The following is a 115,343-nucleotide window of genomic DNA, read 5'->3' on the forward strand; positions in this document are numbered from 1 at the left end:
TGCGGTGGAGCCATGAATCCCACCGCAAGACCGCACGAGCCAACACCGTCGAGGACTACATCGCAGCGTAATCAACCGGCCACCCGACAGGCTCTGAGCCGTCCCGGCGTGGAGCACCGTGTGACCGTGATGGACCGCTGTCGCACACACCAAGAGGTCGATGGCTCCGGAGGCGCGGTGCTGCGCTCGCTGGGTGAGCTTGTACTGCGCGGTCTCGACCCAGCGCCATGCGTTCTTGGGAACCGGCGAGAGATGGCAGAGATCATCCAGCTCTTCTGCCAACTCGTCCCGATGGGCCGGGCTCGTGGCCGAATAGAGGAACTCCGCCCTCGTGGGCTCGCAGATGTGGAACACGCCGGCGGCGATGTGTCCTTCCCGGGGCCGCAACACCCCCGGCATACGGAAGAGGTGCCACAGGGCGGACGCGTCGAGGAGGTACGTGATCACTCGAAGGCTGCCCGCCGAGCGCGCTTGGCAGCTGCATGCGCCGCAGCCGCAGCCTCGAACTCGCCCCGCTCACCACGCGCGGCCAGCTTCTCGGCAGCCTCCAGCCGCTTGATGCGCGCCACGTAGTCCCGCAGAGCCCCGTTGACCGTCTCCTTCTTCGTCGAAACACCCATGAGCCGCATCGCCTCGGCCAGCGCCTCGTCATCGAGATCGGCCTGGGTCACAGACATACCAGCCACCCCTCACCGCGAGTCCATGATGTACATAACCGCGCGGCGGTGCTCATTGCGCACGAGGCAGACCAGGTGCGGAGGGGGATGTCGCGCCGATGCGGAGGGGTCGGGTGGAGTGCGACGTCTCCCTCAACGGCCGTGGGACCGTTCCACGACGTTCCCACGGCGGCATCGCTACAAAGCCCCAGGTCAAAGCCGTGCAGGGCTCGTCTTCGAGGTGCGCGGACTCACGTTCGCCGCACCTCCGTGAGGCGTCCGCTGCACGCAAATGCCCCCGGAAAACGCGTTTCCCCAGGTCAGAACGATTCTGCCTGGGGTTGCCCGGTGGGGCGGGTGGGACTTGAACCCATTCAAGTGACGCCTCTCACCTGCGACGATGCCAAAACAACAGACAAAGCGGCCCGTTTCCATCCAGCCGCATCCTCCTCGATCCAGCTCGAACGGGAACCGTGCGGCGTTCGCCGCACCGCATCCGCTGCGAAGCAAACCGGTTGGCGGCTCCCATACGGTCCGCGTCTCATCTCGGTCTGCGCGCGAAGAACACCCTCGATCCCAAGCTCACGGAACACCCAACCTGGCTTATCGCCGCCCGCACCGGAAGGGCAGATCGTCACCCTCGGTCACAGCAATCAGATCGCGTTCCGACGGCCGGAACCTCGAGTAGGTCAAGGTTCGGGATGAACGTGCAGGTCCTCGCGGATCCAGCCGGCCGTCTGATCTGGGCCTCGGACGAGCTACCCGGAGCCGTGCACGACCTGACCGCGGCACGGACCCACGGCATTCCCGCCGCTCTCGCCGCCGACGACATCAAGTGCTGGGCGGACACGGCGTATCAGGGCGCAGGCCCTGCTGTCCGCGTCCCGTTCCGGGGCAAGAACCTGCACGGCTGACGCCGGCGTCACAACCGCCATCACGCCAAGATCCGCAGCCTCGGCGAAGCGCCATGGCCACCCTCAAATGCTGGCGGCTCCTGCGGAAGCTCCACTGCAGCACCACCCGGATCACCGCCGTCGTCCGTGCCGTCGTCGCCCTCGAACTCGCCACCTGATCGAGATGGAAAGGGCTCACGTAACGATCACGCTGGCCGACCCGGCACGGCTATCGGGGCCCCCGCCGCAGCCGTCCTGCATGCGTCGCTCGACTCCTGAACTCATAGGGCCGGCTGTAGCCCTTCGAAGCGCACCGTCCAGCGCTGGTCTGCTGGAAAGCCCGGCGCGTGCCGGTCGGGTGCGCCGTCCCAGCCGGCTGCCATGAACGCGATGGCGTACAGCAGCGCGGCGTTGCTCGGGAAGTACGGGAACGGCCCGCCGGTTGCCAGGCCTGCGTCGTCGAACTGGAAACCGGCGGCCGGGTGCAGCAGGAAGTCCACGGCGTCGTCGGGGCGTCCGAGCCGCGCGGCGCACATGGCGAGCATCGGGAAGTCCCATCCCCAGGTCCGGTCGAACCGCCAGCCGGTGAAGACCTTCTCGGCGGTGCGGGCCATCGTGGGGACATCGACGCCGTCGCCCGGCAGCCAGCCGTACGGGCCGATCAGGGCCGGGTGCTCGTAGTTCCACCGTGTCCACATGTCCTGGACGCCTTCATGCAGGACGTACGTGCCGTCCTGCACCGGCAGCGGCGCGAGCCCGTCGTGGACACGCTGCCACCCCGGATCGCTGTGCAGGCCGAGCCGTTCACGCCACTGCTGCGCGACCCGCAGGCCGAAGCGCCAGTAGGCGAGCTCGAACGTCGGGTTCTTCGTGGTCTTCGGGTCGGTGTTCTCCGAGACGATGTGCATGGGCGGGCCGAGAATGTAACGGCGCGTGTCTTCGTCCCAGAAGGCCCAGGAGGAGAGGAAGTCGGCGGTGTCGAAGACGATGTCGCGCCACTTTTGCAACGTGCTCTCGTCGGGATGCGCCCGGTAGTCCATCTCGGCGAGGAAGATCGGGTGCGGCTGTTGCCACACCAGCAGGGCGTGGATGACGTGCGGTGACTCGCGCCCGTCGGCCGTCGTGCACTTCGGCCAGCGCGCTCCGCGGAAGCCCTGGGACTCCGCGCGTTCGCGCGCCGACCGGTGGAAGCGTTCATAGACGTCCAGGCTGCGGTCGAGCATCGGCCAGCGGTTCCACAGCGCCCAGTGCGCGCCGTGCCACCAGTACATTTCCATGTGGAACTTGCCGTTCCAGCCGTTGTTGACGAGCCCGGATTCCTGCGGCGGCAGCGAGCCCGCCTCGTTCGCGCGCATCAGATACTGGGAGAGCACGACACGCCGCTCCAGTTCCGTCCAGCGCGGGTCAGTGCTTGCGGAGATGTCGATCGCTCCGCCGGAGAGCCAGTACTGCCGCCAGGCTCGCGTGCTCGCCGCGAAGGTCGCGCCCGACGTCGGCACCGACCCGGACGGCGTGGGCGCGAACGTGCAGGTGAACCGCAGCCGATCGGCACGGCGGTCGCCGGCGAGACGGTAGCGATGCCGATTGGCCGCTGCTCCGACCGACAGGTTCTGGCCGTCGGGGACGACGATGTCGTGGTCCTGGCCCGCGTACGTGTAGCCGAGCACCAGGCGCTTTGCCATGCCGGGCGCCGGGTCGCCGAGGTTCAGGTAGTTGACGAGGAGGATGAGCGAGTTGTCCGCGACCAGTTGCACGAGCTTGCCCGTGACGTCGGCCCAATGACCGTCGGTTCCGTACTGCGCAGTGCGGATGACGAGTTCTCCGGCGGTGGAGCCCAGGCCGGTGAACACCCCGTGGCCTTCCCAGGCGAGCGCGGCATGATATTCCGTGGAGTCCAGGCAGTGTGTGATGTCGGCATGGTTGTGCCCGCGTGTCGTCGCCGTCGTCTCGTGGGCGTCGGGGACACCGTAGGTGCCGACATACGCGGCGAACTCCTGCTCATCGGCGTAAGGGAAGTCGAGAAAGACCGCCAAGCGCTCGGCAGCGACGAGCGGCGAGTCGATTTGCACAGCGACCGTGTCGTGATCGGGGTGGCAGCAGGTGCGGACGTGCACCGGTTCACCGGCGACCTCGAACCGGCTGTCGACGACGCCGGTCCACAGGTCGAGTTCCTGGTGGATTCCCGTGATGTCGTCGGCGACGGCGGCGCGGCCGTCGGGCATGGCCAGCTCCAGACCGATACGTCCGAGGTTGATGCGACCCGGGTTGGCGTAGAGCCACGACGACAGGTCGGGCTGGTCCGGATTCGGAATGGGGTAGTCGACGGGGCGGCCGTGCGTGTCCCAGGTTTGGCCTCGGAAGTCCGACGGCTCCTGGTCGGGCGGCAGCGGGAAGCTGTGCCATCCCCAGTCGGACATGGTGTTGAAGGGGACGAACGTCTGCAGCCCGGTGACGTCGACACCGAACGCGAACCCGCCGTTGCCGACCTGCAGCGGGCTCTGCGTGTCGAGTTTCCCGCGCACGACTCGATGGCGGGCCACGACGGATTGCCGATCGATCGGACGCACCGACGTGGCATCGGCCGGTGTCCGAGCCGAGGCAGCGGGCTCCGAAGTGACGCCGACCACCGCCGCGGCCGCCGAGCCGGACAGGAACGTTCTACGAGTGACCATACGGCGCTTCCTGACTGAGAGATGGAATGGCCACCCGTCTCGGCCATGTGGGCGAGGTATCGGCGGTTGTCTCTGCACTCATCAGGGGACCTGATGCGACATCAATGGAAGGGCGGAGTGTCCCGGTCCGCACATCACACGCTCGGGCAAGGGGCTGGTCCGCCAGTCAGCTGACCAGTGCTCATCGTGCTCCTTCACTGACATCGAACGCTGGACAGCTCACGGAGATGATGACGTCGTTGATTCGATTCAACTGTGCGACAGGCTAGGCCAGTTGTCTCGATTCAGGCAATGCGCAGGAAGCAAGTCATCTGTGCCGCCCCTCGGCGCGCAGCCTCACCCGGCCACGTCTGACGCCATTGAACGTTTCAATCTCCGCCTCGCTCCGATGGGGCGGACGGTCCGACAAGCCCCAACAACAACGAGCCCTGGACGAGGCCCACGCACTGCGTCTCGTGACTGACGGGCCCCCACCCCTGGCCCCGGCCTACTGGTTCGCCGCCTGCCCGGGGCCTGTCCCGTAAATGATCTCTGGCTGCGTGCCGATGTGGCTGTCGGACGGTCCGGCCGTTTACCTGTCGGCGAGGTTGAGGTTGCGAAGACGGGCGACGCCGAGCATGGCGTGGTGGACACCATCGCCTTTGAGTCGGCAGTCGCGGGGATCTTCCAGGTCTTCATGGGCCGTGTGCGGTGAAACGATTCCGGTGCAGTCTGTATACAGGCTTCGCTCCGACCGGTAAGCAAGCACCAGCACTGTGCGAAGTCGTCCGGTGCTGTTGATAGTTGGTCGATTCCGATACGGAGGACTGGATGAGACGGCGAAACCTACGTGTTGGCCCCATTGCGCTGATGGCTGCGGCAGTCAGCGCCGCGCTGGCCCTGGGTTCGGCCAACCCGGCGAGCGCATTGCCCAACAACGTTGCCAGTCCACATTCCGGCCCTGCGGCCACGTCATGGACCGTGCAGCGCGGCGGGCCCACCGCAGTCGTCACCCTCGACCGGACCGACGGCTCGCTCGACTTCTCCGTCCGGCGGAACGGACGGACAGTCCTCGAACCCGCGCCCGTCGGTGTGGTCACCGATCAGGCGGATCTGACCTCGCGACTTCACCTGCTGCACCGTGCCGACCGGGTGGTCAACGAGAAGTACACGACGACCGTCGGCAAGCAGCTCCGGCGGTCCATCCACATGAACGAGTCGCGGTTCGCCTTCGAGGGGGAGAACGGCGCACGCCTCGATCTGGTGGTCCGGGCCGCCGACGACGGCGTGGCATACCGCTATGCGCTACCCGGCAAGGACGGCGTGACCATCGAGCACGAGGCCTCCGCCTTCCAGCCTCCGGCCTCCTCGCCGGCCTGGCTCAGCGCCTACGCCGCCCCTCACGAGCAGCCTTACGACCGGACCACCGCGGCCTCCGCGGCCAGCGGCGAGTACGGCTACCCGGCGCTCTTCCAGGTGGGCGACCAGAACCTCGTACTCGCCGAGTCGGACCTCGACGGCCGGTACTCCGGCAGCCGGCTGGTACACGAACAGGGCACCGGACGCTACGAGGTGGTTCTGGCCGACAAGGAGGTCCACTCGGACGGGCCGCTCACCACCCCGTGGCGCACCGCCGTCATCGGCGATCTCGCGACCGTCACCGAGTCCACCCTCATCGACGACCTGGCGCCGCCGTCCCGGATCCGCGACACCTCCTGGATCAAACCCGGGAAGGTCGCCTGGTCATGGCTGGCCGGGTTCAACGAGGCTCAGCGCAGCCTGGAGACGCAGCAGAAGTTCGTGGACTACGCCGCGGCGCACGGGTGGCAGTACGCCCTCGTCGACGACGGCTGGAAGACCACGGACTGGATGCCTCAGCTCATGGACTACGCGAAACGGCGCGGAGTGAAAATCCTGCTGTGGATGGCGTGGACGGACCTCGACACCGCCGCCGAGCGTGACGCGCAGCTGAACAAGGTCAAGAAGTGGGGCGCCGCGGGTCTCAAGATCGACTTCATGGACTCCGACACCCGTGGGCGTTATCAGTGGTACGACGAAATACTCAAGGCCACGGCCGAGCGCGAACTCGTCGTCAACTTCCACGGCTCCACGATCCCGAACGGCATCCAGCGCACCTGGCCGCAGGTGATGTCGATGGAGGCGGTGCACGGCGCCGAGCAAGGCGACGTCCGGGCCGACAACATCGCGACGCTTCCGTTCACCCGTAACGTCGTCGGGTCGATGGACTTCACCCCGATGGGTTTCCAGTTCGGTCAGCGCAGCACATCCGATGCGGCGGAACTGGCCCTGTCCGTCATATTCGAGTCAGGTCTGCAGAACTTCGCGGGCAGCATCGAGGAGTACCGAGCCCGTCCCGAACTGGCCCGCTTCCTGGAGCAGGTTCCGACGGTCTGGGACGAGACGAAGCTGCTGAAGGGCAGCGCGCCCGGTCTGAGCGCCGGATTCGCACGACGCAATGGCGCCCGATGGTTCCTGGGTGAGATGGCCGCAGGCGCGGCTCGTACCCACCAGGTGCCGCTGGACTTCCTGAGTGGCGGGATGTGGCGCGTCGATGTGGTCCGCGACGGCTCGGACGGTCTGGTCCGGGAGAGCCGGCTGCTCACTCGCCACGACACCCTGGAGGTGCCGGGGGTCGAGAACGGTGGATTCACCGCGATCGTCTGCCGCGCCGTGCCCAACCGGGCCAGTTGCGACGAGCCCGTACGCCATGTCCCCTCGGGCACGCTGACGGTGGACCCGCGGCAGACCGCGGCGGATCCGGGCACGGAGGTGAAGCTCGACGGCAGCTTCACGATCGACGAGTTCGGTCCGGTCACCGATGTCACGCTCAGCGCGAAGGCCCCGGAGGGCTGGAGCATCGAAGGGCCGGGGGCGACCGCAGCCGAGCTGGCCACCGGTCAGCCGCTGACCGCGGACTGGCGGATCACTGTGCCGGAGCAGCCCGCCTACGGCTGGACGGAAATTCCGGTCGCCGTCGCCTATCGGGACCCGGCCGCGGGCGCAACAGCCCCGAAACTGAGTCTGCAGAGGCAAGTCCGTGTCTTCGTGTCACCGCCCGGCATCGACTACGTCAGCGATCTCCCCTTCTCGGCGGAGAGCAACGGCTGGGGCCCGGTCGAGCGGGACACGTCCAACGGCGAGTCGGCCAAGGGCGACGGGGGCCCGCTTCGTATCGGTGACCGGACCTACGACAAGGGGATCGGCACGCACGCGCCCTCCGAGGTGACGGTCGGCCTGGGCGGTACCTATGACCGTTTCAGCGCCGACGTCGGCATCGACGAGGAGACGCCGGACAAGGGTTCCGTGGTCTTCGAAGTCATCGGCGACGGGAAGGTACTGGGCACGAGCAAGGTCATGGGCCCGAATGACGCCGCCCATGCCTTCGACATCGACGTCACCGGCGTGCAGCAGCTGACCCTGCGCGTGACGGACGGCGGCGACGGTAACGACTCGGACCACGCGGACTGGGCCGACGCACGGCTGCACATCACCGCCGACACCGCCCGCCGGTAACCGGACGGGCCGGGCGAAGCTCCCTGCCGTGAGCCGCGCGACCATCCGCGGCTCACGGCAGCGCCGCTGAGAGGTACGCGATCAGTCCACGGTGGCCGCACTGGACAACGCCGCCCGGGGCGCGACCTCCTCCAGCGCCGCCCACAGCGCGGCCACGTCGACATCGCAGCCGCTCTGCTCGATGAGCTCCCACTCCTCGATGAACACGTCGCCGTCCTGGTCATCCCCGACTCCCTGGAAGACGAGACCAACCAGGCTTTCGACAACGTGGAGCGCACGCTCGCCACGGTCGGCGCGACTTGGGTGGAGCGCACGCTCGCCACGGTCGGCGCGACTTGGAAGGACGTCATCCACGTCAACTCCTGCCACAAGGTCGCACCGGGAGATGACGCCATCGGCGACGACCACAACACGGTCATGGCCGAGCAGTTCCGCCGCCGCTTCGACGGTCGCGCGCCGATCTGGACGGAGACCGGCGTCACGGTCCTCGGCCTCGCCACCATGCGCGTGGAGATCCTTGGCACCGCCGTCGTCGGCTCCGGGAACTGACGCTCCGCTGTTGCCTTGTGCGCGGTCATTCAGTGCGCCCCTTTTTCGCTTGCCTGGTCGGCGCGGTCCACAAGGCCATGCTCGGTGCCGCGAGGTCGGGGTCACCGGCGGAGTCGACACCCACGAGGCCCTCCTCACTGCGGACGGGATCGGCCTCCCCCTCGGCTACCGCAAGCTCCTGACCCGACTCCGCTACATTCCGGATCCTGAAACTGGTCGGACTGCAGGGCCGGGCCGGCTATCTGCGTGAACAGAGCATCAGGGTGGTGGAGACCGACCAGCCGACCGCAAGAACCACTGCTGGCAGTGCAAGCCCGACCTGGCCGAGGCCGCAGCCCGTACCTCGCCCGCAGAACACCGCACTGAGGGGCCGTGGGAGCATTCATAGCCCTCCCACGAACACGGAACCGCAAAGAAGCCCAGGTCACAGCCGCGCAAGACTCACTCTCATGGCCCGAAGCCCCACGTTCGCTGCACCCCCGTGACGCGTCCGCTGCACGCAAAATGCCCCCGGAAAACGCGTTTCCCCAGGTCAGAACGATTCTGCCTGGGGTTGCCCGGTGGGGCGGGTGGGACTCGAACCCACGGCCGACGGATTATGAGTCCGCTGCTCTAACCGGCTGAGCTACCGCCCCTTTTCGGCGTGGCGCGTACAAGTGTGCGCGCCGTCTGCCGCAGCATAGCCGGTCATACGATCTCTCGCTCCGGATGGTCGGCCACACATGACCATGAAGACCGCGCTGCGCGCTGCCCGGTTCCGGTCGGTGCGAAGTAGACGCGAAAGAGCTGCCTGAACCCCACACGCACCACGGCGCGCCCCACGGCGCCGGACGGCCATGGGCACACCCCGGGCACCGCCCCGGGCACGCGAAAAAGGACCCCGCAGGGTCCTCTTCCGTTCCGCTCCCCCGACTGGACTCGAACCAGTAACCCTCCGGTTAACAGCCGAATGCTCTGCCAATTGAGCTACAGGGGATCGCGCTCCCCCGACTGGACTCGAACCAGTAACCTGCCGGTTAACAGCCGGCTGCTCTGCCAATTGAGCTACAGGGGATTGCTGCGTTTGCACCGGACTCCACCTACCTGGCTGCTGCCGGGCGGCGGGCGTTCGCTGCGACACATACATTAGCGCAAGCAGGGGGGTGCTTCGCCAATCGGTATCGCCCGGGGTGATCTCGGGTGCCCGCGGGTAGGCGGGCAGCACACGTCGCACTGAGCAAGGAAGGGTGGCAGCCATGCGGTACCGGCTCACGTTCATCGCCGGACTGGCCCTCGGATACGTGATCGGCACGCGGGCCGGGCGCGAGCGCTACGAGCAGATGAAGAAGTCCGCACGTCAGTTCGCCCAGAATCCGGCCGTGCGCAACACCGCCGAGTCCGCGGCGCGCAGCGGCCGCGATCTGGCCGACAAGGCCTGCCACACGGTCGGTGAGAAGTTCGGCGAGAAGGTGCCCGCCTCGGTGGCCGACCGGGTGCGCTCGCTGCGGGACCGCAGGCGGAACGGCCAGAACGGCGAGGACGACTGGGGCACCACCAACACGTAGCCGAACGGGCCGCCCGCCCGCTGCCGCATCACCGGTACGGAAACGCTCCGGCGGTGCGGCAGAATCTTGGGCATGGGCATAGTCGCCGGCTTGGACAGTTCTTCCGCCTTCACGCACATCGTCGTCTGCGATACGGACACCGGTGCCGTGCTGCGCCGGGGATTCGCCGCACACCCCGTCGAGGCGAAGGCCACCGAGGTCGACCCGCAGGCGTGGCTGCTCTCACTCGGCGAGGCCGCCGACGGCGGGCTGCTCGAAGGTGTGCAGGCCATCGGTGTCTCCGCGCAGCAGCACGGCCTGGTGCCGCTGGACCATCAGGGCAATCTCGTACGTCCGGCGCTGCTCGGCAATGACAAGCGTGCGCAGGTCGCCGCGGCCGATCTGGTCGAAGGGCTCGGCGGGCGGCAGTCCTGGGCCGAGGCGGTCGGGGCCGTGCCACAGGCCGCGCAGCCGGTGTCGAAGCTGCGCTGGCTGGCGCGGACGGAGCCGGAGGCGGCCCGGCGCGTGGCCTCGGTGCTGCAGCCGCACGACTGGCTGGTGTGGCAGCTGCTGGGGCGGCCGACCCGGCGGACCACCGACCGGGGCGCGGCGTCCGGCACCGGTTACTGGTCGGCGGGCAGCGGTTCCTACCGGCCCGATCTGGTGGAGCTCGCGCTGGGGCACCAGGCCGCGCTGCCCGAGGTGCTCGGCCCCTCCGACGCGGCCGGGACGACGCCCGAGGGGCTGCTGATCTCCGCGGGGACCGGCGAGACGATGGCGGCGGCGTTCGGGCTGGGGGTCGGGGTCGGCGACGCGGTGGTGTCGCTGGGCGCGTCGGGTTCGGTCATGGCGGTGCACCACGAGGCGCTGTCCGACCCCAGCGGGATGATCACCTCGTTCGCTGACGCGACGGGCATGCATCTGCCGGTGGTGTACACGTCGAACGCGGTACGCGCGTTGCGCGGGACCGCCGAGATGCTGGGCGTGGAGGGTCTTGAGGAGCTGTCCGCGCTGGCGCTGAAGTCGACGCCGGGCGCCTCCGGACTCGTACTCCTGCCGTATCTGGAGGGCGAGCGCACCCCGCATCTGCCGCACACGGCGGGGACGCTGTGCGGGCTGCGGCGCGAGTCGATGAAGCCGGAGCATCTGGCGCGGGCGGCGTTCGAGGGGATGCTGTGCTCCCTGGCCGACGCGCTCGATGTGCTGCGCGGCCGCGGGGTCGAGGTGCGGCGGGTGTTCCTGCTGGGCGCGGCGGCCGAACTGCCCGCCGTGCAGGGGCTCGCGCCCGCGTTGTTCGGTACACAGGTGGTCGTGCCGCAGCCCGCCGAGTACGCGGCGCTGGGCGCGGCCCGGCAGGCGGCCTGGGCGCTGGGGGTCTCGCAGGGGACGGCGGATCCGCTCACTCCGCCGGCCTGGCAGGGCGCCGCGGCGCAGGTGCTGGAGCCGGGCGAGGAGCTGGCGGTCGGGCAGGCGGTCCGCCAGCAGTACGTGGCGACGCGGGACCAGATCCATCCGGGGGCGTTCGACTCCGCGCGCTGAGCCGCACACCCTGCGTGACATGACCGGGTACACCCGCCGGAGATCGATCTTCTGCATGTGTACTCGGTCTGTTTTTTGACCTGGTCTTGAAGAAAATCGTTCGCGGTCGCCCTCGGGGGTACCGGAAAATGGGTCGACTCCCGACCTCTGCCGACTCCGAGAGACACGCGTGCTCATAAAACTCCTGCGGACCTATCTCGGTCCGTACAAGAAACCCATCCTGCTGCTGGTCCTCCTCCAACTCCTGCAGACCTGCGCCAGCCTGTATCTGCCCACCCTGAACGCCGACATCATCGACGACGGTGTCGTCAAGGGGGACACGGGCTACATCCTGGAATTCGGCGGCATCATGATCGCCGTCAGCATCGGCCAGGTGGTCTGCAACATGGGCGCCGTCTTCTACGGCGCCCGCACCGCGTCCGCCCTCGGCCGTGATGTCCGGGCGTCGATCTTCGACCGGGTGCAGTCGTTCTCCGCACGCGAGGTCGGGCGGTTCGGCGCGCCCTCGCTGATCACGCGTACGACCAATGACGTCCAGCAGGTCCAGATGCTGGTGCTGATGACGTTCACCCTGATGGTTTCGGCGCCGATCATGTGCGTCGGCGGCATCATCATGGCGCTCGGCCAGGACGTCCCGCTGTCGGCGGTGCTGCTCGCGGTGGTGCCGGTGCTCGGCATCGCGGTGAGCCTGATCGTCAAGCGGATGCGGCCGCTGTTCCGCACCATGCAGGAGCGGGTCGACACCGTGAACCGGGTGCTGCGTGAGCAGATCACCGGCAACCGCGTCATCCGCGCCTTCGTCCGCGACCGTTACGAGGAGGAGCGTTTCCGCGGCGCGAACAACGAGCTGACCGATGTGTCGCTGTCCACGGGCCGGCTGATGGCGCTGATGTTCCCGACCGTGATGACGGTCGTGAACGTGTCCTCGATCGCCGTGGTCTGGTTCGGTGCCCACCGCATCGACAGCGGCGGCATGGAGATCGGCGCGCTGACCGCGTTCCTCGCCTATCTGATGCAGATCGTCATGTCGGTGATGATGGCCACCTTCATGTTCATGATGGTGCCGCGCGCCGAGGTCTGTGCCGAGCGCATCCAGGAGGTCCTGGAGACCGATTCCAGCGTGGTTCCGCCCGTCGAGCCGGTGCGCGAGCTGCGCGCCCACGGTCATCTGGAGGTCCGCGGGGCGGACTTCCGCTACCCGGGCGCCGAGGAGCCGGTACTGCGGTCGGTGAATCTGGTGGCCCGCCCCGGCGAGACCACCGCGATCATCGGGTCGACGGGCAGCGGGAAGTCGACGCTGCTCGGGCTCGTACCGCGGCTGTTCGACGTGACGGACGGCCAGGTGCTGGTCGACGGCACGGACGTACGGACGCTGGAGCCGACGCTGCTGGCGAAGACCGTGAGCCTCGTTCCGCAGAAGCCGTACCTGTTCTCCGGGACGGTCGCGACGAATCTGCGGTACGGGAACCCGGACGCCACCGACGAGGAGCTCTGGCACGCGCTGGAGGTCGCGCAGGCCAAGGAGTTCGTCGAGGCACTGGAGCACGGCCTGAACGCGCCGATCGCGCAGGGCGGCACCAATGTCTCCGGCGGGCAGCGGCAGCGTCTGGCGATCGCCAGGACGCTGGTGCAGCGGCCGGAGATCTACCTCTTCGACGACTCGTTCTCGGCGCTCGACTACGCGACCGACGCGGCACTGCGCGGGGCACTCGCGCAGGAGACGGCCGAGGCGACCGTGGTGATCGTGGCACAGCGGGTGTCCACCATCCGCGACGCCGACCGGATCCTGGTACTGGACGAGGGCCGGGTCGTCGGCTCCGGTACCCATCACGAGCTGATGGACGGCAATGAAACGTACCGGGAGATCGTGCTCTCCCAGCTGACGGAAGCGGAGGCCGCGTAATGGCCGGTCCTGGCGGACGCATGATGGCGGGCGGGGCGCCGACCGACCGGTCCATGGACTTCAAGGGGTCCTCGAAGCGGCTGCTGAAGCGCTTCGCCTCGGAGAAGGCCTCGCTGTACGTGATGCTGGCGGCCTGCGTGCTGAGCGTCGGGCTGTCGGTGGTCGGGCCGAAGATCCTCGGCAGGGCGACCGACCTGGTGTTCGCCGGGGTCATCGGCCGGCAGATGCCCGACGGCACGACGAAGGAGCAGGCCGTCGAGGGCCTGCGCAAGGCCAACAGCGGCCTCGCCGACATGCTCTCCGGGGTGGACTTCGTCCCCGGTCACGGCATCGACTTCGGCGCGGTGGGCGACGTACTGCTGGTGGCGCTGGCGGTCTATGTCGGCGCCGGCCTGCTGATGCTGGTGGCGACCCGGCTGTCGATCCGGATCATCAACCGGGTCATCTTCCAGCTGCGTGAGGACATGCAGACGAAGCTGTCGCGGCTGCCGCTGTCGTACTTCGACCAGGCCAAGCGCGGCGAGGTGCTCAGCCGGGCGACGAACGACATCGACAACATCTCGCAGACGATGCAGCAGACGATGGGCCAGCTCATCAACTCCCTGCTCACCATCGTCGGCGTGCTGATCATGATGTTCTGGGTCTCGCCGCTGCTGGCGCTGGTCGCGCTGGTGACGGTGCCGCTGTCGGTCGTCGTGGCCGCGAAGGTCGGCAAGCGGTCGCAGCCGCAGTTCGTGCAGCAGTGGAAGGTGACGGGCAAGCTCAACGCCCACATCGAGGAGATGTACACCGGGCACACCCTGGTGAAGGTCTTCGGGCGGCAGGAGGAGTCCGCGCGGGACTTCGCCGAGCAGAACGAGGCACTGTACGAGGCGGGCTTCAAGGCGCAGTTCAACAGCGGGATCATGCAGCCGCTGATGATGTTCGTCTCCAACCTGAACTATGTGCTGATCGCCGTCGTCGGTGGTCTGCGGGTCGCTTCGGGTTCGCTGTCGATCGGTGACGTGCAGGCGTTCATCCAGTACTCGCGGCAGTTCTCGATGCCGCTGACCCAGGTCGCCTCGATGGCGAACCTGGTGCAGTCGGGTGTCGCGTCGGCCGAGCGCATCTTCGAGCTGCTGGACGCCGAGGAGCAGGGCGCCGACCCCGCGCCCGGCACGGGCGAGCGCCCGAAGGAGCTGCGGGGCAGCGTCTCGCTGGAGAAGGTGTCGTTCCGTTACGACCCGGAGAAGCCGCTCATCGAGGATCTCTCGCTGAACGTCGAGCCGGGCCACACGGTCGCGATCGTCGGCCCGACCGGCGCGGGCAAGACCACGCTCGTCAATCTCCTGATGCGGTTCTACGAGGTGACGGGCGGACGGATCACCCTCGACGGGGTCGACGTGGCGAAGATGTCGCGCGACGACCTGCGGTCGGGAATCGGCATGGTCCTCCAGGACACCTGGCTGTTCGGCGGGTCGATAGCGGAGAACATCGCGTACGGCGCTTCGCGCGAGGTCACCCGGGAAGAGATCGAGGAGGCGGCGAGGGCGGCCCACGCGGACCGCTTCGTCCGCACCCTGCCGGACGGTTACGACACGGTGATCGACGACGAGGGATCCGGCGTCAGCGCGGGCGAGAAGCAGCTGATCACCATCGCGCGGGCGTTCCTGTCCGACCCGGTGATCCTGGTGCTCGACGAGGCGACGAGCTCCGTCGACACCCGTACCGAGGTGCTGATCCAGAAGGCGATGGCGCGCCTGGCGCACGGTCGTACGAGCTTCGTGATCGCGCACCGGCTCTCCACCATCCGGGATGCCGACGTCATCCTGGTGATGGAGAACGGCTCGATCGTCGAACAGGGCACGCACGACGAACTGCTGGCCGCCGAGGGGACGTACGCCCGGCTGTACTCGGCGCAGTTCGCGCAGGCGGTCGCCGAAGTCGACTAGCGGGAACGGTCGGAAACGTGACGGGGCCCGTACCGCCGGCCGGCGGTACGGGCCCCGTCACGCGCGATCAGTCGAGGTAGCCGCGGAGTTGGTCGGCGTGGGCGTGGTCCCGCAGCTTGTTGAGGGTCTTGGACTCGATCTGGCGGATGCGTTCGCGGGTCACGCCGAAGATCCTGCCGATCTCCTCCAGTGTGCGGGGCCGCCCGTCGGCCAGCCCGTAGCGCAGCTGGACCACCTTCCGCTCACGCTCGTTGAGGGTGGAGAGCACCGCTTCCAGGTGCTCGCGCAGCAGCAGGAACGCGGCGGACTCGACCGGGGACGCGGCGTCGCCGTCCTCGATCAGATCGCCGAGGGCGACGTCGTCCTCCTCGCCGACCGGGGCGTGCAGCGAGACGGGTTCCTGGGCGAGCCGCAGGACTTCGCCGACCCGCTCCGGGGTGAGGTCGAGCTGGTCGGCGACCTCCTCGGGCGTCGGCTCGTAGCCGCGCTCCTGGAGCATCCGGCGCTGGACGCGTACGACCCGGTTGATCAGCTCGACGACATGGACCGGGACCCGTATGGTCCGCGCCTGGTCGGCGAGGGCGCGGGACATGGCCTGACGGATCCACCAGGTCGCGTACGTCGAGAACTTGTAGCCCCGGGCGTAGTCGAACTTCTCGACCGCCCTGATCAGTCCGAGGTTCCCCTCCTGGACCAGATCGAGCATGGTCAGCCCGCGGCCGACATAGCGTTTGGCGACGGAGACGACGAGGCGGAGGTTGGCCTCGATGAGACGGCGCTTCGCCATCCGCCCCATGACCACCAGCCGGTCGAGGTCGACGGCCAGCCGGGTGTCCGGGTCCGGGGTGCTCGCGAGCCGTTCCTCGGCGAAGAGTCCGGCCTCGACGCGGCAGGCGAGCTCCACCTCGTCGGCTGCGGTGAGCAGCGGGATCCGGCCGATCTCCCGCAGATACTGGCGGAAGAGGTCGGAGGACGGGCCGGCGGTCTCCGGGCGGCCCCTCGGCTCCGGGGGTTCGGGCACCTCCGGCGGCTCCTCCATGAGTGCCTCGGGTGGGTCGGACGGTGTCTGCGGCTCCACCGCGGCCTCCGGATGATGCACGGCCCGGTTCTGCGCGGGGATGGCCGAGACGTGCTCGGTTTCGGTCACGGTCCGGGTCTGCACGGGGGCGACCTCCAGGTGATCGCTGCCGGATCGCGGGGGATGACGGACCACCGTTCGGTGGGCCGGCCGCGCTCCGATGACTCAGGCACCGCCCCCCAGTGTGGGGGAAGACACATCGCCGCCACGAGGGGCGTGCGGGGACTTTCTGAGTCCGGTCCGTGACCGACCGGTTACGGGGACGGGGCCGGGCACGGGCGTGAGTTTCCGGCCCGTCCGGCGATCGAGGACGGAACGGCGGACGGCCGGGGGCCTCGCTTCAGAGCGCGTCGGCGCCGTTGTTGCGCAGGGACTGGGCGTACTGCTGGAGGACCCAGACCTCGTTCTGCGCGGCCGCCAGATGGTCCGGGGCCACATTGCTGCCGAGGCGGGCGAGGCTGCCCTGGACGTCGTTGATCCGGCGGTCGACGGCGCGCAGGCGGACCTTGACCAGGTGCTCGCCCGCGTACGCCTCGTCGATGGACTTGCCGTGGAAGACCTCGACCGCCAGCTCGGTGACCAGCTTGCGCACCGTGTCGTTGGGGGTCGCGTCGAGCACCTGGACGAGGTACTCGCGGGTGTCGGGGACACCCGGCTCTGCGCCGCCCGCCTCCGCGATGCACTGGCGGACCGCGGCGTACGGCGGGGCGGTGAACTCGTCCATCCCGTAGGCGTCGAAGGCCGGGGAGACCAGGGCGGGCCGCTGCAGGGCGAGCTTCAGCAGTTCGCGCTCGGTGCGGTGCGCCGGGCTGCGGAGGTTGAGCGCGGGGCCGGAGGGGGCGGCGAGGGCCTGGACCTGCTGGGGCTGCGCGCCGGCGCGGGAGGAGGCCGACTCAGGTCCTCGCCGGTCGCCCCGCCCTCGGGCCCACTGGGCGAGCTGGTTGACCCGGTGCACGACGTACTCCTGGTCCAGGATGCCGACGAAGCCGGCCAGCTGGACGGCGACCTCGCGCTGCACACTGCCCGTCTTGATCTTGGCGACGACGGGCGCCGCCTCGTCGAGCGCGGCGGCGCGGCCCGCCGGGGTCTCCAGGTCGTACCGGCCGACGATCTGACGGAGCGCGAACTCGAAGAGCGGCGTGCGGGGTTCGACCAGATCGCGGACGGCCTCGTCGCCCTTGGCCAGGCGCAGATCGCACGGGTCCATGTTGTCCGGGGCGATCGCGATGTACGTCTCGGCGGCGAACTTCTGGTCGTCCTCGAAGGCGCGCAGCGCGGCCTTCTGGCCGGCCGCGTCACCGTCGAACGTGAAGATCACCCGAGCGCTGCCGTTGTCCATCAGGAGGCGGCGCAGGATCTTGATGTGGTCGCCGCCGAAGGCCGTACCGCAGGTGGCGATCGCGGTGGTGACCCCGGCGAGATGGCAGGCCATCACGTCGGTGTAGCCCTCGACGACCACGGCCCGGCTGGCCTTCGCGATGTCCTTCTTCGCCAGGTCGATGCCGTAGAGCACCTGGGACTTCTTGTAGATCGCGGTCTCGGGGGTGTTGAGGTACTTCGGCCCGTTGTCGTCGTCGCGCAGCTTGCGGGCGCCGAAGCCGACGACCTCGCCGGAGGTGTCGCTGATCGGCCACATCAGCCGGCCGCGGAAGCGGTCGATCGGGCCGCGCCTGCCGTCCTGGGAGAGGCCGGAGGCGATCAGCTCCTTGTCGCTGAAGCCCTTGCCGCGCAGATAGCGGGTCAGGTGGTCCCAGCCCGCCGGGCTGTAGCCGACGCCGAAATGGGCGGCCGCCGCCTGGTCGAAGCCGCGCTCGGCGAGGAACTTCCGGCCGATCTCGGCCTCGGGGCTGTCCAGCTGCTCCAGGTAGAACTGGGCTGCCACCTTGTGCGCCTCGACCAGCCGGATGCGCTCACCGCGCTGGTGGGAGGGGTTGTAGCCGCCCTCCTCGTACCGCAGGGTGATGCCCGCCTTGGCGGCGAGCCGCTCGACCGTCTCGGAGAACGAGAGATGGTCGATCTTCATCACGAAGGCGATCGTGTCGCCGCCCTCCTGGCAGCCGAAGCAGTGGAAGAGACCCTTGCTCGGGCTGACCTGGAAGGAGGGGGACTTCTCGTCGTGGAACGGGCAGAGGCCCTTGAGGTTGCCACCGCCCGCGTTGCGCAGCTGGAGGTACTCGGAAACGACGGCGTCGATCGGGACCGCGTCCCGTACCGCCTTCACGTCGTCGTCATTGATCCTGCCTGCCACGGGTGAAGTCTACGGGTGGGGTACGACAGCCGTGCCGCGCGCCGATGTGATCCACGGAACCCGGCGGGGCGCGGCCCGGCTCCGTTCAGGTCAGGGAGGTCAGCGGTACCGACGGGTCCGCCAGTGCGTCCGGGTCGATCTGCCGGCCGGACCGGATCAGTTCCTGCACGGCGTCGGTGACGTCCCACACGTTGACGTTCATGCCGGCCAGCACCTTGCGGTCCTTCAGCCAGAAGGCGATGAACTCGCGCTTCCCCGCGTCGCCGCGGATGACCACCTGGTCGTAACTGCCCGGCGGCGCCCAGCCCGAGTATTCGAGGCCGAGGTCGTACTGGTCGGAGAAGAAGTACGGCACCCGGTCGTAGCCGACCTCCTGGCCGAGCATGGCGCGGGCCGCGGCCGGGCCGCTGTTCAGCGCGTTCGCCCAGTGCTCCACGCGCAGCCGGGCGCCGAGCAGCGGATGGGCCACGTTGGCGACGTCCCCGGCCGCGAAGATGTGCGGGTCGGAGGTGCGCAGCGAGGCGTCGACGGCGATGCCGCCGCCGTCCTTGCGCGCGGCCATGGCGAGCCCGGCGGCCTCGGCGAGACCGGTGCGCGGGGCGGCGCCGATCGCGGCGAGCACGTCGTGGGCGGGGTACTCCTCGCCGTCGTCGGTGCGGACCGCGAGGACCAGGCCGTCCTGGCCGATGATCTCGGTGAGGCGGACACCGAAGTGGAAGCGGACGCCGTGGTCGCTGTGCAGATCGGTGAAGATCTGGCCCAGTTCGGGGCCGACGACCTGGTGCAACGGGGTCGGCTCCGGTTCGACGACGGTGACCTCGGCGCCGTACTCGCGCGCCGCCGCCGCGACCTCCAGACCGATCCAGCCGGCCCCGGCGATCACCAGATGCCCGTTGTCACGGCCCAGGGAGGTCAGTACGTTGCGCAGCCGGTCGGCGTGGGCGAGGCGGCGCAGATGGTGGACGCCGGCCAGGTCCGTACCCGGAATGGGGAGGCGGCGCGGCTCGGCCCCGGTGGCGAGCAGCAGCTTGTCGTAGTGGACGACGGTGCCGTCGCCGAGCTGTACGGAGCGGCCCTCCCGGTCGAGGACGGTGACGGGCTGGCCCAGATGGAGCTCGATGTCGGCGCCCGCGTACCAGGCCGTCTCGTGGACGAATACGCTGTCCCGTTCCTCCTTGCCGGACAGATAGCCCTTGGAGAGCGGCGGCCGTTCGTACGGATGGTCGCGTTCATCGCCGAGAAGGATCACCCGGCCGCTGAAACCCTCCGCCCGGAGCGTCTCGGCCGCCTTCGCTCCTGCCAGTCCTCCGCCGACGATGACGAACGTCCGATGTGCGTCGACCACGTGATGCCTCCTCGGTGCTTGCTGCGCGGGGCCCGACTGCGAGCGTCCCGCACGCAGCGTGATGGCGAAAGAGGGTGTACACCGATCAGGTCACACCCAGTGGTCATGGGCAAGCCCGCGGACGAGGCCGGGGGCGGTGACCGCCGGGCGTACACGGTCGTACGCGGTCGTGATCCAGCCGCGTGGACGGGGGAGCTCCGGTCAGCGGCGGCGTGCGGTGAGGGATGCGTGCAAGGCACGCGCCGAGGCGTCGGTCAGGGCGGCGATCTGGTCGACGAGGACCCGCTTGCGGGCCCGGTCCCCGGAGGCGGCGTCGAACAGTGCCCGGAACTGCGGCTCCAGCCCCTCCGGGGCGCCTGCGGTCAGCGCGGCGGCCAGTTCCGCGATGACGATCCGCTGGTCGGCGCGGATCGCCTCCTGCTCGGCGCGCTGCATGACGTACCGGTCGGCGACCGCCTTGAGGACGGCGCACTCGTTGCGTGCCTCGCGGGGGACGACGAGCTCGGCCGCGTACCGGATCAGCCGGCCCGTCCCGTACGTCTGCCGGGTGCCGGTCTCGGCCGCGAGGCAGAACCGGCCGATCAGCTGGCTCGTGGCGTCCTTCAGCCGGGCCTGGGCGACGGCGGATCCGTCGTAGCCGTGCGGCCACCAGTCCTGGGCGATGAGCCGGTCCAGGGCGTCGGCCAGCTCCGCGGGGTCGGTGTCCGCCGGGACGTAGCGGCCGATGGCGACCGCCCAGATCGCGTCCCGCTCGGGCTCGGCGTAGAGGCAGTCGGGGTCGATGTGCCCGGCGTGCAGCCCGTCCTCGAAGTCGTGCACCGAGTACGCGACGTCGTCGGACCAGTCCATGACCTGGGCCTCGAAGCACTTGCGGTCCTTCGGGGCGCCGTGCCGGGCCCACTCGAAGACGGGCAGGTCGTCCTCGTACACCCCGAATTTCGGCGAGCCGGGGTCGGTGGGGTGTCCGCCGCGCGGCCACGGGTACTTGGTGGCGGCGTCCAGCGCGGCACGGGTCAGGTTGAGTCCGACGCTGACCAGCTCTCCGGTCCGGGTGTCGGGCACGAACCGCTTCGGTTCGAGCCGGGTCAGCAGGCGCAGCGACTGGGCGTTCCCCTCGAAGCCCCCGCAGTCCGACGCGAAGTCGTTGAGCGCCTGCTCCCCGTTGTGTCCGAACGGCGGGTGACCCAGGTCGTGGGCCAGGCAGGCCGCCTCGACCAGATCGGGGTCGCAGCCGAGCGCCGCCCCGAGCTCGCGGCCTACCTGGGCGCATTCCAGGGAGTGGGTGAGCCGGGTCCGCGGGCTGGCGTCCCAGGCGTGGCTGCGGGTGCCGGGGGTGACGACCTGGGTCTTTCCGGCGAGCCGGCGCAGTGCGGCGGAGTGCAGGACCCGGGCGCGGTCACGCTGGAACGCGGTCCGCCCCGGCCGTTTGTCCGGCTCGGTGTCCCAGCGCTCGGCGTCGGCGGCGGTATAGGGGGCCGTGCCGTGGTCCTGGGTGCCATGGGTGCCGTGGGTGCACTGGGAATCCTGCGTACCGTCCATGGTTCCGACAGTAAACGGCCGGACCGACAGGACGGCTCAGGCGGATGCGCGCCGATCGGCCGGGGCGACGGCCTCTTCGGCCGCCGCGGCGCCGGCCCCGATCCGCCGGGCAGACCCCGGGTCCGGGGCCCGCGCGGCGGTCCGTCGGGTTCCGTCCCGGGAGACGAGACCGAGCTGGGTGCCGAGTCGGGCGGTGATGCGGGTCAAGAGTTGCGCCGTGCTGTCGATGGGCAGGGACTCATCGGGATGTGCCGGTGCCGACTCCGTGATGCACCAAGGGTGCAGGGGCGAGGTTGCCGCACCGTTGCGCGGGAGTGACGGCTGCTCACCGGAGGCGTCGCGTCGAACGGAGCGATCGGAAACGGTAACGAAATCAACGAAATCGGGAGATGGAGAACCCTTTCTCCCCGTCGGTCGTCCGATCATGTGGAACAGCGTGGACAGGGCAGGAACAGGGGGACACCCATGCGGGAGAAGCAGCCGGGACGGCTGAGGCGGCTCGGACGGCTGAGGCGGCTCGGACGGCTGAGGCGGCTCGGACGGCTCGGGCGGTTTCGGCCGCGGTGGCCGCGGACGCGGCGCGGGCAGCGGCGGGCCGTGCAGGGGGTGATGCTCGCCTGCGTGGTGGCGCTGGCGCCCGCGACCTGGATGTACTCCGTCGCCGATGCCCGGGTCAGGACGACCGCGGACGCGCCCGCGCAGCAGGTCGCCATGGTGTTCGGGGCCGGGCTCTGGCAGGGCAAGCCGTCGCCGTATCTCGCGAACCGGCTCAAGGCCGCCGCCGAGCTGTACCGGGACGGGAAGGTGAAGGTCGTGCTCGTGACCGGTGACAACAGCCGCAAGGAGTACGACGAGCCGGACGCCATGCGCACGTATCTCAGGGCGCAGGGCGTGCCGGACGAGCGGATCGTGAGCGACTTCGCCGGGTTCGACACCTGGGACTCGTGCGTCCGGGCCAAGAAGATCTTCGGGGTCGACCGCGCGGTGCTGGTGAGCCAGGGGTTCCACATCCGGCGGGCGATCGCGCTGTGCCGGACCGCGGGGATCGACGCGTACGGCGTCGGAGTCGACGCCGTACACGATGCGACCTGGTACTACGGCGGCACGCGGGAGGTGTTCGCGGCGGGAAAGGCGGCGCTGGACGCCGTGTTCAGGCCGGACCCGCACTTCCTGGGCCCCGAGGAGCCCGGGATCGGGGAGGCTCTGGCGGCGGGCGAGCGCTGACGGCCGCGGGTGCCGGTTCTAAAAAAGCGCCGGTTCTGAAGAGCGCCGGTTCTAAAGAGGGGTGACCGGGGTGGTCTCGGCCGAGACCCAGTCGAGGTAGCGGGCGCTGCCCCGTACCACCGGGATCGCGATGACCTCGGGCGTTTCGTAGTCGTGCGCCGCCAGGAGATGCGCCTCCAGTTCGTCGTAGCGCCCGGCCGTCGTCTTGAACAGCAGCTGCCACTCCTCGGTGGTCTCGATGGCGTTCTGCCAGCGGTAGACCGAGGTGATGGGCGCGGAGATCTGTACGCAGGCGGCGAGCCGCGCCTCCACCGCGCCCTGCGCCAGGGAATGGGCCTTCTCCTCGCTGTCGGTCGTGGTCAGTACGGTCAGCCATGCCGGCGGCGTCGTCACCTTCGGGCTCCTCGGTGTCGGTCACTGGGTCACTGGGTGTCCTTCGATTGTCGGGGGCATCGCGGCGCGGCGCAGTGCCCGGTGTCAGACGCCGTACGGACGGACGGCCTTGGCGTCGCGCAGCGCGCGTCCCCACCAGACCAGCTGGTCGAGCAGGGCCTTGGCCGCCGCGTCGCAGCCCGAGGGGTCCTTGTGCCTGCCCTCGCCGTCGAACAGGGCGTCCGCGTTGTGGAACGACACGGTTTCGCGGATGCCCACGGCGTGCAGCTCCGCGAAGACCTGCCTGAGGTGCTCGACGGCGCGCAGGCCGCCGGAGACTCCGCCGTACGAGACGAAGGCGACGGGTTTGGCCTGCCACTCGGCGTGGTGCCAGTCGATGAGGTTCTTCAGCGGTGCCGGGTACGAGTGGTTGTACTCGGGGGTGACGACGACGAAGGCCTCGGCCGCCGCCAACCTGGGTGACACGGAGGCGAGTTGGGCCAGCATTTCGGCGTCGGGCCGGTGGGAGAGGGCGCTCGGGAGATCGAGTTCCGCGATGTCGACCAGACCGGTCTCGATGCCGGGGTGACCGGCGGTGCGCGAGAGGAACCAGCCGGAGACGACGGGGGCGAAGCGTCCCTCGCGATTGCTGGCGAGGATGACCGCGACCTTCAGGGGCGCGGCAGAGGCAGTAGTGGGTGCGGGTGCTGTGGTGAGGTCCATGCGGCGAGGTTCATATGTCAACCATGGTTGAGGTCAAGCCCGGTCCGTCGAGGGCCGTCATCGCCCGTCGCGGCATACCGTGGGCCGCATGACCACTGCCCCTCCCGCGCCCTTTCCGTATGCCGAGTTCAACGGGCATCCGGCCACCGAGGCGGATCTGCGGATTCCCGCCTTCCTCGGCTACGGCCATTTCACGGCCATGCAGGTCAGGGACGGAAAGGTGCGCGGCCTCGCCCTGCATCTGGCCCGGCTGGACTCGGCGAACCAGGAGCTGTTCGAACGCCCGCTGGACGGGGAACGGATCCGCGAGCTGATCCGGCACGCCCTGGACAGTGCCGGGGTACGGGACGCCTCGACCCGGGTGTACGGCTTTCTGCCGCCGGGCGACACGGAGACGACCGTCATGGTCACGGTGCGCGGGCCGGCGCGGAAGTCCACCGAGCCGCACGGCCTGATGTCCGTCCCGTACGCCCGGACCGTGCCGCACATCAAGCGTCCCGGCGAGTTCGGCCAGACGTACTACGCGCGGCTCGCCGCACGCGCGGGTTTCGACGAGGCCCTGCTGACCCTGCCGGACGGTGCGGTGACGGAGGGGGCGATCACCAACGTCGGTTTCTGGGACGGCACTTCGGTCGTCTGGCCCGCCGCCCCTTCGCTGCTCGGCACCACCATGGCACTGCTGGAGCGGCAACTGCCCGGCGCGGGGCTGGAGTCCGTACGGCGTCCGGTCACGTTGGACGGGCTGGCCGGGTACCGTTCGGCGTTCCTCACCAACTCGCAGGGCATCGCACCGGTCCGGCGGATCGACGCCATCGAGTTCACGGTGGACGAGGAACTGATGAAGCGCATCGGGCAGGCGTACGACAGCGCGCCATGGGACACGATCTGAGGCCTCCCGGCATCACGCGGGCCGGCCGGGGCCGAGGAGGGGAGGAGCATGGGGGCATGCTCCTCCACATCGAAGGCTCTCGCCTCCCCGGCCTCACCTGCGGGCCCGACAGCGATTTCCCCGGCGCCCACAACATCCACGTGGCCGTGCAGCGCAAGGACAGGCCCGGCGAACTGCTCGGCCCGCACCGGGGCGACGCCCCGTCGGCCTCGTGGACCCTGAGCTGCACCGCGACCCCCGCCGCGGACGGTGTCGAGATCAAGGGACCCTACGTGCAGAACCGGCTGGGCGGGCGCTTCGTCTATCTGTCCTGGGGCACGGTCGACGAGGACGGCGTCTTCTCCATGTTCCGGCGGGCCAAGCTGATGCTGGGCGACATCGATGCGGCCGTGCTCGAAGCCGCCGTGCGCTCGGGGCATCTCACCGCACGGCTGCCCCTCTCCGACGCCAAGGGGCAGCCACTCTGCGCGAGGGTGCGGCCGCCGGTCGTCGAATGGTCCGCCGCCGCGCCGACCCGGGAACGCCGCGCGTCCTGAGAACGCCGCGCGGTTGCGGGAACGTCATGTCGCGGGGAGTCCGGCACGGAACCGCCCCCACCGGAACCAGGGGGGATGGGGCCGGTGGGGGCGGCGGCCGGGGGCGGCCTGGCGCACCGTCCCGTGGGGGGGTTTCAGACGTGTGCCCGACCCCCACACATTCATGCATGTGATGTACGCCACTCTCCTCCCGGATGGCGTCACCCGATCGGCACCGGACGGTGAGATGCCGGTCACACTCGCTTCGATCATGGCCGTGACCTGCACACATACGTCTTGGCAAGGATGCCGCGCCGGGCCGTTCGGGTGAAAGCTGACTTCATGTCAGCAGGCATGGGCGGCGGCCGGCCCGTTAGCTCGTGGTCAGGACACACCTACTCGCGCCATTGCCGGAGGAACCCCCATGCGTCCTGCCCGCCTAGTGACCGGTACCGCCGCTTCCGCGGTCACCATAGCCACGCTCGGCCTCTTCACCGCCGGGCAGCCCGCGTACGCGGGTGATGCCGGCACGCTGCGGGTCGGCTCGGCGGCCGCGCCACGGACCAACGGCGGCCCGGAGGCGCAGGGCGGCGACGGGGACAACGGGGACAGTCCGTCCGGGTCCGGGCGCGACACCCCCTTCGGCCTCAATGTCCCCTCACTGCTCGACTCCGTCGGCGGGCTCAACGCCTTCTCCGGGCTCAACACCCCCTCGAGGGACGAGGGCTCGAACGAGCGCGGGAGCGGGAACCGGAACCAGTCCGAGGACTGGGGCTCGGGCAAGCACAACAGCTCGTCCGGGCGCGACAGCTCATCGTCGGGGCGCGACAGCTCATCGTCGGGGCGCGACAACTCATCATCCGGTCACGACAACTCGTCCTCCGGGCGCGACAACTCATCGGGACGCGACAGCTCGTCCTCGTCCGGGCGCGACAACTCGTCCTCGGGGCACAGCAACTCGTCCTCCGGGCGCGACAGCTCGTCCTCCGGGCGCGACGACTCGACCGTGCCCACCGGCCCCAGCGGGCACGTCAAAACAGGCGTCGGCGGCAGTGTCCGGTCCGACACCTCCCAGATCGCGGCGGGCGCCGGCGTACTCGCCGCGGCCGCCGTCGGCGGAACCTGGCTCCTGCGTCGCCGGGCGAGCGGCACGCAGGAGGCCGGCTGACGGAGACGGATTCACGTCTCCGTACCGCCAGGTTCCCGTCCCGGTGGCTGCGCGGCCACCGGGACGGGACTGCTCCCGAACCCGAACCCGTCCCTGTCCCCCTCCCGTCCGCGCTTCGTCACCCGGAGGACGACCGTGTCCCAGAAGGCCAAGGGCTGGCTGCTGGTCGTCGCGGCGCTGGCCGGTGTCTGGCTGATCCGGCACGGCGCCGGCACCCAGCTGATCCCGCCCCAGCCGACCACCGCGCAGGCCTTCGCCACGGGCCCCGAGCCGCAGCCGGGGTCTCCCCTCGCCGAACCGCTGAAGCCCTCGGCGCCCGTGCGCATCCGGATCCCGAGCATCCGGGTGGACGCCCCGATGATGCGGCTGGGGCTCGGAGCCGACGGCAGTCTCGACGTGCCGCCGGCCGGGAACCGTAACGTCGTCGGCTGGTACCGGGACGGCACTCCCCCGGGCTCCAAGGGCAGCGCGATCGTCGCCGGCCACGTCGACAACGCGCAGGGCCGGTCGGTCTTCTACGACCTGGGCACCCTGCAGAAGGGCAGCACGGTCGAGGTGGTCCGCCAGGACGGGCGCACCGCCGTCTTCTCCCTCGACGGGATCGAGGTCTACAAGAGCGACGACTTCCCCGACGAGCGGGTGTACGGAGCCTCGCCCTACGCCTCGCTGCGACTGATCACCTGCGGCGGCGGTTTTTCGAGGGCTACGGGTTACCAGGGCAATGTGGTGGCGTACGCACACCTCACCGCAGTGCGGTGAACCCGGAGCGCGTCGTTCACGCCGTCCACTGGTCGAACCCCAGCTTCGCGACCAGTGAGAACACCACGACCAGCAGGACGCCGCGGACGAACTCGCTGCCCTTCCTGAGCGCCATCCGCGCCCCGATCAGCCCGCCCGCCAGATTGAAGACCGCCATCAGCGCGGCCAGTTGCCACAACACGCTGCCCTGGTACGCGAACATCGCCAGCGCCCCGCCGTTGGTGCAGACGTTGACGATCTTGGCGGTGGCCGACGCCGTCACCAGATCGAGGTGGAGCACCGCGGTCAGCGCCAGGACGAGGAACGTTCCGGTGCCGGGGCCGAACAGCCCGTCGTAGAAGCCGATGCCGCCGCCGACGAGCACGATCGCGGTGACGGTGCGGGCCCGGGTGACCTGGCGCCGCGTACCGTCGTCCGCCGCCCTGCCGAACGAGGGCCGCAGCATCACGAACGCCGCCACCGCCAGCAGCACGACCATGATCACCGGGCGCAGCACCTCGCTGCTGATCCCGGCGGCGAAGAACGCCCCTGCCATCGATCCGGCCAGTGCCGCGAGCCCGATCCGCAGGGCCGTCCCGACCTTGACCGGTGCCTTGCGTACGTAGGTCACGGCGGCGCCCGTCGTACCGACGATCGCGACCGCCTTGTTGGTGCCGAGTACCTGCGCGGCCGGGACATGGGGCAGCCCCAGCAACAGGGCGGGCAGCAGGAGCAGTCCGCCGCCGCCGACCACCGCGTCGATCCAGCCCGCCGCGGCTGCCGCGAGGCAGAGGATGACCAGTGTGGTGAGTGCTATGTCAGGCATGATCGCGACCTTAAGGACGCGATATGTGCCCCGTCCAACCGGTCGCGCCGGACCTCGGGAGGCCGGGCCGGTCCGACAGCGGAAATGCCCGGCAGCTCGATCGCGGACGAACCGGCGGCTCACAGGTCGCGCGGTTGTGCCCGGCCCGTTCTCCCGTGCGCCGCGGCCGTACGCTGGGCCCATGAGCCAGGGCTGGAACGCGAGCGACATCCCCGACCAGAGCGGCCGTACGGCCGTGGTCACCGGAGCCAACAGCGGCATCGGGCTGATCACGGCGCGGGAACTGGCCCGGCACGGCGCGCGCGTGCTGCTCGCCTGCCGTGACGAGTCGCGCGGCAAGGAGGCCGCGTCCCGCATCCGGACGGCCGTGACCGGCGCGGACGTGGAGTTCGTACCGCTCGATCTGGCCGATCTGGACTCCGTGCGCGCGTGCGCGGCGGAGCACACGCCCGAGCGGATCGATCTGCTGATCAACAACGCGGGTGTGATGGCCCTTCCCTACGGGAAGACGGCGGACGGCTTCGAGAGGCAGTTCGGCGTCAACCACCTGGGGCACTTCGCGCTGACCGGGCTGCTGCTCCCGAAGCTCCTCGGCACCCCCGGGGCGCGCGTGGTGAGCGTCTCCAGCGGTATGCACGCCCTTTCCAACATCGACATGGGGGATCTCAACAGCGAGCGGAACTACCGCCGTTGGATCGCCTACGGCCGCTCGAAGACGGCCAATCTGCTCTTCGTCCACGAGCTGGCGCGGCGTCTCTCGGCCGCCGGTTGCGATGTGGTGGCCGCCGCGGCGCACCCCGGCTACGCGGCGACCAATCTGCAGACGGCGGGCGTCCGGATGGAGAACCGCAGGACGGCGGACCTGGTGTTCCGGCTCGGCAACCGGCTCGTCGCGCAGCCCGCGTCGTCCGGTGCGCTGCCCACCCTGTACGCGGCCACCGCGCCCGGCGTGCGTCCCGACTCGTTCACCGGCCCGAAGCTGCTGGGCTGGCGCGGTGCGCCGGCCCCGTCCTGGCGGGCGGGCTGGACGCTGAACGATGTGGCGAGCGAGCGGCTCTGGGTGGCGTCCGAGCAGCTCACGGGGGTGACGTATCCGGTGCTCACGGCCTGAGGACCGGATACGCCACCGCTCATCGGCGCATTCAGGACTGCTGACCCTCGACGGCGGCCGGGTCCATCCACATGACCTCCCAGATGTGGTGGTCCGGGTCCTGGAAGGAGCGGCCGTACATGTGGCCGTAGTCCACCGGCTCGTTGGCGGGCGATCCCCCGGAGGCGAGGGCGGTGTCCACCAGCTCGTCCACCTTCTCGCGGCTCTCGGCGCTGAGGGCGAGGATGACCTCGGTGGACTTCGAGGAGTCGGCGATCTCCTTCTTGGTGAACTCCTTGAAGCGGGGCTCCGTGAGGAGCATGGCGAAGATCGTGTCGCTGATGACGAGACACGCGGTGTTCTCGTCGGTGAACTGCGGGTTGCAGGAGAAGCCGAGCTTGCCGAAGAAGGCCTTGGTCGTCTCAAGGTCCTTGACCGGCAGGTTCACGAAGATCATCTGAGGCATGGCCGTTCCGTTCTCTCTGGTGTTCGAACGTTTTACGACAGGTAGACGGCGGGGCGGCGCGGAACTCATCGGTACCGGCGAGGAAATTTTCCGCCCGCGGGGTCAGGACAGGGCGAGCGGCGCGCCGCCCCGGAGCAGTGATCCGCCCAGCGGGGTCAGCGTGTGCAGGACCGAGCTGCCGTGCCGCAGCGTGTGGATCAGGCCCGCCTCGCGCAGCACACAGGCGTGCTGGCTGGCCGAGGCGAGGGAGACTCCTGTCCGGCGGGCGAGTTCACTGGTCGTGCAGCCGTTGCCGATGGCCCGCAGGACCGTCGAGCGGGTATGACCGAGGAGCCGGCCGAGCCAGGGGCCCGGTTCGGCGAAGACCGGGGCGCGGGAGTGGGTGACCGGGTAGACGAGGACCGGCGGGAGTTGCGGGTCGCGTTGGACGACCGGGGTGACGCGACAGAAGAAGGATGGCTGGAGCAGTAACCCCCGGCCGTCCAGATGGAGTTCGCGGTCCACGGGGTAGTCCGCCTCCAGTACGGGGGCCCGCCAGCGGATCATGGGCGGGAGGGAGGCGAGCAGTTCTTCCGCGCCGCCGTCCAGGAGGGCGCGGCCGCGGACGGCGCGGTCGGCCTCGATGCTGGCCTGGATGTGCGGCCAGTACGGTTCGATCGCGGCGCGGTGGTAGCTGCGCAGGACGCCGACGAGCCGGTCGAGCGATTCGACGCGCCCGTCCTGGGTGCGGGCGCTCTCGCGGCGTTCGGCGGCCAGCAGGGCGAGTTCCGCGCGGATCCGCCCGGGCGGGGTGTCGCGCAGCGCCTCCATTCCGGCGTCGATGCCGTAGGGTTCGCAGCTTTCCTGAGAAGGCGTCAGAAAGTCCGGGAAATAGCCGCGCGGTGGAATCACGGCGGACAGCAGACGTACTTCACCATTCAGCCGGGGCCGGGTTTCCGTACGCCATTTCCCGAACACCGTGGGACCGCGCCGGTCCCGCAGCCGATGGAAACTCAGAGTGGTTTCCCACAGCGCATCCGGCCGGGTGGCCATCCGCACCTTGGAAAGGTCCACTCCGGACACGTGGATACGCAGCACCGAACCCCCATTTGTTGCACCTGCAATTACCCCCGCTCAAGGGTAGGTGATCCGTAACAGCACGTCACCACGGGGTTTCGGCCAGAGGTGAAACGTCTCGCCTCCACGCCCCGGCACCCGAAAAGCTGTACGACGTCGGGTACGAACCCGGAGTCACCGGAAGAGCGAGTGAAGGCCGTGGGGGGTTTCGCTCGTTCGGCGACGGTGCGCGACGGTGCGGCTCCGTACCCGACGGGGGTAAGCCGGGTGCGGCCCATGGATGGGGATCCATGGGCCGCACCCCGGTCCGTTCCGGGTCCGGCTCTTCGGCCCGCCCCGGCCCGGGTCTTTGCGCATTGAACGCACTTTGCGTAGTGAACGAGAAAAGACACAACGCCGAACAACGTATTTCCCCAGAACGAAACGGAGGCGGCGGCACCCCCCGCGGGATGCCGCCGCCTCCGGGAGTTCCGGAGCCGCCGTCGGATCGGTGAGGGTACGAGTGAGCCGACGGCGGCTCCGGGGTCAGGGGGCCGGGTGCCGGGTCAGCGGCTGTCGCTGCCGGTCGAGTCCGCCGCCGCCCGGCCGGCCTCCAGGCGGGCGACGGGAATGCGGAACGGGGAGCAGGACACGTAATCCAGGCCCACCTCGTGGAAGAAGTGCACCGACTCCGGGTCGCCGCCGTGCTCGCCGCAGACGCCGAGCTTCAGGTCCGGGCGGGTGGCCCGGCCGGCCGCGACGGCGCTGCGGACCAGCGAGCCGACGCCGTCCTTGTCGATCGTCTCGAACGGCGACACCCCGAAGATGCCCTTCTCCAGGTACGCGGTGAAGAACGAGGCCTCCACGTCGTCACGGGAGAAGCCCCACACCGTCTGCGTCAGGTCGTTCGTACCGAAGGAGAAGAACTGTGCGGCCTCGGCGATCTGACCGGCGGTCAGCGCGGCGCGCGGCAGCTCGATCATCGTGCCGATGCTCAGCTTCAGCCGGGTACCGGTGGCGGCCTCGACCTCGGCGATGACCTGGTCGGCCTCCTCGCGGACGATCTCCAGCTCCTGGACCGTGCCGACGAGCGGAATCATGATCTCGGCGCGCGGATCGCTCTTGGCGTTCTTGCGCTCGGCCGCGGCCTCGGCGATCGCCCGTACCTGCATGGCGAACAGGCCGGGGATGACGAGACCGAGACGGACCCCGCGCAGACCGAGCATCGGGTTCTGCTCGTGCAGTTTGTGCACGGCCTGGAGCAGGCGCAGGTCGTTCTCGTTGGCGTCCTTGCGGGACTCGGCGAGCGCGACCCGTACCGAGAGCTCGGTGATGTCGGGCAGGAACTCGTGCAGCGGCGGGTCGAGCAGCCGTACGGTGACGGGCAGTCCGTCCATCGCCTCGAACAGCTCGATGAAGTCGGCCCGCTGGAGCGGAAGCAGCGCCTCCAGCGCGGCCTCGCGCTCGGCGTCCGTGTCCGCGAGAATCAGCTTCTCGACCATCTCGCGGCGCTCGCCGAGGAACATGTGCTCGGTGCGGCACAGGCCGATGCCCTGGGCGCCGAAGCGGCGGGCCCGCAGCGCGTCCTCGGCGTTGTCGGCGTTGGCCCGCACCCGCAGCCGGCGCACCCGGTCCGCGTACGCCATGATCCGGTGCACGGCGGCGACCAGCTCGTCGGCGTCGTCGGCGCCCGCGTGCATCCGGCCCTCGAAGTACTCGACGACCGGGGACGGCACGACGGGGACCTCACCGAGGTACACCTTGCCGGTGGAGCCGTCGATGGAGACGACGTCCCCCTCCTCGATGACCCGGCCGCCCACCGTCATCCGGCGGCGCTTGGTGTCGACCTCGAGCTCCTCGGCGCCGCAGACACAGGTCTTGCCCATGCCGCGGGCGACGACAGCGGCGTGCGAGGTCTTGCCGCCGCGCGAGGTCAGGATGCCCTCGGCCGCGATCATGCCGTCGAGGTCGTCGGGGTTGGTCTCGCGGCGGATGAGGATGACCTTCTCGCCGGACCGGGACCACTTCACCGCGGTGTACGAGTCGAAGACGGCCTTGCCGACCGCGGCGCCCGGCGAGGCGGCGATGCCCCGGCCCAGCAGCTCCGTCTTCGCTTCGTCGTCGAAGCGCGGGAACATCAGCTGCGCCAGCTGCGCCCCGTTGACCCGCTGCAGCGCCTCGGCCTCGTCGATCAGGCCCTGGTCGACGAGCTGGGTGGCGATCCGGAAGGCGGCACCGGCGGTGCGCTTGCCGACCCGGGTCTGGAGCATCCACAGCTGGCCGCGCTCGATGGTGAACTCGATGTCGCACAGGTCCTTGTAGTGCGTTTCGAGGGTTTCCATGATCTGCATCAGCTGGTCGTACGACTTCTTGTCGATCGGCTCCAGCTCGGCGAGCGGCACGGTGTTGCGGATGCCGGCGACGACGTCCTCGCCCTGCGCGTTCTGCAGGTAGTCGCCGTAGACGCCCTGGTGCCCGCTGGCTGGGTCACGGGTGAACGCGACGCCCGTACCGGAGTCGGGGCCGAGGTTGCCGAACACCATCGAGCAGACGTTGACGGCCGTGCCGAGGTCGCCGGGAATGCGCTCCTGGCGGCGGTAGAGCTTGGCCCGGTCGGTGTTCCACGAGTCGAAGACGGCCTTTATGGCCAGGTCCATCTGCTCGCGCGGGTCCTGCGGGAAGTCACGTCCGGCGTCCCGCGAGACGATCTTCTTGAACTGCTTGACCAGCTTCTTCAGGTCGGCCGCGTCGAGATCCACATCGACGGTGACACCCTTGGCCTCCTTCGCCGCCTCCAGCGCCTCCTCGAAGAGGTCGCCGTCGACACCGAGGACGGTCTTGCCGAACATCTGGATGAGGCGGCGGTAGGAGTCCCACGCGAACCGCTCGTCGCCCCCCTGGGCGGCGAGACCGGCCACGGACTTGTCGGACAGGCCGATGTTGAGGACCGTGTCCATCATGCCGGGCATCGAGAACTTCGCACCGGAGCGGACCGAGACCAGCAGCGGGTCATCCGCCTGGCCGAGCTTCTTGCCCATCCGCGCCTCAAGGGCGTCGAGATGCGCGCTGACCTCGTCCCGGAGCTCCGCCGGCTCCTCGCCACTGTCGAGGTAGACCTTGCACGCCTCGGTGGTGATGGTGAAGCCCGGAGGGACGGGGAGCCCGAGATTGGTCATCTCGGCGAGGTTGGCACCCTTCCCGCCGAGGAGGTCCTTCAGATCCTTGTTGCCCTCGGTGAAGTCATAAACGAACTTCTGGCCCTGGGCCTCCCGGGATTCCGGGGTGGATACGTGGGGATCTTTGTTTTCCGACACGGGTCTCGACTCCTCGAGGACGCGGTGGCTGCCCTGACGGCGAGGAACATACCCAGATCGAAGGTGTCTGGGTACGTCCACTTGCGCGTCATGAGGCCTCAACCACCCGTCCGCCAGCAGATCGAAAGTGACATGGCCCGTCCCTCGATCGAAGGAATGTCTTCACTTCTTGAATGGATAAGCACTCAGTGCAACAGGAATCCAGCTGATCGATCACACAGAGCACCGTAAGCGTCGATCGATCAAAGTGGAGCCCATTGGCACCCAGTGCCATCATTTGAGAAGTGCAGCTCCCAAATCTGCGCTCATCTGAGCGTCTCGGTTCTCAGGGTGGCGAGAATCACTCTACGAGCGGCGCTCAGATGTCACCATCCGGACGCGTGAACGACGCCTACTGGTCACGCGTTGATCATCGAGGCACAGCCGAGCGTGAACAGATGCGACTGCGCGAGGTTCGATGGGGACCTATCGAGACTCACTCGTGGCCAAATATCGCCGAATCCGGCCAGATATAGCGCTCAGATGAGCGAGACGCGTGAGACGGCACGCGGTGCCTGTGTCGTGGTGCGCTCCTGACGGGGTCCGGAGGGCCGAAAGGGACCCCGAAGGCCCGGAAGGGCGTGAAAAGGGGCCCCGAAGAGCCTGTGCGGTCCATCGGGGCCCCGGAAGAACCCGGAGGCAGTCGTCAGCCGCCCGAGGTGTCCAGCTCCGCGTCCGCGCCGACGCCCGCGCAGTCGTAGGGGTCCTTCAGCCAGCCGTCCGGCAGGACCACCCGGTTGTTGCCCGAGGTGCGTCCGCGCGGCCCGTCCGCGCCGTCCGGCCACGGCTGGTCCAGGTCCAGCTCCCGCAACTGCCCGCCCAGCTCCTCCAGCGACGAGGTGACCGCCAGCTTCTTGCGCATCTCCGAACCGACCGCGAAGCCCTTGAGGTACCAGGCGACATGCTTGCGGAAGTCGATCACGCCACGGGTCTCGTCGCCGATCCACTCCCCCAGCAGCGTCGCGTGCCGGAGCATCACGTCGGCGACCTTCCGGAGCCCCGGCGCCTGCCGCGTCTCCGTACCCTCGAACGCGCTCACCAGGTCACCGAACAGCCAGGGGCGGCCCAGGCAGCCGCGCCCCACGACCACGCCGTCGCAGCCGGTCTCGCGCATCATCCGGCGGGCGTCGTCCGCGCACCAGATGTCGCCGTTGCCGAGGACGGGGATCTCCGGGACGTGCTCCTTGAGGCGGGCGATGGCGTCCCAGTCGGCGGTGCCGCCGTAGTGCTGGGCAGCCGTCCTGCCGTGCAGGGCGACGGCCGTGACGCCCTCCTCGACCGCGATCCGGCCCGCGTCGAGGTAGGTGATGTGGTCGTCGTCGATGCCCTTGCGCATCTTGATGGTGACCGGCAGATCGCCCGCGTTGGAGACCGCCTGGTTGAGGATCGCGCGCAGCAGCGGCCGCTTGTACGGGAGCGCCGACCCGCCGCCCTTGCGGGTCACCTTGGGGACCGGGCAGCCGAAGTTCAGGTCGATGTGGTCGGCGAGGTTCTCGTCGACGATCATGCGGACGGCCTTGCCGACGGTGACCGGGTCCACTCCGTACAGCTGGATCGAGCGCGGGGTCTCGCTCGCGTCGAAGTGGATGAGCTGCATGGTCTTCTCGTTGCGCTCGACCAGCGCCCGGGTGGTGATCATCTCGCTGACGAACAGCCCCTTGCCGCCGGAGAACTCCCGGCACAGGGTGCGGAACGGGGCATTGGTGATGCCGGCCATGGGGGCGAGCACCACCGGCGGCTGCACCGTGTACGGGCCTATCCGGAGCTGCGGGAGCGAGGGGGCGAGCGTGGTCATTGCTCCATTGTCGCGTACGGCGCGGAGCGGCCCGTGCCGCGCAGGGCCTGACGGGGTTCGCCGAGCCGGATGCGTCCGAACCGGGTACGGCGTGGGCCGCCCCTCGGCGGAGTTCGTTAGTTAACCGTACTATCCATGTATGCCTGAGCTGAGCCGTCGCCGACGTCAACTGGTGCTGGCGATCTGCTGCCTGAGCCTGCTGATCGTCAGTCTCGACAACACCGTCCTCAACGTCGCCCTGCCCTCCATGCAGAAGGAACTGCACGCCACCGTCGCGGGCATGCAGTGGACGATCGACGCCTACACCCTCGTCCTCGCCTCGCTGCTGATGCTCGCGGGCTCCACCGCCGACCGGATAGGCCGCCGGAAGATCTTCAAGATCGGGCTCGTCCTCTTCACCCTCGGCTCGGTGCTCTGTTCCCTGGCGCCGAACCTGGAGTCGCTGGTGGCGTTCCGGATGGTGCAGGCGGTGGGCGGCTCGATGCTCAACCCCGTCGCGATGTCGATCATCACCAACACCTTCACCGACCCGCGCGAGCGGGCCCGCGCCATCGGGGTGTGGGGCGGTGTCGTCGGCATCTCCATGGCGGCGGGCCCGGTGGTCGGCGGCCTGCTGGTGGACTCGGTCGGCTGGCGGTCCATCTTCTGGATCAATCTGCCGGTCGGTGTCGTCGCGCTGTTGCTCACCTGGCGGTACGTCCCCGAGTCCCGCGCCCCGAAGCCGCGCCGTCCCGACCCCGTGGGGCAGCTGCTGGTGATCGCGCTGCTCGGTTCGCTGACGTACGCGATCATCGAGGCGCCCTCGGCCGGGTGGACCTCGGCCCGCATCCTGACGTTCGCCGTGCTCGCCGCCTGCGCGCTGGCCGGGCTGCTGCTGTACGAGCCCAGGCGCGCCGAGCCCCTCATCGACCTGCGGTTCTTCCACAGCGCCCCGTTCAGCGGTGCCACCGCCATCGCGGTCTGCGCCTTCGCCGCGCTGAGCGGGTTCCTCTTCCTCAACACGCTGTATCTGCAGAACGTGCGTGGTCTGAGCGCACTGCACGCCGGGCTCTACATGCTGCCGATGGCGGCCCTGACCTTTGTCTGCGCACCGCTGTCGGGCCGGCTCGTCGGCAGCCGGGGGCCACGGTTGCCGCTGCTGGTGGCGGGTGTGGCCATGACGGCGTGCGGGCTGATGTTCGCCGCGCTCGACGCGGAGACGGACAACGCCCTGATGTTCACCGGCTATGTGCTGTTCGGCCTCGGCTTCGGCATGGTGAACGCGCCGATCACCAACACCGCCGTCTCCGGGATGCCGCGCTCGCAGGCCGGTGTGGCGGCGGCGGTCGCCTCGACCAGCCGGCAGGTCGGCGGGACGCTCGGGGTCGCCGTGATCGGTGCGGTGCTGGCGGCGGGCGTGGCCGGTACCGGGTCCCCGCGTGGCGCCGCGTACGCGACCGCGTTCGTGGACGCGAGCAAGCCCGCCTGGTGGATCATCAGCGGGTGCGGGCTGTGCGTCCTGCTGGTGGGCGCGCTGACCAGCGGGCGCTGGGCTCGGGAGACGGCGCGCCGGACCGCGGAGCGCCTGGAGGCGTCGACGGGCGCCGCTGTCGGGGATCAGGCGTCGGCGAGCTCCAGGGCGTGAAGACGGAGCAGCCGCTGCCGGGGCGCGGACAAGGGCGTGGGCCCGGATCGCTTCGAGTGATCCGGGCCCACGGTCGTACGGGTGATCAGCAGGCGTCAGCGCAGCGCCGAGCCGTCCTGCTCGGACGCGCTCGGCTGCGCGGTGTCGTTTGACGACGGCTCGGCCCGGGCGGAGTCGGAGTCTGATCCCGACTGCGCACGCTCTCGCATCTTGCGCAGCAGTTCCTGCTTCTGGTCGGCGGCCGCCTTACGGTCGGCATCGCGCGCGGGACCCGCGCCCTGCTGCTCGGCGCGGGACAGCTTCTTGCGCTGTCCACCGACACCGAGGAGGTTGTTGCGGCTCTTGGCCACGGCGTTCTCCCATTCGTGGTGAGAATTGAGGTCTGAGGCGACCTGGAATCGGTCCGATGGGCGGCGGGTGGTCAGACCCGCCGCACTCTCACTCGTAGATCTGGAAGAACGAAGACATGACCGAACCGTACCCCGGCGGGAACGGGCTCAGCACCCGATTTTCCACCGGGGCGGCGCCCGTACCGGCCCCGCGCCGACAGACAGCGGCTGCGGACGGCCCGCTCAGGCGGTCGGGTCGACCGTTGCCTGGTGCGCCTCGGCGAGATGCTCCTCGGCCTTGAGCCAGGGCAGGAACTGCACGCCCTTGCGCCAGCCGCAGGTGTCGCAGTCCAGTTGCCGCTGCATCCCCGACTTCCGTACGTGGACGATGTGTTCACGGCCGTGCTGGTCCCATCTGCTGACCTTGCTCGTGGTCATGGACGGCATACGGGGTCTCCTGGTGACGCGTTGACGCAACTGTTCGGCGTGGACAGTCTGCAACGAAGCCCCCGGTTCCGTACGGGGTACGGGGAACCGGGGGCTTCGCCGGGAAACCGCGGTGCGTCAGCAGCCCAGCAGCCGGGCGCCGAGGTAGGCCTGGATCTGGTCCAGGGAGACGCGCTCCTGCTTCATGGTGTCGCGCTCGCGCACGGTCACCGCGTTGTCGTCGAGGGTGTCGAAGTCGACGGTGACGCAGAACGGCGTACCGATCTCGTCCTGGCGACGGTAACGGCGGCCGATGGCGCCCGCGTCGTCGAACTCGATGTTCCAGTTCTTCCGCAGGTCGGTGGCGAGGCCCTTGGCCTTCGGCGACAGCTGCGGGTTGCGGGACAGCGGCAGGACGGCGACCTTGACCGGCGCGAGGCGCGGGTCGAGACGCATCACGGTGCGCTTCTCCATGACGCCCTTGGCGTTGGGCGCCTCGTCCTCGATGTAGGCGTCGAGGAGGAAGGCGAGCATCGCGCGGCCGACACCGGCCGCCGGCTCGATGACGTACGGAGTCCAGCGCTCGCCGGCCTCCTGGTCGAAGAAGGACAGGTCCGTGCCCGAGGCCTTGGAGTGCGCCTTGAGGTCGTAGTCCGTGCGGTTGGCGACGCCCTCCAGCTCGCCCCACTCGCTGCCGCCGAAGCGGAAGCGGTACTCGATGTCAGCGGTGCGCTTGGAGTAGTGCGAGAGCTTCTCCGCCGGGTGGTCGTACCAGCGCATGTTCTCCTCGCGCATGCCGAGGTCCGTGTACCAGTTCCAGCGCTGGTCCATCCAGTACTGCTGCCACTCCTCGTCCTCGCCCGGCTTGACGAAGAACTCCATCTCCATCTGCTCGAACTCGCGGGTCCGGAAGATGAAGTTGCCCGGAGTGATCTCGTTCCGGAAGGACTTGCCCATCTGGGCGATACCGAACGGCGGCTTCTTGCGCGAAGTCTGCTGCACCTGGCCGAAGTTGGTGAAGATGCCCTGCGCGGTCTCGGGACGCAGGTAGGCGACGGCGCCGGAGTCCTGGGTCGGGCCGAGGTGCGTGGAGAGCAGGCCCGAGAACTGCTTGGGCTCGGTGAAGGTGCCCTTGTTGCCGCAGTTGGGGCAGTTGAGCTCGGTCAGGCCGTTCGCGGGAGCGTGACCGTGCTTCTCCTCGTACGCCTCCTCCAGGTGGTCGGCGCGGAAGCGCTTGTGGCAGGAGGTGCACTCGGTCAGCGGGTCGGTGAACGTGGCGACGTGGCCGGAGGCGACCCACACCTCGGGGGCCAGGATGACCGACGAGTCGAGACCGACCACGTCCTCGCGCGAGGTGACCATGTAGCGCCACCACTGGCGCTTGAGGTTCTCCTTCATCTCCACGCCCAGCGGCCCGTAGTCCCAGGCGGCGCGCTGACCACCGTAGATCTCACTGCAGGGATAGACGAAGCCACGGCGCTTGCTCAGGCTGACGATGGAGTCGATCTTGTCGGCGGCCACGGTGCTCTCTTCATTACGACGACGAAATTGGACAGGGGTGGCGCGAAGCGCCTCGGTGGGGGGTGGTGGTCGGGAGACGGGCGGGCGAATACCCCAGATTACCGGCGGGCACGCCCCTGGGATCAAATCGGTATCGGCACGGACGGCCGAGGAGTCATCTCATCAGCCTTGTTGACAATCGTTTCCAGTTTTGTTGAAAATGACTGTCATGAACGTAAGCCGCCTCATACCCACCGCCGCCGTCGCCGGAGCAGCCGTCCTCGGTCTCACCGCGCTCACCGCCTGCTCCTCCTCGGACGCCGCCGACCACAAGAACGGCGGGAAGCTGAACGTGGTGGCCTCGTTCTATCCGATGCAGTTCCTGGCCGAGCAGATCGGCGGGAAGCACGTATCCGTCACCACGCTGACCAAGCCGGGCGTCGAGCCGCACGATCTGGAGCTCACCCCGCGGCAGATCGGCGGACTCGCCGACGCCGGCTACATCCTCTACCTCAAGGGCATCCAGCCCGCCGTGGACGACGCGATCAAGCAGTCCGGGTCGAAGGACGTCGTCGACGCCTCGACCCTCACCACGCTGGAGGACCACGGCACCGAGGCCGGCGCCGACGAGCACGGTCATGAGCACCATGGCGACGAGACCGGGGCCGACCCGCACATCTGGCTGGACCCGGTGAAGTACGCCGAGGTCGCCAAGGGCGTCGGGAAGTCGCTGGAGAAGACCGACCCCGACCACGCCGCGGACTACCGCAAGAACACGGACGCGCTGGTCACCAAGCTCGACGGCCTGAACACGGCGTACGAGAACGGTCTGAAGAACACCACGACCAGGACCTTCATCACCACGCACTCCGCCTTCGGCTACCTCGCCGAGCGCTACGGCCTGACCCAGGAGGGCATCGCCGGCATCGACCCCGAGGCCGAGCCCAGCCCCGCCCGGATCAAGGAGATCCACACCATCGCGGAGAAGAACAAGGTCTCCACCGTGTTCTTCGAGACGCTCGCCAGCGACAGGACCGCGAAGACCCTCGCCAAGGACACCGGCCTGAAGACCGACGTCCTGGACCCGCTGGAGGGAATCACGGGCAAGTCCAAGGGCGCTGACTACATCGAAGTCATGCAGTCCAACCTCGCCGCCCTGCAGAAGGCGCTCGGCGCGAAGTGATCCACGCAACACCCGTCACAGCAGCATCGGAGTCACTCATGCCCGAGCCCGGGAGCACCACGACCGAACCCGTGATAGCCCTGCGCGGCGCCACGGCCACGCTCGGCGCGCGTCCGGTGCTGCGCGGCATCGACCTGACCGTCCACGGCGGCGAGGTCGTCGCCCTGCTCGGCGCCAACGGCTCGGGCAAGTCGACCGCCGTACGCTCCGTCATCGGTCAGGTCCCGCTCACCGGCGGCTCCGTCGAACTGTTCGGCACCCCGCTGCGCCGCTTCCGCTCCTGGGCGCGCGTCGGATACGTACCCCAGCGCACCACGGCGGCCGGCGGTGTCCCCGCGACGATCCGTGAGGTCGTCACCTCGGGACGCCTGTCCCGTACGAAGCTGGGCCTGCTCCGCAGGGCCGACCGGGCCGCCGTCGACCGGGCCATCGGCCTCGTCGGCCTCGCCGACCGGGCCGAGGACTCCGTGAACGCGCTCTCCGGCGGGCAGCACCAGCGGGTGCTGATCGCCCGGGCGCTGGCCGCCGAACCGGAGCTGCTGATCATGGACGAGCCGATGGCCGGCGTCGACCTGGCCAGCCAGGAGATCCTCGCCGCGACGCTCCGCGAACAGGTCGCGGCCGGCACCACGGTGCTGCTCGTGCTGCACGAGCTCGGCCCGCTGGAGCCGCTGATCGACCGCGCGATCGTGCTGCGCGACGGCTGTGTGATGCACGACGGGCCGCCCCCGAAGGCGCTGGGCCAGCACGCCCTGCCCGGCCACGACCACGTACACCCCCACGCGGCCTCCGAGCCCGTCCGGACGGGACTGCTGAGCTGATCATGGAATTCCTCGACCCTCCCTTCATGCAGCGGGCCCTGCTCGCCGCCGTACTGGTCGGTGTCATCGCCCCCGCCGTCGGCATCTACCTCGTCCAGCGCCGCCAGGCCCTGATGGGCGACGGCATCGGCCATATCGCGATGACCGGTGTCGGCCTCGGCTTCCTGCTCTCCACCAGCCCGGTGTGGATGGCCACGGCGGTCGCCGTCGTCGGCGCCGTCGTGATGGAGCTGATCCGCTGGTACGGACGCACCCGCGGCGACATCGCGCTGGCCATGCTGTTCTACGGCGGCATGGCGGGCGGTGTCCTGCTGATCAACCTCTCCGACACCGGCTCCAACGCCAACCTCACCTCGTACCTCTTCGGCTCCCTGTCCACGGTCTCCACCGAGGACATCACCGCGATCTGCCTGCTGGCCGCCTTCGTGCTGCTGGTGACGCTGGGGCTGCGACGGCAGCTGTTCGCGGTCAGCCAGGACGAGGAGTTCGCCCGGGTCACCGGGCTGCCGGTGCGGGCGCTGAACCTGCTGGTCGCCGTGACGGCGGCGGTGACCGTCACCGTGGCGATGCGGGTCGTCGGGCTGCTGCTGGTCAGCGCGCTGATGGTGGTGCCGGTCGCGGCCGCGCAGCAGATCTCCAGGTCCTTCAAGGTGACGTTCGTGCTGTCGGTCGTCATCGGTACGGCGGTGACCCTGGCCGGCACCGTGACCTCGTACTACCAGGACGTCCCGCCCGGCGCGACGATCGTGCTGCTGGCCATCGTGGTCTTCGTCGGCCTGACGCTGCTCGCGACCCCGCTGGCCAGAAGGCGCGCCCGGCGCGGCGAAGCGGCGTCCGAGGAGTGCACTCTGGAGGTACCGGCCTCCCGTCCGGCCAAGGACGAGCTCAGGGTTTGACCGTGACGCCCGGGCGGGCTGGCACAATGGCCCGACACAGGTACGGGCGACACGAGGAGGCTGCTGTGGCGACGGCGCCGATCAGTGGAACGAACGCGGCCCCGGTACGCGGCCGGTCGACCCGGCAGCGGGCGGCGGTGGCAGCGGCGCTCGACGAGGTGGCCGAGTTCCGCAGCGCCCAGGAGCTGCACGACGTGCTCAAGCACCGCGGTGACTCGGTGGGGCTGACCACCGTCTACCGCACCCTTCAGTCCCTCGCCGACGCGGGCGAGGTCGATGTGCTGCGCACCACGGAAGGCGAGTCCGTGTACCGGCGCTGCTCGACCGGGGATCACCATCACCATCTGGTGTGCCGGATGTGCGGCAAGGCCGTGGAGGTCGAGGGGCCCGCGGTGGAGCAGTGGGCGGAGACGATCGCCGCGCAGCACGGGTATGTGAACGTGGCCCACACGGTGGAGATCTTCGGAACGTGCTCGGAGTGCGCGAGCGCGAAAAAGTGACGGCCCGGGGGCACTGCCCCCGGGCCGCGCCGCTCAGCCCGTCGGCTTGTCGGCCGCCTCCACCGCGCCGCCGAAGCGCCGGTCCCGCTGGGCGTACTCCAGGCAGGCCCGCCACAGGTCGCGGCGGTCGAAGTCCGGCCACAGCACGTCCTGGAAGACCATCTCGGCGTAGGCGCTCTGCCAGATCAGGTAGTTGGACGTGCGCTGCTCGCCGCTGGGGCGGACGAAGAGATCGACGTCCGGCATGTCCGGGTAGTAGGTGTACTTCGCGAACGTCTTCTCGTTGACCTTCGACGGATCCAGCTTCCCGGCCGCGACGTCCTGCGCGATGCGCTGCGCGGCGTCGGCGATCTCGGCCCGGCCGCCGTAGTTGACGCAGAAGTACAGCGTCATTTTGTCGTTGTCCTTCGTCTGCTCCTGGGCGACCTGGAGCTCCTGGACGACGGACTTCCACAGCTTGGGCATGCGCCCCACCCAGCGGATGCGGATGCCCAGTTCGTCCATCTCGTCGCGGCGGCGGCGGATGACGTCCCGGTTGAAGTTCATCAGGAACTTCACTTCATCCGGGGACCGCTTCCAGTTCTCGGTGGAGAACGCGTACAGCGAGAGGTTCTTGACGCCCATCTCGATGCAGCCCTTGAGGACGTCCATGACGACGCCCTCGCCGACCTTGTGGCCCTCGGTGCGCGGGAGGCCGCGCTCCTTGGCCCAGCGGCCGTTGCCGTCCATCACGACGGCGATGTGCTTGGGCACCAGCTCGCCGGGAATCTTCGGGGGCGTGGCACCGGAAGGGTGCGGCTCCGGGGTCTTGTAGTCGCGCCGCTTACGGCCGCCGAGCATCCCGCGTACTGCCATGAACTGTCTCGCTCCCTGTGCCTGATCCGCCTGTGTCACTTCTCTACGTACCGCAGTGAGCGCAGCCCGCGCTCCAGATGCCAGTGCAGGTAGGCGGACACCAGTCCGCTCCCCTCCCTGACATGACGCGCCTCGCACGCGTCCGCCGTGTCCCAGTCGCCGGTGAGCAGCGCGCTCAGCAGCGTGACGGCCTCAGCCGAGGGTACGACGCTGCCGGGCACCCGGCAGTCGCCGCATATGACGCCGCCCGCCGCGACGGAGAAGAAACGGTTCGGTCCGGGCATTCCGCACTTCGCGCAGTCCTCGAAGCTGGGTGCGTAGCCGTTGACGGCGAGCGAACGCAGCAGGAACGCGTCGAGGATGAGATGCGGCTCGTGTTCGCCGCGGGCGAGGGTGCGCAGCCCGCCGACGAGCAGCAGGTACTGCTGGACCGCGGGCTCGCCCTCGTGGTCGGTGAACCGCTCGGCGGTCTCCAGCATCGCGGTGCCCGCGGTGTAGCGGGCGTAGTCGGTGACGATGCCGCCGCCGTACGGGGCGATCGTCTCGCTCTGGGTGCAGAGCGGCAGTCCGCGGCCGATCAGTTCGCTGCCCCGGGCGAAGAACTGCACGTCGACGTGGGAGAAGGGTTCCAGCCGTGCCCCGAACTTGGACTTCGTGCGCCGCACCCCGCGCGCGACGGCCCGCACCCGGCCGTGGCCGCGGGTCAGGATCGTGATGATCCGGTCGGCCTCGCCCAGCTTCTGCGTGCGCAGCACCACGCCGTCGTCCCGGAACAAGCTCATGCGTCCATTGTCCGGTACGGGGACGGCTCATCGGGCCCGCCCCCCGGGCCGGGGCCGCCTGCTCTCCGTCCGCCCCGCCCGCGGCCGGTACGACCAGCCCGGATTCGTACGCGACGATCACCAGCTGGGCCCGGTCGCGGGCGCCGACCTTGCCCGTGATCCGGCTGACATGGGTCTTCGCGGTGAGCGGGCCGAGGCCGAGGGTCCCGGCGATCTCGGCGTTGTTCAGCCCGCGCCCGACCAGGCAGAGGACCTGACGCCAAGCGGCCGGTACGTCGCGCCCGGGACCGGCTTCGCGGCTACTGCCGTGGGGGGCGCAGGGGCCCGATTACTCCCGCGGGAGTACGCGCCCGGTGCGGGCGGGGCCGTTCAGGACGGGGTACGCGCCGCCGCGAGGAGCCGGGCCGTGTCCTCGGCGCAGAGTTGCAGCGCCCCGCCGACCGTGGTCAGCACCTCGCGCTCCGCCGGCCCGTAGGGGCCGTCGGCGAGCGCGATCCTGGCGCCCTGCAGCAGGATCGATTCGCGCCCGGCGGGGGCCAGATGCGGGGCGAGGGGTTCCAGCGCCTCGTGCAGTTCGATGGCGAGGGCCGCTCCGCAGGCCTCGGCCGCCGGGTCGAAGGCGGAGCCGTGGCCGATGTCGGCGGAGAGGACCTCGACGACGGTGGAGAGCTGTTCCTCCGTGCAGTCGTCGAATCCGGCGTCGCGCACGGTGGCGGCCGCGGTCTCCAGGACCGTACGGGAGGCGGTGCCGCCGGCCGCGAGAACGCCGAGCGCGACCGTGTGGACGGCGTCCCGGAGCATCGCGGAGAACCGGGTGGTGGTGGGGTGGTCGAGCACGTCGGTGCCGAAGTGGGCCCGGCAGGCGGCGCATTCGACGACGGGGCCCGCGGTGCCGCGCCGCAGCGTCGGCACGCCGAGCACCGTGAAGCGTCGACGGCCGGTGAGACGGCGGTAGTTGCGGTCGCCGCCGCAGCCGGGGCAGAAGAACTCGCCGTCGCCGACGGTGTCCCAGATGGTGCGGATGCCGCAGATACGCAGCTTCATGGCGCGTTGTCCCAGGGCTGACCGCACGTCGCACACCTCCGTAACACTCCGGCAACATTGCCGTGTCGACGTGATGTTAACCACAGTCGCGATGTGGCGTCAGTACCTCGATGGTCACAACCCCCCGGAGATGGCCGAACCCCGCCCCCCGGAGGCGGGGGCGGGGTCTTCGGCCGTGCGGCTCCAGGCCCTTTCGGGCACCGGGTCAGCGGGTGGCGCGGTTGACGGCCGAGACGACCGCCTTCAGCGAGGCACGCGTGGTGTTGGCGTCGATGCCGATGCCCCACAGGACCTTTCCGTCGATCGCGCACTCGATGTACGAGGCGGCCTGGGAGCTGGCGCCCTCGCTCATGGTGTGCTCGGTGTAGTCCAGCAGACGGGCGTCGATGCCGATGGCCTGCAGCGCTTCGAAGAACGCGGAGATCGGGCCGTTGCCGGTGCCGGTCAGCACGGTGTCCGTACCGTCCACGGTCGCCTCGACGGTGATCGTGTCCCGGCCGTCGGAGCCGGTCGTGGTCTGGCCGGAGCGGATCTGCACGCGCCCCCAGGCGTCGTCCGGGTTCGGCAGGTACTCGTCCTGGAACGTGGACCAGATCTGCGTCGGCGTGACCTCGCCGCCCTCGGCATCGGTCTTGGCCTGAATGATCCGGGAGAACTCGATCTGCATCCGGCGCGGCAGGTCCAGCTTGTGGTCGTTCTTCAGGACGTACGCGATTCCGCCCTTGCCGGACTGCGAGTTGACCCGGATGACGGCCTCGTAACTGCGGCCGACGTCCTTCGGGTCGATCGGCAGGTACGGCACCGCCCACTCGAGGTCGTCGACGGTCCTGCCCTGGGCGGCCGCGTCGGCCTCCATGGCGTCGAAGCCCTTCTTGATGGCGTCCTGGTGGGAGCCGGAGAAGGCGGTGTAGACCAGGTCGCCCGCGTAGGGGTGGCGCGGGTGGACCTCCATCTGGTTGCAGTACTCGCTGGTGCGGCGGATCTCGTCGATCTGCGAGAAGTCGATCTGCGGGTCGACGCCCTGCGAGAACAGGTTCATGCCCAGCGTGACCAGGTCGACGTTGCCGGTGCGCTCGCCCTGGCCGAACAGGCAGCCCTCGATCCGGTCCGCACCGGCCATGATGGCCAGTTCGGCGGCGGCGACGGCGGTGCCGCGGTCGTTGTGCGGGTGGACCGACAGACAGATGTGCTCGCGGCGCGACAGGTTGCGCGACATCCACTCGAACCGGTCCGCGTGCGTGGACGGGGTCGAACGCTCCACGGTGGCGGGCAGGTTGAGGATGATCTCGCGGCCCTCCTCCGGCTGCCAGACGTCACAGACCGCCTCGCAGACCTCCAGGGCGAAGTCCAGCTCGGTGTCGGTGAAGATCTCGGGGCTGTACTGGTAGCCGAAGATCGTCTCCGGACCCAGCAGCTTCTCCGCGTACTCCATGACCAGCCGGGTGCCGTCCACGGCGATCTGCTTGATGTCGTCCTTCGAGCCGCGGAAGACGACCCGGCGGAAGGTGGGCGCCGTCGCGTTGTACAGGTGCACGGTCGCGCGGTGGGCGCCGACGAGGGACTCGACGGTCCGCTCGATCAGATCCTCGCGGGCCTGCGTCAGGACGGAGATCGTCACGTCCTCGGGGATCGCGCCCTCTTCGATGATGGAGCGGACGAACGCGAAGTCGGTATCGCCGGAGGACGGGAAGCCGACTTCGATCTCCTTGTAGCCCATGCGTACGAGCAGGTCGAACATCTCGCGCTTGCGGGCCGGCGACATCGGGTCGATCAGGGCCTGGTTGCCGTCGCGCAGGTCGGTGGAGAGCCAGCGGGGCGCGACGGTGATCCGGTTGTCCGGCCAGGTGCGGTCGGGGATCTCGACGGCCTCGTACCGGCCGTACTTGTGGATCGGCATCCCGGACGGCTTCTGCAGCTGAGTGGCGTTGGTGATCGGCGTGGGGCGGCCGACAGCGGATTCAGTAGCGGGCTGAGCGGCATTGACGACGGTCATGGCGTACGGCTCCTCGGGGGTCCAACCAATGGGACGGCCGACTGTGTCGCTGCAACACCAGACTCCGCGGGGAGGGGGTCGGCCTACGACTACAGGCCCTCGCCGCGGCAGCTAAGAAGAAGCAGCCCGAAACGCATGATGCGACGAGCGTAGCCGAGAGGCGTCCGATGCGTCCGTCCCGTATCAGTATGCGGGACCGGTCGCCGGAAACGCCCAAGAGTGATCAATCACTCCATTTCATCAATCCTGGTCGCAACCAGTGACATCGCGATTACCCGGTGCCACAGTCGCATGCATGCAGCCTCAGTCACAGCACGGGTTCCACCCCGTCTTCTGCACCATCGTGCCGCCCCATGTCCTCGACAAGCTGTCGCAGTCCGACAACCCCGATCTGGCGGGCCCCGCCCGCCGCACCCTGGAGAGCGACGCCGCCCGCCGCACCCGCCGCCAGATGGCCACGGTCGTCACCGTGCCCACCTCCCGCGCGACCGAGGGGGAAGCCTCCGACAAGCCCGACCGGACCCTGTACGACTGCCGCCACCGCACCCGGCTGCCCGGTACCAAGGTCCGCGCGGAGGGCCAGGAGCCGACAAAGGACGCGAGCGTCAACCGCGCGTACGCGGGGCTCGGAGCCACCTTCGAGCTGCTGCTCAAGGCGTACGGCCGCCGTTCGATCGACGGCAACGGGCTGCCGCTGATCGGTTCGGTGCACTACGACGAGAAGTACAACAACGCCTTCTTCGACGGCGAGCAGATGGTCTTCGGCGACGGGGACGGCGAGATCTTCCTGGACTTCACCGTCGCCATCGACGTGATCGCCCACGAGCTGGCGCACGGCCTCACCCAGTACACCGCCAATCTGAGCTACTACGGCCAGTCCGGCGCGCTCAACGAATCGGTGTCCGACGTCTTCGGCTCCCTGGTCAAGCAGTACTCACTGGGCCAGAGCGCCGACCAGGCCGACTGGCTGATCGGCGCCGGGCTGCTGGCGCCCCGCGTCCAGGGCGACGCCCTGCGCTCCATGAAGGCGCCGGGAACCGCGTACGACGACGACGTGCTCGGCAAGGACCCGCAGCCCGCGAAGATGGAGGACTATGTCCACACCAGTGAGGACAACGGCGGAGTGCACCTCAATTCGGGCATCCCGAACCGCGCGTTCTATTTGCTGGCGACGGCACTCGGCGGCAAGGCGTGGGAGCGGGCCGGGCAGCTCTGGTTCGATGTGCTCACAGGTGGTCAACTGGCCGTGGACGCGGACTTCGCTTCCTTCGCCCGGTTGACGGTGGCCGCGGCCCGCAGCCGCTTCGGGGAGGGCGACGAGGCGGAGGCGGTCCTGAAGGCATGGTCGGAGGTGGGCGTACCGACCGCGTAGCGCACACAGCGGGCATTCCCGGGCCCGTCCGGCGATGGAGGACACCACATGCGGATCCAGGTCAGCAGGACCGGCGGCTTCGCCGGCATCGCACGCCACCGCGAGGTCGACACCACCGGACGGGCCGACGCCGGGGAGTGGGAGGCCCTGGCCGAATCGGCACTGGCCGCGGGCCACGGCACCCCGCCCCCGGGCGTCCCGGACGGCTTCCGGTACCGGATCACGATCGGCGACCGCACGATCCACTGCGCGGACCCGAAGCTGACCGACGCCCAGCGCACGCTGATCTCACGCGTCCTGAAGGAGGGCGCGTGAGCGGGGCGTACGCCGCCTGACTGCACGGTCGGAACCCCAGCTCGGGGCCAAAAGCCCCGGAGCCGGGCAACGGTCAGAACCCCAGCCTCCGCAGCTGCTTCGGGGCCCACCCGCACGGCCGCCCTCGCACCCCTCGGCCCCAGGGGGCCTCAGCGGCTTCGGGCGGCGGCGTCGGCCTCCGGCCGCCGGGCCGGGACCGGGGCCGGGGTCAGAACCCCAGCTTCCGCAGCTGCTTCGGGTCGCGCTGCCAGTCCTTGGCCACCTTCACATGCAGGTCCAGGAAGACCGGCGTGCCGAGCAGAGCCTCGATGTGCTTGCGCGACTTCGTGCCGACGTCCTTCAGCCGCTTGCCCTTCGGGCCGATGATGATGCCCTTCTGGCTGGGGCGCTCGATGTAGACGTTGGCGTGGATGTCGAGCAGCGGCTTGTCCGCCGGGCGGTTCTCGCGCGGCAGCATCTCCTCGACGACGACCGCGATGGAGTGCGGCAGCTCGTCCCGTACGCCTTCGAGCGCGGCCTCCCGGATCAGCTCCGCGACCATGACCATCTCGGGCTCGTCGGTGAGGTCGCCCTCCGGGTAGAGCGGCGGGCTCTCCGGGAGCAGCGGCGCGATCAGGTCGGCCAGCAGGCCCACCTGGCCGGCCCCTCTCCCACCACCGCCCTTGTTCGAGGGACTGCGTCCCGCCTCCTGCTCCGCCTTGACCGCCGAGACCGGAATGATCTCGGCCCACTCGAAGCCGAGCTCCTCGCCGAGGCGGGAGACGGCGAGCAGCTGTTCGGCGAGTTGCTTGGAGTCGACCAGGTCGGTCTTGGTGATGACGGCGATCTTGGGGGTCTTCTTGATGCCCGCGAGTTCCTTGACGATGTACTTGTCGCCGGGGCCGAGCTTCTGGTCGGCGGGCAGGCAGAAGCCGATGACGTCGACCTCGGCCCAGGTGGTCCGTACGACGTCGTTGAGACGCTCGCCCAGCAGCGTGCGCGGCTTGTGGAGGCCGGGGGTGTCGACCAGGATCAGCTGGGCGTCCTCGCGGTGCACGATGCCGCGCACGGTGTGCCGGGTGGTCTGGGGCCGGTTGGAGGTGATCGCCACCTTCTGGCCGACCAGAGCGTTCGTGAGGGTGGACTTGCCCGCGTTGGGGCGGCCCACGAAGCAGGCGAAGCCGGCCCGGTGGGGGGCGTTGTTCGCAGCCTGCTGGGCAGCGGCTTCTGTGTCAGGTCGAACGCTCATGGCGCCCATTGTCCCCGATCCTGGCGGCCCCGCCGTACCAACCGCCGCGACGGGGCCCCTGCCGCGCCGTCTCAGGCCTTACGGGTACGGCTCCGACGGGCCCGTATCCACATCCCCGCACCCCCGCCGACGATCACCAGCAGGACCCCGGCCACCAGCCAGGGCAGTGCGAAGTACGGGGCGGCGGCGGACTCACGGGTGTCCCGGGCACTCGCGGTCACCTTGATCTCGCCCCATTCCAGCTGCGGCGCGTCGGCCCACTGTTCGGTCAGCCGGACCCGCTGGCGGGGCAGCAGCTCGGAGGGGATCTTCTTCAGGTCGCGGGCGAGCAGGGTGCGGCCGAAGAGTCCCTCGGCCCTGAGGGCGACCTTGGGGTTGAGGGTGACATTGCCGCGGTTGTGGAGCGTGTACGAGATGACGGCCCGGCTCTTCCCGGTGCCCGGGACCAGCGGCTGGCTGTGCTCGACCCGGACGTCGTCCACGGAGAGCGCGGGCATGGTCGGCCCGTTCACCCGCAGATAGATCCGCGCGCCGACCGCCTTGCGGATGCCGACGGCGACGGCTCCCGCGTCGGCCGGGTCGATGCGTTCGTCGAGGGCGACGAGCGCGCCGGGGTGGTCGCCCGGCTCGGCGTCCTCGGGGACGGTGATGGTGAGCGGGACGGTGACGGAGCCGTGCGGCCGCACGGTGACCCGGTCGCGGTCGGTCCTCGCCCAGGCGCCGACCGAGCGCTGCTTCTCGTGCTGGGCGCGGACGGCGAATCCGCCGTCGCGTGCGGTGTTGTACGCGTCGGCCGCGTACAGCCGGAAGGTCTGCGGCCGGTCCGTCTTGTTGGTGACGGTGACCTTGTCGTCGAGTGTGGCGCCGGGGTCGGCGGAGAGGTAGAAGTACGGGCGCTGACCGGCCTGTGTGGTGGCCGGGTAGACCGACCAGCTGCCGTTGTCCGCGGCGTGGGCCGCGGGGGCGCCGGTCAGCAGGAGGACGCCGGCCAGGAGGAGTACGTACAGCTTGCGCACGGTGCAAGGCCTCCGGGTTGGTCGGGGGTCGGGACGGGCGGTCCGGGCGGGTGCGCGCCCGGTCCACCGGTCGGTCGGGACTGCTCGGTCACGTGAGCGTGAGAGTGAGCACGCCGGAGTACGCGCCGGGGGCGGTGTACGCCGGTACGGTCAGCGCGAGCCGGGCGTCGACGGTGAACTCACCGCCGGTGAGGGTCCCGTTCGGCGCGGATGCCAGCGTGGCGCCCGCGCTGCCGACCGGCCCCGCGGAACCGGCCGCACAGGTGCTGGCGCTGCCGGGCTTCGTCGCGCAGACCGGGGTCCAGCCGAGAGCGGATGCGCCGATCGTCGCGCCGCCGGGGCCCTTGAAGTCGGTGACCTTTCCGGTCAGGGACCAGCCGGCGGGGCCGCCGCGGTAGTCCTCGACCGTCACCGTCCGGAGGGAGCCGCGGGAGGCGCCGCCCTTCCCGAAGTCGACCGCCGACATCTCGACGGTGTCCCCGGCCTGGACCATGGAGAGCGTGCCCGCCTTGACGGAGGTGTTGAGCTGCTGGCTGCCGTCCGGGATCCCCCCGCCGCCACTCGTGACGGTGTAGGCCTGCGGGCCCGCCCCCTTGGCCGCGTCCCAGCTGCCGCCCTCGTAGGCGACGATGCCGGTGGTGGCCGGATCGCTGACGGTGAGCCGGCCGCTGAAGCCGCCGGAGCCGTCCGCCTTCACGGTGGCCGTGTCGGCGGTCTGCTGGTCGCCGGCCCGGCCCGCGAGCGTGATGTCCGCGCCCGGGGTGAACTTCGCCCCGGTCACGCCGACCGCGTCACCGGCCTTGCCGGATGCGGCCCCGAGCTGGATGGCACGCTCGTTGACCTGGCCGCCGCCGTCCGTCGCGATGATCGTCTCGGAGACGGGAGCGGGCGGGTCCGTCACCGTGCACGGGGTGTCCAGCTCCATGATGTAGCTGGTGTGGATGTTGTAGTCGCCGGGCGACAGCGTGATCTGACCGGGTGCGGTGACCGCGAAGGTGCCGGTCATCGAGAACGACGGGAAGTCGCCCTTGCCGGGTACCGGGTCGTTCTTCTTCGGGCCCGCGACGGTGACGCTCGCGGACTGCGCGCCGCCGACGGTGACCTTGCCGGTCGGCGTCATGATGTCGGCGGGCAGTGCAAGATCGACCGGGTTGCTCGCGGCCGGTTTGACGACGGTGTACGTGACCGTGACCGTGTCGCCCACCATCGGGGCGGCGTTGTCCACGGTGATCTCGGCCTTCGTCGTCCCGTCGATCGGCGGGATGCCCGCGATGGCCGGCGGAATGCAGTGGGTGGGGAAGTCCACCGGTACGGAGGCTGTCGCCATGGCCTGCGCGGGGCCTGCGAGTCCCCCTCCCCCGGCGACGACGAGCGCACCCACGCCCAGCGCGGCGGCCCAGCGGCGGCCGCGCGCGGGACGTCTTCGGGCGTCGGATCTTCGCATGCTGATTCTTCGTACGGTCGGACGCATGGAGCCCCCTCCTGCCGGATGCGGCGCAGCGGCTCTTCTGCGCCGACAGGGGGCCCATTGACGACTCCGGCCGAAAAGAAGTCAATGGCAGCGAAATGCAGTGACTGATGGACCATCAGATGGTGTCAAGATCCGCACCGCGCCGAGGAATTCCGCCGGGGATTCTGCCGGGAGACGCCGCCGGGGGATTCCGCCGACGTCAGCCCGCAGTCACGCTGACCCGCAGCGTGCCGTCGGGGCCGGCGAGCAGCACCGGTGTGTCCGGGCCGCCCAGGTCCCGTACCGCGGCGCGGTCCTCGTCCGACGGGGTCTGCGCCTCGGAGACGATCGCGGCCGCCTCCAGCGAGGTGGCGCCACTGGCCACGGCCATCGCGACGGCGGTCTGCAGCGCGCTGAGCTTCAGCGATTCCAGCCGCACGGTGCCCGCGACGTACGTACGTCCGGTCTCGTCCCGTACGGCCGCACCCTCCGGCACACCGTTGCGGGCGCGGGCGCTGCGGGCCAGCGTGACGATCTTGCGGTCCTCGGGGCCGAGGTCGGTGCTCTCAGTCATGTGCCGAGCATACGAACCGGCGGGCCCGTTGCCCGCCCCGCCCCTTGCCGCAACCGGTGGCTCCGCCCGCGGACTCCCTCTCCTCGACCGCCGAAGAGGCTTGATCCCGAGAGGCCCTACGCCCGGTCGAGCCTCAGCCGCTCCGTCTTCGGCAAGCCCGCGACCACCAGGTCGTAGGAGTCCTCGATCAGTTCACGGAGCACCCGGTCCGGCACCCCGGACACCGTCACCGTGTTCCAGTGACGCTTGTTCATGTGCCAGCCCGGCACCACCGCGTCGTACTCCTCCCGCAGCCGCACCGCCTCGTCCGGATCGCACTTGAGGTTCACCGACAGCGGACGCCCGTCCAGCGTGCTGAGCGCGAACATTTTGCCGAGCACCTTGAAGACGGACGTCTCCGGCCCGAACGGGAACTCCTCGACGCTCGCATTGAATTCCAGGCAGAACGCCCTCAGCTGCTGCGGAGTCACTCCGCGTCCACCCCCTCCTGCCCCACGGGCTCCACCAGCACCGTGACGATCTTGTTCCGGCGGCCCGCCGTAGCCTCCGCCGTCAGCCGCAGCCGGCGGCGGTCCGGCAGATCGACGACCGCCGACGCCCCGGCGATCGGCACCCGGCCCAGCGCCTTCGCCAGCAGTCCGCCGACCGTTTCCACGTCCTCGTCGTCGTACTCGTCGAGGTCGAACAGGTCCCCGAGGTCGCCGATGTCGAGGCGCGCGGTCACCCGGAAGCAACCGTTCTCCAGCTCCTGGACGGGCGGGAGTTCACGGTCGTACTCGTCGGTGATCTCACCGACGATCTCTTCGAGGATGTCCTCGATGGTGACGATGCCCGCCGTACCGCCGTACTCGTCGATCACGACGGCGACATGGCTGCGCTCCTGCTGCATCTCGCGCAGCAGATCACCGGCGTTCTTCGTGTCGGGCACGAACGCCGCCGGCCGCATGGCCGTGGAGACGAGATCGGCCTCCGACTCCCGGTTGATGTGCGTCTTGCGGACCAGGTCCTTGAGGTACACGATGCCGACGATGTCGTCCTCGTTCTCCCCGGTGACGGGGATCCGCGAGAAGCCGGAGCGCAGTGCCAGGGTCAGCGCCTGCCGGATCGTCTTGTACCGCTCGATGCAGACCAGGTCGGTCCGCGGCACCATGACCTCGCGTACGAGCGTGTCACCGAGCTCGAAGACGGAGTGCACCATGCGGCGCTCCTCGTCCTCGATCAGCGACTCCGCCTCGGCGAGGTCGACCATCGCCCGCAGTTCGGCCTCGCTGGCGAACGGTCCCTTGCGGAACCCCTTGCCCGGCGTCAGCGCGTTGCCGATGAGGATCAGCAGCTGCGGGACCGGGCCCATGACCCTGGCCAGCGGCAGCAGGACGTACGCCGCCGCCGTCGCCGTGTTCAGCGGGTGCTGACGGCCGATGGTGCGCGGCGACACGCCGATGGCGACGTAGGAGACGAGGACCATCACGGCCATGGCGACGGCCAGAGCCTCCCAGGTCTCCGGGAACTCCTTCAGACAGGCGTACGTGACGAGCACACCGGCCGACATCTCGCAGGCGACCCGCACCAGCAGGGCGACATTGAGGTAGCGGGTCGGGTCCGCCGCGACCTGTTCCAGCTTCTGGCTGCCGCGCCGCCCGGAGCGGACCGCCTCGGCGGCCCGGAAGCTCGACGTACGGGCGATGCCCGCCTCCGCGCAGGCCGCCAGCCAGCCGACGACGACCAGCAGCACGGCGCCCAGGACAAGGGGAACGCTCACGACACCGTGGGGGCGGGCGACGGGCCGGTCAGGCCGCGCTCGGCACGCCAGCCGTCGACGATCGCGGCCTGGAGGCCGAACATCTCGGCCTTCTCGTCCGGCTCCTCGTGGTCGTACCCGAGGAGATGCAGCACTCCGTGGACGGTGAGGAGCTGGAGCTCCTCGTCCATGGAGTGCTGCGTCGACGCGTCCTCGCCCTGCTGCTTGGCGACCTCGGGGCAGAGCACGATGTCACCGAGGAGCCCCTGCGGGGGCTCCTCCTCGTCCTTGGACGGCGGACGGAGTTCGTCCATCGGGAAGGACATGACATCCGTGGGCCCCGGCAGGTCCATCCACTGGATGTGGAGCTGCTCCATGGCGTCGGTGTCCACGACGATCACCGAGAGCTCGGAGAGGGGGTGGATCCGCATCCGCGTGAGCGCGTAGCGGGCGATGTCGAGGATCGCCTGCTCGTCGACCTCGGTTCCGGACTCGTTGTTGACGTCGATCGACATGGTGCGGCGCGACTACTTCCCGTTGTGGCTGTCTCGGTTGTCGTACTTCTCGTACGCGTCGACGATACGGCCGACCAGCTTGTGCCGGACGACATCCTGGGAGGTGAGCAGGGAGAAGTGCACGTCCTGGATACCTTCGAGGATGTCCCGGACCTGACGCAGACCGCTCTTGGTCCCGTTCGGCAGGTCGACCTGCGTGACGTCACCGGTGACGACGATCTTCGAATCGAAGCCGAGCCGGGTCAGGAACATCTTCATCTGCTCGGCGCTGGTGTTCTGCGCCTCGTCGAGGATGATGAACGCGTCATTGAGCGTCCTTCCACGCATGTATGCCAGCGGCGCCACCTCGATCGTCCCCGCCGCCATCAGCCGCGGGATCGAGTCGGGGTCGAGCATGTCGTGCAGTGCGTCGTAGAGGGGGCGCAGATACGGGTCGATCTTCTCGTAGAGCGTGCCGGGCAGGAAGCCGAGCCGCTCGCCCGCCTCGACGGCGGGGCGGGTCAGGATGATCCGGTTGACCTGCTTGGACTGCAGGGCCTGGACGGCCTTCGCCATGGCGAGGTAGGTCTTGCCGGTGCCCGCGGGGCCGATGCCGAAGACGACGGTGTGTTTGTCGATCGCGTCGACGTACCGCTTCTGGTTGAGCGTCTTGGGACGGATGGTGCGGCCGCGGCTGGAGAGGATGTTCTGGGTGAGTACCTCGGCCGGTGTCTCCAGACCGTCCCCCTCACCGCTCTCCGTTGCCTTGAGCATGGCGATCGAGCGTTCCACTGCGTCCTCCGTCATCGGCTGACCGGTGCGGAGCACCAGCATCATCTCGGCGAACAGGCGCTGGATCAGAGCGACTTCCGTCGCGTCCCCGGCGGCGCTGACCTCGTTTCCCCGGACATGGATGTCGGCCGCCGGGAAGGCCGTTTCGATTACGCGCAGCAGGGAGTCGCCTGAACCCAGGACAGTCACCATCGGATGCTTGGCCGGTACGGTGAACTGGGCTCGCGCCTGGCCCGGCGCGGGGGTCTGGTCTGTGGATGTCTGAGTCATGGGCCGGCTCTGTGGCCTGCACATACCTCCCGTTGCAAGGTTCTCGCCGATCGACAACCTCTGGGTTACCAAGCCTACGACTCCGCGCTGACAACACCGAGGGCTTTTCCGTACGCACTGCGAACGCGTGTGCCCCGGGTCATGCCGGGCGGCGGAAGCCGATCGTCGGGACGGCCCGGCGCAGCGGCCACGGCCGGGCGGCCGTGGGCAGCAGCTTCTCCAGGAACGCGTAGCGCTGGAGCGCGGCCGGGTCCTGGTCGGCGAAGGTGCTGACCTGTTGCCACCAGGCGGCGATCTCGTCCCAGTCGGGTGCCGACAGCGATCCGCCGAACTCCTGCACCGAGAGCGCCGCGGTCAGTCCGGCGAAGGCCAGTCGGTCGGCCAGGGGCCAGTCCGCCAGGGTGCCGGTGACGAATCCGGCGACGAAGACATCGCCCGCCCCGGTCGGGTCGAGGGCCTCGACCTCGATCGCGGGTACTTCGGCGCTGGCCCCGGTCGCCGCGTCCACGGCGTACGCGCCCTCCGCGCCGAGGGTGACCACGGCGAGGGGCACCCGCTCGGCCAGGGCGTGGGCGGCGGCGCGCGGGCAGTCGGTGCGGGTGTAGCGCATCGCTTCCTCGGCGTTGGGGAGGAATGCCTGGCAGTGTCGCAGGTCGGTGAGGGCGTCCAGGTCCCAGCGGCCGGTCTCGTCCCAGCCGACGTCGGCGAAGATCCGGGCGCCGTTCCCGGCCGCTTTGGCGACCCAGGGTTCGCTGCGGCCGGGGGCGAGCGAGGCGACGGCGGCGCGGGCGCGGGGCGGGCAGCGCGGGAACACGGGTTCCCCGGCGGGGATCGCGGCGCCGGGGGTGCCCGCGGGACCCGGGGCCTCGTGGCCGTGCGAGACCATCGTCCGCTCGCCCTCGTACGCCATCGAGACGGTCACCGGCGAGTGCCAGCCGGGGACGGTGTGCGACATGGACAGGTCGATGCCCTCGCCCTGCTCCAGGGCGTCCCAGCAGTACTCGCCGTAGTGGTCGTCGCCGAACGCCGCGGCGAGTGAGGTGTGCAGTCCCAGCCGGGCCAGCGCGGTGGCCATGTTGGCGACCCCGCCGGGGCTGGAGCCCATGCCGCGCGCCCAGGATTCGGTGCCGCGCACCGGGGCGCTGTCCAGGCCGGTGAAGATGATGTCGAGGAAGACCGCGCCGGTGAGGAAGACGTCGCAGTCGGGGTCCTGCGGGGCGCGCAGCCCGTCCAGTGGGTCGATGCCTGGAATGTCTGTGCTCACCTTGCACTCCCCGGTCGTGGCAGATCCGGCCAGTGTGCCCGATGCGCGCCGGTATCCGGAGGGTCCGCGCCGCCACTTCCGAGGAGCGCGCGCCGGCCCCGCGCGCAGGGATGCCGACCTGCATAAACATGCACGGCTACCCGCATGATCGAAGGGTAAACGCATCCGTGACCCAGATCACACAGGGGTGCCTTTCGGCCGACTGGGTGCAGTTGATACAAATTGGGCCCGCGAGCCCCGTCTGCGACAGCTGCCGACGTGTGCACCGCCTTCCCCGCATTCCCGCATTGCTCTCGCCTGCCCTCCCTGCCTCCTTCGCCGCTTCGGCATGTCTTCAGGAACGCCCATGTCCTCGCGCCCTCGCGCCGCGTGGCCCCTGGTCGCCGTGTTCACCGCCGGTTACCTCGCCGCCTATCTGCTCCCCACCATCGTCGGGCGGCTCTCCGTCCATCTCGGTCTCAGTACGGCCCAGGCCGGTCTGGCGGGCAGTGCCCTGCTGCTGAGTTCGGCGGCCGCCGGGTTCACGCTGGCGGGCCGGGTCGAGGCGTACGGGCCGCGGAGACCGGCGCGGGTCGGGCTCGTGCTGGCCATGGCGGGGTACGGCTGCGCCGCGCTGGCGAGTTCCGTGCCGCTGGTGGTCATGGGCGCGGTGATCGGCGGTTTCGGTTCCGGTACGGCTACGGCGGTGGCCGCGGCGGGCATCGCCGCCCAGCGCGATCCGCACCGGACCTCGTCGCTCGGTCTGCTGAGCGTCTCCGCGACGGCGGGCGCCCTCTATCTGACGATCCCGCACCTCGGCGGCGGCCACCGGCTGCCGTTCGCCTCGATCGCCCTGGTCGCCCTGCTCGTCTGGCCCGCCACGGCACGGCTCGGCTGCGCCGCGCCCAGCGGCCCCGCCACTCCCGTCCCCCGTCGGCTGCCGCACCGCCGCTCCGGCCTGGTGCTGGCGGGCGGCATGCTCGTCTGGTCCATGGCGCAGAACGCATTGTGGGGCGTCAGCAGCCGGATCGGGGTGGTGCAGGTGGGGCTCTCCGAGGTCACCATCGGCGCGGTGTTCGCCGCCGCGCTCGGTGCGGGGCTGCTCGGGGTGATGGGCGCCGGGGTACTCGGGGCCAGGCTCGGCCGGGCGGTGCCGATCGGTGTGGGCACTCTGATCATCGCGGCGAGCATCGTGCTCAGCTCGTCGGCCGGGAACCTCGGCTCGTTCGCGACCGGCGAGATCCTGTGGAACACCGTCTACCCGGTGGTCCTGTCGTATCTGATCGGCCTGGCCGCGTCCCTGGACGTACGCGGGCGCTGGGCGGTCCTCGCGGGCTCCGCGTCATCGGTCGGGGTGGCCTGCGGGCCGGTCCTCGGCAGTGTGCTGTCCGAGCAGGCCGGGTACCCGGCCATGGGCCTGGTCCTGGGCGCCGTCACGCTCCTGGTCGCGGCCCCGGTCACGGCCGTCGCCCTGCACACCGGTGGCCGTCCGCTGGTGCCGGGATCGGTGCGCCGCCGGGGTGGCGCCCCGGCCGCGCTGCTCGCCGTCACCACCGGGGCGGTGCCCGGCGCCGTACCCAGACTGGGCGCGCCCGAGCAGGCCGTCACGGAGATCAGCCTGCCCGTGCGCCGCAGGCGCCCGGTCAGGAACGCGTTCCGCACGGCGGGTCCGTCGGGCGGGTCCGGTCAGTCGAACGTGTACGTGTCGACCTCGGCCAGGTAGCGCGCCCTGCGCTCCTCGTCGTGGTCGAGGAAGGCCGCCTCGAAGGAGTTGCGGGCCAGCGTGCGCAGTTGCTCCTGGTCCAGGCCGAGCGCCTCGTGGACGGCGTGGAAGGTGTCTCCGACGTAGCCGCCGAAGTAGGCGGGGTCGTCGGAGTTCACCGTGCAGAGCAGTCCGGCGGCCATCATGGCCCGCAGCGGGTGCTGTTCCAGGGTGTCGATGGCGCGCAGTCGTACGTTGGACAGCGGGCAGAGGGTGAGCGGTACCCGGTCGGCGACCAGCCGCTTCACCAGGTCCGCGTCCTCCATGCAGCGCAGCCCGTGATCGATGCGTTCGACGCCGAGGACGTCCAGGGCCTCCCGGATGTACTCGGGCGGGCCCTCCTCGCCGGCGTGGGCGACCTTGCGCAGCCCGAGTGCTCCGGCGGCCTCGTACACCTCGCGGAATTTGACGGGCGGGTGCCCGACCTCCGCCGAGTCGAGGCCGACCGCGCTGATCCGGTGCAGATACGGCTTCGCGGACTCCAGGGTCCGCAGCGCCGATTCGGCGGACTGGTCGCGCAGGAAGCACATGATCAGCTGGGTGGAGATGCCGTGCTTCTCCTCGCTGCGCTCCAGCGCCCGGCCGAGCCCCTCGACGACGGTGCCGATCGGGACGCCGCGTGCGGTGTGCGCCTGCGGGTCGAAGAAGATCTCGGCGTGCCGGACGCCCTGGGCCGCGGCGCGGGTGAGATACGCGTCGGCGAGTTCCTCGAAGTCCTCCTCGGTCCGGAGCACGGCCATCAGCGCGTAGTACAGGTCGAGGAAGGTCTGCAGATCGTCGAAGAGATAGGCGGTGCGGAGCTCTTCGGTGTTCGCGTACGGCAGTTGTACGCCGTTGCGTGCGGCGAGCGCGAAGGCAAGCTCGGGTTCGAGGGCTCCCTCGATGTGGAGGTGGAGTTCGGCTTTGGGGAGGTGCACGGGTATTTCACACTCACAAATGGTGGTACCGATGTGTGTCAGATGTGCCGGGTGGGCACGGGAACCCGGCCGAGGTCCCGCGCGACGGTCAGTTCGCCCTCGAACCCCGCGGCGCGGGCCTGGACCTCGAAGGCGGCCGGGTCGTCGTACCGCTGCGAGAAGTGGGTCAGTACGAGGTGCCGTACACCCGCGTCCCTGGCCACCCGGGCAGCCTGGCCGGCGGTCAGATGGCCGTGGTCGGTGGCGAGCCGTTCGTCCTCGTCGAGGAAGGTCGACTCGATGACCAGCAGGTCGCATCCCTCGGCGAGCACGTGCACGCCGTCGCAGAGCCTTGTGTCCATGATGAACGCGAACCGCTGGCCGCGCCTGCGCTCGGAGACGTCGTCGAGGGTGATGGAGCCGAGGGCGCCCTCGCGCTGGATCCGGCCGACGTCGGGGCCCTTGATGCCGTGTTCGGCGAGTTTCGCGGGAAGCATGCGGCGCCCGTCGGGTTCGACGAGCCGGTAGCCGTACGACTCGACGGGGTGCGAGAGCCGGTGGCTGCTGAGCGTGTACGCGTCCGTGGTGGCGAGCACCCCGTCGGCGGCGACCGGGGCCTCGGTCAGCTCGACGGACTCGCGGTAGGCGGTCGCGTACCGCAGCCGCTCGAAGAAACGCTGTCCGCTCGCCGGGTAGTGCGCGGTGACCGGGTGCGGAACCTGGTCGAGGTTGATCCGCTGGATGACCCCGGCCAGGCCGAGCGAGTGGTCGCCGTGGAAGTGCGTGACGCAGATCCGGTCGATGTCGTGCGCGGCGACGCCGGCCCGCAGCATCTGGCGCTGGGTGCCCTCACCCGGGTCGAAGAGGATGCCCTCGCCGTCCCAGCGCAGCAGATAGCCGTTGTGGTTGCGGTGCCTGGTCGGGACCTGGCTGGCGGTGCCGAGGACCACGAGTTCGCGTACGGACACGGTGTGCGATCGACCGTTCTAGCCGGGGGGCCACTGAAGTCCGCGGCCGCCCAGGACGTGGGCGTGCGCGTGGAAGACGGTCTGCCCGGCGCCGGAGCCGGTGTTGAAGACGACCCGGTAGCCGGTGTCGACGATCTTCTCGTCGGATGCGATGTGTCCGGCCTCGCGCAGTATGTCGGCGGCGATGGCCGGCTCGGCGGCGGCGAGGGCGGCGGCGTCCGGGTGGTGGACGCGAGGGATGACGAGTACGTGGGTGGGGGCCTGGGGGTTGATGTCCCGGAAGGCGACGGTGGTTTCGGTCTCCCGGACGATGGTTGCCGGGATCTCACCCGAGACGATCTTGCAGAACAGGCAGTCGGGCTGCGGTTCTCCCGCCATGGGGCTGGCTCCTCGGTCGGTGGTGATCGTTGTACGGCATGGTATCGGGACGCCTGCGGCGGGCCTTGTCCCCCTGCCCGCCCCGTTTTCAGCCCCTCCGGCGATTGAGGAGCGGGGGTCCGGGGGCGGAGCCCCTGGTTGCGGGAAGGGGCGGGGAGGGTCGCCGCAAGGCGACCCGCACCCCCGCCCCGCACGCCCCCTTACGCCCCCGGCCGCTCCGGTGCCCGCTTCGCCGGGGTTTCCGCCAGCGATGCGAGCGCGATCCGGATCGCCTCGTCCAACTGCGGATCGCGCCCCGCGGCATGGTCCTGCGGCGCCATCACGACCTCGACGTCGGGATCGACCCCGTGGTTCTCCACGCCCCAGCCGTAACCCTCGAACCAGAACGCGTACTTGGGCTGGGTGACCGACGTCCCGTCCACGAGCCGGTAGCGGCTGTCGATGCCGACGACGCCGCCCCAGGTACGCGTGCCGACCACCGGGCCGATGCGCAGTGCCTTGATCGCGGCGTTCACGATGTCGCCGTCCGAGCCGGAGAACTCGTTGGCGACGGCCACCACCGGGCCGCGCGGCGCGTCCTCCGGGTAGCTGTACGGCTGCATGCCGCGCGGCATGTCCCAGCCGACGATGCGCCGGGCGAGCTTCTCCACGATCAGCTGCGAGGTGTGGCCGCCGCGGTTCTCCCGGACGTCCACGACCAGCCCCTCGCGGGCCACTTCGAGCCGCAGATCGCGGTGGAGCTGTGCCCAGCCGGAGCCGACCATGTCGGGGACGTGGAGGTAGCCGAGGCGTCCGCCGGAGTGCTCGTGGACGTAGGCCCGCCGGTCGGCGACCCACGCGTGGTAGCGCAGCGCCTCCTCGTCGGCGACCGGTACGACGACGACATGGCGCGGGTCTCCGCCGTCCACCGGTGAGACGGTCAGTTCGACCGGCTTCCCGGCGGAGCCGGTGAGCAGCGGTCCGGGCCCGGCCACCGGGTCGACCGGATGCCCGTCGACGGCGAGAACCGCGTCGCCGACGCGCACCGCCACGCCGGGTGCGGCGAGCGGCGAGCGGGCCGCCGGGTCGGAGGTCTCGGACGGCAGGATGCGGTCGATGCGCCAACTCCCCTCGTCCGTACGGGAGAGGTCCGCGCCGAGCAGCCCCTGCCGGGCGGAGTCGTCGCGCCATCCGCCGGGCGGCGTCACATAGGCGTGCGAGGTGCCGAGCTCGCCCTGCACCTCCCACAGCAGGTCCATCAGGTCGTCGTGGGTGGCGACGCGCTCCAGCACCGGGCGGTAGCGGTCCAGGACGCCGTCCCAGTCGATGCCGCCCATGTCGGGGCGCCAGAAGTTGTCCCGCATGATGCGCCCGGCCTCGTCGTACATCTGCCGCCACTCGGCGGCCGGTTCGAGGGTCCGGCGGATCCTGGAGAGGTCGACGGTGACGCTGCTGTCGCTGCCGCCGTCGTGGTCGTCGTCACCGGCCGGGACGCGGCTGTCGGACGGTACGACGCGCAGCTTGCCCCCGGTCCGCAGGGCGATCCGCCGGCCGTCGCCGCTGACCTCGAACCCGCCGACGTCGGAGGCGAGTTCCTCGCAGCGCAGTTTCTCCAGGTCGTACCGTTCGAGGACGGTCTCGGGCCGGCGGGCGTCGGGCGTGGCGCCGCTCGTGCCGAGCACTCCGGTCACCGGGTGGTTCAGCCACAGCAGTCCGTCCTTCGCGGCGCGCAGCGTGGAGTAGCTGGCGGCCTCGACGGGCAGCGGCACGATCCGGTCGGCGAGCCCTTCGAGGTCGATGCGGGTGACGGGCAGTGCGGTCGGGTTGTCCTCGCCCTCGCCGCCGCCCTTCTCCTTCTCGGTCGGGCGGCCGTGGCGCTGCGGTCCGAACGGGGAGGGCGTGGTGGCGGCGAGCGTCAGCAGATGCGGACGGCAGGCGCCGATGAACGCCAGGTCGAAGACGTGGGCGTCGTAGACCGGGTCGAAGGACCGCTCGGAGAGGAACGCGAGGTGCTTGCCGTCGGTGGTGAACGCCGGGGAGAAGTCCCGGAAGCGCAGCGGGGTGGCCTCGGCCACCGACAGGTCGGCGACGTGGGCGAGCTTGAGCTGCCTGAGCGGTTCGGGCCCGGGGTGCGACCAGGCGAGCCAGGAGGAGTCGGGCGAGAAGACGAGACCGGAGGCGTCGCCGTGTTCGCTGCGGTCCACCTCGTGGACCTCGCCGCTCTCCCGCTCGACGATCAGTACCCGCCCGTCGTGCGCGGCGACGGCGAACCGGCTGCCGTCCGGGGCCGCGGCGAGGTCGAGGACCCTGCCGATGCGGCCCGCGGCGAGGCGGCGCGGTACGGAGCCCGGTGCGATGCCGGTGGCGGGTGCGCACTCCAGGGCGTCGTCGCCCTCGGCGTCGGTGACCCAGACGACGTGCTGGTCGCCGTCGGCCTGGAAGGTGCGGGGCATTCTCGCCCGTACCCCCGGTTCGACGGCGAGCGCGCGGGCCGGGCCCTCGCGGTGGGTGACCCAGTGGACGGCTCCGCGCGTCCCGACCGCGCTGCCGCGGCCCGTGCGGTCCGGGGACGCGGCGTCGAGGTGGCTGCCGGCGTGCACGGGGTGGGGCTGGAGGTCGGCGCGCTGGCCGCCGAGCAGGATGTCGAGGCGGCGGGGCGCGGCGCCTTCGAGGTCGTCCAGCAGCCGGAGCTCACCGGTCGAGTCGTAGCAGACGCGGGTGCCGTCGGTGCTCGCGTGGCGGGCGTAGAAGCCTTCGGCCTCGGTGTGACGGCGCAGGTCCGAGCCGTCGGGGAGCGAGGAGTAGAGCGCGCCGACGCCCTCGTGGTCGGAGAGGAACGCCACCCGGTCACCGACCCACATCGGGCATTCGATGTTGCCGTCGAGGTCCTCGTGGAGCCGTACGAATTCCGCCGGGCCGTCGGCCGCGCCCTCTGCCGCGATCCACAGCTTGCCCGCGGTGCCGCCCCGGTAGCGCTTCCAGGCGGCGGCCTCGCGCCCCATGGTGGCCGAGAGCAGCAGGACCCGTCCGCCGGGCCCGTACGCGAGGGAGCCGACCGGCCCGTACGGCAGGGTCCGCGCGGGCCCGCCGTCGGCCGGGACGGCCCTGGCCCAGCTGCGCCGCAGCGATGCCTGCCCCTGGGTGCTGATGACGAGTACGTCGCCCTCGGGCGTCCAGCCGCGTACGGAGGTCCGCGCGTCGCCCCAGTACGTGAGCCGCTCGGAGGGGCCGCCGTCGACCGGCGCGACGTGCACTTCGGGCGCCCCGTCCCGGGTGGATGTCCAGGCGACGCGGGTTCCGTCGGGGGATATCCGCGGGTTGGTGACGGGTCGGTTGTCGGCGCTGACGCGCCATGCTCGGCCGCCGTCCAGCGGCGCCAGCCAGACATCGTCCTCGGCGGTGAAGGCGATCAAATCGCCCTGGACATGGGGGTATCGGAGGTAGGCAGGCTGCGTCACATCGATCACCCTAGGCCGCGGGCGTGCTCCGCGGAACCGAGTTGGCCGGAGTCCACCGGGTGGTTCGGTGCCTGCCACGCTCATTTGCCCCGGGGCGATTCGGTCACCGTGACCGTCACGGTGACGGTCGGCCGTGCGGTGCCGCTGCCGCCGCCCAGGGGCGGATTCGCCGCGCCGGCCGGCGGTGCGGCGTTGCAGTCACCCAGCACATCTGCCCGGAAGACGACCTTCCCGCCGGCCTTCGCGCTCAGGTCGCCCCGCACGCACCGCCCGTCGAGCTCCTGGGTCACGTTGCCGTTGATCGTGATGTCCTTGCCGTCCCGGGTCCTTCCGGTGCAGTCGACGTCCGCGACCCGGCGCGCGGAGGCGGCGGGCGACGCGCCCCCGATCAGGCCCGCGCCGGTATCGGCCGTGCAGTTGAGCCACTGGACATGGACCCCGCGGCTCTCCAGGGCGCTGGTGGCGGCCTGGTCGGTGGTCACGGCGATGGATGCGGAGTTCAGCCCGCCCACGGGCTCACAGGCCACCACACCGGCGGCCGCCGCGCCCGCGAGTGCGGACGCGGCCAGAAAGCGACGGGTCCTTCTCCGACCCCATGCCCTTGATGTCCCCATACGGGCAGCTTCCCACCGTTCCCCCACGGAACGGTAGACGACTTGCGGCCACACCGGAGTTGGCGCCGGAGCGCGGGAGGGGGCTCACGACCAGCGGCCGGTGCGCCCCAGCAGCAGTGCCGTCGCCGCCGTGCCCGCCGTCGAGGTGCGCAGGACGGACGCTCCGAGCCGGCAGGTACGGGCGCCCGCCCCGGCGAAGACCGCCAGTTCGTCCGGCGACACACCGCCCTCGGGGCCGACGACCAGCACGATCTCGCCCTGGGTGGGGAGTTGGACGGTGGCCAGCGGCTCGCTGTCGTGCTCGCGGTCCTCGTGCAGGACGGCGGCGAAGTCCGCCGCGGCCAGAAGCGCGGCAACCTGTTTGGCCGTCATCGCGTCCGCCACTTCGGGGAACCGCACCCGGCGCGACTGTTTGCCGGCCTCCCGGGCGGTGTTGCGCCATTTCGCGAGGGACTTGAGGCCGCGGTCGCCCTTCCACTGCGTGATGCAGCGCGAGGCCTGCCAGGGCACGATCGCGTCGACACCGGTCTCCGTCATCGTCTCGACCGCGAGCTCGCCGCGGTCGCCCTTGGGCAGCGCCTGGACGACGGTGATACGGGGTGTGGGCCACGGCTCCTCGCGGACCGTCGCCAGGTCCATGACCACGAGCCGGTCCTTGCCCTCGGCGGCCCTGACGACCCCTCGCGTCCACCGGCCGTGGCCGTCCGTCAGCACGACGTCCTCACCGGCGCGCAGCCGCTTGACCGATACGGCGTGCCGCCCCTCGGATCCTTCCAGGACGAACTCGGGCCCGTCGGGGACCTGTTCGACGACGAAGACCGGTGCGGTCACTGCGTACTCCCTGTGTTCACGGCCGTCCGTGCGGCGTCCAGTTCCTCGACGAGCAGTTCGATCAGCCGGCCGGCGGGCAGCTCGCGGGCCAGCCGGTGCCCCTGACCCGCCCACAGCGCCATGCCCTGGGCGTCGCCGGCCTTGGCCGCCGCCTTGCGCAGACCGGCGGTCAGATAGTGGACCTGAGGGTAGGCGGCGGGGGCGTACGGGCCGTGCTCACGCATGAAGCGGTTGACCAGGCCGCGGGCCGGGCGGCCGGAGAAGGCCCGGGTCAGGGCGCTCCGTACGAACAGCGGGTTGGTCAGCGCCTGCTTGTGCAGCGGATTCGCCCCGGACTCGGGGCAGACGAGGAACGCCGTGCCGAGCTGCGCCGCCTCCGCGCCCGCGGCGAGCACCGCCGTGATCTGGGAGCCGCGCATCAGCCCGCCCGCGGCGATGACCGGCATCTGTACGGTCTCGCGGACCTGGGTCACCAGGGAGAGGACTCCGATCCCGGTGCCGTCGGTCTGCGGGTCGTCGCGATGGGTGGACTGGTGGCCGCCCGCCTCTATGCCCTGGACGCAGACCGCGTCGGCGCCCGCCCGCTGGGCGGCCTGGGCCTCCTCGGGCGTGGTGACCGTCACGACGGTGTACGTGCCGACCCCGGTGAACGCGTCGAGGGTGTCCCGGGTCGGGCAGCCGAAGGTGAACGAGACGGCCGGGACCGGGTCCTCCAGGAGGATCGCGAGTTTGGCGTCGTAGTTGTCGTCGCCGCCGGAGTCCGGGTCGCCGAGCGGCGTCTCGTACCAGGCGGCCTCACCGGCGAGTTGATGCCGGTACACCTCGACGGCGCTCGGATCGGCGAGTGCGGGCTGCGGCATGAAGAGATTGACGCCGAAGGGCCGGCCGGTCAGCCCGCGCAGCTGCTTGATCTCGTGGTACATGCCGTCCGCCGTCTTGTACCCGGCGGCAAGGAAGCCAAGACCGCCCGCTTCGGCGACGGCCGCGACGAGCTGCGGACAGGAGACACCCCCTGCCATCGGGGCCTGCACGATCGGATACCGGCAGAGATCGGTCAACACGGATGACATGACCGCATCGTGTCACGTCCCGTACGCCTCGGCGTGCCCAGCCCCGGGTCCTCTTTGTCCTTAAATCTGTCCTCGAACGCCGGACGGCTCGGCAAGCGAGCCCGTCCGGCGTTCAGGAACAGCGTTCAGGGACGATGCGCAGGAACCGGTACGCAGGAACGGTGCACAGGGACGGTGGACGAATCCGTGTGCACGAACCTGTACAGGGACCGTCAACGGCCGTTGAAGGCGTCCTTCAGACGGGAGAACAGCCCCTGCTGCCCGGGCTGGAACTGGCCGGTGGGCCGCTCCTCGCCGCGCAGCTTCGCGAAGTCCCGCAGCAGTCGCTCCTGGTCCGGGTCCAGCTTCGTCGGGGTCATGACCTCGACATGCACGATCAGATCGCCGCGCCCGCCGCCCCGCAGATGCGTGATGCCGCGGCCGTGCAGCGGGACCGACTGGCCCGACTGCGTGCCGGGCCGGATGTCGACCTCCTCCAGGCCGTCGAGCGTCTCCAGCGGCACCTTGGTGCCGAGCGCGCCCGCCGTCATGGGGATGGTGACCGTGCAGTGCAGATCGTCGCCGCGGCGCTGGAACACCGAGTGCGGCAGCTCGTGGATCTCCACGTACAGGTCGCCGGCCGGGCCGCCGCCGGGGCCGACCTCGCCCTCGCCCGCGAGCTGGATGCGGGTGCCGTTGTCGACACCGGCGGGGATCTTCACGGTGAGCGTGCGCCTCGACCGGATGCGGCCGTCGCCGGCGCACTCCGGGCACGGGGTCGGCACGACCGTACCGAAGCCCTGGCACTGCGGGCAGGGCCGCGAGGTCATGACCTGGCCGAGGAAGGACCGGGTGACCTGGGAGACCTCACCGCGGCCGCGGCACATGTCACAGGTCTGGGCGGAGGTGCCGGGTGCGGCGCCCTCACCGTTGCAGGTCGTACAGACGACCGCCGTGTCGACCTGGATGTCCTTCGTGGTGCCGAACGCGGCCTCGGCGAGATCGATCTCCAGCCGGATCATCGCGTCCTGGCCGCGCCGGGTGCGCGAACGGGGCCCGCGCTGCGACGACGTACCGAAGAACGCGTCCATGATGTCGGAGAAGTTGCCGAAGCCACCCTGTCCGAATCCGCCCGCGCCACCGCCGCCGGAGGCGGACAGCGGATCGCCGCCGAGGTCGTAGACCTGCTTCTTCTGCGCGTCCGACAACACCTCGTAGGCGGCGTTGATCTCCTTGAACCGCTCCTGGGTCTTCGGATCGGGGTTCACATCCGGATGCAGCTCGCGAGCGAGCCGCCGGAATGCCTTCTTGATCTCGTCCTGAGATGCGTCGCGGCGCACGCCGAGTACGGCGTAGTAGTCCGTGGCCACTTACGACTCCGCCAGGATCTGTCCGACGTAACGTGCCACTGCGCGTACCGCTCCCATCGTTCCGGGGTAGTCCATGCGGGTCGGTCCGACCACGCCGAGTTTGGCGACTGCCTCGTCGCCCGAACCGTAGCCGACCGCGACGACGGACGTGGAGTTGAGCCCCTCGTGGGCGTTCTCGTGCCCGATTCGTACGGTCATGCCTGAGTCCTTGGCCTCGCCGAGCAGCTTCAGCAGCACGACCTGCTCCTCCAGTGCCTCCAGCACCGGCCGGATCATCACAGGGAAGTCGTGCCCGAAGCGGGTGAGGTTGGAGGTGCCGCCGATCATCAGCCGCTCCTCCGTCTCCTCGACGAGGGTTTCGAGCAGGGTGGAGAGCACGGTGGAGACCGTTCCCCGGTCCTCGCCCTCGAATGAGTCCGGCAGATCCTGCACCAGCTGCGGGACATCCGCGAAGCGGCGCCCGACGACCCGGCTGTTGAGCCGGGCCCGCAGATCGGCGAGAGACGTCTCACCGAACGGGGCGGGGCAGTCGATCATGCGCTGTTCGACCCGGCCGGTGTCCGTGATCAGCACGAGCATCAGCCGGGCGGACGCCAGCGACAGCAGCTCCACATGCCGCACCGTGGACCGGGTCAGCGAGGGGTACTGCACGATGGCGACCTGCCGGGTCAGCTGCGCGAGCAGCCGTACGGTACGGCCCACGACGTCGTCGAGGTCGACCGCGCCGTCGAGGAAGTTGTGAATGGCACGGCGTTCCGGCGACGAGAGGGGCTTGACGCCCGCGAGCTTGTCGACGAAGAGCCGGTAGCCCTTGTCCGTCGGGATGCGTCCCGCACTGGTGTGGGGCTGGGCGATGAAGCCCTCGTCCTCCAGCACCGCCATGTCGTTGCGCACGGTGGCCGGGGAGACCCCCAGCTTGTGCCGCTCGGTGAGCGCCTTGGAACCCACGGGCTCCTCGGTGCCGACATAGTCCTGGACGATGGCGCGCAGCACTTCGAGTCTGCGTTCGCTGAGCATCGCGCACACCTCCAGCTGTTCCTCGGTGGTTCTCGGGCCGTACCTGGTTCATTCCCAGGAATCCGCCTGGCACTCTGTCGTCGCGAGTGCCAGCAATCCCCCCGCCAGTGTACGGCGGCCGAGTGGGGGCCTAGCAAGGGCGACCGGCCACGCTACCTCGGGACCGCGCAGGTCGTTGCCGATAGCGTCGCGGTATGGATGCCTCTTGGGAAGAGTTCGGCTGGGAGCGACTCGGTCACGGAATGGGGCGACGGCGCCTGCCCGGATGGGATGCGACCGTCGCACTGGTGGCCGGAGCGGAGGGAGTTCTGCTCTACGACACCGGATCGACACTTCGCGAAGGCGCCGAAGTACGGGCTCAGGCACAGGCCCTGCTCGGCCGCAAGGTGACGCATATCGCACTCAGCCACCCGCACTTCGACCATGTGCTGGGCACCGCGGCGTTCTCCGGCGCCCAGGTGTACGGGGCGGTCGGCATGGCGGGCCTGCTGAAGGCCGGGGCGGACGCCCTGTACGCCTCCGCGGTACGCCACGGGGTGTCCGAGCACGACGCGGCGGAGGCCACCGGTGTCGTGGTGGCGCCGCACCACGAGGTGTGCGGTGAGTGGACGCTCGATCTGGGGGGCGGCCGCCAGGTGCTGCTGGCGAACGTGGGCCCCGCCCACAGCGGTCACGACCTGGCCGCGCTCGTGCCCGGTTCCCCCGCGGTGGTGCTCTGCGGGGACCTGGTCGAGGAGTCCGGCGAACCGCAGGCGGGCCGGGACGCGGTCCCGTCGCGCTGGCCGGCCGCGCTGGACCGGCTGCTGGAACTCGGGGGCGAGGACGCGGTGTACGTGCCGGGGCACGGGGCGGTGGTGGACGCGGCGTTCGTCAGGGGGCAGCGTGACCGGCTGGCCACCCTCTTCGGCGTGTCGTGACCGGTTTCCGTCCTATCGTCTTCCGATGCGCAGCTACCAGCCGGACCTGACCCCACCATGGAAGAGGTCCGCCCCCGTTCCCGAGGTCCCCGCCGATCCCGATCTGGTCGTGGAGGAGGTCTCCACCGGATTCTGCGGTGCGGTGATCCGCTGCGAGAAGACGGCCCAGGGACCGACGGTGACCCTGGAGGACCGTTTCGGCAAGCACCGGGTGTTCCCGATGGAGCCGCGCGGCTTCCTGCTGGAGGGCCGGGTGGTCACGCTCGTACGGCCGTCGGCCGCCGGGCCCGTACGCCCGGCGCGCACGGCCTCGGGCTCGGTCGCGGTCCCCGGGGCGCGCGCCCGGGTCGCGCGGGCGGGCCGGATCTATGTGGAGGGCCGCCACGACGCGGAGCTGGTCGAGCGGGTCTGGGGCGACGATCTGCGGATCGAGGGCGTGGTCGTCGAATACCTGGAAGGCATCGACGACCTCCCGGCCGTCGTGCGCGCATTCTCCCCCGGCCCGGACGCCAGGCTCGGCGTCCTGGTCGACCACCTGGTTCCCGGCTCCAAGGAGTCCCGGATCGCGGACCAGGTCTCGGACGCGAACGTGCTGGTGGTCGGCCACCCCTACATCGACGTGTGGGAGGCGGTGAAGCCGTCGTCCGTGGGGATCAACGCCTGGCCGGTGATCCCGCGCGGCCAGGACTGGAAGACGGGCGTGTGCCGCGCGCTCGGCTGGGAGGAGAACACCGGCGCGGCCTGGCAGCGGATCCTGTCCACGGTGCGCTCGTACCGGGATCTGGAGCCGGCCCTGCTGGGCTCCGTGGAACACCTGATCGACTTCGTGACGGCGCCGGTGGACAGCCCCTCCGGCATTTGAGGAGCGGGGGTCCGGGTGCACCCGCGCCCCGCATGCACCCGTGCCCCGCCCGCCCCCTCAGTCGACCAGATCCCGCACCACCGCGTCCGCCAACAACCGCCCCCGCAACGTGAGCACCGCCCGCCCCTCCCCGTAGGGCGCCGGCTCCAGCAGCCCGTCCTCCACCGCCCGGCCCGCCGCGGCCAGCCCCGCCGGTGCCAGCAGCGACAACGGGCACCCGTCCACGAGCCGCAGCTCCAGCAGGATCCGCTCGACCCGCCGGTCCTCCGCGGAGAGGATCTCGCGCCCGGCCCCCGGCGACCGCCCCTCGGCCAGCGCCTGCGCGTACGCCCCCGGATGCTTCACGTTCCACCAGCGCACCCCGCCGACATGGCTGTGCGCCCCGGGACCGGCACCCCACCAGTCGGCGCCCCGCCAGTACAGCTCGTTGTGCAGGCACCGGCCCTCGGGCGTACGGGACCAGTTCGACACCTCGTACCAGGAGAAGCCCGCCGCGGCCATCGCCTCGTCCGCGATCAGGTACCGGTCCGCGTGGGCGTCGTCATCGGTCATCGGGATCTCGCCGCGCCGGATCCGCCGGGCAAGCTGCGTGCCCTCCTCGACGATCAGCGCGTACGCCGACACATGGTCCGGCCCCGCCCCGATCGCCGCGTCCAGCGAGGCCCGCCAGTCGTCGTCGGACTCCCCGGGCGTTCCGTAGATCAGATCGAGGTTGACGTGCTCGAAGCCCGCCTCCCGTGCCTCGGCGACACAGGCCTCGGGCCGGCCCGGCGTGTGCGTGCGGTCCAGGATCTTCAGCACGTGCTGCCGCGCGCTCTGCATCCCGAACGAGACCCGGTTGAAGCCGCCCTCGCGCAGCTCGGCCAGATAAGCCGGATCAACGGATTCCGGGTTGGCCTCGGTGGTGATCTCGGCATCGTCCGCGAGACCGAACTCGTCGCGGATCGCGCCCAGCATCCGTACCAGGTCCCCGGCGGCCAGCAACGTGGGCGTGCCGCCGCCGACGAAGACCGTACGGACCGGACGCGGATCGTCGCCGAGGACCTTGCGGGCCTGGCGGACCTCGCCGATCAGGTGGGCGGCGTAGTTGTCCCGGGAGGCCAGCGCACCGCCGGAGCCGCGCAGCTCGGTGGCGGTGTAGGTGTTGAAGTCGCAGTAGCCGCAGCGGGTCGCGCAGTAGGGCACATGCAGGTAGAAGCCGAGCGGCCGGTCGGCGGCGCCTTCCAGGGCATGGCGGGGCAGCGCCCCGTCGTCGGGTACGGGTTCACCATCGGGCAGTACGGAAGGCATACCGCCCATTGTCGCTCGCCGCCGGGGAACCCCGGGCCACGTCCATGATCACGGAAGCCGCCCGTCCCCGGACGCCTGGCCTCACCCCGCCTGCAGCACCAGCAGCGCCAGATCGTCATCGGGCGGCCGCTCGGCGAATTCGTGCACGGCCCGCTTGATGCGGTCCGCGATCCCGTCCGCCGACAGCCCGGCGCAGTCGGCCAGCGCACGGGCCAGACCGTCCCCGTCGTCGAACATCAGCGCCCCGGAGCGCCGCTCCGTCACGCCGTCCGTGACGCACAGCAGGCTGTCGCCCGGTGCCAGGTCGAAGCTCTGGCTCTCGTACGCGACGTCGTCGAAGATCCCGAGCAGCATCTGCGGCTCGGCGGCCGGGCGCACCTCGCCGTCGGGCCGCAGCAGCAGCGGCAGCGGGTGGCCCGCGCTGGCCACGGTGCAGCGCACGCCGCCGTCGGGCAGCGGCACCAGTTCCCCGTACAGCAGGGAGAGGAAGCGGGACTGCCCGGTGTCCGCCGTCTGCTGGCCGCCCGCCGCGGCCACCATGAGCGCGGCCGCCTCGGCGGCCTCCATCGCATCGTCGAGGAGCAGCCGGTTGAGCCGGTCCAGCACCTCGCCGACGCCGAAACCCTCACGGGCCAGCAGCCGCAGCCAGGGCCGGGCCAGGCCGGTGACGACGGCGGCTTCGGGACCGCTGCCCTGGACGTCGCCGAGGACGAAGCACCAGCGGTCGCCGGGGCACGGGAAGATGTCGTAGAAGTCACCGCCGACGACCCCGTCGTCGCTGGGTTCGTACACCAGTGAGCTGGTGACGCCGGGTATGTCGGCGACCTTGCTGGGCAGCAGTGCGCGCTGCAGGATGCGGCTGATGGTGGCCTGCCGGGTGTAGGCGCGGGCGGCGCCGACGGCGAGGCCGACACGGCGTACGAAGTCCTCGATCAGGGCGGTCACTTCGTCGGGGACGCGTGCCGTTCCCTCGCGGCCGAGGAGTACGGCGCCGAGTGTCCGGCCGCCCGAGGTGATCCGGTAGGCGAGAGCGGACTCGGGGCGCTCGTCGGCCTTCTCGCCGTCCTCCTCTTCCCCGGGCCAGGGCAGCGAGACGGGCCCGGTGCCCACCCGCTCGGGCAGCCGGATCGGGTCCTGCTCCAGCAGCGTACGCAGTTGCCCAGTCTCGGCCTCGTCGCGATGCCAGACGCTGGCGAGCCGGGGCACTGCCGCGGGACCGCCGTTCTCGGGTTCCAGCCAGATCGCGCACCAGTCGGCGAGTCTGGGCACCAGTAACTGTCCGGCGAGCGCCGCCACGATGTCCTCGTCGAGCTGGCCGGCGAGCAGGTCCGAGGCCTCGGCGAGGAACGAGAGCGCGCCGCGGCCCGCCCAGTCCGCGCCGTCGCGCAGGGCCCGCCGGGCGCTGGGGGCGAGCAGTTCGGCGGCGCGCAGCCCCTGCTGGAATCCGGGCTCGGTGGACGGTTCGGGAAACGGGTTCCAGTCGTCGACGGGGAGCCGGGCCCAGACGGTCTTGAGACCGGTGCGGTACGTGATGCCCCAGCGCTCGGAGAGGGTGCCGACGAGCTGGAGTCCGCGACCGTACTCGGCGGGATCGGCGGAGTCGGTGGTGACCCCGCTCTCCGCCGTGTCGGCCGGGCCGCCGTCCTCCGGTTGTTCGCTGCGCACGGCGCGGGCCGGGTGGTGGTCGGAGACCTCCAGCACCAGGGCCGCGGCCTCGTCCTCGGTGGCCTCCTCCAGCCGGCACAGCAGCTCGACATTGGTCCCGGCGTGCACGACCGCGTTGGTGACCAGCTCGCTGACGACGACCGCCGCGTCGTCGGCCAGCCGCTCGCTGAAGCCCACCGCCGCCGGCAGTCCGAGCCCGCTCCATTCGGTGAGCGCCGCCTGGACGAACCGGCGGCCGGCGGAGGGTGCGAGGAGGTTTCCGGGCAGGGACGTACGGGCGACGGGCCGTGCGTCCGCATGGCCGACGGTGTTGCCGGGACGTTGAACGATGTCCCGCTGCAAGGGAATGGGCCCCACGGTGCAGCTCCTGACCTGTTCTCGCTCTGTCTGTTCTCGTTCTGTCTGTCTGTTCTCACTGGGCGCCACTGACGACACCGACAGAGTGACAGATGGACCATGCCCATAAGCGACGAGTTGCCGAAGTGAGCGGAGAAAGTGAGCAGAGAAAGTGAGCGGAGCGGGACAGGGGCGGCCGCACCGTGCGGCCGCCGCCCGAGGAGCTGCGTTACGCCTCGCGGCTCCCCGCGTACATGTCGTCGATGAGGCCCTTGTACTCACGCTCGACGACCGGTCGCTTCAGTTTGAGACTGGGCGTCAGCTCGCCGTGCTCGATGTCGAGATCGCGGGGCAGCAGCCGGAACTTCTTGACGGTCTGCCAGCGCTGCAGCCCCTCGTTGAGCCGCCTCACATAGCCCTCGATGAGCGCGACGGTCTGCGGGGAGGCCACCACTTCGGCGTACGGCTTCCCGCCCAGGCCGTTCTCGGCGGCCCAGCCGAGGATGGTCGGCTCGTCGAGTGCGATCAGCGCGGTGCAGAAGTTACGGTCCGCGCCGTGCACCAGGATGTTGGAGACGAACGGGCAGACCGCCTTGAACTGTCCCTCGACCTCCGCCGGGGCGATGTACTTGCCGCCGGACGTCTTGATGAGGTCCTTCTTGCGGTCGGTGATCCGGAGGTAGCCGTCCGCGGACAGCTCGCCGATGTCACCGGTGTGGAACCAGCCGTCCGCCTCCAGCACCTCGGCGGTCTTCTCCGGCAGCCCCTGGTAGCCCTGCATCAGGCCGGGGCCGCGCAGCAGGATCTCGCCGTCGTCGGCGATCCGTACCTCGGTGCCGGGGAGCGGCTTGCCGACGGTGCCGGTGCGGTAGGCCTCGCCCGGGTTGACGAAGGAGGCGGCGCTGGTCTCGGTGAGGCCGTAACCCTCCAGGATGTGGATGCCGGCGCCCGCGAAGAAGTAGCCGATGTCGGGGGCGAGCGCCGCGGAGCCGGAGATACAGGCGCGCAGCCGGCCGCCGAAGGCCTCGCGGATCTTGGCGAAGACGAGGGTGTCGGCGACCTTGTGCTTGGCGCCGAGCGCGAACGGGACGGAGGCCGTTCCGGTGCGCCGGAAGTTGTCCTGCGAGACGGTCGCGTACTCGCGGGCGACCCCGGCCGCCCACTGGAAGATCTTGTACTTGGCCCCGCCGCCGGCCCGTGCCTTGGCGGCGACACCGTTGTAGACCTTCTCGAAGATACGGGGAACGGCGGCCATGTATGTCGGCTGGACCACCGGCAGATTCTCGATGATCTTGTCGACCCGGCCGTCGACGACGGTGACGTGGCCGACCTCGATCTGGCCGGAGGTGAGGACCTTGCCGAAGACGTGCGCGAGCGGCAGCCAGAGGTACTGGACGTCGTCCTTGGTGATCAGGCCGGTCCCGACGGTGGCCTTGGCCATGTACGACCAGTTGTCGTGCGGCAGGCGTACGCCCTTGGGGCGGCCGGTGGTGCCCGAGGTGTAGATCAGGGTGGCCAGCTGGTCGGACGTGATCGCGGACACCCGCTCCTCGACCGCGCCGGGGTTCTTCGCCAGGTACTCGGCGCCGCGGGCCTCCAGGTCGGCGAGGGTGAGCACCCAGCCCTCGGGGTCGCCCTCGGCGGGCCCGGCGTCCTCGGGGTCGATGACGACGACGTGGGCGAGGTTCGGCAGCTCGGCGCGGCGCTCGCGGGCCTTGGCCAGCTGGCCGGCGTCCTCGGCGATCAGCACCCGGCTCTCGGAGTCGGAGAGGATGAACGCCGACTCCTCGGCGTTGGTCGACGGGTAGATCGTGGTGGTGGCGCCGCCCGCGCACATCACACCGAGGTCGACGAGGATCCATTCCACCCGGGTACTGGCGGCGAGCGCGATCCGCTCCTCCGGCTGAACGCCCAGACCGATCAGCCCTGCCGCGATGGCGTACACGCGCTCGGCGGCCTGTGCCCAGCTCAGCGACTTCCACTCATCGGGCCCCTCGCCGGCGGCCGAAGGGACGGGGTAGCGGTAGGCCTCCCCGTCCGGGGTGGCCGCCACGCGGTCGACGAAGAGGTTCGCCACGGAGGGCGGTCGGTTATCGATCAGGGTCTGTGTGTCGCTCACGACATCCTCCGGGCCTGCGGCAGTGCTTCACGACCGGCTGCTTGTTCCTGCTGACTGCTGCTTATTCCTGTGCCTGTCCTGCGTACGTCTGCGTTTCTGTCCTGCGGTACCTGGCCTGCGGTGTCCGGCCCGCGGTGCTCGATCCCGCTTGTTTAACTGGCGAGTAACTACGAAGCCGTGATCAGGGTAGAGCGCGCGCGTCCGCGGCGTAAGAGGCAACGGGCCGCCGCTTCATAACAAACGGGCCCCTGTGTCGCAGCGCGCTGCGACACAGGGGCCCGTTGGGCTACCACCGAGTAGGGGCGGGACGGAGCCGGGCTGCAGACCCGCTCCGGAACCGGAGCCGGAGCCGGGAGCCGGGGTGCAGGCCGGAGCCGGGAGCCGGCCCTCGGCCTCGCGGCGGGGGCTACTTCTTGCCCTTGCCCTCCCCGCCCGACTCGTCCGTCGACAGTACGGCGATGAAGGCCTCCTGCGGCACCTCCACATTGCCGACCATCTTCATCCGCTTCTTGCCTTCCTTCTGCTTCTCCAGCAGCTTCCGCTTACGGGAGATGTCACCGCCGTAGCACTTGGCGAGGACGTCCTTGCGGATGGCGCGGACCGTCTCACGGGCGATGACCCGGGAGCCGATGGCGGCCTGGATCGGCACCTCGAAGTTCTGCCGCGGGATCATCTCGCGCAGCTTGGCGACGAGCCGCACGCCGTACGCGTACGCCTTGTCCTTGTGCGTGACCGCGGAGAACGCGTCGACCTTGTCGCCGTGCAGCAGGATGTCGACCTTGACGAGCTGGGCGGACTGCTCGCCGGTGGGCTCGTAGTCGAGGGAGGCGTAGCCCCGGGTCTTGGACTTCAGCTGGTCGAAGAAGTCGAAGACGATCTCGGCGAGCGGCAGGGTGTAGCGGATCTCGACCCGGTCCTCGGAGAGGTAGTCCATGCCGAGGAGGGTGCCGCGCCGGTTCTGGCAGAGCTCCATGATCGCGCCGATGAACTCGCTGGGGGCCAGGACCGTGGCGCGCACGACGGGCTCGTGCACCTTGTCGATCTTGCCCTCGGGGAATTCGCTCGGGTTGGTGACGGTGTGCTCGGTGCCGTCCTCCATCTCGACGCGGTAGACCACGTTGGGGGCGGTGGCGATGAGTTCGAGACCGAACTCGCGCTCCAGCCGCTCGCGGATCACATCGAGGTGGAGCAGGCCGAGGAAGCCGACACGGAAGCCGAAGCCGAGCGCGGCGGAGGTCTCCGGCTCGTACACCAGGGCGGCGTCGTTGAGCTGGAGCTTGTCGAGCGCCTCGCGCAGGTCCGGGTAGTCCGAGCCGTCCAGCGGGTACAGCCCCGAGAACACCATCGGCTTGGGTTCCTTGTAGCCGCCCAGCGCCTCGGTCGCGCCCTTGCTCAGGGAGGTGATCGTGTCACCGACCTTGGACTGCCGGACATCCTTCACACCGGTGATGATGTAGCCCACCTCGCCCACACCGAGGCCGTCGGCCGGGGTCATCTCCGGGGAGGAGACCCCGATCTCCAGCAGCTCGTGGGTGGCGCCGGTGGACATCATCCTGATGCGCTCGCGCTTGTTGAGCTGGCCGTCGACGACACGGACGTACGTGACGACACCGCGGTACGAGTCGTAGACCGAGTCGAAGATCATCGCGCGGGCGGGGGCGTCTTCCTTGCCGACCGGGGCCGGGACGTCCCTGACCACGCGGTCGAGCAGCGCTTCCACACCGAGGCCGGTCTTCGCCGAGACCTTGAGCACCTCCTCCGGCTGGCAGCCGATGAGGTTGGCCAGTTCCTCGGAGAACTTCTCCGGCTGCGCGGCCGGCAGGTCGATCTTGTTGAGGACCGGGACGATGGTGAGGTCGTTCTCCATCGCCAGGTAGAGGTTGGCCAGCGTCTGGGCCTCGATGCCCTGCGCGGCGTCGACCAGCAGGACCGTGCCCTCGCAGGCGGCGAGCGAACGGGAGACCTCGTAGGTGAAGTCCACGTGGCCCGGGGTGTCGATCATGTTGAGGACATGGGTGCGGCCCTGGTCCTCACCCGTTTCGGGCGCCCAGGGCAGACGTACCGCCTGGGACTTGATGGTGATGCCGCGCTCGCGCTCGATGTCCATCCGGTCGAGGTACTGAGCGCGCATCTGCCGCTGGTCGACCACGCCCGTCAGCTGAAGCATCCGGTCGGCAAGGGTCGACTTGCCGTGGTCGATGTGCGCGATGATGCAGAAGTTGCGGATCAGCGCCGGGTCGGTACGGCTCGGCTCGGGCACGTGGGTAGGAGTCGCGGGCACGCAGGGTCCTGATTCTTGAGACGCCGAACGCCGTGTCTCGGGTCGATGTCGGTTCGGTCGGATCGATACGTAGCCTCCATCGTCCCATGGTTGCGGGGCGGAGACCGGTTTGGGCCGGTCGGAGCGGGGCTGGTACCGTTGACAGCTGTGCCTCGCGACCCTCTCGGGCCGTGCGGCGCACATCGAAGATCCAACGAACCTGAAAAGGCTCTTTCGTGGCGAACATCAAGTCCCAGATCAAGCGGAACAAGACGAACGAGAAGGCGCGCCTGCGCAACAAGGCCGTCAAGTCCTCGCTCAAGACCGCTATCCGCAAGGCCCGTGAGGCTGCCGCCGCCGGTGACGTCGAGAAGGCCACCACGGCCGCTCGCGACGCCTCCCGCGCGCTCGACAAGGCCGTCTCGAAGGGTGTCATCCACAAGAACGCCGCCGCCAACAAGAAGTCGGCGCTGGCCTCCAAGGTTGCCTCCCTCCAGGGCTGAGCTCTCTGATGTAACCGCCGGAACGGACCAGCGGGCCCTCTCTCCCGCCCCTGACCGGCCCCCGCGCCGCACACCGAACCTGCGTTCGCCACGCGGGTGCGGCGCACCGAGTGTGATCCGAGGGCCCCGGCCTCCGCTCTCCCCAGAGCGAGGCCGGGGCCTTCGGTGTACGCCCTGCTCGGGCCGCCCAGCACGCGCTATGTCTTTTTGCGGTCCGGCCACCGCTTTCCTACCGCTTATCGCGATCCGGCCACCGCTTTCCTACCGTCCGGACCGCGCCGCCCGCGCCACCGCGACCACGGCCTTCTCCAACGCGTACTCCGGGTCGTCGCCGCCTCCCTTGACCCCCGCGTCCGCATCCGCGACCGCCCGCAGCGCCACGGCCACGCCGTCCGGCGTCCACCCGCGCATCTGCTGGCGCACCCGGTCGATCTTCCACGGCGGCATGCCCAGCTCACGGGCGAGGTCCGCGGGGCGTCCTCCGCGGGCCGAGGACAGCTTGCCGATCGCCCGTACGCCCTGCGCCAGCGCGCTGGTGATCAGCACGGGCGCCACTCCGGTCGACAGGGACCAGCGCAGCGCCTCAAGCGCTTCTGCGGCCCTTCCCTCCACTGCGCGGTCGGCGACGGTGAAGCTCGATGCCTCGGCGCGGCCCGTGTAGTAACGGGCGACGACCGCCTCGTCGATCGTGCCCTCGACATCCGCGACGAGCTGCGAGACAGCGCTCGCCAGCTCCCGCAGATCGCTGCCGATGGAGTCGACCAGCGCCTGACACGCCTCAGGGGTCGCCGAGCGCCCCAGCGCCCGGAACTCCGACCGCACGAACGAGAGCCGCTCGGCCGGTTTGGTCGTCTTCGGACAGGCGACCTCCCGCGCCCCGGCCTTGCGCGCCGCGTCCAGCAGCCCCTTGCCCTTGGCGCCGCCCGCGTGCAGCAGAACGAGGGTGATCTCCTCGACCGGATCGCCGAGGTACGCCTTGACGTCCTTGATCGTGTCGGCGGAGAGGTCCTGCGCATTGCGCACGATCACCACCTTGCGCTCGGCGAAGAGCGACGGGCTCGTCAGCTCGGCGAGGGTGCCGGGCTGGAGCTGGTCCGAGGCGAGATCGCGGACGTCCGTGTCGGGGTCGGAGGCGCGGGCCGCCGCCACCACCTGTTGCACGGCGCGGTCGAGGAGCAGGTCCTCCTGGCCCACGGCGAGCGTGAGGGGGGCGAGCGGATCGTCGGTGGAATTCCTTCTGGTGGCCATCGCCGTCCAGCATCCCACGTGCCACTGACAGCCGGCGGACTCCCCACTTGCCTCGTGCGGACACCGGGGCAGCCCCGCTGTCCGGCGTGATTGAGTGCGGCGCGACCCCGGCGCAGATATCGCTCGCCTGGCTGCTGCACCAGGGCGACGACATCGCGCCGATCCCCGGCACGAAGCGCAGGGCGACGCTGGAGGAGAACCTCGCAGCGACGGAACTCACGCTCGGCTCGGACGACCTGCGGCGCCTGGACACGGCGCTGCCGCCGTCGGTGGTCGCCGGTAGCCGATATCCCGAGAGCCTCATGCACATGAACGGCCGTTAGGCGCCCGACGCCACTGGCTCGGCGGGGCGGAGCAGACCGGACCGCGCGGTGTACCCGGTACGGGAGAATGAGCAGGTGAGCGATGTGAGACATGTGCTGGTGCTGCCCGACCGCGATGCTGCGGAGGAGGTGGCCGGTGAGCTCGGCGACCGCTTCGGGGTCATCGAGGAGCCCCAGCTCGTACGCGACGCGCTGGCCGGCGAGGACGACGCCGAGGACGCCCAGTGGCTGGTGGTCGTGGAGGACCCGTCGGGGCGGCTGGACTCCGCGGCGCTCGACGCGTTTGCCGCGGAGTACGACGGATGGCTCGAAGCACCCTAGTGGGGCGCCCGGGCGCCTGCCGGCTCAGCTCTTGGGGACGATCTGGATGTCCATGTCGATGGCGATGCTGGAGCCGACGGCTGCGATGCCTCGGGCCAGCATGGTCTGCCAGGTGAGAGTGAAGTCCTCGCGGTGCAGTTCCGTGGTGGCCCGGCAGGCGGCGCGGGTCTCGCCCTCCAGGCCGTTGCCCAGGCCGAGGTACTGGGTGTCCAGCGTGACCGTACGGCTGACGCCGTGCAGTGTGAGCGCGCCGGTCACGCCCCAGCGGGTGCCGCCGCGGTGGACGAAGCGGTCGCTGTAGAACTCCAGCGTCGGGTAGCGGCCCACGTCGAGGAAGTCGCTGGAACGCAGATGGTCGTCGCGCATCTGGACATTGGTGTCGATCGACGCGGCATCGATGATCACGTGCATGGCAGAGTTCTCCATACGGTCGGCGATCCGGACAGCACCGGCGAAGGTGTTGAACCGGCCATGAATGCGCGCCATACCGATGTGCCGGGCCGTGAAGCCGATCTGTGAGTGCATCGGCTCGACCTCCCACTCGCCCGGAGCGGGCAGCTGCGGGGGCGCGGACAGTTGCAGCGTCACATCACCGAGGCTCGCGTGACCGCCCTCGACGACCGTGGCCGCGCCGTGGAACGGGGTGAAGCCCTCGGCCGTGACGGCCAGTCGGTACTCACCGGCCGGGACGGTGGCGAGGACGCTGCCGTACGGGTCCGTCTCACCGCCGACGACCTTCCGGCCCGCGCTGTCCGTGACGACGAACTCGGCCTGCGGCACGATCTCGTTGACGGGATCGAGGACCCGGCAACTGAGCACTCCCGCGGTGCGTGGCACCTCGAAGCCGGCGAGGGCGTTGCCGCGCGCGGAATCCGTCGTTCTCTTGCTTCCCAGCCAACGGCCGAACATCTTCTACCTACCCTTGGGGGCGATTCACCTTGGGCCCTGACGGCTGGACGTTCTCGTCGGAGCAGCGGCCCACCGACGAGCATTCATTCGATCACCAATGTGGCGTTCGAGGCAAACAGAGCAGCTCGCAGGGGCTTGGGTAGAGGTGTTACCGATGGTCCGAATTGGCCACTCGGCTTGTGCGCCCCGCCGGGCGGAAGCCGCCGGGCGGAAGCCGCCGGGCGGGGGCGTCCGGCCGGCGAGGTAGGGCTCGGGCTCATGAGCTGCCCACCGCGCTCAGCCCCGTCCCGGCACCCGTCACGGCGATCGCGCCGTCCGTGTCCGTGCGCAGCACCACCGCGCCGCCGGCTCGGAGCGCGTCGACGGTGCGCGGGGCCGGGTGACCGTACGGGTTGTCCCTGCCCACGCTCACCAGGGCGAGTCTCGGGCGCACGCTGTGCAGCAGAGCGGGGTCCTGATGGGCGGAGCCGTGATGGGCGACCTTGAGAACGTCCACCGGCGGCAGCGCGGGATACCTGCGCAACAGCCCTTGCTGGGCCGGGGGTTCGAGGTCGCCCAGGAGCAACAGGGTCAGCCCGCCGGTCCGGACGTAGAGGGTGACGCTGGCATCATTCGGCTCCTGCGGCACGCGTCCCGATGCGGCTCCCCGGAGCACCGGTACGCCGCCCGCCCCCGTGCCGCCCGCCGGCCACAGGACTCGCCAGTCGAGGGGCCCGATCCGGCGGCGTTCACCGGGGACCGCCCGCATCAGGGGGACGCCCGTCGCGGCGGCCGTTCTCCGTACGAACGCGACCTGGTCCGGAGGTTCGTCCAGGCTCGTCGTCTGGATCGCCCCGACCGCTCTGCCCCGCAGCACACCGGGCAACCCCCGCACATGGTCCGCGTGGAAATGTGTGAGGAGCAAAAGCGGCACCTCGGTGACGCCCAGGTCGCGCAGACACCGGTCGACGAGCCGCGGGTCGGGGCCGGCGTCGACGACCACGCCCCTGCCCTCCCCCGCGGCCAGCACCAGGGAGTCGCCCTGACCGACGTCTTCTCTGTCAAGTTCCGCTTGTTGAAAAGATCTGTGGCTAGTAGGGCGAAGCATGATCCCCGGCTACGAGAGTCTTGCCAGAGCCCACGTTCACTTGTACGCCGACACCTGTCTTCTGCCATCGGTCCAGGCGGCGCCAGCACGTCTGACCCGAGCGAACCCCAGCTCCAGAGGCAGGAGTTGCCAGGCTATGTCGTTGCGGAGGACGAACAGGAATGCCCTGGAGGCAGAGCCGGTCCGGCCAGGGCGGCAGCAACGGCTCGATCAGCGCCCACAAGTCGTCGTCCATGATCCACAGCCGAGTACTCACACCATTACGAGCTCTAAGCAGGAGGGGCGCTGGACAAACCGGCACGGTTGTCGTCAGTCGTTCTCGGGCGACGTCCGCCGCCCTTCGACGACGACCCAGGGACGCATACAGACCGCGACCGATCGCACGAGAGGTAATCAGGCACAACCTGCGGCCCAGCCTTCCAGGCCCGAACACGTGATCGATGCCAGGTGTTCGCCCGACCGCTAGCGCAAGGCGGGCTATGGCTCGGCGGAGCAGGGGCCCCGCGGAAGTTCCGAATAGCCACCTTGGCTGTCGCACTTCTCTGCTGTACTGCTGACCAACGAGCACAGGACGGGTTGGAGTAGCAGCCGCAGTAGCAGCGGGCACGCGCCTGAGGACGACCTAGCCCAACGGAGCCCGACCACCCATCCACCCGACAGTAGCGCGTTGCCACCACCCGCCCACCGTTGAAATTGCTCCAGCCATGACCTCGCCCGCCAAGAAGAGTAAGTTTCGGAGGATCAGTGGACTACAACTATGAATCGCTGCTGGATCAGCGATTTCAGATGCTTTGCCAATCACTTTTGACTACCGAGTATGACAACATTCAATGCTTCCCTATTGGAATGGCCGACGGGGGGCGGGACGCCACTTCCCGCGCGGGCGGTCGCCTCGAAACGGTCTTCCAAGTCAAATTCACGCGCAATCCCAGCGCCATCAAGAACCCCAGCAAGTGGATTATTGACGCCCTTAAGGGCGAAAAGGAGAAAATCGACAGACTGGTCGAGCGAGGCGCAACACGGTATATCATCATTACTAATGTCCCACCAACGGCCAGTCTCGACAGTGGCACAATTGACAAAGTCGATGCGTATCTCGCAGACGATGTCCCTATTGACGCTTACTGCTGGTGGCGCGATGACCTAGATAGGCGACTTGACGGTCAATTTGACCTGAAGCTTCGATACCCGACACTGCTATCCGGCGTCGACATGCTTCGCCTTCTATGGGAGAACCTCGGATCGCGTCAGGACTCCGAACGTCGACACATGGCGCTGACCGCCTATTTCGCCCACCAAGCAGAGATCGAGGCGACTATTCGATTCAAACAGGCCGAGCTTCTCCCAAGTTCCTTGCTTAATCTTTTCATCGACGTTCCGGCAGCAATCCCAAACACTGCAAGCAAGTCGGAGTCTGATCATCTTGCACTGCAGTATATAAATCACCTTCAGCGAAGGATGAGGGAGGCAAGAGACGGGAGTGATACCGCAGCCCAGGCGCGCTTTGAACGAATGACTGCGATGGCACCATCGCTTCACTTCCCCGAGGGCATGCATCACCGAGAACTCATTTACATGCTGGAATCCTCGAAAGCTTTTAGCGGAGCTGCCGAATTGCTCATGGACGAGCAATTCATGGAGAACTGCCCCGCCATCGTGTTGGAGGGCGCCCCCGGTCAGGGCAAATCAACACTCTCTCAGTACCTGGCGCAAATTCACAGGTTGCGCATCCTCAGCCGAGAGGACGAACTGCGGCAGCTACCACAGCGCTACACCGAGAGCGCAATCCTAATTCCGTTCAAGATTGAGTTGCGCGACCTTGCATCATGGATGAAAGGGCAAGACCCGTGGTCTGGAACAGGAGGCTCACAGCACGATAAACCCAAAACTCTCGAAGGTGCTCTTGCCGGCCACATCGAGAGGTATTCTGGGGGCCTTGTGTTTGACGTATCCGATGTCGCATTCATGGCACGCGAACGTCCAGTATTGTTGATCCTCGACGCGTTGGACGAGGTCGCAGATCTGGAGGACCGGCATCGGGTCGTTGAAGAAGTCAGCTCCGCCATCACACGCTTGCGACAAGTTAATTCAAACTTGAAGGTTCTGATCACAAGCCGGCCAACCGCGGTAACTGGAGCCCCGTCATTCCCGCGCACTAAATTCCACTATCTATCCTTGGCGCCGATTCCGCAGGATTTGGCCCTTGAGTATGCAGATAAGTGGGGCACTGCCAGAAAACTGAACAGATCAGACATCATTGAAATCAGTCACGTGCTGAAACAAAAAATGTCTGCACCGCACATGGCTGAGCTTGCGAAGAACACCATGCAGCTCTCCATTTTACTGAGTCTCATCTACCACCGAGGGTCGAGCCTCCCTGATAAACGGACTGAACTATATGACGCTTACATTGCCTCGTTTTTCAACCGGGAAGTTGAAAAAAGTCAAGTAGTTCGCAAGAACCGAATGCTTCTGATCAGCTTGCATCAGCATCTGGCATATTACATGCACGCCAGAGCGGAGAGCAATCGCACCACAGGACGTATCAACTTCGATGAACTAAAGCGGGTTGTCACAGACTATTTGAACGCCCATAAAGAACCGCCGGACGTGCTGGATGACCTGCTGACAGGCATGGTCGAGCGGGTGGTTGCTCTAGTTTCTCGCGTAGAAGGGACCTATGAATTCGAAGTACAACCGCTGCGTGAATATTTCGCCGCACGCTACCTGTACGACACGGCACCCTATGTCCCTGCGACTAGCGTCGGCCGTGGAACGAAACCTGATCGCTTTGAGGGTATTGCACGCAACCCTTATTGGATGAATGTAACCCGGTTCTTCGCGGGCTGCTTTACGGTCGGGGAATTGCTAGATCTCGCGGAGAGGGTTTGCGCCCTATGTGATGCACCAGAGATGGCAGGATCAACCTATCCTCGCTCATTGGCCCTTTCTCTTCTGCAAGACTGGGTCTTCTCCCAGTCTAAGGTAGCCACGGAAAAGGTGATTGACAAGGTTTTCAATTCCTACGGAATCCGATCTGCCTATCTGGCAAACAGTGAGCATCGGCGCTCTCCTTGGTCTGCGACGTCATATTTCGATGTGAGCCTCTCGCCGACAACTGGGTCCGCATATCTTACAGAACAGAGGCGGGCAGAATTCTTCGACTGCAGCTTGCCGACCGAACATACTCGCGCTGTCGCATTCCTTCTCGGGAAGCAAACAGAAGAAAGAGCGGAGTTGCAGTCGGAGTGGCTGGACCGCTATAGATCTGGAGATGAGGCTGAGCGGCTCAAACTACTGCGTCTTGCAAAATGGGCTGACTTCAGTGCACCGTCACGCCACCTGAGATCGCTCCACGGAGAGAAGAGCGCGCATATGCTGCTGCGGCTATTTACTGCTGGGGGGCCTAACGAAAATATCGTGCCTGTGTCGCGCCATCGCGATCTGATCCTGGCTAAGCTAAACGGGCCTGATCAATTCGACATGGAGAATGGGCCTGGCGCTCTCGGTCGGGCACTCTTGTGTACGCTGCCAACCATTTGGTCATACCGGGCCATGGAAGGCGCAGGCCACTTCATGTTCCAGCACATGGGTATTCCTCTAGAAGAGAGTCGGTCCAAGCCGCTTGCCTTGCTTACGGATATCGCCCGCCCTCTCTATGAGGGAGATGAATCACTCACGGAGGGTCTTGCTAGCTGGCGATACATTGTCCGGGAAGTCGATGCGGCATTCGGAATTAACTGGTCAACTTTTCTGATCGGCCTGATCTCGGCGTCAGTGCCCTCGCAGCATGATCGAGGAACCGGTGCTGATGAATTCTTCTCAGACGAGCACTCGCTTGTTGATCGAATCCGCAATGCTAGACGCCGCGGCAAAAACGTCGATTGGTGGAACAGTCAACTGCAGGCAGCAAGTACAGATTCGGAAAAGGAGCGACTGCTAGCAGCAGCTTACTGCTGGGCTGATGTAGATACTCTGCGCGCACTCTGGGAAAGCATCGAATCGGTAGTTGACTCCCTTCCAGAACCGTCGTTTATGCGCCTCGCAGACCTTGCCAACCTCGCAGCAATCCGCGTATCTAAGCGCGCCGGCGAAGAGGTTCAAGTTACCGCCAGCTGGCTCAGAAGGGCGGGTATGGGATCACGCATGTTGACCCTATTCTTCCATCGATTTCCTGCAGGGGCAGCGAAGGATCGAGTTTTTTCCAAAAAGACCGGAAATGAAATTTCTCCCCTGTTGGTGCAGTCCATCCTCGCGTACGCCTGGGACCGTCGCATTCAAGGAATCATCAGCGATACGGAACTCTTGTCCATCACGAAAAAGTTCTACCGCCATGAAATCTTCTTTAATCACAGCTTCCCTGTTCCTTCATTGATTACCGAGAAGCGCGCCCTTCGGGGCGTAGCTGAACAGGCACTGAAGAATCCAGATGCAGCCCCAGACAGTTTTATCATCGCAGCCGAGCAGACACTTCGGTCCACGTCACGGAAACCCAAGCCGGTACTGCGCATTGCCGAAAAGGACAAATGGTTCTCTTAGAGCTCGTAACACGATCAATGAGCGGGTCTTCTTGAGACGTCGGTAGCAGATGAGGCTGCAGGCGAGTGCTGAAGGCGTTGTGGAAGCTGGTGCGGCGTTCTCATCGGACTGCGAGGCGTTGAAGTGGTGGAGCAGGGCGAAGGTCTGCTCCACGGCTTAGCGGAGTTTTCCCAGACCCTTGATGTTCGGGCAGCCCTTACGCAAGACGACGGGCAGGATCCGGCGCTCGCGCAGCGCGTCTCGGCTTGAGTTCTGGGCATCACCCCATTCGTCCGTTGAGGTTCTTCCTCAACGGACGAATGGTCGGGGCTGGGTCGGAAGGACATGGACGTTGCTCGGTCGCTCGGCCAGTTGAAGCCGGAGCTGTCGGTTCTCCATCACCACCTGGTGCAGGGCGCCGACCAGTGCCTCGTTGTCGGCCTTGAGCTGTCCGATCTCCTTCAGTGCCTGGGCCCGGAGTTCCTTGGCCTTCACCAGCTGCCGCCGGAGACGCTTCTCGCTGTCGGGCATCTCGCCGCGGGCTCGGACCTTTTCGTAGAACTCGTTCTTGAGGTCGAGGTGCCGCTGGGTGAGGGCATTGCGGGGGACGTCGGCCTCGGTGGCGAGAGCGACGATGGTCAGAGCCCCGTTCGACCGCTGCGGGGTTCCTCCGAGGATGCGGTCCATGGCCGCGCGGATGCGGTCGCGTTCGTCAGGTGCGGGGCTCATGCAGGCGCCTCCGAGATGGTGAGCCGTTCGCGGTAGTGCTTCTCCGCGAGGTGTCGCAGCCCGGCGGCATGGCTCCGGAGCCGTTCGGCCAGGGGCTCCGGGACGAGTTCACCGACGCCCTGCTTGTCGAGTTCGTTGGCCTTGAGGACAAGCTCGGTGACGTGCTGGTCGGTGCGGGCAATGTTCGCGCAGGTCGACACGCAGCGATCGAGGCTGGGCGTCGTCTGGCTCGCTCGGAGTCGACAAAGGGCCTTGTCCGGGTTATAGACGCAGGTCAGGAAGGCGTGCGGGTTGTCGTGAACGGCCAGGGTGGAGTTCGTCAGTAGCTTGCGGGCCTGGCGGGCGGTGAAGACGATCCCCTCGAAGACCGGTGCCTGGCCAGCGGCGAAGATGGCCCGCCGTGCGGCCGGCCCGGAGATCCCACCCCCGGCGGCCCGGTCCGCGGCGAGGGTCGCAAGGGTGTCGGCGGTCGCCCTGGCGGTCTCGATGTCGAGCAGGTCGTGGATGCCGTCGCGGCTGCGGGAGGCATAGCCGGCGCTGACGGCGGTTCGCATGTGGCCGTACTGAATCGCCAGGGCAACCAGTCCTCCCGGTCGGCGGGCGATGTGCCAGGCCAGGGTGCGGCGGAACCGGCCCGTCCCGATCGCGCCGTGCGGGTCCCGCGGGATCACCTCGTGCGGACGCTCCAGACGGAGGGCCAGCTGAGTGACCCACTCCACGAAGTTCTCCACTCGCTCGCGCAGGGTTTCGGTGCGAAGAGCAACCTTGGTCCCCTGGCCGAAGCCGCCGAACTGGTGGAACTGACTGCCGAAGAGAAGTTCTCCACCGGGGACGATCTGCTCCAGCACGCGGATAGCAGAGACGACCGGAGTGATGGCGACCCAGGGCACGTCTCGCAGTTCGCCGGTGGAGAGGTGGTTGCCGTCCTCGTCCACGGCCGTCTTGTAGACGTATCCGTGGATCACGTGCCGCTGGCCGGGTTCGTCCGGGTCGGGGCAGCAGCCGGACCGCAGGCCGAGGACTTCGCCGGGCCGCATTCCGGTCAGGTAGGTCAGGACGATGAAGCAGGCCGTGCCGAGGTGTCGCATGAGTAGGGGCGCCTCATCGAAGTCGATGCCTGGCGTCCAACCCGTCCCGCCGACCGTGCCGTTGACCGGTGAGGGCAGCGGGCAGCGGCCCGGGTGGGCGGCCAGATACTCCTTCCACCGCCGGCGCTTGCTCGTGGCCGTGGTGACCTGTTCCAGGGCCGAGCCGGTGAGGCCGGCGATGTAGAGGGACGCGGCCAGCCGCCGCCCGTTGACGTTGATCGTCGGCATGGGGTGTCCGTGCTCGGCCAACTCGGCGAGGTAGGTGTTCAGCCGGGCCAGGCCCTGCTTGGTGCGCGGGGCCGTCTTCGCGACTTGGGTCAGCCGCCGGTTCTCGGACCAGGCCGCCAGGATGTCCCCGCCGAAGTCGTCGACCGTCCTCAGAGCCCAGATCAGCAACGGTCCCATCGTCTCCGTGCTGATCGCCTCGGTGATGTTCTCGCCGCCGGCCGACGCAGCGGGCAGGAAGTCGTCGATGCCGTCGCGTTCCCAGGGCGGTTCGGGAAGGTGCAGCGGGACCGGGCTGATCCGGTCGAACATCCACAACCGCGTGAGCCCGACCAGTTCGGCGCTGACAGTGTTGCGGTTGGCCTTCGGCTTGCGGCTCAAGGAGGCGGCGTACTCGCGAAAGTCCTCACCTGTGCAGGCTGTCATGCTGGTGACGCCGCGCTTGCTCAACCAGATCGCGAACCGTCTCCACTGCAAAACGCTGCGGTAGGTCGTGGCCGAGGACTGCCGCGTCCGCATCGAAGGCGCACGCCCCTCCAGGAAGATGTCTGGCAACGCGATGTTGATCATCAGCCAGGCCAGGTAACGGCACTCCTCCCGCATTGAGGCCGGAAACGGCTTCCAGAGGACGCGGGCCCGTTCCGTACTCGGGTTGGCGTTGATCGGGTCCAGTGACCAGGCGTCATCGCCGTAGGAGGAGACCGGGCCGGTGTAGCCATCGACGAACAGGCCCGTGGGGATCACGGGTGTGTCGGTGACCGGGACGGTCAGGGGAAGCTCGGCGGTCAGCGTGCTCACGAGTCGAAATGTCCGTTCAGAAGGCTGTCGATGATCTGCCGGTCCAGGGCGCTGACGTGCTGCTGTGCCTGGTTCCAGACCTCGGTGCCGAGCCGCTGCCGCAGGTCCTCCAGCCGGGCATGAGCGTCGTACCAGTCCGTGTTCCAGGTGGGCGGGTCCAGGACGCTGCGGAGGTTTTCCAGGGCGGCGTGCAGATGGACGAGCCGGGGGTAGTGGACCGGGGCGATCCGGGCGTTCGGGCAGGCGGTGCAGAGCAGGAACGATGCCCCGCAGCCCGCGCCGGGCGGCGTGAACGGGCTGTGCTCGAAGTCCGAGCACGACGCCGTCGCCGTCTCCTGGTCGCCTGACTGCGGTGTGTCGGCGAGCTGGGCCCGCAGCATGGACCGGCGGGCAGCCTCGACAGCGTCGTTGACGCCGTCGACGATGACCTCGACGGCGGCCTGCCGGGCCTGGGGCTCGGGCAGCACGTAGACACGGTCGTGGGTGTCCTGGGTGTTCTGGCCGGGCTCGCGGCGGTGCACCACGTTCACGGTCTTGCGGCCCCGCCGCAGCACCTTGCCCGGCAGGCCCCGCTCTTGCGCCCAGAGGGCGACCGCATGGGTGTCGGCGCCGAGCCCGAACGGACCGACGCGGATCAGCTCGCCGACCGCGTTGGCCGCCGCCCAGCTCTTGTTGCCCTTGCTCCGCCAGACCAGCAGCCGGTCGACGGCGGGGGTCCGGCCCGCGACGTAAGCGCGGGCCAGGGCCGTTGCCTCCAGCGCGTCCGAGATCAGCCGTCCGGCCGAGTCGGCGCCGTGGTCAGTGATGTTGCGCGACTCGAAGTGGTGCCCGGCGTGACGCCGTCGCTTCTCCAACTCCAGCCGATAGACCCTCACCCCGCTCTTCTCTCCGGAGTCAGGGACGGCCCGCGGGACCGGCATCTCGGACATGGTGGCACCGTTGAACCCGAACTCCGTGACCAGCAGCACCCCGAGCGCGGCCGCCTCCAGCCGTGCCAGAAACAGCCGCTTCCAGGTGTGATCCGGAGTCCCGCCGCCCAGCACCTTTGCGTAGTGGGGAACGACCGACCGTGTCCTGCCGTTCGCGCTCGTTCGCCGGGGCAGGTCACCAGTCCGCGCCAGCAGGTCCAGGGCCTCACCGACCGCCCACTCCCGGCTGCCCCGTGCGAAGTCGCCGTTGCGCCAGGCGTTCAGGTGCCCGGTGTTCTCCCTGATCCGCAGCAGCGCGGACCGGAAGGTCCGCCGGGCCGCGGCCTTGATCGCTCGGAACTCGTCCGGCTCGAAGGCTATCTCCTGCACTTTCGGTTCCGGAAGGCGCCGGGCCATCACCGCCCTGACCTCCAGCGGCAGGCGGCTGTTGCCCCGCAGCAGCAGCTGCGTGACCATGACCTGGTTGTAGCCGTTCTCCGTCTTGGTTCTGCGGCTCAGCCGCCAGGCCGACCACATTCCGGCCGTCAGATCCGGGACATCCGCTGGCGGAATCTCCTGCTCTGACCAGAACTTGCCCAGAGTGTGCAGGTGCCGCCAGGTACCCATGCTCGTCTTCAGCGACGTCCAGGAGCCGTCGGTGCACTTCGCCGCGAAGAGCACCGCCAGTGAGCGCTGCATTGCCGGAGCCATCGGGAGCTGCCCGAAGTCGTAGGCGCGTGTGGCGCCCTGCTTGGTGGTGTGGCGTACCACCACGTCGCTCGGGTCCTCTCCGAGTACGGCGGGACGGCGGAAGGGCGTTGTTGGCAAGGTGGCCTTGCTGCCCCGGCCGCTCATGCCGACACCGACGGCGGCACGAGCTTGGCGTCGATGTCCTGGATGCCCTCGCTCTCCTCGGCGATCCGGGCCAGCAGTGAGGTGACCCGGTCCTCGGACCACCCCTCGCCGCCGCCCTCCACCGGCTCGGGTTCCGCCATCAGCGAGCGCAGCTGAAGGTCCGACACCGGCGCGAGGTAGATATCCCGCGTCGTCTCCAACTGGGCGTGTCCCAGAAGGTCCTGGACCATCCGCCACGGGTCTCCGTAGAGAAGCCGGAAGTCCCGCCTCTCCTCTGGTGTCAGCCCCATCCGCAGGTCGACGACGTGGTGCAGGACCACGAGCATGTAGAGGGCGCAAGAATGCCTGGCCATGTGCGGGGTGCAGAACGGCGGCTCGGCGACGACACCGCGCAGCACTTCGGCGCATCGCTGCGACGCGGTGCGAAAGACGTTCTCCCACGACGCCGGACGGAACGGCAGCCCGGACTCGTTCAGCCACAACCACAGCGGCTCCGGCCCCGCCGGGCCCTCTATGAACAGCGTCATCCGCTCGGCCACGGTCGCATCCGACACCGGTGTCCGCCCCTCGACCCCGTCCTGATCCCGCCAGTGCAGCACCCTCTTGCGCAGCCCCGCGACCTTGGTGACCAGCCGCATCCGCGGCAGACACTCGTATCGCCCCATGGCCTGGGCCCGCCGGATCGCGAAAGCCCGCGACGACTCCATGTAGCCCTCGACCTCGCCCACCACCGGCGCCGAGGCGTAGAAAGTCCGGGCCCGCTTCGACTTGGTCACCACCGGCGCCAGGCGGCCCGCGTAGTAGCGGGCGCCACCCAGCCGCGTGCGCGGCATCTCGATGGTCAGCAACGACGCCGACTCCGTCAGCCGCATCCCCGACGACAACAGCAGGTCCGCGAAGGCCGCATTGCGGTCCTCCAGCCGCCCCACCCAGCCCGCCGCCGGCACCCCGCAGGCCGTGTGGCCACGCAGACCGACGCTCACCCAAAGGCGGTACGTCCGAGGCGTCAGCCAGTGGACATCACTGGACTTCGCGTCCTTCGCCCGCGCCTGCGGAACCCGGATCACGTCGCCGGTGCGGCCGATGAAGTCGCGCATCAGCACCGGATTCCGTACGACGTACTCACGCCGCTCGGCCCACTCGTAGAGGCGGGTGAGCGCGGCCAGCCCGCGGTTCCAGCGGGAACCGCCGACCTTCCCCGGGTTCGCGCCGGCCCGGGTCCGCCAGTACTCGAAGTCCGCGAGATCGTCGTCGGTGGCCTGATTCCAGACCTTGCCCCGGCCCCACAAAAAGTCGAAGAACAAGCAGTAGTCGTCCGTGTAGTTGCGTTTGGTCTCCGGTGCCAGCCTCGCGAACCCCGACCGGCACAGGTACACGCTCAGCAGCTCGTCGACCCTGTAGTCCGGCGACAGCATGATCGGGTCTCCCGGATGGATCCCAAGCCGGTCCTCACGGTCGGCCAGGTCCTCCATACCCGCGAGTACGGGTACCCGTTCCACGGGTACCAATCGCCGCTCAGGTACCCAGTAAACTCGCCAACCCACTTACCCCACCTGTCAGTTGTTCCTCATCAACACGCTAATTTAATGGGGAATGGTCGGCACATCACGAACGCCCAGTCAGGCGGCGGCCATCCGGTCAGCACACGGGTGAGCGGAACCGGGCGCAGCACCGCGACGATCAGCAGCAGCGCGGCGGCCGAGCAGACCCAGGGATGGCGCACGATACGACGGGCGGACAGCACCACCACTGCCGTCAGCGCGGCGAGCAGCAGCGCACCCTTCCCGCCGTCGGGCCAGTCGATCTCCGCCCCGGGCAGGGCCGCCCCGGTGCGGGCCACCGAAGCGATCCACCCGGCCGGCCACCCCGCGATCCGGGCGAGCAGCTCCGCCACCGGTATGGCCACCGGCGCCAGGGCGAGCGCGGCGAACCCGAGGACCGTGGCCGGCGCCACCGCGAACTCGGCCAGCAGATTGCACGGGATCGCCACCAGACTGACCCGGGAGGCGAGCAGCACGACGACCGGCGCACACACGGCCTGCGCCGCGGCGGCTGCGGCCAGTGCCTCGGCGAGCCGGGACGGAACCCGGCGCCGTTGCAGCGCTTCGCTCCACTTCGGGGCGACGGTGAGCAGGGCACCGGTGGCCAGCACGGAGAGGACGAAGCCGTAACTGCGTGCCATCCACGGGTCGTACAGAACCAGCAGAAGCACCGCGGCGGCCAGCGCGGGGATCAGCGCTCTGCGGCGCCCTGTGCCGATGGCGAGCAAGGTGATCAGCCCGCAGGCCGCGGACCGCAGCACGCTCGGCTCCGGCCGGCAGACGATGACGAAGGCGAGCGTGAGCCCGCCGCCGAGCAACGCCGTCATCCGTAGCGAAATTCCCAACCGGGGCGCCAGACCTCGGCGTTCGACACGCACTGCCATGCCCGGCGGCCCGATCAGGAGAACGAGCAGGATCGCCAGGTTGGCACCGGAGACCGCCATCAGGTGGGTGAGGTCGGCCGCCTGGAAGGCATCGTGCAGTTCCGGAGTGACCCGTGAGGTGTCACCGACCACCAGGCCGGGCAGAAGCGCCCGCGCATCGGGATCGAGCCGCTCGGTCGCCTGCCGCAGACCACCACGCAGAGCGCCCGCCATGCGCTGGACCGCGGAAGGGGGCCCGGTGACGTGCGGCGGGCCCTTGCCCTCCAGCCGGAGTACGCCGGCGTTGCGCTCCCCTTCATGCAGCGGTGGCGCCAGTCGGCCTCCGACGTGCAGCCGTGTGGAGGGGAGCAACTCCTGCCACCGGGCCATCGATCCGCCGGGCGAGACGATCAGCAGCACCGGCGTACGCAGCCGGGTGACCGCACCGTCGTGCCCGGTCAGCCGTGTGATCTCGGCATCCACGAGGAGGGAGACGGGCGTGCTGTGGTCGCCGCGCACCCGAGGCACGGTCTGCCGGGCGTCGGACGTCACCGTCACCTCCGCGTCGACCCTCGCGAACCGCTGAGCCAGCTCGTGGACCGGCCCCTGCCGTACGTCCGCGCTGTGCCAGCCGGCCGACGCGGCCCCGGCCGCCGCACAGAGCAGCGCCGCAGCGGTTGCAATTGCGGTGGTGTGCGGCCGCCGCGGGTTGTGTACCGCGCTCTCGTCATCCGCCGCCCCTCCCCCGGTACCGGCCGACAGCCCTCGCATCGCACGGGTCGCCGACACTCCGGACGTCGCCAGGAGCACTATGGCCGCAGCGACGCAGAGCATCACGCCCGCCGTGGTCCACCGCCCCGGAGCGCCGAGCGCGAGCGCCGCTCCGGCCCAGGCCGCCAAGGCCGGCGGGACCAGCCGAAGGTCGAGTGGGCCTTCCTGCCGCGGGTCGGAGGCACCCAGCCGCCGGCCGGAGGCCGCATGGACGTCCGGGTGGCTCATGGCACCACCAGAGGTTGGAGGTCGGCGAACCGGCGATCGCCGATTTATCCGAACCAGGTGTCAGACCCGATTCCTAGGATTTGAATGAGCCGTATGTAACCGATGGGGGATCGGGGCTGCCCAAGTGGCCCCAAGCCCCGCGTAGAAGTGAGTGATGCGTGCAGATTCGCGCCGAGAAGCAGAACAACCCCGTGGCGGACGAGGTGAGCGCCCTCGTGGCGGTCACTCGGCCGATTATCGCGGGGATCTATCACTCGATCGGCCGAGACATGCTGACCACCCTCCGGCGAGAGGACATACCGCTCAAGCTCCTCGGCAAGATCAGGAGCCAGGGAGACGGGGACACCGGGATCGCATTCGAGTACGCCGTTCACGATGCGGTCGTGAACAGCGTTCCCATCGTCGTCGAGCGGGTGGCCGACGCTCTCGGCCGTTGCAGGATCTACCAAGGCGACCCGGCCTCGATCCTGTTCGCCATCGAGAAAAGCGGCTCTCAGCAGTTGATCTCGACGGAGATCGACCTCATTACCGCCGAATCAAGAGTGTTGTCCGGAGAGCGCGGGCAGCCAGTAAAGCTAAAGGCACAGTTGAACCGGCTTGCCGCTGCCTTCCGGCGAGCCAACACCCGCGCGCAACTACCCCAGAGCATCAGGGGCCTGTGGAAGGCTGACCTTTTCCTCGGTTCCACCGAGCCCGACCATTGGGTGGGCACGACGGTCAAGATCAACCGTTCGCATCTCGAAGCGGCCAGGGGCCTGCGGGTTGCCATCGTGCCGAGCAAGGCGGGAGTCTCTGACGCGATCAAGAAGGATGAGCAGAAGAACCTGATCATCTGCCCGATGCCTCACGACGGCAGCTTCATGCAGGTGTTCTATGAGGGTTGGCGAATCGTGCAGGCACTGTGCGAGACCAACTTCAAGATGCCCAAGGAGGTGGACCTCCCCAGCCCCATTGATCGGGAAGTCGCTCGTGTCTATATCGAGCGGCGGGAGTTTCCCGTCCCTGACGTCCTGGAGGCCACCAAGAAGTTCGCGCAGCCGGAGCTTCTTGTCGCCGACGAAGCCTCCGCGGCCAACGTGCCCTTCGGCGCGACTGTAGAGCCGGAGACCTCGACAATCATCACTCCGTTCCCGCGCATGACTAGCTAGCGCCAGTTGTCCCGCCAGCTGCATGCGGCTGGCGGGACAACTTCAGCTCAGAGTTTTCGGCCGATTGGAGGCCCGAACCTCGGCATGCCGAGGTTGGTTCGGCCGTGCCGTTGAGCCAGGTCCTGCATCGTCTTGAGCTTGCCCTGTGCTGCGGCGAGTGTGGCTTCAAGGCCGGCGACTTCTCCGCGCCAACCGCGAGTGTGGGCTTCATCGAGGCGGGCTTGAAGGTTGCTGATGATCTCTTCCATCCGGTCCTGTTGCTCGGGATCCGGCCGAAGGGCAGGGCAGCGAACACACGCGTGTTCATGGACGCAAGCAGTGCCGTAGTCCCTGGTGCAGACGCCGAGCGCGACCTTGCGGAGTTCGAAGTGGGTAACGAACTCGTCCCACTCCTCCGGTGTGAGGTCGCGGTATTCCTCGCTCGGCCGCAACTGCCGGCGGCGGGCGATGTAGGACCGGTGGTGGGAAATGACGTCCTCGGGATAGATCGCCGCGTATCCCATGGTGGTGTTCACGTCCTCGTGCCCAAGAATCTTCGCCGTGATGTGCGGCGGCAGGCCGGCTTGCAGAGCGTCGGTCGCGAAGATTCTCCGGAAGTCGTGGGGCGTGAGGTCCATTGCCTCCCCGGTCTGGTCGGTGAGCCCGGCCCGTGCCAGGGCTTCGCGCAGGACGCTTGCGATGAACGCGGGCGGGAGCGCGGTCGGGATAAAACCGCGACGCCGTTGGAAGAGGAACGGCAGGCGAGGGCTGTGCAGTCCTTCGTGCTGGTCGTAGCGGGAGATCAGCGGCAGTGATCCGTGGCTCTCGCGAACGCGTTGGATCACCGTGGTCAGTACCTCGCCGAGTTCGGGTGAGACCAGTAGCAGGCGCTCGCGGTCGGCCTTGGAGGGGGCGACCTGGAGCATGGGGACGACCTCGCCGGTGCTGGGCAATGTGTAGGCGATGAAGCTGTAGTGGGTGAGTTCGAGGACTTCCTCGATGCGCATGCCGGTGTGCCGCAGGGTCTCGACCGATGCCCAGGCCCAGAAGGAGCGCTCGTCTTCGCGGGTGAGGTCGCGTTGCTCGCCGGTTTCCGGGTGGATTACGGCGACCCGTCGATGGTCGGATTGCCGGCCGGCATGACGCTGCCAGCGTTCGCCGCCGACGTCGACTCCTTCTCCGAAGTCGACTGCCGCTGTGCGGTCGAAGAGGTCTTTGGTCTCCCGGCGCCAGCGCTCGACGGCCGCGACCAGGGTCGGCAACAAGGGCGCCCGGGTCCGGGTGCGTTGGTGCATGCGCGCGATCGTGCGCTTGCGTTCCTTGGCGATCTGCGTGGCCGAGGAGGGGATGGGGTTCGGGGCGACCCAGGGGCCCCAGCGGGCTGGATCGTGTGCCGCCCACTGAGCGAGATCGATGTAGAAGGCCCGGACGATAAGGAGGATCGGCTGGAGTTGCAAGCGTTCCTTGCCGACTCTCCCGGGGCTATGGCGGATGGTTCGGAGTCGTTCCTTCCAGGCCGTGACCGTCTGCTGGTTGAGCTTCAGGCTGTTGATCCCGGGGTGGTGGTCCTCCAGGTCCTTCCAGAACAGTTGGCAGAGCGTCTGTGACTGTCGCCGCAAGGAGGAGTAGTCCAGGTCAGCGGACCGCGCGGTCAGGTAGTCGACGAGCAGATCGCGTACGGGTCTGCAACTGATGTCGTAGTAATCGACCATCTCCGCAACGGTGAGTTGTCCCTTGACTGTGAGCGCGCGCAGGCGATCGGGAACATGCTCGCCAAACGTCCCCAGCTCGAAGAGCACCGTGTAGAAGGCGCGGTCGTACTTCCCACCGTTGCCGGGCAGCACGCGGTCGTATACCTCGATGTACTCAAGGCAGTCCCCGACAGTGATGTCGCTGATCAGCCCGCCTTTGCTCAGCATGATCCGGGCGAGGGTCTTGACCACCCGGGCCCGGGTTCGTTGGGCATCCCGTCCCGTTGCGTCGAGATGGGCGACGAGCCGAACGTGACCGTCACGGTCGAACGTCGCGGGCACCCGGGACAAGACGTAGTTGAAACGCTGCCGCAGGATCCATTCCAGCGATGGGTGGAAGGCTTGCGCCTGCATCATCCAACACATCGCGGATCGGGCCTCGGGCTCGTCGTAGGAGACCCACTCGCCGCGAGCCTTGCGCCAGGCGATGAAGTCCTGGACCCATTCGGTGTCCTTATCTTCCAGCCCGCTGGACAGCCATCGGTCCTGCCAGGTCTCGCCGGTCCACTGCGTGAACCACTCCAGCAGTTTCGGTGTCGCCCGCCGCAGCCGCGCGAACTGTTTCCGGTCGGAGTGGTAGTCCTCGGAGACCGCGAGTACCCGCTGATAGAGCTCGGCCGGGCCAAGCTGGGAATGCGGCCAGGACGTCGGCCGCAGCCGAGCCGGCGGGATGTCCCACTGCCTGATGGCAGGCCGCCCCCGGCCGTCGGCCTCCGGTTCCGCTGCAAGCTGTGGCGGGATCTCGGTTCGGTTTGCTCGCATCACGCCCATGGTCCGGTCCCTCCGAGGAGTGTCGTCAGGACTTCGGGTCGGTATCCCTCGGCCGGGGCCTTCGGCTGCGTGCCGGGCCGGGCCGGGGCGTCGTAGTGCGCCCGCATGCGCTCGATGACGTCCTCGTCCCGGGGCTCCGTATAGATCTGTGTGGTGGTGATCTGCGCGTGGCCGAGCACCCATTGGATGTCGGTCAGGGTCAGCTTCGGATCGTCGACCATGCGGTGGGCAGCCGCATGTCGCAGGTCGTGAAGGCTCCAGTTCGCGCCCAGCGTTTCGTTGGCGCGGGTGAACACCATCCGGGCCGCGTCGTAGGTCAGTGGCTTCCACGGGCGTCGCAGGGTCACCCAGAGCGGGGCGTCGGGCCCGCGCGGGACATCGGCGGCCAGCTCGTGGCGGTAGAGCTTGAGCCAGACGAAGGCGTCAGTGGAGGCGGGCAGCCATTGCAGAGCCCGTGTTCCCTTGCGGATGACTCCGATGAGCTGTTGCCCGGTGTTCAGCCGCTCGTTCGTGACGCCGACCAGTTCCGATGCCCTCGCGCCTGTGGAGATGAAGAACGCCAGCAGGGCCCGGTCCCGGTTGGAGCGCAGGGCGGCGAAGACCTGGTCAAAGAGCCGGTCAGGGATGTTGCGCGGGGTTCGCCGCGGACGGCGCTGCCGCAGCGGTGCCCGACGGTGCCGCCTGAAGGTGTCCATCGGATTGTGGTGGGCGTTCACCCGACTGCCGTCGGCGGTCTTCACCGCCGGGACCGGGTTGACCAGCGGGCCGTCCCCCCCGGACAGATGGTGGTCGTAGAACTCCCGGAGCACTGCGAGGTTGTGGTCGATCGTGGCGGGCGCGTACTTCGTGTTCAGGTAGCGCTTGGTGGTCACCGGGTTGGTCTGGCCGGCCCTCTTGTTCGGCCGTCCCGGTTTCGTCGCCTCGCGCAGCCACAGCACGAAGTCGGTGACATCCGTCCGCGTGGCTTTGTTCCACGGCACGTCGATCGCGTCGAGGAAGCGGAGCCACCGCAGCAGAGCCAGCCCGTACGAACGGAGGCTGTGCGGGCTGTAGTCGCTGGCGGTCAGCTCACGGAAGTAGTCACTGACCGGACGTACCTCGCTGCCGTCGACATCGAGCAGCCGGTACGGCACCGGCCCGTCGCCGGACGCGACCAAACGGCCGATCTGCCGTACACGAAGCGACCGAATGTCGCGCATCACAGTGGTCAAGAAGCCCTCCCATAGGTCCCAAGGGAACTGGGACGCTAACGAGGGCGGTACGGTCCTCGGCGTCACCCGGTCAAGACACACCAGCTAGTTCGGTCAACACGACCCCGTTGACTTCGCGGAGTTCGTCGACGGAACGGAAACCGCCGTGCTGAGTGCGGTAGTCGACGATGTGCTGGGCGAGAACCGGACCGACACCGGGCAGGGAGTCGAGTTGTTCGACGGTCGCCTGACTGAGGCTGACCGGTCCTGTTGTGCTGCCGCCGCTGCCGGTACCGCCCGTGGCGGCTCCTCCCGTCCCGCCTATGACCGGAGGGCCCGGTGGGGCGCCCACCACGATCTGCTCCCCGTCCATGAGCACCCGCGCCCGGTTGAGCCCGGCGAGGTCGACACCGGGCCGGGCTCCGCCCGCGGCCCGGATCGCGTCGGCGACCCGTGCGCCGGACGGCAGTTGATGGATTCCCGGCAGTCGAACTTTCCCGCTCACATCGACGACGATGTGCCCACCCGGCCCTGTCGTGGGTGGCGGCCCCGGTAACGGCTCGGGCACTGCCGCCACCCCCGGCACCGGCTCCGATGTCCCGGCGTGCGCAGCTTCGTTGACCGGATCAGGAGCTCGTACGGAGTGGGGGCGCGCGGACCAGAAATGCACTGCGGCGAAGACCGCGGTCGCGATCAGGACAACGGCCAGCGCGGCAAGGGTCCTTGGCTCCAAACCGCATCTGAGCCGAAGCCACACCGGAATCCGCTCCCGCAGCGCCGGTACCGCCCTCGCCCGCAGCCCCGGAGCCGACGCAGAAGCCGGTGTCGAGGCCGGCGCAGAAACCGGTGCCGAGGCCGACTCAGAAACCGGTGCCGAGGCCGGCGCAGAAGCCGGTGCCGAGGCCGGCACAGAAGCCGTAGCCGTGGTCGTAGCTCTACCGGGAGCGGGACTTGGTGTCGGGCTCGGGACTGGAGCAGGATCCGGAGCGAACGCCGGAACGGGATTCGGGACCGAAGCGGGATTCGGGACCGAAGCGGCGACCGAAGCGGCGACCGAAGCGGGAACGGGCGCCGGAGCCACGGCCACCCCGAGCGCGGGCCGCGCGACCCGTCCGCCGTACGCGCCTCCCATGAGGGCGTCCGCCCGCCGCCGCGAAGCCGCCGCCACGGCGTCCGTGCGCCCACGCGAGGACCGTCGTCGTCCGGGTCCGAGGCCGGGACCGCTACGGGCGCGGCCTGGGCCGCTGCCGCTGGTTGCACGATGTGATCGGGGAGCCATGCCTCACGACGGTAGGCACCTCCGCCCGAACCCGCTGAGCGGACCGGATTTCGGTGGACAACCGAGCAGTTGTGGATATCTCGGCCACCCCAAGGAGTGAGATCCGAGGGCCGATATCCAAGAAGCAGGGCCGCGAACCGGCTTCAGCGCGGCGAGACCACGGCCCCGAGCAGTCCGGGCCCGGTGTGCGCGCCGATCACCGCGCCCACCTCGCTGACATGCAGATCGACGAGGCCCGGCACCCGCTCGCGCAACCGCTCGGCGAGCCGCTCGGCCCGCTCGGGTGCCGCCAGGTGATGCACGGCAATGTCCACCCGACCGCTGCCCGAGCGTTCCGCGACGATCTCCTCCAGGCGCGCGATGGCCTTCGAGGCCGTCCGCACCTTCTCCAGCAGTTCGATACGGCCGCCGTCCAGTTGGAGCAGCGGCTTCACGGCGAGCGCCGATCCCAGCAGCGCCTGCGCGGCACCGATACGACCACCGCGGCGCAGATAGTCCAGCGTGTCGACGTAGAAGTACGCGGAGGTGCCCGCAGCCCGCTTCTCCGCGGCTGCGACGGCCTCGTCCAGGCTCCCGCCCGCCTCCGCCGTCTCCGCCGCCGCCAGGGCGCAGAATCCCAGGGCCATGGCGACCATCCCGGTGTCCACCACCCGCACCGGAACCGATGCGTCCTTCGCCGCGAGCAGGGCGGCATCGTATGTGCCCGAGATCTCGGCCGAGAGGTGCAGCGAGACGATGCCGCCGGCTCCGGCCTCGGCCGCCGCCCGGTACGCGGCGGCGAAGACCTCCGGGCTGGGCCGGGAAGTCGTCACGGGGCGACGCTTCTGGAGCGCCAGTGCGAGGGAGCGGGCCGAGGTCTCCGTGCCGTCCTCCAGCGCCTGATCACCGAGGACGACGGTCAGCGGCACCGCGGTGATGCCGTGCCGCTCCATCGCCTCGGGCGGCAGGTAGGCCGTGGAATCGGTGACGATCGCGACATGGCGGGACATGAGCGGGAGGTTACCTGGCGAGTCCTCGGCTCGGCAGTCCGACCCCGACCGAATGATCGCTCCGGACCGCTTCGGACCGCATCAGGTCACCGCCGGTCGTCGAACGTCTCAGTTCGTCGTTTCGGGCCGAGCTGCCTTCTGCCACGGGTACTCGGTCCGTCGTTGCGGGTCCGGAGCCGTGATCGCCTGCGCCGTACCGTCGGCCGGCCCTCGTTCCTGCCCTGGCCGGCTCGTCTGCCCTTGCATCTGGTCTTGCCCCGTCTCCCACCCCCGTCCCTGTCCCTGATCGCGGCTGCCGCCCCGCGGCTGCCCCTGGCCGTGGACCGGTTCGTCCGGCTCCACCGTCCAGTGCCGCAGCGCCCCGGCCTCCACATCGATCTGCGCATTCAGCGCGTCCAGATCGTCGTCGGCGAACTGTCGCACCCGGTCCCGCGCGGCCCATCGCAGCGAATCCGCGGAGTGTGTGATCCGCTCCGTACGCTGCTTCAGGCCCGGCAGCATCGACGCGACCGTCGCCGGGTCGGGCTCGCGCTCCAGTCTCTTCAGGTCGTCGTCCAGCTCCCGCCCGTGCACACTCAGCCGCTGGAAGAGGCCCAGTGACTCCGAGAGCGAGGCATCCTCGGCGGCTCCCGTCTGCAACGCCTCCTGCGTGGCCCGCATGGATGCGCGAAGCGCGAGCCGCAGCTGGGCCAGCTCTCCGCCCACGCCCGTCTGGCCGTAGCTCTTGGCCCGCAGCGTGGTGTCCTCGACGGTCCGGCGCGCCTGCGTGATCGTACGGTCCACACCACGCTTCGCCACGCCGATGGCCTTGACGCTCACATACACGCCCAGGGCCACGAACGCGAAAAAGAGCAATCCCAGGATCAGGATCACGGCTTCCATGAGCGCCCCTCGCATGTCGTTTCGGCTGCCGGGTGCCGGCCCCTCCACCGTAAACGGAAAGGGCAGGCCGCGGGTTCCCTCGGAACCCCCAACCTGCCCGTAGGGGAACGCCCCCACACCGCGGCACAAAACCGGCGAATGCTCGACGACCGTCACGCGGGGGCGACGACCGCCATCATGCCGGGACGATATTGACCAGCTTCGGCGCCCGCACGATCACCTTGCGGATTCCCGCGCCGTCCAGCGCCGCGATCACGGCCGGGTCGGCCAGGGCCAGTGCTTCCAGCTCCTCGTCCGTGATCGACGGGGAGATCTCCAGACGCGCCTTGACCTTGCCCTTGACCTGCACGACGCAGGTCACGGTCTCGTCCACGACGTACGCCGGATCGGCGGCCGGGAAGTCCTGGTGCACGACCGACTCGGTGTGGCCCAGCCGGTGCCACAGCTCCTCAGCGATGTGCGGCGCCAGCGGCGCCACCAGCAGCACCAGCGACTCGGCGACGCTCCGGGACAGCGGGCCGCTCGCCTTGGTCAGGTGGTTGTTCAGCTCGGTGACCTTGGCGATGGCGGTGTTGAAGCGCATCCCGGCCATGTCCTGGCCGGCCCCGTCGATCGCCTTGTGCAGCGCCCGCAGCGTCTCCTCGCCCGGCTCGGTGTCGACGACGGTGACCTCGCCGGTCTCCTCGTCGACGACGTTGCGCCACAGCCGCTGCAGCAGCCGGTACTGGCCGACGACGGCGCGCGTGTCCCACGGCCGCGACACGTCCAGGGGGCCCATCGCCATCTCGTACAGGCGCAGCGTGTCCGCACCGTACTCGGCGCAGATCTCGTCCGGCGTGACGGCGTTCTTCAGGGACTTGCCCATCTTGCCCAGGACGCGGCTGACCTTCTCGCCCTGGTAGTAGAACTTTCCGTCGCGCTCCTCGACCTCGGCCGCCGGGACCGCGATGCCACGGCTGTCCCGGTAGACGAACGCCTGGATCATGCCCTGGTTGTACAGCTTGTGGAACGGCTCGGCGGACGAGATGTGTCCCAGGTCGTGCAGCACCTTGGACCAGAAGCGCGCGTACAGCAGGTGCAGTACGGCGTGCTCGGCGCCGCCGACGTACAGGTCGACGCCACCGGTCGGCTGCCCCTCGCGCGGGCCCATCCAGTACTGCTCGATCGCCGGGTCGACCAGCTTCTCGTCGTTGTGCGGGTCCAGGTAGCGCAGCTCGTACCAGCAGGAGCCCGCCCAGTTGGGCATGGTGTTGGTCTCGCGGCGGTACTTCTTCGGGCCGTTGCCGTCGCCCAGGTCCAGGGTGACGTCGACCCAGTCGGCGTTCCGGGACAGCGGGGTCTCGGGCTGGGTGTCGGCGTCCTCGGAGTCGAAGGTGCGCGGCGAGTAGTCGTCGACCTCCGGCAGCTCCAGAGGCAGCATCGACTCGGGCAGCGGGTGGGCGATGCCGTCCTCGTCGTAGACGATCGGGAAGGGCTCGCCCCAGTAGCGCTGACGGCTGAACAGCCAGTCACGCAGCCGGAAGTTGACGGTGCCCTCGCCGACGCCGTGTTCCTTCAGCCACTCGGTGATCTCCGCCTTGGCGTCGACGACGCCCAGGCCGTTCAGCGAGATCTCGTCATTGGCGGAGTTGACCAGCTTCGCTTCGTACGAGGAGAAGGCGTCGTCCCATGCCGAGGGATCCGTGCCGCGGTCGTCCGACGGCTGCACCACACAGCGCATCGGCAGCTCGAAGGCGCGCGCGAAGGCGAAGTCGCGCGCGTCGTGCGCCGGCACGGCCATGATCGCGCCGGTGCCGTAACCCATCAGGACGTAGTCGGCGATGAAGACAGGTACCTTCTCGCCGCTGACCGGGTTGGTCGCGTACGCGCCGGTGAAGACGCCGGTCTTGTCCTTGGCCTCGGCCTGCCGCTCGACGTCGGACTTGGCGGCGGCCAGCTTGCGGTACGCGGTGACGGCCTCGGCCGGGGACGCGTGTCCGCCGGTCCACACGGGGTGGGTGCCCTCGGGCCAGGCCGTCGGAATGATCCGCTCGACCAGCTCGTGCTCGGGCGCCAGCACCATGTAGGTGGCACCGAACAGGGTGTCCTGGCGGGTGGTGAAGACGGTGATGTCGCCCGCGCCGTCGACCGGGAAGTCGACGCGCGCGCCTTCGGAACGCCCGATCCAGTTGCGCTGCTGCAGCTTGATGGCCTCGGGCCAGTCCAGCCCGTCCAGGTCGTTCAGCAGCCGGTCCGCATAGGCCGTGATGCGCATGTTCCACTGGCGCAGCTTGGCCTTGAAGACCGGGAAGTTCCCGCGCTCGGATCGGCCGTCGGCCGTCACCTCTTCGTTGGCCAGTACGGTGCCCAGGCCGGGCGACCAGTTGACCGGCGCGTCGGAGGCGTACGCCAGGCGGTACCCACTCAGGACGTCCGCGCGTTCGACGGCGCTCAGGGCGCTCCAGTCACGGCCGTCCGGAGTGGGACGCGAACCGCTGTCGAACTGTGCGACCAGCTCGTCGATCGGGCGGGCCCGGTCGGCCTCGGTGTCGTACCAGGAGTTGAAGATCTGCAGGAAGATCCACTGGGTCCACTTGTAGTACTCCGACTCGATCGTGGCGAACGAGCGGCGCTTGTCGTGGCCCAGGCCCAGCCGACGCAGCTGAGCGGTCATGTTCTCGATGTTGGCCTCGGTGGAGACCCGCGGGTGCGTGCCGGTCTGCACGGCGTACTGCTCCGCGGGCAGGCCGAAGGCGTCGAAGCCCAGGGTGTGCAGCACGTTGTGTCCGGTCATCCGCTGGTGGCGGGCGAAGACATCGGTGGCGATGTAGCCCAGAGGGTGACCGACGTGCAGGCCCGCACCCGAGGGGTACGGGAACATGTCCATGATGAATTTCTTCGGCTTGGCGGCCAGTTCCGGATTGCCCGCCAGGTCACCGGTCGGATTCGGCGCCTCGTACGTGCCCTCGGCGTCCCAGAAGTCCTGCCAGCGTGCCTCGATGTCGGCGGCCATCGCCGCCGTGTAGCGGTGCGGCGCAGCCGTCTCGGCTGCGGAATTCGTCTCGCTCATGATCCTCAAAGCTCCATCGATCGTCATCTGCCGGCGCCCACGTCTACGGACACGCGTCTACGGAAACGAAAAATCCCCTCGCACAGGAGGGGACGCCGCGCCGATTCCGACCAGGCATTCTCACCGGTCGGGACTGATCAGCGCGGCTCGCTAAGCAGAAGGCGTACGGCACGCATGGCGTCAGGGTACCGCACGGGCCCCGGGCCGGTCCTGGCGCGACCGCTCCGTGGACAGGGCGGCGGGAGCGACCGCACGGCGGAGCATCCGGGCAGCGGGACTCCGGACACCGCTCTGTTCCGTACCGGGACAACCGATCAAAAGTCCGTACCGGCCGGTGGCGAGCGGCTCGGCATGCCGCAACACGGGGTCACGCAGCAGTTGACGTTGACACGCATGCACGAGAAGCGGGTCACCCTGTAAGAGTGACCCGCTTCTCATTTCTTCACTGTGGAGCTAAGGAGAATTGAACTCCTGACCTCCTGCATGCCATGCAGGCGCTCTACCAACTGAGCTATAGCCCCGTGCTGTGCGGCGCCCGGTTCCGTTTGCCCCTGGCGACATCGAGAACATTACCGGTGACCCCGCCGGTCCACCAAATCGTTTCCCGCCTGCCTGGATTTGACCAATTCTGCGGCACCTCGGTCAGGCGACGAAGCAGGCGGAACGCAGCGGTCCACAGGGGCACACGCAGCGGGTGTACACAGCAGGCACACCCAGGCCTCACGCGGTGGCGAAGGAGTAGAAGCGCTTGAGAGTGCAGTGCTCCTCCAGCAGCCGCCCGTAGATCGGCTCCCCCTCGAGCTCCCGGTAGGTCTCGATCGGGTCGCCCTTTATGATCAGCGCCCGCGCACACTCCTCGCACCAGTACTGGTACTCCGGATTGATCGGATCCATGTCCCTGACGATGGGCGTACCGCCGCCGCACCAGTCGCACTTCCGCCTGTGTGCACCCATGAGTCAGCTCCGGCTTTGGCCACGGGCAGTGCACACGCAGGAGATTCCGCCGTTCTCGCCGAGCATGTGGGCCGCGCGGAGCGGGCCACCGGCAAGGCGACCGGTCCGGGCACGGCGTTCGGGGACAAGGAGCAGGTCCGGGACCTCGTGGCGGCTCGCAGGCATCGCGCGCTCCCTCCCGTTCGGTCCGTCGCCCCCTCCGGCGGTCCGATTCTGCCATGACCCCGCAAGGGGGTCAGCCCGGCGGATATCCGGTCGGTCACCGACGCCGCACGAGACCCGCCGACACACCCGCCAGCGCCGCCACCGACAGCGCGAGAGCGCATGCCCACAACGCGTGCCCCGGCCCGTGCACCCCTGGCGTATCAAGGCGGTTGAGATAGAACGTGCCGAAGGTCGCGACACCGATCAGCTGACCGAGCTGGGCGACGGTCACCAGTACGCCGCTCGCATCAGCCGCATCCTCCGGACGTACGTTCGCCAACGCCCCCGTAAGGGTGGGGCTGAAGCCCAGCGCTATGCCGCCGCCCATGACCGCAGAGGCCGCATACAGCCAGAGACCGCCGTCGCCTCCCTCGCGCATCAACAGCCCGATGGCCACGGAACCGATGGCCACCAGGGCGAACCCGCCCGGAACCAGGGCACCTTGAAGCCGCGCCGGCCACCGGCGCCAGGTCAGCCCGACCGCGCCGAATACCAGCGCGGTCGGTGCGAACATCAGCCCCGTGCGCAGCGCCGAGTAGCCCAGGCCGCCCTGGATGTGCAGCGTCATCGCGAAGAGGAAGCCGGCGTTGATCGCCATCACCACGAGAATGCGCAGCGCCGCCCGGGCGATACCCGGGATGCGCAGCACCCTGAGCCCGATCAGAGGCGCACCACCGCGCGCGGCAAGCCGTGACTCGTAGCTGGCGAACCCGGCGAAGAACCCCACGGAGGCAATCAGGCAGACCCGGGTCCAGACCGGCCAGCCCAACTCCTGCCCGAGCACCAGGGGGACGGTCAGCAGGGTGACGGCGGCGGCCAGCAGCACCAGCCCCGGCAGATCGAACCCGCGCGCCCGCGCCTGGACCCTGGCAGCCCCCGTACGCGGTTCGCCGGGCAGCACACGGATGCCGAGCACCAGCAGGACCAGCCCGATCGGCACATTCACCAGGAAGACCGGCCGCCAGCCCGCGCCGAACAGATCGGCGCTGACCAGCACCCCGCCGACCACCTGCCCGGCGGCCGCACCGGTGGCGAGCACCGCACTGTAGGCGCCGAGCGCCCGGATCCGCGCCTCGCCGGTGAAGTGTCGCTGAATGAGGCTGAGCACCTGCGGAATCATCACCGCCGCACCCGCCCCCTGGATCAGTCGGAAGGTGATCAACTGCCCGGTTCCTGCCGCGAGTCCGCAGGCCAGCGAGGCGGCGGTGAAGACGGCGAGTCCGGCCAGATGGGCCCGGCCGTGTCCGAGCAGGCCGCCGAGCCTGGCGCCGGCGATGAGCAGCACGGCGTACGTGATCGTGTAGCCGGCCACGATGAGCTGCAACCCGGCTCCGGAGGCGCCGAGTTCGCTCTGGATCGTCGGAGCGGCGACGTTGACGATGAAGATGTCGAGCAGCGCCATGAACTGAGCCGCGAGCACCAGGGCGAGCATTCTCCCGGGGCGTTTGTCAGTGGTGACGTCTTTACTGGTTACGGAACGTGGAGTTGTCTCGGCGGTCGTCGTCATGGCGTCGAGCCTGGCCCCGGGTGGATACGGGTAACGAGAGCCCGCTGATGCTGGTACCGACAGCACCTGGCAACTCCCGTACGAGGCAACGACGATGGGGGTGTGACATCGGTGACGACACATCAGCCGGCCCGGCACCGGAGGCGTCCGGAGCTCGCGGCCTTTCTGCGCAACCGCCGGGCACGGGTGACGCCCGCCGATGTGGGCATGGCGCCCGGACTGCGCCGCCGCACCCCGGGCCTGCGCCGCGAGGAGGTCGCCCAGCTCTCCGGCATCGGTGTCACCTGGTACACCTGGCTGGAACAGGGCCGTCCGATCAACGCGTCACCACAGGTCCTGGACGCCGTGGCGCGCACCCTGCGGCTGGACACGCCGGAGCGCGAACATCTCTACCACCTGGCAGAGGTGGCCTACGCCCCCGGCAGACAGACCGACGCGATCGAGGTCGGGCCGGAAATCCAGGGCATCATCGACGCGCTCGATCCGCACCCCTCCGTGGTCTACAACACCAGGTACGACATCCTGGCCACCAACCCCGCCTACCGCGATCTGTTCGACATCCCCAAGACAGTGGGAACGGGCATACGCAATGCGCTGTGGACGCTGTTCACGGTGCCCGAGGACGCCTGTCCCATCGTCCACCGGGCCCAGGAGCTGCCGATCATGGTGGCGACGCTGCGGGGAGCCTACGGGCCGCATACGGGCGAGCCCGCCTGGGAATCGTTCATCGAAGGCCTCTCGGCCGCCAGCCCGTACTTCGCCGAGCTGTGGCGCAGCGGGAATGTCGCCCCGCCGGGGCCGCGGGTGAAGACCTTCCGGCACTGGGCGGCCACCGCCGAGATACGGATGACTTCGGTGTCGCTGTCCGTCAATGGGCTGCCGGAGTGCCGGATCGTGGTCTACACCCCGGCCGACGAGGAGAGCGGGGAGCAGGTGGCGGCGCTGCGGCGGCGCCGGGAGGCGTGACCGGACGCACAGTCAGAGGGGCGGGCGGGGGAACGGCCGGGGGAAACGGAACAGCCAGGGAGAACGGTCAGAGGCAACGCAAAGATCCCGCCCCCTGGTGGGGACGGGATCCTGATTGTGGAGCTAAGGAGAATTGAACTCCTGACCTCCTGCATGCCATGCAGGCGCTCTACCAACTGAGCTATAGCCCCGCTGTTCGCTCTGTTTCCCTGCGTTTCCGCGCTGCGAACAAGAAGAACTTTAGCCTGTGACCAGCCAGAAAGTGAAATCCGGCCTCCGCCGCCCCGAGGTGACCTCCGAGCGCCGTCCGGGCCCGCCCCACGGGCAGCCCCCGGCGATCCCGCCGCTCCGCCGCTCCCGGCAGTCGCAGGTGCCGGCACCGCCGGGTGAGGGCACTGCTCGGTGTCGTCGCCGGTGGATGACGCCGCTGCTGGGCCTCGTCACCGCTACGTGTCGTCGCCGAGTACCGGCTCGGGCAGCGTGCCGGCGTTGTGCTCCAGCAGGCGCCAGCCGCGCGCGCCCTCGCCCAGCACCGACCAGCAGCAATTGGAGAGCCCGCCGAGCCCTTCCCAGTGGTACGACTCCAGGCCCAGCAACCGACCGATGGTGGTACGGATGGTGCCGCCGTGGCTGACGACGACGAGCGTGCCGCTGTCGGGCAGCTTGTCGGCGTGTTCGAGTACGACCGGGGCAGCCCGGTCGGCGACCTCGGTCTCCAGCTCACCGCCACCGCGGCGCACGGGCTCACCGCGCTTCCACGCGGCGTACTGCTCGCCGTACTGCCCGACGATCTCCTCGTGCGTGAGGCCCTGCCAGGTACCGGCGTAGGTCTCCCGCAGTCCCGCGTCGTGCGCGACGTCGAGGCCGGTGATCGCGGCGAGCTCGGCGGCCGTGGCCGCCGCCCGCTGCAGATCGGAGGCGACGATCGCTGCCGGCCTCAGCGAGGCGAGCAGCCGGGCGGCCCGCTGGGCCTGCCCGATACCGGCCTCGGTGAGCGCGATGTCCGTGGAGCCCTGGAACCGGCGCTCCAGATTCCATGCCGTCTGACCATGTCGCCAGAGGACGATCCTGCGGCCCCTGCCGCTTCCGCTGCCGTTCAGCTCTGCTCACCTTCCGTGCTGCCGGTGAGCTGGGCGTGCTCCGCGGCCTTGCCGCGGGTCTTGACAGCGTCCTCGGGGAGCGCGATCTCGGGGCAGTCCTTCCAGAGGCGCTCCAGCGCGTAGAAGACACGCTCCTCGCTGTGCTGGACGTGGATGACGATGTCGACGTAGTCGAGGAGGATCCAGCGCGCGTCGCGGTCGCCCTCACGGCGTACCGGCTTGGCGCCGAGCTCCTTCTGGAGCCGCTCCTCGATCTCGTCGACGATCGACTTGACCTGGCGGTCGTTGGGGGCCGAGGCCAGCAGGAAGGCGTCCGTGATCGACAGCACATCGCTGACGTCGTACGCAATGATGTCGTGCGCGAGCCGGTCGGCGGCCGCCTGAGCGGCGGCGTTGATGAGCTCGATGGAGCGGTCCGTGGCGGTCACAAGCAGGCTTTCGTCGGCGGTCAGATCAACCCCTAGGGTCTCACGGACCGCCGACAGCCCACACAGCGAACGTTCGAAGGTGGAATCGACATCATCCGGGCGGCGCGGCCCCGATCATTTGATCTCGTAGTTCTGGCCGAGCACGACGGACACATCCGCGTTCGCGGCGGGCTTGCCCTGCTTCACCGCGCTTGTCGGCAGGCCCAGGGTCTTGGCGACCTGCGTCGCCTTCTCCTTGTCCGCCGCGGTCTTGTAAAGGACCTCGGACAGTGCCGCGGCCTCGGCCGTTCCGCCGCCGACGAAGGCATAGCCACCGTTGACCAGCTTGATCCGGGCTGACTCGGTGCCGTCCTTGTCACCGGTGGCGTTCTTGACCCCGACCCGTACCGTCGCGTCGGCGGACGGCGACTTCACCGTGCCCCCCAGGACGTCCTTGACGACACTCTCGGTGTCCGCTTCGGTGAGTGTGCCGTCGGCCTGCACCGGCAGCAGTGCTGTCTTGTAGTCGCCGGTCTCGGCGCGCTGGGCGAGCTTCGCGAGGGAGGTGCCCAGGTCCTTCTCGGGGAGCGACGGGTCGAGGATCTGCGCCAGCGTCTGCACGGTGACCGTGGCGGCCTTCGGATCGTCCGAGATCTTCCGCAGAACACCCCGCAGCACCTCCCCGAACCGCGTGAGCTGCTTCGTCTCTGCCTCACCGGGCGCCCGGTAGGTGGCGTACGCGACGGCCATCCGGCCGCTCAGGGTCTGTGCCTCGCCCTTCTTCACCAAGGGGGAAGCGCCCTCCTTCGTGTCGGGAACCTCGGTGTCGGTGTCGGCCTCGATGTTGCCGACCAGATCGACCAGGGTCTCCAGATAGGGCGTGTCGAGCCGCCACGTACCGCTGATCTTGGTGCCCAGCAGTGTGTCGATGGAATCGCGGGTGCCGGTGGTGCCGTCGTCCTCGACGGACTTGCCGAGGGTGGTCGTGACGCCCTCGTCGTCGGAGACCGCGAGCGAGTTGGGGAGCAGGACCGTGGTGCCCTGTTTGGTCGTCACATTGTCGACGAGCAGCGCCGTGGAGGTGCCGCCCTTCTTGGTGCTGCGCAGATGGACCACGATGACGTCCCGCTGCTGCGGTCCCGTCGACGCCGTGTTGTCCTTCTCCGAACCGGAGAGGCCGGGGATCTTTCCGGCGGACCAGAGGTAGCCCACACCGCCGACCACCACCAGGACCACCACGACTATCAGCGCGACCATGCGGTTGCGGCCGCGGCGCCGCGCCTCCTCGCGCCGCTCACTGCGGCTCTCGGTGAACTTCAGCCAGTCGATGACGTCTTCGGAGTCCTCGTCGGGCTCCTCGATGAAGGAGAACTGCTCGGTGCGGTAGTCGGCGCGGCGCTGCCCGGGAACGGCCACATCCGGCCCGGCCCCGGCGTCGCGCTCCGGCCGGGGCTCCTGCGTGACCGGCGCCGGTGCGGGCGGAGGCGAGGGCTGTGCCGAGGGCTGCGCGGAGGCCTGCTGCGGGATGTTCCACTGTCGGGTGGTGTCGACCGCGGCAGGCTGCCGGCCGGTGTCGTAGCCGTAACCGTCGTAGTCGCCGTAGGTCTGCTGCTGAGGCGGCTGCGGTTGCTGAGGCGGCTGCGGTTGCTGAGGCGGCTGCGGTTGCTGAGGCGGCTGCGGTTGCTGAGGCGGCTGCGGTTGCTGGGGCGGCTGCGAGCCATACGGGTCGTACGCCTGCGGCTGCTGGGCCTGGGGCTGGGCCTGGGCCTGGGCGTACGGGTCGTATCCGTACCCCTGGCCGCCCTCATACGGCTGCTGCTGGGGCGGTTGAGGCGCATACGGGTCGTACGCCTGCTGTCCGGCCTGCTGGTACACCGGCTGCCCGTACTCGTCGTAGCCGATGATCTGCGGCTGCTGGTAGTACGGGTCGTACGGGTTCTGTCGGTCGTTCACCGGTGCCCCTCTGCGTGGCTCATTCGCCGCGGTACAGCTGGCGCTTGTCGATGTAGCGGACCACACCGTCCGGCACCAAGTACCAGACCGGCTCCCCCTGCGCGACCCTCTGACGGCAGTCCGTGGACGAGATTGCGAGCGCGGGTACCTCCACGAGGGAGACCCCGCCTTCCGGCAGTCCGGGGTCCGTGAGCACATGCCCCGGCCGCGTCACGCCGATGAAGTGGGAGAGCGAGAAGAGTTCGTCGGCATCCCGCCAGGTGAGGATCTGGGCGAGTGCGTCGGCGCCGGTGATGAAGAAGAGGTCCGCATCGCCGTGGACCGCGCGCAGATCCCGCAGCGTATCGATCGTGTACGTGGGCCCGCTGCGGTCGATGTCGCTCCGGCTGACCGAGAACTGGGGGTTGGACGCCGTCGCGATGACCGTCATCAGATAGCGGTCCTCGGCCGGGGAGACGTCTTTGTGGCTCTTCTGCCACGGCTGCCCGGTCGGAACGAAG

At 69.3% G+C, this 115,343-nt stretch carries 89 protein-coding genes, 5 tRNA genes and 8 pseudogenes (1 of these 102 running past the window's edge); 29 read left to right on the forward strand and 73 right to left on the reverse strand.

What is annotated here, in order from left to right; all coding sequences use genetic code 11:
- Window positions 1-108 precede the first annotated feature (108 nt).
- Window positions 109-447 (reverse strand): annotated as a pseudogene (locus ACFVV1_RS19425) (PIN domain-containing protein); the annotation flags it as partial.
- On the reverse strand, window positions 444-677 hold the full coding sequence (locus ACFVV1_RS19430; protein WP_389990513.1) for a type II toxin-antitoxin system VapB family antitoxin: 234 nt from the start codon (window positions 675-677) through the stop codon (window positions 444-446). The pseudogene ACFVV1_RS19425 and the gene ACFVV1_RS19430, both read right to left, overlap by 4 nt.
- A gap of 656 nt (window positions 678-1,333) precedes the next feature.
- On the opposite strand from ACFVV1_RS19430, the pseudogene ACFVV1_RS19435 reads away from it, so the two are divergent.
- A pseudogene (locus ACFVV1_RS19435) lies at window positions 1,334-1,728 on the forward strand (transposase family protein); the annotation flags it as partial.
- Between the two features lie 102 nt (window positions 1,729-1,830).
- Here ACFVV1_RS19435 and ACFVV1_RS19440 read toward each other — a convergent pair.
- On the reverse strand, window positions 1,831-4,221 hold the full coding sequence (locus tag ACFVV1_RS19440) for a DNAJC11 domain-containing protein (protein WP_389990515.1): 2,391 nt from the start codon (window positions 4,219-4,221) through the stop codon (window positions 1,831-1,833).
- A 571-nt stretch (window positions 4,222-4,792) separates the two neighbouring features.
- Window positions 4,793-4,899, reverse strand: a pseudogene (locus ACFVV1_RS19445) (IS5/IS1182 family transposase); the annotation flags it as partial.
- 171 nt (window positions 4,900-5,070) lie between these two features.
- Between ACFVV1_RS19445 and ACFVV1_RS19450 the strand changes: the two are divergent.
- Window positions 5,071-7,734, forward strand: a complete 2,664-nt coding sequence (locus ACFVV1_RS19450; RefSeq protein WP_389990517.1) for a glycoside hydrolase family 97 catalytic domain-containing protein — start codon at window positions 5,071-5,073, stop codon at window positions 7,732-7,734.
- An 81-nt stretch (window positions 7,735-7,815) separates the two neighbouring features.
- On the opposite strand, the gene ACFVV1_RS19455 is transcribed toward ACFVV1_RS19450, so the two are convergent.
- Window positions 7,816-7,941 carry a hypothetical protein gene (locus ACFVV1_RS19455; protein WP_389990519.1) on the reverse strand — a complete coding sequence of 42 codons (126 nt, stop codon included), beginning with the start codon at window positions 7,939-7,941 and terminating at the stop codon, window positions 7,816-7,818.
- 9 nt (window positions 7,942-7,950) lie between these two features.
- Here ACFVV1_RS19455 and ACFVV1_RS19460 point away from each other — a divergent pair.
- Window positions 7,951-8,283, forward strand: a pseudogene (locus tag ACFVV1_RS19460) (hypothetical protein); the annotation flags it as partial.
- Window positions 8,284-8,844: 561 nt separating this feature from the next.
- Here ACFVV1_RS19460 and ACFVV1_RS19465 read toward each other — a convergent pair.
- From ACFVV1_RS19465 to ACFVV1_RS19475, 3 genes are all read right to left on the reverse strand, one after another.
- Window positions 8,845-8,918 (reverse strand) — tRNA-Ile (locus tag ACFVV1_RS19465).
- A gap of 268 nt (window positions 8,919-9,186) precedes the next feature.
- Window positions 9,187-9,259: transfer RNA gene (locus tag ACFVV1_RS19470), tRNA-Asn, on the reverse strand.
- 5 nt (window positions 9,260-9,264) lie between these two features.
- Window positions 9,265-9,337, reverse strand: a tRNA-Asn gene (locus tag ACFVV1_RS19475).
- A gap of 181 nt (window positions 9,338-9,518) precedes the next feature.
- Here ACFVV1_RS19475 and ACFVV1_RS19480 point away from each other — a divergent pair.
- The 4 genes from ACFVV1_RS19480 to ACFVV1_RS19495 all read left to right on the forward strand — a co-directional run bounded on the left by ACFVV1_RS19480 (window position 9,519) and on the right by ACFVV1_RS19495 (window position 15,179).
- Window positions 9,519-9,827 carry a YtxH domain-containing protein gene (locus tag ACFVV1_RS19480; protein ID WP_389990521.1) on the forward strand — a complete coding sequence of 103 codons (309 nt, stop codon included), beginning with the start codon at window positions 9,519-9,521 and terminating at the stop codon, window positions 9,825-9,827.
- Window positions 9,828-9,899: 72 nt separating this feature from the next.
- A complete protein-coding gene (locus ACFVV1_RS19485) occupies window positions 9,900-11,345 on the forward strand; it encodes an FGGY family carbohydrate kinase (RefSeq protein ID WP_389990523.1) in 1,446 nt (481 codons plus the stop codon).
- Between the two features lie 169 nt (window positions 11,346-11,514).
- Window positions 11,515-13,248: an ABC transporter ATP-binding protein gene (locus ACFVV1_RS19490; RefSeq protein ID WP_389990525.1), complete on the forward strand. Its 1,734-nt coding sequence runs from the start codon at window positions 11,515-11,517 to the stop codon at window positions 13,246-13,248.
- Window positions 13,248-15,179: an ABC transporter ATP-binding protein gene (locus ACFVV1_RS19495; RefSeq protein WP_389990527.1), complete on the forward strand. Its 1,932-nt coding sequence runs from the start codon at window positions 13,248-13,250 to the stop codon at window positions 15,177-15,179. Before ACFVV1_RS19490 ends, ACFVV1_RS19495 begins: the two co-directional genes overlap by 1 nt.
- A 67-nt stretch (window positions 15,180-15,246) precedes the next feature.
- Here ACFVV1_RS19495 and ACFVV1_RS19500 read toward each other — a convergent pair whose 3' ends face one another.
- The 5 genes from ACFVV1_RS19500 to ACFVV1_RS19520 form a co-directional block, all read right to left on the reverse strand.
- The gene (locus tag ACFVV1_RS19500) at window positions 15,247-16,341 is read right to left on the reverse strand and encodes an RNA polymerase sigma factor (protein WP_389990529.1); all 1,095 of its coding nucleotides are present in this window, start codon (window positions 16,339-16,341) and stop codon (window positions 15,247-15,249) included.
- 256 nt (window positions 16,342-16,597) lie between these two features.
- Complete coding sequence (dnaG, locus tag ACFVV1_RS19505) at window positions 16,598-18,505, reverse strand: DNA primase (RefSeq protein WP_389990531.1); 1,908 nt, start codon at window positions 18,503-18,505, stop codon at window positions 16,598-16,600.
- Between the two features lie 85 nt (window positions 18,506-18,590).
- Entirely contained in the window at window positions 18,591-19,850 is a 1,260-nt protein-coding gene (locus ACFVV1_RS19510; RefSeq protein ID WP_389990533.1) for an NAD(P)/FAD-dependent oxidoreductase, read from the reverse strand.
- Window positions 19,851-20,051: 201 nt separating this feature from the next.
- The gene (locus tag ACFVV1_RS19515) at window positions 20,052-21,389 is read right to left on the reverse strand and encodes a deoxyguanosinetriphosphate triphosphohydrolase (RefSeq protein WP_389990535.1); all 1,338 of its coding nucleotides are present in this window, start codon (window positions 21,387-21,389) and stop codon (window positions 20,052-20,054) included.
- Window positions 21,390-21,425: 36 nt separating this feature from the next.
- The gene (locus ACFVV1_RS19520) at window positions 21,426-21,596 is read right to left on the reverse strand and encodes a hypothetical protein (protein ID WP_389990537.1); all 171 of its coding nucleotides are present in this window, start codon (window positions 21,594-21,596) and stop codon (window positions 21,426-21,428) included.
- Window positions 21,597-21,854: 258 nt separating this feature from the next.
- Here ACFVV1_RS19520 and ACFVV1_RS19525 point away from each other — a divergent pair, with 258 nt between their 5' ends.
- Window positions 21,855-22,613 carry a vancomycin high temperature exclusion protein gene (locus ACFVV1_RS19525; protein ID WP_389990539.1) on the forward strand — a complete coding sequence of 253 codons (759 nt, stop codon included), beginning with the start codon at window positions 21,855-21,857 and terminating at the stop codon, window positions 22,611-22,613.
- A 51-nt stretch (window positions 22,614-22,664) separates the two neighbouring features.
- On the opposite strand, the gene cutA is transcribed toward ACFVV1_RS19525, so the two are convergent.
- Both cutA and ACFVV1_RS19535 read right to left on the reverse strand, forming a co-directional pair.
- Entirely contained in the window at window positions 22,665-23,006 is a 342-nt protein-coding gene (gene cutA, locus ACFVV1_RS19530) for a divalent-cation tolerance protein CutA (RefSeq protein ID WP_389990541.1), read from the reverse strand.
- Window positions 23,007-23,090: 84 nt separating this feature from the next.
- Complete coding sequence (locus ACFVV1_RS19535; RefSeq protein ID WP_389990543.1) at window positions 23,091-23,708, reverse strand: NADPH-dependent FMN reductase; 618 nt, start codon at window positions 23,706-23,708, stop codon at window positions 23,091-23,093.
- Window positions 23,709-23,796: 88 nt separating this feature from the next.
- Here ACFVV1_RS19535 and ACFVV1_RS19540 point away from each other — a divergent pair, with 88 nt between their 5' ends.
- From ACFVV1_RS19540 to ACFVV1_RS19555, 4 genes are all read left to right on the forward strand, one after another.
- Window positions 23,797-24,597 carry an aminotransferase class IV family protein gene (locus ACFVV1_RS19540; protein WP_389990545.1) on the forward strand — a complete coding sequence of 267 codons (801 nt, stop codon included), beginning with the start codon at window positions 23,797-23,799 and terminating at the stop codon, window positions 24,595-24,597.
- Between the two features lie 56 nt (window positions 24,598-24,653).
- On the forward strand, window positions 24,654-25,133 hold the full coding sequence (locus tag ACFVV1_RS19545; protein WP_389990547.1) for a DUF5990 family protein: 480 nt from the start codon (window positions 24,654-24,656) through the stop codon (window positions 25,131-25,133).
- A gap of 403 nt (window positions 25,134-25,536) precedes the next feature.
- Entirely contained in the window at window positions 25,537-26,280 is a 744-nt protein-coding gene (locus ACFVV1_RS19550) for a hypothetical protein (protein ID WP_389990951.1), read from the forward strand.
- A gap of 135 nt (window positions 26,281-26,415) precedes the next feature.
- Entirely contained in the window at window positions 26,416-27,039 is a 624-nt protein-coding gene (locus tag ACFVV1_RS19555; RefSeq protein ID WP_389990549.1) for a class F sortase, read from the forward strand.
- 16 nt (window positions 27,040-27,055) lie between these two features.
- Here ACFVV1_RS19555 and ACFVV1_RS19560 read toward each other — a convergent pair whose 3' ends face one another.
- Window positions 27,056-27,844, reverse strand: a complete 789-nt coding sequence (locus tag ACFVV1_RS19560) for a sulfite exporter TauE/SafE family protein (RefSeq protein WP_389990551.1) — start codon at window positions 27,842-27,844, stop codon at window positions 27,056-27,058.
- A gap of 181 nt (window positions 27,845-28,025) precedes the next feature.
- Between ACFVV1_RS19560 and ACFVV1_RS19565 the strand changes: the two genes are divergently transcribed.
- Window positions 28,026-28,955, forward strand: coding sequence for an oxidoreductase (locus tag ACFVV1_RS19565; RefSeq protein WP_389990553.1), 930 nt, complete (start codon window positions 28,026-28,028; stop codon window positions 28,953-28,955).
- Window positions 28,956-28,986: 31 nt separating this feature from the next.
- Here the strand turns inward: ACFVV1_RS19565 and ACFVV1_RS19570 are convergent, their stop codons facing one another.
- The 4 genes from ACFVV1_RS19570 to dusB all read right to left on the reverse strand — a co-directional run bounded on the left by ACFVV1_RS19570 (window position 28,987) and on the right by dusB (window position 35,583).
- Window positions 28,987-29,400, reverse strand: a complete 414-nt coding sequence (locus ACFVV1_RS19570) for a VOC family protein (RefSeq protein WP_389990555.1) — start codon at window positions 29,398-29,400, stop codon at window positions 28,987-28,989.
- Window positions 29,401-29,502: 102 nt separating this feature from the next.
- Window positions 29,503-30,477, reverse strand: coding sequence for an ArsR/SmtB family transcription factor (locus ACFVV1_RS19575; protein ID WP_389990557.1), 975 nt, complete (start codon window positions 30,475-30,477; stop codon window positions 29,503-29,505).
- Window positions 30,478-31,001: 524 nt separating this feature from the next.
- The gene (ppdK, locus tag ACFVV1_RS19580) at window positions 31,002-33,749 is read right to left on the reverse strand and encodes a pyruvate, phosphate dikinase (RefSeq protein WP_389990559.1); all 2,748 of its coding nucleotides are present in this window, start codon (window positions 33,747-33,749) and stop codon (window positions 31,002-31,004) included.
- Window positions 33,750-34,434: 685 nt separating this feature from the next.
- On the reverse strand, window positions 34,435-35,583 hold the full coding sequence (gene dusB / locus ACFVV1_RS19585) for a tRNA dihydrouridine synthase DusB (RefSeq protein WP_389990561.1): 1,149 nt from the start codon (window positions 35,581-35,583) through the stop codon (window positions 34,435-34,437).
- Between the two features lie 139 nt (window positions 35,584-35,722).
- On the opposite strand from dusB, the gene ACFVV1_RS19590 reads away from it, so the two are divergent.
- A complete protein-coding gene (locus ACFVV1_RS19590; RefSeq protein WP_389990563.1) occupies window positions 35,723-37,207 on the forward strand; it encodes an MFS transporter in 1,485 nt (494 codons plus the stop codon).
- A gap of 95 nt (window positions 37,208-37,302) precedes the next feature.
- On the opposite strand, the gene ACFVV1_RS19595 is transcribed toward ACFVV1_RS19590, so the two are convergent.
- The 3 genes from ACFVV1_RS19595 to ACFVV1_RS19605 form a co-directional block, all read right to left on the reverse strand.
- Window positions 37,303-37,557 (reverse strand): DUF6243 family protein, encoded by a 255-nt coding sequence (locus ACFVV1_RS19595; RefSeq protein WP_389990565.1) that lies wholly within the window; start codon window positions 37,555-37,557, stop codon window positions 37,303-37,305.
- A 222-nt stretch (window positions 37,558-37,779) separates the two neighbouring features.
- Window positions 37,780-37,983, reverse strand: a complete 204-nt coding sequence (locus ACFVV1_RS19600; protein ID WP_389990567.1) for a hypothetical protein — start codon at window positions 37,981-37,983, stop codon at window positions 37,780-37,782.
- A gap of 117 nt (window positions 37,984-38,100) precedes the next feature.
- A complete protein-coding gene (locus tag ACFVV1_RS19605; RefSeq protein ID WP_389990569.1) occupies window positions 38,101-39,483 on the reverse strand; it encodes a glycine--tRNA ligase in 1,383 nt (460 codons plus the stop codon).
- Between the two features lie 208 nt (window positions 39,484-39,691).
- Between ACFVV1_RS19605 and ACFVV1_RS19610 the strand changes: the two genes are divergently transcribed.
- The 4 genes from ACFVV1_RS19610 to ACFVV1_RS19625 all read left to right on the forward strand — a co-directional run bounded on the left by ACFVV1_RS19610 (window position 39,692) and on the right by ACFVV1_RS19625 (window position 42,862).
- A complete protein-coding gene (locus ACFVV1_RS19610) occupies window positions 39,692-40,645 on the forward strand; it encodes a metal ABC transporter substrate-binding protein (RefSeq protein ID WP_389990571.1) in 954 nt (317 codons plus the stop codon).
- A gap of 38 nt (window positions 40,646-40,683) precedes the next feature.
- On the forward strand, window positions 40,684-41,466 hold the full coding sequence (locus ACFVV1_RS19615) for a metal ABC transporter ATP-binding protein (protein ID WP_389990573.1): 783 nt from the start codon (window positions 40,684-40,686) through the stop codon (window positions 41,464-41,466).
- Window positions 41,467-41,468: 2 nt separating this feature from the next.
- Window positions 41,469-42,362, forward strand: a complete 894-nt coding sequence (locus ACFVV1_RS19620) for a metal ABC transporter permease (protein ID WP_389990575.1) — start codon at window positions 41,469-41,471, stop codon at window positions 42,360-42,362.
- A gap of 65 nt (window positions 42,363-42,427) precedes the next feature.
- Complete coding sequence (locus tag ACFVV1_RS19625) at window positions 42,428-42,862, forward strand: Fur family transcriptional regulator (protein ID WP_389990577.1); 435 nt, start codon at window positions 42,428-42,430, stop codon at window positions 42,860-42,862.
- Window positions 42,863-42,895: 33 nt separating this feature from the next.
- Here the strand turns inward: ACFVV1_RS19625 and ACFVV1_RS19630 are convergent, their stop codons facing one another.
- From ACFVV1_RS19630 to leuA, 5 genes and pseudogenes are all read right to left on the reverse strand, one after another.
- Window positions 42,896-43,717 (reverse strand): isoprenyl transferase, encoded by an 822-nt coding sequence (locus ACFVV1_RS19630; RefSeq protein ID WP_389990579.1) that lies wholly within the window; start codon window positions 43,715-43,717, stop codon window positions 42,896-42,898.
- Window positions 43,718-43,752: 35 nt separating this feature from the next.
- A complete protein-coding gene (gene recO / locus ACFVV1_RS19635; RefSeq protein ID WP_384452447.1) occupies window positions 43,753-44,499 on the reverse strand; it encodes a DNA repair protein RecO in 747 nt (248 codons plus the stop codon).
- A 76-nt stretch (window positions 44,500-44,575) separates the two neighbouring features.
- A pseudogene (locus ACFVV1_RS19640) lies at window positions 44,576-44,758 on the reverse strand (response regulator transcription factor); the annotation flags it as partial.
- A 110-nt stretch (window positions 44,759-44,868) separates the two neighbouring features.
- Window positions 44,869-45,543: a TerB family tellurite resistance protein gene (locus ACFVV1_RS19645; protein ID WP_389990918.1), complete on the reverse strand. Its 675-nt coding sequence runs from the start codon at window positions 45,541-45,543 to the stop codon at window positions 44,869-44,871.
- Window positions 45,544-45,748: 205 nt separating this feature from the next.
- Window positions 45,749-47,536: a 2-isopropylmalate synthase gene (leuA, locus tag ACFVV1_RS19650; RefSeq protein WP_389990581.1), complete on the reverse strand. Its 1,788-nt coding sequence runs from the start codon at window positions 47,534-47,536 to the stop codon at window positions 45,749-45,751.
- A gap of 295 nt (window positions 47,537-47,831) precedes the next feature.
- Between leuA and ACFVV1_RS19655 the strand changes: the two genes are divergently transcribed.
- Both ACFVV1_RS19655 and ACFVV1_RS19660 read left to right on the forward strand, forming a co-directional pair.
- Window positions 47,832-48,908: a M4 family metallopeptidase gene (locus ACFVV1_RS19655; protein ID WP_389990583.1), complete on the forward strand. Its 1,077-nt coding sequence runs from the start codon at window positions 47,832-47,834 to the stop codon at window positions 48,906-48,908.
- Window positions 48,909-48,956: 48 nt separating this feature from the next.
- Window positions 48,957-49,223, forward strand: coding sequence for a protealysin inhibitor emfourin (locus ACFVV1_RS19660; RefSeq protein ID WP_389990585.1), 267 nt, complete (start codon window positions 48,957-48,959; stop codon window positions 49,221-49,223).
- Between the two features lie 208 nt (window positions 49,224-49,431).
- Here ACFVV1_RS19660 and ACFVV1_RS19665 read toward each other — a convergent pair whose 3' ends face one another.
- The 9 genes from ACFVV1_RS19665 to ACFVV1_RS19705 form a co-directional block, all read right to left on the reverse strand.
- On the reverse strand, window positions 49,432-50,460 hold the full coding sequence (locus ACFVV1_RS19665) for a GTPase Era (protein WP_389990587.1): 1,029 nt from the start codon (window positions 50,458-50,460) through the stop codon (window positions 49,432-49,434).
- Window positions 50,461-50,522: 62 nt separating this feature from the next.
- Window positions 50,523-51,467 (reverse strand): WxL protein peptidoglycan domain-containing protein, encoded by a 945-nt coding sequence (locus ACFVV1_RS19670; protein WP_389990589.1) that lies wholly within the window; start codon window positions 51,465-51,467, stop codon window positions 50,523-50,525.
- 88 nt (window positions 51,468-51,555) lie between these two features.
- Complete coding sequence (locus ACFVV1_RS19675) at window positions 51,556-52,911, reverse strand: beta-xylosidase (protein WP_389990591.1); 1,356 nt, start codon at window positions 52,909-52,911, stop codon at window positions 51,556-51,558.
- A gap of 226 nt (window positions 52,912-53,137) precedes the next feature.
- Window positions 53,138-53,491 carry a cytidine deaminase gene (locus ACFVV1_RS19680; protein WP_389990593.1) on the reverse strand — a complete coding sequence of 118 codons (354 nt, stop codon included), beginning with the start codon at window positions 53,489-53,491 and terminating at the stop codon, window positions 53,138-53,140.
- A 116-nt stretch (window positions 53,492-53,607) separates the two neighbouring features.
- Window positions 53,608-53,961 carry an MmcQ/YjbR family DNA-binding protein gene (locus ACFVV1_RS19685; protein WP_389990595.1) on the reverse strand — a complete coding sequence of 118 codons (354 nt, stop codon included), beginning with the start codon at window positions 53,959-53,961 and terminating at the stop codon, window positions 53,608-53,610.
- Complete coding sequence (locus ACFVV1_RS19690) at window positions 53,958-55,250, reverse strand: hemolysin family protein (RefSeq protein ID WP_389990597.1); 1,293 nt, start codon at window positions 55,248-55,250, stop codon at window positions 53,958-53,960. Before ACFVV1_RS19690 ends, ACFVV1_RS19685 begins: the two co-directional genes overlap by 4 nt.
- Entirely contained in the window at window positions 55,247-55,744 is a 498-nt protein-coding gene (gene ybeY / locus ACFVV1_RS19695) for an rRNA maturation RNase YbeY (RefSeq protein WP_389990599.1), read from the reverse strand. The genes ACFVV1_RS19690 and ybeY overlap by 4 nt, the downstream gene beginning before the upstream one ends.
- Window positions 55,745-55,756: 12 nt before the next feature.
- On the reverse strand, window positions 55,757-56,785 hold the full coding sequence (locus ACFVV1_RS19700) for a PhoH family protein (protein WP_389990601.1): 1,029 nt from the start codon (window positions 56,783-56,785) through the stop codon (window positions 55,757-55,759).
- A 139-nt stretch (window positions 56,786-56,924) separates the two neighbouring features.
- Window positions 56,925-58,049 carry a carbohydrate kinase family protein gene (locus tag ACFVV1_RS19705; RefSeq protein ID WP_389990603.1) on the reverse strand — a complete coding sequence of 375 codons (1,125 nt, stop codon included), beginning with the start codon at window positions 58,047-58,049 and terminating at the stop codon, window positions 56,925-56,927.
- 346 nt (window positions 58,050-58,395) lie between these two features.
- Here ACFVV1_RS19705 and ACFVV1_RS19710 point away from each other — a divergent pair, with 346 nt between their 5' ends.
- Window positions 58,396-59,751, forward strand: coding sequence for an MFS transporter (locus tag ACFVV1_RS19710; RefSeq protein WP_389990605.1), 1,356 nt, complete (start codon window positions 58,396-58,398; stop codon window positions 59,749-59,751).
- Here the strand turns inward: ACFVV1_RS19710 and ACFVV1_RS19715 are convergent.
- From ACFVV1_RS19715 to hrcA, 9 genes are all read right to left on the reverse strand, one after another.
- A complete protein-coding gene (locus tag ACFVV1_RS19715) occupies window positions 59,715-60,707 on the reverse strand; it encodes an adenosine deaminase (RefSeq protein WP_389990607.1) in 993 nt (330 codons plus the stop codon). The genes ACFVV1_RS19710 and ACFVV1_RS19715 overlap by 37 nt on opposite strands.
- A 38-nt stretch (window positions 60,708-60,745) precedes the next feature.
- On the reverse strand, window positions 60,746-61,654 hold the full coding sequence (locus ACFVV1_RS19720) for a ribonuclease Z (protein WP_389990609.1): 909 nt from the start codon (window positions 61,652-61,654) through the stop codon (window positions 60,746-60,748).
- Between the two features lie 18 nt (window positions 61,655-61,672).
- Window positions 61,673-62,032, reverse strand: coding sequence for a histidine triad nucleotide-binding protein (locus ACFVV1_RS19725; RefSeq protein WP_389990611.1), 360 nt, complete (start codon window positions 62,030-62,032; stop codon window positions 61,673-61,675).
- Window positions 62,033-62,232: 200 nt separating this feature from the next.
- Entirely contained in the window at window positions 62,233-65,469 is a 3,237-nt protein-coding gene (locus ACFVV1_RS19730) for a S41 family peptidase (RefSeq protein ID WP_389990613.1), read from the reverse strand.
- 80 nt (window positions 65,470-65,549) lie between these two features.
- Complete coding sequence (locus tag ACFVV1_RS19735; protein ID WP_389990615.1) at window positions 65,550-66,083, reverse strand: hypothetical protein; 534 nt, start codon at window positions 66,081-66,083, stop codon at window positions 65,550-65,552.
- An 84-nt stretch (window positions 66,084-66,167) separates the two neighbouring features.
- Window positions 66,168-66,914, reverse strand: coding sequence for a 16S rRNA (uracil(1498)-N(3))-methyltransferase (locus tag ACFVV1_RS19740; protein ID WP_389990617.1), 747 nt, complete (start codon window positions 66,912-66,914; stop codon window positions 66,168-66,170).
- A complete protein-coding gene (locus tag ACFVV1_RS19745; RefSeq protein WP_389990619.1) occupies window positions 66,911-67,984 on the reverse strand; it encodes a nitronate monooxygenase in 1,074 nt (357 codons plus the stop codon). The genes ACFVV1_RS19740 and ACFVV1_RS19745 overlap by 4 nt, the downstream gene beginning before the upstream one ends.
- Window positions 67,985-68,196: 212 nt before the next feature.
- On the reverse strand, window positions 68,197-69,333 hold the full coding sequence (gene dnaJ, locus ACFVV1_RS19750) for a molecular chaperone DnaJ (RefSeq protein WP_389990621.1): 1,137 nt from the start codon (window positions 69,331-69,333) through the stop codon (window positions 68,197-68,199).
- Window positions 69,334-70,350, reverse strand: a complete 1,017-nt coding sequence (hrcA, locus tag ACFVV1_RS19755; protein WP_389990623.1) for a heat-inducible transcriptional repressor HrcA — start codon at window positions 70,348-70,350, stop codon at window positions 69,334-69,336.
- A 194-nt stretch (window positions 70,351-70,544) separates the two neighbouring features.
- Between hrcA and ACFVV1_RS19760 the strand changes: the two genes are divergently transcribed.
- Together ACFVV1_RS19760 and ACFVV1_RS19765 are read left to right on the forward strand one after the other, a co-directional pair.
- Window positions 70,545-71,267 (forward strand): MBL fold metallo-hydrolase, encoded by a 723-nt coding sequence (locus ACFVV1_RS19760; protein WP_389990625.1) that lies wholly within the window; start codon window positions 70,545-70,547, stop codon window positions 71,265-71,267.
- 25 nt (window positions 71,268-71,292) lie between these two features.
- On the forward strand, window positions 71,293-72,129 hold the full coding sequence (locus ACFVV1_RS19765; protein ID WP_389990627.1) for a DUF3097 domain-containing protein: 837 nt from the start codon (window positions 71,293-71,295) through the stop codon (window positions 72,127-72,129).
- A 57-nt stretch (window positions 72,130-72,186) separates the two neighbouring features.
- Here the strand turns inward: ACFVV1_RS19765 and hemW are convergent, their stop codons facing one another.
- From hemW to lepA, 4 genes are all read right to left on the reverse strand, one after another.
- Entirely contained in the window at window positions 72,187-73,428 is a 1,242-nt protein-coding gene (hemW, locus tag ACFVV1_RS19770; RefSeq protein WP_389990629.1) for a radical SAM family heme chaperone HemW, read from the reverse strand.
- A gap of 72 nt (window positions 73,429-73,500) precedes the next feature.
- On the reverse strand, window positions 73,501-75,426 hold the full coding sequence (locus tag ACFVV1_RS19775) for a SpoIIE family protein phosphatase (RefSeq protein ID WP_389990921.1): 1,926 nt from the start codon (window positions 75,424-75,426) through the stop codon (window positions 73,501-73,503).
- A gap of 223 nt (window positions 75,427-75,649) precedes the next feature.
- The gene (locus tag ACFVV1_RS19780) at window positions 75,650-77,539 is read right to left on the reverse strand and encodes an AMP-dependent synthetase/ligase (protein ID WP_389990631.1); all 1,890 of its coding nucleotides are present in this window, start codon (window positions 77,537-77,539) and stop codon (window positions 75,650-75,652) included.
- Window positions 77,540-77,945: 406 nt separating this feature from the next.
- Window positions 77,946-79,820 carry a translation elongation factor 4 gene (lepA, locus tag ACFVV1_RS19785; RefSeq protein ID WP_389990633.1) on the reverse strand — a complete coding sequence of 625 codons (1,875 nt, stop codon included), beginning with the start codon at window positions 79,818-79,820 and terminating at the stop codon, window positions 77,946-77,948.
- A 215-nt stretch (window positions 79,821-80,035) separates the two neighbouring features.
- Between lepA and rpsT the strand changes: the two genes are divergently transcribed.
- The gene (gene rpsT, locus ACFVV1_RS19790; RefSeq protein ID WP_124717766.1) at window positions 80,036-80,302 is read left to right on the forward strand and encodes a 30S ribosomal protein S20; all 267 of its coding nucleotides are present in this window, start codon (window positions 80,036-80,038) and stop codon (window positions 80,300-80,302) included.
- A gap of 261 nt (window positions 80,303-80,563) precedes the next feature.
- On the opposite strand, the gene holA is transcribed toward rpsT, so the two are convergent.
- Window positions 80,564-81,550 (reverse strand): DNA polymerase III subunit delta, encoded by a 987-nt coding sequence (holA, locus tag ACFVV1_RS19795; protein ID WP_389990636.1) that lies wholly within the window; start codon window positions 81,548-81,550, stop codon window positions 80,564-80,566.
- A gap of 86 nt (window positions 81,551-81,636) precedes the next feature.
- Here holA and ACFVV1_RS19800 point away from each other — a divergent pair, with 86 nt between their 5' ends.
- Window positions 81,637-81,873: an aldo/keto reductase gene (locus tag ACFVV1_RS19800; protein WP_389990638.1), complete on the forward strand. Its 237-nt coding sequence runs from the start codon at window positions 81,637-81,639 to the stop codon at window positions 81,871-81,873.
- Between the two features lie 75 nt (window positions 81,874-81,948).
- Complete coding sequence (locus ACFVV1_RS19805) at window positions 81,949-82,194, forward strand: hypothetical protein (protein WP_389990640.1); 246 nt, start codon at window positions 81,949-81,951, stop codon at window positions 82,192-82,194.
- Window positions 82,195-82,218: 24 nt separating this feature from the next.
- Here the strand turns inward: ACFVV1_RS19805 and ACFVV1_RS19810 are convergent, their stop codons facing one another.
- From ACFVV1_RS19810 to ACFVV1_RS19820, 3 genes and pseudogenes are all read right to left on the reverse strand, one after another.
- Window positions 82,219-83,103: a YceI family protein gene (locus ACFVV1_RS19810; RefSeq protein ID WP_389990642.1), complete on the reverse strand. Its 885-nt coding sequence runs from the start codon at window positions 83,101-83,103 to the stop codon at window positions 82,219-82,221.
- A 256-nt stretch (window positions 83,104-83,359) separates the two neighbouring features.
- A pseudogene (locus ACFVV1_RS19815) lies at window positions 83,360-84,136 on the reverse strand (ComEC/Rec2 family competence protein); the annotation flags it as partial.
- 103 nt (window positions 84,137-84,239) lie between these two features.
- A pseudogene (locus ACFVV1_RS19820) lies at window positions 84,240-84,425 on the reverse strand (transposase); the annotation flags it as partial.
- Window positions 84,426-84,934: 509 nt separating this feature from the next.
- On the opposite strand from ACFVV1_RS19820, the gene ACFVV1_RS19825 reads away from it, so the two are divergent.
- Window positions 84,935-88,729 (forward strand): NACHT domain-containing protein, encoded by a 3,795-nt coding sequence (locus ACFVV1_RS19825; RefSeq protein WP_389990644.1) that lies wholly within the window; start codon window positions 84,935-84,937, stop codon window positions 88,727-88,729.
- A 288-nt stretch (window positions 88,730-89,017) separates the two neighbouring features.
- Here the strand turns inward: ACFVV1_RS19825 and ACFVV1_RS19830 are convergent, their stop codons facing one another.
- The 5 genes and pseudogenes from ACFVV1_RS19830 to ACFVV1_RS19850 all read right to left on the reverse strand — a co-directional run.
- A complete protein-coding gene (locus ACFVV1_RS19830; protein ID WP_389990646.1) occupies window positions 89,018-89,437 on the reverse strand; it encodes a hypothetical protein in 420 nt (139 codons plus the stop codon).
- Window positions 89,434-91,548, reverse strand: coding sequence for an integrase (locus tag ACFVV1_RS19835; protein ID WP_389990648.1), 2,115 nt, complete (start codon window positions 91,546-91,548; stop codon window positions 89,434-89,436). Before ACFVV1_RS19835 ends, ACFVV1_RS19830 begins: the two co-directional genes overlap by 4 nt.
- Entirely contained in the window at window positions 91,545-93,284 is a 1,740-nt protein-coding gene (locus tag ACFVV1_RS19840) for a hypothetical protein (protein ID WP_389990650.1), read from the reverse strand. The genes ACFVV1_RS19835 and ACFVV1_RS19840 overlap by 4 nt, the downstream gene beginning before the upstream one ends.
- Before the next feature lie 23 nt (window positions 93,285-93,307).
- Entirely contained in the window at window positions 93,308-94,810 is a 1,503-nt protein-coding gene (locus tag ACFVV1_RS19845) for a site-specific integrase (protein ID WP_389990652.1), read from the reverse strand.
- A gap of 101 nt (window positions 94,811-94,911) precedes the next feature.
- Window positions 94,912-96,714 (reverse strand): annotated as a pseudogene (locus ACFVV1_RS19850) (ComEC/Rec2 family competence protein); the annotation flags it as partial.
- Window positions 96,715-96,872: 158 nt separating this feature from the next.
- Here ACFVV1_RS19850 and ACFVV1_RS19855 point away from each other — a divergent pair.
- Window positions 96,873-97,862, forward strand: a complete 990-nt coding sequence (locus ACFVV1_RS19855) for a hypothetical protein (protein ID WP_389990654.1) — start codon at window positions 96,873-96,875, stop codon at window positions 97,860-97,862.
- Between the two features lie 47 nt (window positions 97,863-97,909).
- On the opposite strand, the gene ACFVV1_RS19860 is transcribed toward ACFVV1_RS19855, so the two are convergent.
- The 9 genes from ACFVV1_RS19860 to ACFVV1_RS19900 all read right to left on the reverse strand — a co-directional run bounded on the left by ACFVV1_RS19860 (window position 97,910) and on the right by ACFVV1_RS19900 (window position 110,417).
- A complete protein-coding gene (locus tag ACFVV1_RS19860) occupies window positions 97,910-100,354 on the reverse strand; it encodes a tyrosine-type recombinase/integrase (protein ID WP_389990656.1) in 2,445 nt (814 codons plus the stop codon).
- Complete coding sequence (locus tag ACFVV1_RS19865; RefSeq protein ID WP_389990924.1) at window positions 100,354-101,565, reverse strand: tyrosine-type recombinase/integrase; 1,212 nt, start codon at window positions 101,563-101,565, stop codon at window positions 100,354-100,356. The genes ACFVV1_RS19860 and ACFVV1_RS19865 overlap by 1 nt, the downstream gene beginning before the upstream one ends.
- A 79-nt stretch (window positions 101,566-101,644) precedes the next feature.
- Window positions 101,645-102,058, reverse strand: coding sequence for a helix-hairpin-helix domain-containing protein (locus ACFVV1_RS19870; protein ID WP_389990658.1), 414 nt, complete (start codon window positions 102,056-102,058; stop codon window positions 101,645-101,647).
- A 917-nt stretch (window positions 102,059-102,975) separates the two neighbouring features.
- Window positions 102,976-103,821 carry a DegV family protein gene (locus ACFVV1_RS19875; protein WP_389990660.1) on the reverse strand — a complete coding sequence of 282 codons (846 nt, stop codon included), beginning with the start codon at window positions 103,819-103,821 and terminating at the stop codon, window positions 102,976-102,978.
- A gap of 108 nt (window positions 103,822-103,929) precedes the next feature.
- A complete protein-coding gene (locus tag ACFVV1_RS19880) occupies window positions 103,930-104,703 on the reverse strand; it encodes a hypothetical protein (protein WP_389990927.1) in 774 nt (257 codons plus the stop codon).
- Window positions 104,704-104,878: 175 nt separating this feature from the next.
- Window positions 104,879-107,752 carry a leucine--tRNA ligase gene (gene leuS, locus ACFVV1_RS19885; protein WP_389990661.1) on the reverse strand — a complete coding sequence of 958 codons (2,874 nt, stop codon included), beginning with the start codon at window positions 107,750-107,752 and terminating at the stop codon, window positions 104,879-104,881.
- Between the two features lie 448 nt (window positions 107,753-108,200).
- Window positions 108,201-108,273 (reverse strand) — tRNA-Ala (locus ACFVV1_RS19890).
- A 199-nt stretch (window positions 108,274-108,472) separates the two neighbouring features.
- Window positions 108,473-108,706: a hypothetical protein gene (locus ACFVV1_RS19895; protein WP_215096040.1), complete on the reverse strand. Its 234-nt coding sequence runs from the start codon at window positions 108,704-108,706 to the stop codon at window positions 108,473-108,475.
- 259 nt (window positions 108,707-108,965) lie between these two features.
- Window positions 108,966-110,417 carry an MFS transporter gene (locus tag ACFVV1_RS19900; RefSeq protein ID WP_389990664.1) on the reverse strand — a complete coding sequence of 484 codons (1,452 nt, stop codon included), beginning with the start codon at window positions 110,415-110,417 and terminating at the stop codon, window positions 108,966-108,968.
- A 102-nt stretch (window positions 110,418-110,519) separates the two neighbouring features.
- Between ACFVV1_RS19900 and ACFVV1_RS19905 the strand changes: the two genes are divergently transcribed.
- Window positions 110,520-111,383, forward strand: a complete 864-nt coding sequence (locus ACFVV1_RS19905; protein ID WP_389990666.1) for a helix-turn-helix transcriptional regulator — start codon at window positions 110,520-110,522, stop codon at window positions 111,381-111,383.
- Between the two features lie 118 nt (window positions 111,384-111,501).
- Here ACFVV1_RS19905 and ACFVV1_RS19910 read toward each other — a convergent pair.
- From ACFVV1_RS19910 to nadD, 5 genes are all read right to left on the reverse strand, one after another.
- Window positions 111,502-111,574: transfer RNA gene (locus ACFVV1_RS19910), tRNA-Ala, on the reverse strand.
- Between the two features lie 255 nt (window positions 111,575-111,829).
- Complete coding sequence (locus ACFVV1_RS19915; RefSeq protein WP_389990929.1) at window positions 111,830-112,483, reverse strand: histidine phosphatase family protein; 654 nt, start codon at window positions 112,481-112,483, stop codon at window positions 111,830-111,832.
- Entirely contained in the window at window positions 112,480-112,911 is a 432-nt protein-coding gene (gene rsfS / locus ACFVV1_RS19920) for a ribosome silencing factor (protein WP_266361561.1), read from the reverse strand. The genes ACFVV1_RS19915 and rsfS overlap by 4 nt, the downstream gene beginning before the upstream one ends.
- Before the next feature lie 114 nt (window positions 112,912-113,025).
- Entirely contained in the window at window positions 113,026-114,843 is a 1,818-nt protein-coding gene (locus ACFVV1_RS19925) for an LCP family protein (protein ID WP_389990668.1), read from the reverse strand.
- A 19-nt stretch (window positions 114,844-114,862) separates the two neighbouring features.
- Window positions 114,863-115,343 carry the 3' portion of a nicotinate-nucleotide adenylyltransferase gene (gene nadD / locus ACFVV1_RS19930; protein ID WP_389990670.1) on the reverse strand. 137 nt of this gene lie beyond the right edge of the window, so 481 of the gene's 618 nt are visible here — the last part of the coding sequence; its start codon lies off the right edge, out of view — the gene reads right to left on this strand; its stop codon occupies window positions 114,863-114,865.

It is taken from the genome of Streptomyces sp. NPDC058092 (assembly GCF_042884935.1).
In the GTDB taxonomy this organism is placed as follows: Bacteria; Actinomycetota; Actinomycetes; order Streptomycetales; family Streptomycetaceae; genus Streptomyces.

Excerpts from the sequence above, each read along its gene's own strand:
- ACFVV1_RS19565 (WP_389990553.1), top strand. The coding sequence starts at position 28,026 with ATGAGCCAGGGCTGGAACGCGAGCGACATCCCCGACCAGAGCGGCCGT.
- ACFVV1_RS19440 (WP_389990515.1), bottom strand. The coding sequence starts at position 4,221 with ATGGTCACTCGTAGAACGTTCCTGTCCGGCTCGGCGGCCGCGGCGGTG.
- leuS (WP_389990661.1), bottom strand. The coding sequence starts at position 107,752 with ATGAGCGAGACGAATTCCGCAGCCGAGACGGCTGCGCCGCACCGCTAC.
- ACFVV1_RS19710 (WP_389990605.1), top strand. The coding sequence starts at position 58,396 with ATGTCCTCGCGCCCTCGCGCCGCGTGGCCCCTGGTCGCCGTGTTCACC.
- ACFVV1_RS19680 (WP_389990593.1), bottom strand. The coding sequence starts at position 53,491 with ATGACTGAGAGCACCGACCTCGGCCCCGAGGACCGCAAGATCGTCACG.
- hemW (WP_389990629.1), bottom strand. The coding sequence starts at position 73,428 with ATGGGCGGTATGCCTTCCGTACTGCCCGATGGTGAACCCGTACCCGAC.
- ACFVV1_RS19560 (WP_389990551.1), bottom strand. The coding sequence starts at position 27,844 with ATGCCTGACATAGCACTCACCACACTGGTCATCCTCTGCCTCGCGGCA.
- ACFVV1_RS19480 (WP_389990521.1), top strand. The coding sequence starts at position 9,519 with ATGCGGTACCGGCTCACGTTCATCGCCGGACTGGCCCTCGGATACGTG.
- ACFVV1_RS19830 (WP_389990646.1), bottom strand. The coding sequence starts at position 89,437 with ATGAGCCCCGCACCTGACGAACGCGACCGCATCCGCGCGGCCATGGAC.
- ACFVV1_RS19450 (WP_389990517.1), top strand. The coding sequence starts at position 5,071 with ATGGCTGCGGCAGTCAGCGCCGCGCTGGCCCTGGGTTCGGCCAACCCG.
- ACFVV1_RS19735 (WP_389990615.1), bottom strand. The coding sequence starts at position 66,083 with ATGGGGACATCAAGGGCATGGGGTCGGAGAAGGACCCGTCGCTTTCTG.
- ACFVV1_RS19700 (WP_389990601.1), bottom strand. The coding sequence starts at position 56,785 with ATGACTCAGACATCCACAGACCAGACCCCCGCGCCGGGCCAGGCGCGA.
- ACFVV1_RS19590 (WP_389990563.1), top strand. The coding sequence starts at position 35,723 with ATGCCTGAGCTGAGCCGTCGCCGACGTCAACTGGTGCTGGCGATCTGC.
- ACFVV1_RS19645 (WP_389990918.1), bottom strand. The coding sequence starts at position 45,543 with ATGAAGCTGCGTATCTGCGGCATCCGCACCATCTGGGACACCGTCGGC.
- ACFVV1_RS19570 (WP_389990555.1), bottom strand. The coding sequence starts at position 29,400 with ATGCCTCAGATGATCTTCGTGAACCTGCCGGTCAAGGACCTTGAGACG.
- ACFVV1_RS19665 (WP_389990587.1), bottom strand. The coding sequence starts at position 50,460 with ATGGGCGCCATGAGCGTTCGACCTGACACAGAAGCCGCTGCCCAGCAG.
- ACFVV1_RS19725 (WP_389990611.1), bottom strand. The coding sequence starts at position 62,032 with ATGGCGGGAGAACCGCAGCCCGACTGCCTGTTCTGCAAGATCGTCTCG.
- ACFVV1_RS19860 (WP_389990656.1), bottom strand. The coding sequence starts at position 100,354 with ATGCGAGCAAACCGAACCGAGATCCCGCCACAGCTTGCAGCGGAACCG.
- ACFVV1_RS19880 (WP_389990927.1), bottom strand. The coding sequence starts at position 104,703 with ATGGAAGCCGTGATCCTGATCCTGGGATTGCTCTTTTTCGCGTTCGTG.
- ACFVV1_RS19525 (WP_389990539.1), top strand. The coding sequence starts at position 21,855 with ATGCGGGAGAAGCAGCCGGGACGGCTGAGGCGGCTCGGACGGCTGAGG.
- ACFVV1_RS19545 (WP_389990547.1), top strand. The coding sequence starts at position 24,654 with ATGCTCCTCCACATCGAAGGCTCTCGCCTCCCCGGCCTCACCTGCGGG.
- ACFVV1_RS19620 (WP_389990575.1), top strand. The coding sequence starts at position 41,469 with ATGGAATTCCTCGACCCTCCCTTCATGCAGCGGGCCCTGCTCGCCGCC.
- ACFVV1_RS19515 (WP_389990535.1), bottom strand. The coding sequence starts at position 21,389 with ATGGACGGTACGCAGGATTCCCAGTGCACCCACGGCACCCATGGCACC.
- dusB (WP_389990561.1), bottom strand. The coding sequence starts at position 35,583 with ATGACCACGCTCGCCCCCTCGCTCCCGCAGCTCCGGATAGGCCCGTAC.
- ACFVV1_RS19600 (WP_389990567.1), bottom strand. The coding sequence starts at position 37,983 with ATGCCGTCCATGACCACGAGCAAGGTCAGCAGATGGGACCAGCACGGC.
- ACFVV1_RS19610 (WP_389990571.1), top strand. The coding sequence starts at position 39,692 with ATGAACGTAAGCCGCCTCATACCCACCGCCGCCGTCGCCGGAGCAGCC.
- ACFVV1_RS19760 (WP_389990625.1), top strand. The coding sequence starts at position 70,545 with ATGGATGCCTCTTGGGAAGAGTTCGGCTGGGAGCGACTCGGTCACGGA.
- ACFVV1_RS19535 (WP_389990543.1), bottom strand. The coding sequence starts at position 23,708 with ATGGACCTCACCACAGCACCCGCACCCACTACTGCCTCTGCCGCGCCC.
- recO (WP_384452447.1), bottom strand. The coding sequence starts at position 44,499 with ATGAGCTTGTTCCGGGACGACGGCGTGGTGCTGCGCACGCAGAAGCTG.
- hrcA (WP_389990623.1), bottom strand. The coding sequence starts at position 70,350 with ATGCTCAGCGAACGCAGACTCGAAGTGCTGCGCGCCATCGTCCAGGAC.
- ACFVV1_RS19630 (WP_389990579.1), bottom strand. The coding sequence starts at position 43,717 with ATGGCAGTACGCGGGATGCTCGGCGGCCGTAAGCGGCGCGACTACAAG.
- ACFVV1_RS19660 (WP_389990585.1), top strand. The coding sequence starts at position 48,957 with ATGCGGATCCAGGTCAGCAGGACCGGCGGCTTCGCCGGCATCGCACGC.
- holA (WP_389990636.1), bottom strand. The coding sequence starts at position 81,550 with ATGGCCACCAGAAGGAATTCCACCGACGATCCGCTCGCCCCCCTCACG.
- ACFVV1_RS19765 (WP_389990627.1), top strand. The coding sequence starts at position 71,293 with ATGCGCAGCTACCAGCCGGACCTGACCCCACCATGGAAGAGGTCCGCC.
- ACFVV1_RS19810 (WP_389990642.1), bottom strand. The coding sequence starts at position 83,103 with ATGTTCGGCCGTTGGCTGGGAAGCAAGAGAACGACGGATTCCGCGCGC.
- ACFVV1_RS19675 (WP_389990591.1), bottom strand. The coding sequence starts at position 52,911 with ATGCGAAGATCCGACGCCCGAAGACGTCCCGCGCGCGGCCGCCGCTGG.
- ACFVV1_RS19550 (WP_389990951.1), top strand. The coding sequence starts at position 25,537 with ATGCGTCCTGCCCGCCTAGTGACCGGTACCGCCGCTTCCGCGGTCACC.
- ACFVV1_RS19895 (WP_215096040.1), bottom strand. The coding sequence starts at position 108,706 with ATGGGTGCACACAGGCGGAAGTGCGACTGGTGCGGCGGCGGTACGCCC.
- ybeY (WP_389990599.1), bottom strand. The coding sequence starts at position 55,744 with ATGTCGATCGACGTCAACAACGAGTCCGGAACCGAGGTCGACGAGCAG.
- leuA (WP_389990581.1), bottom strand. The coding sequence starts at position 47,536 with ATGACCGTCGTCAATGCCGCTCAGCCCGCTACTGAATCCGCTGTCGGC.
- ACFVV1_RS19485 (WP_389990523.1), top strand. The coding sequence starts at position 9,900 with ATGGGCATAGTCGCCGGCTTGGACAGTTCTTCCGCCTTCACGCACATC.
- ACFVV1_RS19540 (WP_389990545.1), top strand. The coding sequence starts at position 23,797 with ATGACCACTGCCCCTCCCGCGCCCTTTCCGTATGCCGAGTTCAACGGG.
- ACFVV1_RS19745 (WP_389990619.1), bottom strand. The coding sequence starts at position 67,984 with ATGTCATCCGTGTTGACCGATCTCTGCCGGTATCCGATCGTGCAGGCC.
- ACFVV1_RS19875 (WP_389990660.1), bottom strand. The coding sequence starts at position 103,821 with ATGTCCCGCCATGTCGCGATCGTCACCGATTCCACGGCCTACCTGCCG.
- ACFVV1_RS19615 (WP_389990573.1), top strand. The coding sequence starts at position 40,684 with ATGCCCGAGCCCGGGAGCACCACGACCGAACCCGTGATAGCCCTGCGC.
- ACFVV1_RS19900 (WP_389990664.1), bottom strand. The coding sequence starts at position 110,417 with ATGACGACGACCGCCGAGACAACTCCACGTTCCGTAACCAGTAAAGAC.
- ACFVV1_RS19495 (WP_389990527.1), top strand. The coding sequence starts at position 13,248 with ATGGCCGGTCCTGGCGGACGCATGATGGCGGGCGGGGCGCCGACCGAC.
- ACFVV1_RS19430 (WP_389990513.1), bottom strand. The coding sequence starts at position 677 with ATGTCTGTGACCCAGGCCGATCTCGATGACGAGGCGCTGGCCGAGGCG.
- ACFVV1_RS19655 (WP_389990583.1), top strand. The coding sequence starts at position 47,832 with ATGCAGCCTCAGTCACAGCACGGGTTCCACCCCGTCTTCTGCACCATC.